The organism is Paenibacillus sp. UMB7766-LJ446, from assembly GCF_030226665.1.
In the GTDB taxonomy this organism is placed as follows: domain Bacteria; phylum Bacillota; class Bacilli; order Paenibacillales; family Paenibacillaceae; genus Paenibacillus; species Paenibacillus vandeheii.
Window position 1 is genome coordinate 1 of sequence record NZ_JASOYM010000018.1, and the last position, 115,343, is coordinate 115,343.

119 protein-coding genes and 1 other annotated feature (1 of these 120 running past the window's edge) are annotated in these 115,343 nt (G+C 46.7%); of the genes, 105 read left to right on the forward strand and 14 right to left on the reverse strand.

Translation table 11 applies throughout. The features are described 5' to 3' along the window. On the forward strand, positions 1–1,839 hold a 1,839-nt coding region (locus QP794_RS29895; protein WP_285080376.1), incomplete at its 5' end, for a beta strand repeat-containing protein. A 102-nt stretch (positions 1,840–1,941) separates the two neighbouring features. Here QP794_RS29895 and serA read toward each other — a convergent pair. After that, positions 1,942–3,537, reverse strand: a complete 1,596-nt coding sequence (serA, locus tag QP794_RS29900) for a phosphoglycerate dehydrogenase (RefSeq protein ID WP_285080378.1) — start codon at positions 3,535–3,537, stop codon at positions 1,942–1,944. A 199-nt stretch (positions 3,538–3,736) separates the two neighbouring features. Further along, positions 3,737–3,967: a binding site (T-box leader), on the reverse strand. A gap of 346 nt (positions 3,968–4,313) precedes the next feature. On the opposite strand from serA, the gene QP794_RS29905 reads away from it, so the two are divergent. The 3 genes from QP794_RS29905 to QP794_RS29915 are packed head-to-tail and all read left to right on the forward strand — an operon-like array spanning position 4,314 to position 6,168. Further along, positions 4,314–4,907, forward strand: a complete 594-nt coding sequence (locus QP794_RS29905) for a type II CAAX endopeptidase family protein (protein ID WP_024630696.1) — start codon at positions 4,314–4,316, stop codon at positions 4,905–4,907. Then, positions 4,904–5,356, forward strand: a complete 453-nt coding sequence (locus QP794_RS29910) for a hypothetical protein (RefSeq protein WP_079349435.1) — start codon at positions 4,904–4,906, stop codon at positions 5,354–5,356. Before QP794_RS29905 ends, QP794_RS29910 begins: the two co-directional genes overlap by 4 nt. Continuing rightward, positions 5,344–6,168: a metallophosphoesterase gene (locus tag QP794_RS29915; RefSeq protein ID WP_285080381.1), complete on the forward strand. Its 825-nt coding sequence runs from the start codon at positions 5,344–5,346 to the stop codon at positions 6,166–6,168. The genes QP794_RS29910 and QP794_RS29915 overlap by 13 nt, the downstream gene beginning before the upstream one ends. Before the next feature lie 99 nt (positions 6,169–6,267). Here the strand turns inward: QP794_RS29915 and QP794_RS29920 are convergent, their stop codons facing one another. Further along, positions 6,268–7,200 carry a polysaccharide deacetylase family protein gene (locus QP794_RS29920; RefSeq protein WP_285080382.1) on the reverse strand — a complete coding sequence of 311 codons (933 nt, stop codon included), beginning with the start codon at positions 7,198–7,200 and terminating at the stop codon, positions 6,268–6,270. Positions 7,201–7,294: 94 nt separating this feature from the next. Between QP794_RS29920 and QP794_RS29925 the strand changes: the two genes are divergently transcribed. From QP794_RS29925 to QP794_RS30015, 19 genes are all read left to right on the forward strand, one after another. After that, positions 7,295–7,651: a hypothetical protein gene (locus QP794_RS29925; protein WP_024630692.1), complete on the forward strand. Its 357-nt coding sequence runs from the start codon at positions 7,295–7,297 to the stop codon at positions 7,649–7,651. Positions 7,652–7,838: 187 nt separating this feature from the next. Further along, positions 7,839–8,453, forward strand: coding sequence for a genetic competence negative regulator (locus QP794_RS29930; protein WP_024630691.1), 615 nt, complete (start codon positions 7,839–7,841; stop codon positions 8,451–8,453). 43 nt (positions 8,454–8,496) lie between these two features. Beyond that, positions 8,497–9,192 carry a glutamic-type intramembrane protease PrsW gene (gene prsW / locus QP794_RS29935; protein WP_024630690.1) on the forward strand — a complete coding sequence of 232 codons (696 nt, stop codon included), beginning with the start codon at positions 8,497–8,499 and terminating at the stop codon, positions 9,190–9,192. Between the two features lie 16 nt (positions 9,193–9,208). Next, complete coding sequence (locus QP794_RS29940) at positions 9,209–9,481, forward strand: hypothetical protein (RefSeq protein WP_152532871.1); 273 nt, start codon at positions 9,209–9,211, stop codon at positions 9,479–9,481. A 122-nt stretch (positions 9,482–9,603) separates the two neighbouring features. Beyond that, positions 9,604–10,950, forward strand: coding sequence for a germination protein YpeB (gene ypeB, locus QP794_RS29945; RefSeq protein WP_285080385.1), 1,347 nt, complete (start codon positions 9,604–9,606; stop codon positions 10,948–10,950). Between the two features lie 154 nt (positions 10,951–11,104). Beyond that, positions 11,105–11,758, forward strand: a complete 654-nt coding sequence (locus tag QP794_RS29950) for a flagellar brake protein (protein ID WP_079349431.1) — start codon at positions 11,105–11,107, stop codon at positions 11,756–11,758. A 68-nt stretch (positions 11,759–11,826) separates the two neighbouring features. After that, a complete protein-coding gene (locus QP794_RS29955) occupies positions 11,827–12,042 on the forward strand; it encodes a hypothetical protein (protein ID WP_285080387.1) in 216 nt (71 codons plus the stop codon). Between the two features lie 115 nt (positions 12,043–12,157). Beyond that, positions 12,158–12,862 (forward strand): (d)CMP kinase, encoded by a 705-nt coding sequence (gene cmk / locus QP794_RS29960; protein WP_285080388.1) that lies wholly within the window; start codon positions 12,158–12,160, stop codon positions 12,860–12,862. Further along, positions 12,859–13,446, forward strand: coding sequence for a lysophospholipid acyltransferase family protein (locus tag QP794_RS29965; protein ID WP_024630685.1), 588 nt, complete (start codon positions 12,859–12,861; stop codon positions 13,444–13,446). Before cmk ends, QP794_RS29965 begins: the two co-directional genes overlap by 4 nt. A gap of 145 nt (positions 13,447–13,591) precedes the next feature. After that, a complete protein-coding gene (gene rpsA, locus QP794_RS29970) occupies positions 13,592–14,806 on the forward strand; it encodes a 30S ribosomal protein S1 (RefSeq protein ID WP_024630684.1) in 1,215 nt (404 codons plus the stop codon). Between the two features lie 184 nt (positions 14,807–14,990). Next, positions 14,991–16,313 (forward strand): ribosome biogenesis GTPase Der, encoded by a 1,323-nt coding sequence (gene der, locus QP794_RS29975; protein ID WP_024630683.1) that lies wholly within the window; start codon positions 14,991–14,993, stop codon positions 16,311–16,313. Positions 16,314–16,324: 11 nt separating this feature from the next. After that, the gene (gene plsY / locus QP794_RS29980) at positions 16,325–16,948 is read left to right on the forward strand and encodes a glycerol-3-phosphate 1-O-acyltransferase PlsY (RefSeq protein WP_076288925.1); all 624 of its coding nucleotides are present in this window, start codon (positions 16,325–16,327) and stop codon (positions 16,946–16,948) included. Further along, positions 16,941–17,981, forward strand: coding sequence for an NAD(P)H-dependent glycerol-3-phosphate dehydrogenase (locus tag QP794_RS29985; RefSeq protein ID WP_285080391.1), 1,041 nt, complete (start codon positions 16,941–16,943; stop codon positions 17,979–17,981). Before plsY ends, QP794_RS29985 begins: the two co-directional genes overlap by 8 nt. A gap of 100 nt (positions 17,982–18,081) precedes the next feature. After that, positions 18,082–18,357 (forward strand): stage VI sporulation protein F, encoded by a 276-nt coding sequence (locus tag QP794_RS29990; RefSeq protein WP_285080394.1) that lies wholly within the window; start codon positions 18,082–18,084, stop codon positions 18,355–18,357. 171 nt (positions 18,358–18,528) lie between these two features. Next, positions 18,529–18,708 (forward strand): DUF2768 family protein, encoded by a 180-nt coding sequence (locus tag QP794_RS29995; protein ID WP_285080396.1) that lies wholly within the window; start codon positions 18,529–18,531, stop codon positions 18,706–18,708. 83 nt (positions 18,709–18,791) lie between these two features. Continuing rightward, the gene (locus tag QP794_RS30000) at positions 18,792–19,409 is read left to right on the forward strand and encodes a hypothetical protein (protein ID WP_285080398.1); all 618 of its coding nucleotides are present in this window, start codon (positions 18,792–18,794) and stop codon (positions 19,407–19,409) included. A gap of 18 nt (positions 19,410–19,427) precedes the next feature. Further along, the gene (locus tag QP794_RS30005; protein ID WP_285080400.1) at positions 19,428–19,781 is read left to right on the forward strand and encodes a 2Fe-2S iron-sulfur cluster-binding protein; all 354 of its coding nucleotides are present in this window, start codon (positions 19,428–19,430) and stop codon (positions 19,779–19,781) included. A gap of 9 nt (positions 19,782–19,790) precedes the next feature. Next, positions 19,791–19,946 (forward strand): hypothetical protein, encoded by a 156-nt coding sequence (locus QP794_RS30010; protein WP_285080402.1) that lies wholly within the window; start codon positions 19,791–19,793, stop codon positions 19,944–19,946. Then, the gene (locus QP794_RS30015; protein ID WP_285080404.1) at positions 19,927–20,589 is read left to right on the forward strand and encodes a hypothetical protein; all 663 of its coding nucleotides are present in this window, start codon (positions 19,927–19,929) and stop codon (positions 20,587–20,589) included. Before QP794_RS30010 ends, QP794_RS30015 begins: the two co-directional genes overlap by 20 nt. 144 nt (positions 20,590–20,733) lie before the next feature. Here QP794_RS30015 and QP794_RS30020 read toward each other — a convergent pair whose 3' ends face one another. Then, positions 20,734–21,123, reverse strand: a complete 390-nt coding sequence (locus QP794_RS30020; protein WP_285080405.1) for a tautomerase family protein — start codon at positions 21,121–21,123, stop codon at positions 20,734–20,736. Positions 21,124–21,580: 457 nt separating this feature from the next. Between QP794_RS30020 and spoIVA the strand changes: the two genes are divergently transcribed. From spoIVA to QP794_RS30045, 5 genes are all read left to right on the forward strand, one after another. After that, positions 21,581–23,059: a stage IV sporulation protein A gene (gene spoIVA / locus QP794_RS30025; protein WP_024630674.1), complete on the forward strand. Its 1,479-nt coding sequence runs from the start codon at positions 21,581–21,583 to the stop codon at positions 23,057–23,059. Positions 23,060–23,276: 217 nt separating this feature from the next. After that, positions 23,277–24,374: a sugar ABC transporter substrate-binding protein gene (locus QP794_RS30030; RefSeq protein WP_285080406.1), complete on the forward strand. Its 1,098-nt coding sequence runs from the start codon at positions 23,277–23,279 to the stop codon at positions 24,372–24,374. A gap of 109 nt (positions 24,375–24,483) precedes the next feature. Beyond that, positions 24,484–26,001, forward strand: a complete 1,518-nt coding sequence (locus QP794_RS30035) for a sugar ABC transporter ATP-binding protein (protein WP_285080408.1) — start codon at positions 24,484–24,486, stop codon at positions 25,999–26,001. After that, positions 25,998–26,984, forward strand: coding sequence for an ABC transporter permease (locus tag QP794_RS30040; protein WP_024630671.1), 987 nt, complete (start codon positions 25,998–26,000; stop codon positions 26,982–26,984). Before QP794_RS30035 ends, QP794_RS30040 begins: the two co-directional genes overlap by 4 nt. A 219-nt stretch (positions 26,985–27,203) precedes the next feature. Further along, positions 27,204–27,476: an HU family DNA-binding protein gene (locus QP794_RS30045; protein ID WP_024630670.1), complete on the forward strand. Its 273-nt coding sequence runs from the start codon at positions 27,204–27,206 to the stop codon at positions 27,474–27,476. Between the two features lie 66 nt (positions 27,477–27,542). Here QP794_RS30045 and QP794_RS30050 read toward each other — a convergent pair whose 3' ends face one another. Continuing rightward, positions 27,543–27,704 carry a hypothetical protein gene (locus tag QP794_RS30050; RefSeq protein WP_161634208.1) on the reverse strand — a complete coding sequence of 54 codons (162 nt, stop codon included), beginning with the start codon at positions 27,702–27,704 and terminating at the stop codon, positions 27,543–27,545. A gap of 147 nt (positions 27,705–27,851) precedes the next feature. Here QP794_RS30050 and mtrB point away from each other — a divergent pair, with 147 nt between their 5' ends. From mtrB to QP794_RS30215, 33 genes are all read left to right on the forward strand, one after another. Further along, positions 27,852–28,073 (forward strand): trp RNA-binding attenuation protein MtrB, encoded by a 222-nt coding sequence (gene mtrB / locus QP794_RS30055; RefSeq protein WP_024630669.1) that lies wholly within the window; start codon positions 27,852–27,854, stop codon positions 28,071–28,073. A gap of 98 nt (positions 28,074–28,171) precedes the next feature. Further along, entirely contained in the window at positions 28,172–28,723 is a 552-nt protein-coding gene (locus tag QP794_RS30060) for a hypothetical protein (RefSeq protein WP_285080416.1), read from the forward strand. A gap of 101 nt (positions 28,724–28,824) precedes the next feature. Continuing rightward, positions 28,825–29,688, forward strand: a complete 864-nt coding sequence (locus tag QP794_RS30065) for a heptaprenyl diphosphate synthase component 1 (protein ID WP_079349419.1) — start codon at positions 28,825–28,827, stop codon at positions 29,686–29,688. A 15-nt stretch (positions 29,689–29,703) separates the two neighbouring features. Next, on the forward strand, positions 29,704–30,432 hold the full coding sequence (locus QP794_RS30070) for a demethylmenaquinone methyltransferase (RefSeq protein WP_024630666.1): 729 nt from the start codon (positions 29,704–29,706) through the stop codon (positions 30,430–30,432). Further along, on the forward strand, positions 30,425–31,291 hold the full coding sequence (locus tag QP794_RS30075) for a UbiA-like polyprenyltransferase (protein ID WP_024630665.1): 867 nt from the start codon (positions 30,425–30,427) through the stop codon (positions 31,289–31,291). Before QP794_RS30070 ends, QP794_RS30075 begins: the two co-directional genes overlap by 8 nt. A gap of 2 nt (positions 31,292–31,293) precedes the next feature. Further along, positions 31,294–31,911 carry a UbiX family flavin prenyltransferase gene (locus tag QP794_RS30080; RefSeq protein ID WP_094938626.1) on the forward strand — a complete coding sequence of 206 codons (618 nt, stop codon included), beginning with the start codon at positions 31,294–31,296 and terminating at the stop codon, positions 31,909–31,911. Between the two features lie 334 nt (positions 31,912–32,245). Continuing rightward, positions 32,246–33,220, forward strand: coding sequence for a polyprenyl synthetase family protein (locus QP794_RS30085; RefSeq protein WP_024630662.1), 975 nt, complete (start codon positions 32,246–32,248; stop codon positions 33,218–33,220). A 192-nt stretch (positions 33,221–33,412) separates the two neighbouring features. Further along, the gene (gene ndk / locus QP794_RS30090) at positions 33,413–33,856 is read left to right on the forward strand and encodes a nucleoside-diphosphate kinase (RefSeq protein ID WP_024630661.1); all 444 of its coding nucleotides are present in this window, start codon (positions 33,413–33,415) and stop codon (positions 33,854–33,856) included. Between the two features lie 24 nt (positions 33,857–33,880). Next, on the forward strand, positions 33,881–34,675 hold the full coding sequence (locus QP794_RS30095) for a CheR family methyltransferase (RefSeq protein ID WP_285080422.1): 795 nt from the start codon (positions 33,881–33,883) through the stop codon (positions 34,673–34,675). Between the two features lie 247 nt (positions 34,676–34,922). Then, positions 34,923–36,092, forward strand: a complete 1,170-nt coding sequence (gene aroC, locus QP794_RS30100) for a chorismate synthase (protein WP_094938624.1) — start codon at positions 34,923–34,925, stop codon at positions 36,090–36,092. Between the two features lies 1 nt (position 36,093). Continuing rightward, on the forward strand, positions 36,094–37,188 hold the full coding sequence (aroB, locus tag QP794_RS30105) for a 3-dehydroquinate synthase (protein ID WP_285080425.1): 1,095 nt from the start codon (positions 36,094–36,096) through the stop codon (positions 37,186–37,188). Positions 37,189–37,192: 4 nt separating this feature from the next. After that, positions 37,193–37,570, forward strand: coding sequence for a chorismate mutase (aroH, locus tag QP794_RS30110; RefSeq protein ID WP_024630657.1), 378 nt, complete (start codon positions 37,193–37,195; stop codon positions 37,568–37,570). 28 nt (positions 37,571–37,598) lie between these two features. Beyond that, positions 37,599–37,751 carry a hypothetical protein gene (locus QP794_RS30115; RefSeq protein ID WP_285080426.1) on the forward strand — a complete coding sequence of 51 codons (153 nt, stop codon included), beginning with the start codon at positions 37,599–37,601 and terminating at the stop codon, positions 37,749–37,751. 326 nt (positions 37,752–38,077) lie between these two features. Continuing rightward, positions 38,078–39,649 (forward strand): anthranilate synthase component I, encoded by a 1,572-nt coding sequence (gene trpE / locus QP794_RS30120; protein ID WP_285080428.1) that lies wholly within the window; start codon positions 38,078–38,080, stop codon positions 39,647–39,649. 35 nt (positions 39,650–39,684) lie between these two features. After that, the gene (gene trpD, locus QP794_RS30125; protein WP_285080537.1) at positions 39,685–40,758 is read left to right on the forward strand and encodes an anthranilate phosphoribosyltransferase; all 1,074 of its coding nucleotides are present in this window, start codon (positions 39,685–39,687) and stop codon (positions 40,756–40,758) included. Further along, positions 40,748–41,539 (forward strand): indole-3-glycerol phosphate synthase TrpC, encoded by a 792-nt coding sequence (gene trpC, locus QP794_RS30130; RefSeq protein WP_285080430.1) that lies wholly within the window; start codon positions 40,748–40,750, stop codon positions 41,537–41,539. Before trpD ends, trpC begins: the two co-directional genes overlap by 11 nt. Then, complete coding sequence (locus QP794_RS30135) at positions 41,536–42,273, forward strand: phosphoribosylanthranilate isomerase (RefSeq protein ID WP_285080431.1); 738 nt, start codon at positions 41,536–41,538, stop codon at positions 42,271–42,273. Before trpC ends, QP794_RS30135 begins: the two co-directional genes overlap by 4 nt. Continuing rightward, positions 42,270–43,469, forward strand: a complete 1,200-nt coding sequence (gene trpB, locus QP794_RS30140; protein WP_285080433.1) for a tryptophan synthase subunit beta — start codon at positions 42,270–42,272, stop codon at positions 43,467–43,469. Before QP794_RS30135 ends, trpB begins: the two co-directional genes overlap by 4 nt. Then, positions 43,466–44,272, forward strand: a complete 807-nt coding sequence (trpA, locus tag QP794_RS30145) for a tryptophan synthase subunit alpha (RefSeq protein WP_024630651.1) — start codon at positions 43,466–43,468, stop codon at positions 44,270–44,272. Before trpB ends, trpA begins: the two co-directional genes overlap by 4 nt. Before the next feature lie 86 nt (positions 44,273–44,358). Further along, positions 44,359–45,459 (forward strand): histidinol-phosphate transaminase, encoded by a 1,101-nt coding sequence (hisC, locus tag QP794_RS30150; RefSeq protein ID WP_285080437.1) that lies wholly within the window; start codon positions 44,359–44,361, stop codon positions 45,457–45,459. 27 nt (positions 45,460–45,486) lie between these two features. Then, positions 45,487–46,581 carry a prephenate dehydrogenase gene (locus tag QP794_RS30155; RefSeq protein ID WP_285080440.1) on the forward strand — a complete coding sequence of 365 codons (1,095 nt, stop codon included), beginning with the start codon at positions 45,487–45,489 and terminating at the stop codon, positions 46,579–46,581. A 778-nt stretch (positions 46,582–47,359) separates the two neighbouring features. After that, complete coding sequence (locus QP794_RS30160; RefSeq protein ID WP_053780698.1) at positions 47,360–47,953, forward strand: RNA polymerase sigma factor; 594 nt, start codon at positions 47,360–47,362, stop codon at positions 47,951–47,953. Continuing rightward, positions 47,950–48,585: an anti-sigma factor family protein gene (locus tag QP794_RS30165; RefSeq protein ID WP_079349405.1), complete on the forward strand. Its 636-nt coding sequence runs from the start codon at positions 47,950–47,952 to the stop codon at positions 48,583–48,585. The genes QP794_RS30160 and QP794_RS30165 overlap by 4 nt, the downstream gene beginning before the upstream one ends. 40 nt (positions 48,586–48,625) lie before the next feature. Continuing rightward, positions 48,626–49,225: a histidine phosphatase family protein gene (locus QP794_RS30170; RefSeq protein WP_285080443.1), complete on the forward strand. Its 600-nt coding sequence runs from the start codon at positions 48,626–48,628 to the stop codon at positions 49,223–49,225. Positions 49,226–49,692: 467 nt separating this feature from the next. Continuing rightward, positions 49,693–50,811 (forward strand): hypothetical protein, encoded by a 1,119-nt coding sequence (locus QP794_RS30175; RefSeq protein WP_024630645.1) that lies wholly within the window; start codon positions 49,693–49,695, stop codon positions 50,809–50,811. A gap of 44 nt (positions 50,812–50,855) precedes the next feature. Beyond that, a complete protein-coding gene (locus tag QP794_RS30180) occupies positions 50,856–51,362 on the forward strand; it encodes a gamma carbonic anhydrase family protein (RefSeq protein WP_079349403.1) in 507 nt (168 codons plus the stop codon). Between the two features lie 23 nt (positions 51,363–51,385). Beyond that, on the forward strand, positions 51,386–51,565 hold the full coding sequence (locus QP794_RS30185) for an IDEAL domain-containing protein (protein WP_024630643.1): 180 nt from the start codon (positions 51,386–51,388) through the stop codon (positions 51,563–51,565). 163 nt (positions 51,566–51,728) lie between these two features. Beyond that, complete coding sequence (locus tag QP794_RS30190) at positions 51,729–52,151, forward strand: DUF2487 family protein (RefSeq protein WP_285080446.1); 423 nt, start codon at positions 51,729–51,731, stop codon at positions 52,149–52,151. Between the two features lie 193 nt (positions 52,152–52,344). Continuing rightward, the gene (locus tag QP794_RS30195; protein WP_079349401.1) at positions 52,345–52,887 is read left to right on the forward strand and encodes a QcrA and Rieske domain-containing protein; all 543 of its coding nucleotides are present in this window, start codon (positions 52,345–52,347) and stop codon (positions 52,885–52,887) included. A gap of 15 nt (positions 52,888–52,902) precedes the next feature. Beyond that, complete coding sequence (gene qcrB / locus QP794_RS30200) at positions 52,903–53,574, forward strand: menaquinol-cytochrome c reductase cytochrome b subunit (protein ID WP_017687726.1); 672 nt, start codon at positions 52,903–52,905, stop codon at positions 53,572–53,574. Between the two features lie 21 nt (positions 53,575–53,595). Then, entirely contained in the window at positions 53,596–54,477 is an 882-nt protein-coding gene (locus tag QP794_RS30205) for a menaquinol-cytochrome c reductase cytochrome b/c subunit (RefSeq protein ID WP_285080454.1), read from the forward strand. 113 nt (positions 54,478–54,590) lie between these two features. After that, positions 54,591–55,217 (forward strand): DUF1405 domain-containing protein, encoded by a 627-nt coding sequence (locus QP794_RS30210; protein ID WP_285080456.1) that lies wholly within the window; start codon positions 54,591–54,593, stop codon positions 55,215–55,217. Between the two features lie 66 nt (positions 55,218–55,283). Continuing rightward, positions 55,284–56,153, forward strand: a complete 870-nt coding sequence (locus tag QP794_RS30215; RefSeq protein ID WP_285080458.1) for a sporulation protein YpjB — start codon at positions 55,284–55,286, stop codon at positions 56,151–56,153. Between the two features lie 106 nt (positions 56,154–56,259). Here QP794_RS30215 and QP794_RS30220 read toward each other — a convergent pair whose 3' ends face one another. After that, positions 56,260–57,129 (reverse strand): YitT family protein, encoded by an 870-nt coding sequence (locus QP794_RS30220; RefSeq protein ID WP_094936983.1) that lies wholly within the window; start codon positions 57,127–57,129, stop codon positions 56,260–56,262. Between the two features lie 173 nt (positions 57,130–57,302). Between QP794_RS30220 and QP794_RS30225 the strand changes: the two genes are divergently transcribed. The 25 genes from QP794_RS30225 (at position 57,303) to QP794_RS30345 (ending at position 82,228) form a co-directional block, all read left to right on the forward strand. Next, positions 57,303–57,632 carry a nucleotide pyrophosphohydrolase gene (locus QP794_RS30225; RefSeq protein ID WP_024630636.1) on the forward strand — a complete coding sequence of 110 codons (330 nt, stop codon included), beginning with the start codon at positions 57,303–57,305 and terminating at the stop codon, positions 57,630–57,632. 52 nt (positions 57,633–57,684) lie between these two features. Next, on the forward strand, positions 57,685–58,209 hold the full coding sequence (locus tag QP794_RS30230) for a tetratricopeptide repeat protein (RefSeq protein ID WP_285080463.1): 525 nt from the start codon (positions 57,685–57,687) through the stop codon (positions 58,207–58,209). A 75-nt stretch (positions 58,210–58,284) separates the two neighbouring features. Further along, positions 58,285–59,088 carry a 4-hydroxy-tetrahydrodipicolinate reductase gene (dapB, locus tag QP794_RS30235; protein WP_024630634.1) on the forward strand — a complete coding sequence of 268 codons (804 nt, stop codon included), beginning with the start codon at positions 58,285–58,287 and terminating at the stop codon, positions 59,086–59,088. A gap of 196 nt (positions 59,089–59,284) precedes the next feature. Then, positions 59,285–59,725 (forward strand): methylglyoxal synthase, encoded by a 441-nt coding sequence (gene mgsA, locus QP794_RS30240; RefSeq protein WP_024630633.1) that lies wholly within the window; start codon positions 59,285–59,287, stop codon positions 59,723–59,725. Beyond that, entirely contained in the window at positions 59,722–60,423 is a 702-nt protein-coding gene (bshB1, locus tag QP794_RS30245; RefSeq protein WP_285080465.1) for a bacillithiol biosynthesis deacetylase BshB1, read from the forward strand. Before mgsA ends, bshB1 begins: the two co-directional genes overlap by 4 nt. Before the next feature lie 96 nt (positions 60,424–60,519). Next, entirely contained in the window at positions 60,520–61,680 is a 1,161-nt protein-coding gene (bshA, locus tag QP794_RS30250) for an N-acetyl-alpha-D-glucosaminyl L-malate synthase BshA (RefSeq protein ID WP_285080469.1), read from the forward strand. A gap of 81 nt (positions 61,681–61,761) precedes the next feature. Then, positions 61,762–63,060 carry a CCA tRNA nucleotidyltransferase gene (locus QP794_RS30255; RefSeq protein WP_285080472.1) on the forward strand — a complete coding sequence of 433 codons (1,299 nt, stop codon included), beginning with the start codon at positions 61,762–61,764 and terminating at the stop codon, positions 63,058–63,060. Beyond that, entirely contained in the window at positions 63,047–64,024 is a 978-nt protein-coding gene (locus tag QP794_RS30260) for a biotin--[acetyl-CoA-carboxylase] ligase (RefSeq protein ID WP_285080474.1), read from the forward strand. The genes QP794_RS30255 and QP794_RS30260 overlap by 14 nt, the downstream gene beginning before the upstream one ends. A gap of 340 nt (positions 64,025–64,364) precedes the next feature. Next, positions 64,365–65,240 carry a 3-methyl-2-oxobutanoate hydroxymethyltransferase gene (gene panB, locus QP794_RS30265; RefSeq protein ID WP_285080476.1) on the forward strand — a complete coding sequence of 292 codons (876 nt, stop codon included), beginning with the start codon at positions 64,365–64,367 and terminating at the stop codon, positions 65,238–65,240. Further along, positions 65,237–66,133, forward strand: coding sequence for a pantoate--beta-alanine ligase (panC, locus tag QP794_RS30270; RefSeq protein WP_285080478.1), 897 nt, complete (start codon positions 65,237–65,239; stop codon positions 66,131–66,133). The genes panB and panC overlap by 4 nt, the downstream gene beginning before the upstream one ends. Beyond that, the gene (gene panD / locus QP794_RS30275) at positions 66,126–66,509 is read left to right on the forward strand and encodes an aspartate 1-decarboxylase (protein ID WP_024630626.1); all 384 of its coding nucleotides are present in this window, start codon (positions 66,126–66,128) and stop codon (positions 66,507–66,509) included. Before panC ends, panD begins: the two co-directional genes overlap by 8 nt. A 117-nt stretch (positions 66,510–66,626) precedes the next feature. Beyond that, positions 66,627–67,256, forward strand: coding sequence for a tetratricopeptide repeat protein (locus tag QP794_RS30280; RefSeq protein WP_256984489.1), 630 nt, complete (start codon positions 66,627–66,629; stop codon positions 67,254–67,256). A 142-nt stretch (positions 67,257–67,398) separates the two neighbouring features. Next, positions 67,399–70,260, forward strand: a complete 2,862-nt coding sequence (dinG, locus tag QP794_RS30285; RefSeq protein ID WP_285080481.1) for an ATP-dependent DNA helicase DinG — start codon at positions 67,399–67,401, stop codon at positions 70,258–70,260. 236 nt (positions 70,261–70,496) lie between these two features. Beyond that, positions 70,497–71,150 (forward strand): redox-sensing transcriptional repressor Rex, encoded by a 654-nt coding sequence (locus QP794_RS30290; RefSeq protein WP_053780717.1) that lies wholly within the window; start codon positions 70,497–70,499, stop codon positions 71,148–71,150. After that, complete coding sequence (locus tag QP794_RS30295; protein ID WP_285080483.1) at positions 71,137–72,441, forward strand: amidohydrolase; 1,305 nt, start codon at positions 71,137–71,139, stop codon at positions 72,439–72,441. Before QP794_RS30290 ends, QP794_RS30295 begins: the two co-directional genes overlap by 14 nt. Positions 72,442–72,482: 41 nt before the next feature. Next, positions 72,483–73,013 (forward strand): cell wall elongation regulator TseB-like domain-containing protein, encoded by a 531-nt coding sequence (locus QP794_RS30300; protein WP_079349390.1) that lies wholly within the window; start codon positions 72,483–72,485, stop codon positions 73,011–73,013. A gap of 303 nt (positions 73,014–73,316) precedes the next feature. Continuing rightward, a complete protein-coding gene (locus QP794_RS30305; RefSeq protein WP_079349389.1) occupies positions 73,317–73,844 on the forward strand; it encodes a hypothetical protein in 528 nt (175 codons plus the stop codon). Further along, complete coding sequence (locus QP794_RS30310) at positions 73,837–75,339, forward strand: AAA family ATPase (protein ID WP_024630619.1); 1,503 nt, start codon at positions 73,837–73,839, stop codon at positions 75,337–75,339. Before QP794_RS30305 ends, QP794_RS30310 begins: the two co-directional genes overlap by 8 nt. Positions 75,340–75,472: 133 nt before the next feature. Then, complete coding sequence (locus QP794_RS30315) at positions 75,473–76,345, forward strand: 3-hydroxyacyl-CoA dehydrogenase family protein (protein ID WP_024630618.1); 873 nt, start codon at positions 75,473–75,475, stop codon at positions 76,343–76,345. Beyond that, complete coding sequence (locus QP794_RS30320; protein ID WP_079349388.1) at positions 76,342–77,547, forward strand: acetate/propionate family kinase; 1,206 nt, start codon at positions 76,342–76,344, stop codon at positions 77,545–77,547. Before QP794_RS30315 ends, QP794_RS30320 begins: the two co-directional genes overlap by 4 nt. A gap of 102 nt (positions 77,548–77,649) precedes the next feature. Next, on the forward strand, positions 77,650–78,945 hold the full coding sequence (gene asnS / locus QP794_RS30325; protein ID WP_053780723.1) for an asparagine--tRNA ligase: 1,296 nt from the start codon (positions 77,650–77,652) through the stop codon (positions 78,943–78,945). Then, positions 78,945–79,667 carry a DnaD domain-containing protein gene (locus QP794_RS30330; protein ID WP_236642447.1) on the forward strand — a complete coding sequence of 241 codons (723 nt, stop codon included), beginning with the start codon at positions 78,945–78,947 and terminating at the stop codon, positions 79,665–79,667. Before asnS ends, QP794_RS30330 begins: the two co-directional genes overlap by 1 nt. A gap of 165 nt (positions 79,668–79,832) precedes the next feature. Beyond that, entirely contained in the window at positions 79,833–80,453 is a 621-nt protein-coding gene (locus QP794_RS30335; protein ID WP_081717976.1) for an RNA polymerase sigma factor, read from the forward strand. Next, on the forward strand, positions 80,443–80,895 hold the full coding sequence (locus QP794_RS30340; protein WP_024630613.1) for a hypothetical protein: 453 nt from the start codon (positions 80,443–80,445) through the stop codon (positions 80,893–80,895). The genes QP794_RS30335 and QP794_RS30340 overlap by 11 nt, the downstream gene beginning before the upstream one ends. A 28-nt stretch (positions 80,896–80,923) precedes the next feature. Continuing rightward, positions 80,924–82,228: a multi-tm2 domain protein gene (locus QP794_RS30345; protein WP_285080494.1), complete on the forward strand. Its 1,305-nt coding sequence runs from the start codon at positions 80,924–80,926 to the stop codon at positions 82,226–82,228. A gap of 134 nt (positions 82,229–82,362) precedes the next feature. Here the strand turns inward: QP794_RS30345 and QP794_RS30350 are convergent, their stop codons facing one another. From QP794_RS30350 to QP794_RS30380, 7 genes are all read right to left on the reverse strand, one after another. Then, complete coding sequence (locus QP794_RS30350) at positions 82,363–83,016, reverse strand: methylthioribulose 1-phosphate dehydratase (protein WP_285080495.1); 654 nt, start codon at positions 83,014–83,016, stop codon at positions 82,363–82,365. Positions 83,017–83,018: 2 nt separating this feature from the next. Beyond that, positions 83,019–83,696: a 2-hydroxy-3-keto-5-methylthiopentenyl-1-phosphate phosphatase gene (locus tag QP794_RS30355; protein ID WP_285080497.1), complete on the reverse strand. Its 678-nt coding sequence runs from the start codon at positions 83,694–83,696 to the stop codon at positions 83,019–83,021. Further along, entirely contained in the window at positions 83,693–84,916 is a 1,224-nt protein-coding gene (locus QP794_RS30360; protein WP_285080499.1) for a 2,3-diketo-5-methylthiopentyl-1-phosphate enolase, read from the reverse strand. Before QP794_RS30360 ends, QP794_RS30355 begins: the two co-directional genes overlap by 4 nt. Continuing rightward, entirely contained in the window at positions 84,913–85,773 is an 861-nt protein-coding gene (proC, locus tag QP794_RS30365) for a pyrroline-5-carboxylate reductase (RefSeq protein WP_024630608.1), read from the reverse strand. The genes QP794_RS30360 and proC overlap by 4 nt, the downstream gene beginning before the upstream one ends. 36 nt (positions 85,774–85,809) lie before the next feature. Beyond that, positions 85,810–87,057, reverse strand: coding sequence for a glutamate-5-semialdehyde dehydrogenase (locus tag QP794_RS30370; protein ID WP_285080538.1), 1,248 nt, complete (start codon positions 87,055–87,057; stop codon positions 85,810–85,812). Positions 87,058–87,085: 28 nt separating this feature from the next. Beyond that, positions 87,086–88,189, reverse strand: a complete 1,104-nt coding sequence (gene proB / locus QP794_RS30375) for a glutamate 5-kinase (RefSeq protein WP_024630606.1) — start codon at positions 88,187–88,189, stop codon at positions 87,086–87,088. A 361-nt stretch (positions 88,190–88,550) separates the two neighbouring features. Next, positions 88,551–89,759: a pyridoxal phosphate-dependent aminotransferase gene (locus QP794_RS30380; RefSeq protein WP_285080502.1), complete on the reverse strand. Its 1,209-nt coding sequence runs from the start codon at positions 89,757–89,759 to the stop codon at positions 88,551–88,553. Positions 89,760–89,910: 151 nt separating this feature from the next. Here QP794_RS30380 and QP794_RS30385 point away from each other — a divergent pair, with 151 nt between their 5' ends. The 3 genes from QP794_RS30385 to QP794_RS30395 all read left to right on the forward strand — a co-directional run bounded on the left by QP794_RS30385 (position 89,911) and on the right by QP794_RS30395 (position 91,418). Continuing rightward, positions 89,911–90,255: an ABC transporter substrate-binding protein gene (locus tag QP794_RS30385; protein ID WP_285080504.1), complete on the forward strand. Its 345-nt coding sequence runs from the start codon at positions 89,911–89,913 to the stop codon at positions 90,253–90,255. Between the two features lie 69 nt (positions 90,256–90,324). Next, positions 90,325–91,146 carry a carbon-nitrogen family hydrolase gene (locus QP794_RS30390; RefSeq protein WP_285080506.1) on the forward strand — a complete coding sequence of 274 codons (822 nt, stop codon included), beginning with the start codon at positions 90,325–90,327 and terminating at the stop codon, positions 91,144–91,146. 74 nt (positions 91,147–91,220) lie between these two features. Continuing rightward, positions 91,221–91,418, forward strand: coding sequence for a hypothetical protein (locus tag QP794_RS30395; protein WP_143812607.1), 198 nt, complete (start codon positions 91,221–91,223; stop codon positions 91,416–91,418). A gap of 216 nt (positions 91,419–91,634) precedes the next feature. Here QP794_RS30395 and QP794_RS30400 read toward each other — a convergent pair whose 3' ends face one another. After that, complete coding sequence (locus QP794_RS30400; protein ID WP_024630601.1) at positions 91,635–92,555, reverse strand: LysR family transcriptional regulator; 921 nt, start codon at positions 92,553–92,555, stop codon at positions 91,635–91,637. Positions 92,556–92,910: 355 nt separating this feature from the next. On the opposite strand from QP794_RS30400, the gene QP794_RS30405 reads away from it, so the two are divergent. The 7 genes from QP794_RS30405 to nagA all read left to right on the forward strand — a co-directional run bounded on the left by QP794_RS30405 (position 92,911) and on the right by nagA (position 100,465). Continuing rightward, positions 92,911–94,809 carry a beta-glucoside-specific PTS transporter subunit IIABC gene (locus QP794_RS30405; RefSeq protein WP_285080510.1) on the forward strand — a complete coding sequence of 633 codons (1,899 nt, stop codon included), beginning with the start codon at positions 92,911–92,913 and terminating at the stop codon, positions 94,807–94,809. A gap of 35 nt (positions 94,810–94,844) precedes the next feature. Beyond that, a complete protein-coding gene (licT, locus tag QP794_RS30410) occupies positions 94,845–95,684 on the forward strand; it encodes a BglG family transcription antiterminator LicT (RefSeq protein WP_285080512.1) in 840 nt (279 codons plus the stop codon). 28 nt (positions 95,685–95,712) lie between these two features. Beyond that, positions 95,713–97,170: a glycoside hydrolase family 1 protein gene (locus QP794_RS30415; protein ID WP_024630598.1), complete on the forward strand. Its 1,458-nt coding sequence runs from the start codon at positions 95,713–95,715 to the stop codon at positions 97,168–97,170. A gap of 596 nt (positions 97,171–97,766) precedes the next feature. After that, positions 97,767–98,039 carry a hypothetical protein gene (locus tag QP794_RS30420; RefSeq protein WP_285080515.1) on the forward strand — a complete coding sequence of 91 codons (273 nt, stop codon included), beginning with the start codon at positions 97,767–97,769 and terminating at the stop codon, positions 98,037–98,039. A 126-nt stretch (positions 98,040–98,165) separates the two neighbouring features. Then, positions 98,166–98,354, forward strand: coding sequence for a GNAT family N-acetyltransferase (locus QP794_RS33260; RefSeq protein WP_350338905.1), 189 nt, complete (start codon positions 98,166–98,168; stop codon positions 98,352–98,354). A gap of 156 nt (positions 98,355–98,510) precedes the next feature. Beyond that, positions 98,511–99,296 (forward strand): DeoR/GlpR family DNA-binding transcription regulator, encoded by a 786-nt coding sequence (locus QP794_RS30425; RefSeq protein ID WP_179282962.1) that lies wholly within the window; start codon positions 98,511–98,513, stop codon positions 99,294–99,296. Positions 99,297–99,322: 26 nt separating this feature from the next. Further along, positions 99,323–100,465 carry an N-acetylglucosamine-6-phosphate deacetylase gene (gene nagA, locus QP794_RS30430; protein ID WP_285080518.1) on the forward strand — a complete coding sequence of 381 codons (1,143 nt, stop codon included), beginning with the start codon at positions 99,323–99,325 and terminating at the stop codon, positions 100,463–100,465. A gap of 344 nt (positions 100,466–100,809) precedes the next feature. Here the strand turns inward: nagA and QP794_RS30435 are convergent, their stop codons facing one another. Next, on the reverse strand, positions 100,810–101,649 hold the full coding sequence (locus QP794_RS30435; protein WP_285080520.1) for an AraC family transcriptional regulator: 840 nt from the start codon (positions 101,647–101,649) through the stop codon (positions 100,810–100,812). Positions 101,650–101,930: 281 nt separating this feature from the next. Between QP794_RS30435 and QP794_RS30440 the strand changes: the two genes are divergently transcribed. The 9 genes from QP794_RS30440 to nth all read left to right on the forward strand — a co-directional run. Next, the gene (locus QP794_RS30440) at positions 101,931–102,803 is read left to right on the forward strand and encodes a chitosanase (protein WP_285080523.1); all 873 of its coding nucleotides are present in this window, start codon (positions 101,931–101,933) and stop codon (positions 102,801–102,803) included. Positions 102,804–102,890: 87 nt separating this feature from the next. Next, the gene (locus QP794_RS30445; protein WP_285080524.1) at positions 102,891–105,479 is read left to right on the forward strand and encodes a metallophosphoesterase; all 2,589 of its coding nucleotides are present in this window, start codon (positions 102,891–102,893) and stop codon (positions 105,477–105,479) included. A 350-nt stretch (positions 105,480–105,829) separates the two neighbouring features. Then, positions 105,830–107,251 carry a 3-isopropylmalate dehydratase large subunit gene (leuC, locus tag QP794_RS30450; RefSeq protein WP_285080539.1) on the forward strand — a complete coding sequence of 474 codons (1,422 nt, stop codon included), beginning with the start codon at positions 105,830–105,832 and terminating at the stop codon, positions 107,249–107,251. Between the two features lie 32 nt (positions 107,252–107,283). Beyond that, positions 107,284–107,901: a 3-isopropylmalate dehydratase small subunit gene (leuD, locus tag QP794_RS30455; protein ID WP_024630591.1), complete on the forward strand. Its 618-nt coding sequence runs from the start codon at positions 107,284–107,286 to the stop codon at positions 107,899–107,901. A 274-nt stretch (positions 107,902–108,175) separates the two neighbouring features. Continuing rightward, positions 108,176–109,582: an N-acetylmuramoyl-L-alanine amidase family protein gene (locus QP794_RS30460; protein WP_285080527.1), complete on the forward strand. Its 1,407-nt coding sequence runs from the start codon at positions 108,176–108,178 to the stop codon at positions 109,580–109,582. A 258-nt stretch (positions 109,583–109,840) separates the two neighbouring features. Continuing rightward, entirely contained in the window at positions 109,841–111,250 is a 1,410-nt protein-coding gene (locus QP794_RS30465) for an N-acetylmuramoyl-L-alanine amidase family protein (protein ID WP_285080530.1), read from the forward strand. A gap of 35 nt (positions 111,251–111,285) precedes the next feature. After that, positions 111,286–111,969 carry a GerMN domain-containing protein gene (locus tag QP794_RS30470; protein WP_285080532.1) on the forward strand — a complete coding sequence of 228 codons (684 nt, stop codon included), beginning with the start codon at positions 111,286–111,288 and terminating at the stop codon, positions 111,967–111,969. Between the two features lie 72 nt (positions 111,970–112,041). After that, positions 112,042–114,780, forward strand: a complete 2,739-nt coding sequence (locus tag QP794_RS30475) for an S-layer homology domain-containing protein (protein ID WP_285080534.1) — start codon at positions 112,042–112,044, stop codon at positions 114,778–114,780. A gap of 163 nt (positions 114,781–114,943) precedes the next feature. Beyond that, positions 114,944–115,343, forward strand: the 5' portion of a protein-coding gene (gene nth / locus QP794_RS30480) for an endonuclease III (protein ID WP_024630586.1). 296 nt of this gene lie beyond the right edge of the window; the window shows 400 of its 696 coding nt (coding positions 1–400); it begins with the start codon at positions 114,944–114,946; its stop codon lies beyond the right edge, outside the window.

Below are 115,343 nucleotides of genomic sequence, written 5' to 3' on the forward strand. Positions count from 1 at the left end.
ATTACCGGAGCTACTGGCGTTAGTGTAACGGGAAGCACAGGGGCAACAGGTGATCCCGGAGTCACCGGAGCGACTGGGGTTACTGGCGATACAGGAGCAACGGGAGTCACAGGTGCAACCGGAGATTCGGGAGCAACGGGAGTCACAGGCGTAACCGGAGATACGGGAGCAACGGGAGTCGCAGGTGTAACCGGAGGTACGGGAGCAACGGGAGTCGCAGGTGTAACCGGAGGTACGGGAGCAACGGGAGTCGCAGGCGTAACCGGAGATACGGGAGCAACGGGATTCACAGGAGTAACCGGAGATACAGGAACAACGGGAGTTACGGGAGCTACTGGCGTAAGTGTAACGGGAAGCACTGGAGCAACAGGTGATACAGGTGTAACCGGAGCGAAGGGGGTTACTGGAGATACTGGAGCGACAGGAGTCACTGGGGATAACGGAGTCACCGGAACGACTGGGGTAACCGGAGATACAGGAGCAACGGGAGTCACAGGAGCTACTGGTGTGAGTGTAACGGGAAGCACTGGAGCCACTGGGGATACAGGTGTAATCGGAGCGACTGGGGTAACCGGAGATACGGGAGCAACGGGAGTCACGGGGGCTACTGGTGTCGGTGTAACGGGAAGCACTGGAGCAACAGGTGATACAGGTGTAACCGGAGCGACGGGGGTTACTGGAGATACAGGAACGACAGGAGTCACTGGGGATACCGGAGTCACCGGAGCGACTGGGGTAATCGGAGATACAGGAGCGACGGGAGTCACAGGAGCTACTGGTGTGAGTGTAACGGGAAGCACTGGAGCCACTGGGGATACCGGAGTCGCCGGGTCGACTGGAGTTACGGGAGACACAGGAGCTACAGGAGTTACCGGAGCTACTGGCATTAGTGTAACGGGAGCAACAGGTGATACAGGTGTAACGGGAGCGACTGGGGTAACTGGAGATCCAGGAGTGACGGGAGTCACTGGGGATACCGGAGTCACCGGAGCGACTGGGTTAACCGGAGATACAGGAGCAACGGGAGTCACGGGGGTTACTGGTGTCAGTGTAACGGGAAGTACTGGAGCCACTGGGGATACCGGAGTCACCGGGTCGACTGGAGTTACGGGAGACACAGGAGCTACAGGAGTCACGGGGGCTACTGGTGTCAGTGTAACGGGAAGTACAGGAGCTACCGGAGATACAGGAGCAACAGGAGTCACGGGAGCGACTGGGGTAACTGGCGATACAGGAGCAACGGGAGTCACGGGAGCTACTGGTGTGAGTGTAACGGGAAGTACAGGAGCAACAGGAGTTACAGGAGCTACTGGCGTAAGTGTAACTGGAAGCACTGGAGTCACTGGGGATACAGGAGCTACTGGAGTAAGTGTCACCGGAGCAACAGGAGCCACTGGAGGTACAGGTGCAACGGGTGCAACCGGAGCAACCGGAACTTCTGTAACTTCGAATTCGGCATTTGCTGAGAACACAAGTGGTACCATTGTTGTAATTTTGGGTGGAACATTGATTCCATTGCCGAATAACCAAAATATAGGCACTGGCATAACCGTCAATGGAACGAATGATACCTTCACTCTTGCCAATGCAGGGCGCTACTATATCTCTTATAAAATAAATCTGACAGCCGCACTTGCTATTCAATCCCGTATTTTACTTAACGGGACAGCAATTCCAGCGAGTGTTGTATCCCCAGTACTCTCTCTCAGTCAGTTGCAATCAGACTTTATTGTGACGGTTACAGCCGGATCTACTATCCAGTTCCAATTATTTGGGCTAGTTGCTACAGCTATCCTTTCTCCACCAGGGGCTACTATAAACATTATTCAATTAGCTTAATGCATGAATTACGCTCTTAAAAAGAATTTTTGAGTTACAAAGAAGAGACGAACCCGATAAGGTTCGCCTCTCTTTTTGTCTTATAAGTGAATAATCCCGTAATTAATTCAAAACGATTTCAACAGCAGTATTGATTTCTGGAAGGGCTGCAAGTTGCACAAGCACGTCTTTTGGAACTTCCTTGTCAACAGTCAAAATCATGATAGCAGCTCCACCAATGATTTTACGTCCAACCTGCATGGAGGCGATGTTAACTTCATTTTCTCCAAGCAATGTCCCAACACGTCCGATGATACCCGGTTTATCATTATGCGAAATCAAAATTTGATGACTTTCCGGAGCAATATCCACTGGGAATTTGTCCAGACGAACGATTCGCTCTCCGTAACCGGCAAGAAGTGTGCCTGCAACACGACGTTCTTCAGCATCCTGAGTCGTTACAAGTGTAACGGTAATGAGATTGGTAAACCCTTTAGTGGTCGATGTTTGGCTAACCACTACGTTGAGATCCCGCACTTTAGCCAAATGCATGGAGTTGACAATATTGGCTTCCCCGCCTAAATGTCTTGCCAGAATGCCTTTTACAATGTAACGAGTCAAAGGAGAAGTATCCACTTCAGACAGATCTCCAGCATAGTCGATCCGAATTTCCTGAACCGCATTTTGAGTGATCTGAGCTGCAAAGCTACCCAGTGTTTCGCCCAGTTTAAAATACGGCTGCAGTTTGTTCATTACGGTTGGGGCTACTGCAGGCATGTTGACCGCGTTTTTGAACGGTTCATTGCGCAGGATATGCAGGACTTGCTCCGATACGTCTATCGCTACATTTTCTTGTGCTTCTACTGTGGATGCACCAAGATGAGGCGTGACAATAATGCTAGGATGATTCAGGAACGGGTGATCAGCAGCTGGTGGCTCGCTCTCGAATACGTCGAACGCTGCACCGGCAACGATACCTTCATCAATGGCTTCAACAAGTGCCATTTCGTCAACAACTCCACCGCGGGCACAGTTGATAATACGCATGCCTTTTTTCATCACTTCGAATTGTGGGCGGGAAATCATATGGTGTGTCTCAGGTGTTAATGGTGTGTGAACGGTCATGAAATCAGCATTGCGAATGATATCATCCACACTAGCTAACTTAACTTGAAGTTTCTCCGCACGGTCTTGAGTGAGGAACGGGTCATAAGCCAGAATATCCATTCCGAATGCTTTGGCACGTTTAGCTACTTCGCTACCGATCCGTCCCATACCGAGCACACCCAGCGTTTTATTTCTTAACTCCACACCCAGGAAGGTTTTACGATCCCAAGTACCTTGAATGGTTTTGGCATATGCCTGAGGAATATGTCGTGCCAGTGCCATCATCATGGCAAATGTATGTTCACATGTCGTAATCGTATTACCGTCAGGGGCGTTAATAACAATGATACCGCGTTGGGTAGCAGCTTCCAAATCAATGTTATCTACACCTACACCAGCACGTCCGATGACTTTGAGGTTTGTACCTGCAGTCATAATACGATCCGTTACACGAGTCTGACTTCGAACCAGAAGGGCATCATAATCGCTGATAATTGCAACAAGCTCATCTTCGCTAAGACCTGTTTTCTTCTCAACTACAACATCATTTGCATCCACCAGTTGCTGAATTCCCAGATCACTAATGGGGTCCGACACTAACACTTTGTACATGGTTTCTTCCTCCTTAGGTATGTGTATCTATATCGTCAAGGTTTCACCTCACGAAAGAGGCATTCCTTAAAACCGTTGGAACTCTTCCTCTCAACAACGCGGTGTCGCAGCAGAGGGGGAGGGTGTAGCAAATAGGGCAATTCCACGTCTGTACTTTAAAATAAATCAAAAAACTCTCAATCCACATACTGCTTGCGCAATAAGGGACGAGAGTTGTCGTGGTACCACCCTAATTCACCGCCGTTTCGCAACGACAGTCTTAGCGGTCAATGAAGACCGAAGAGGATAACGGGTCTAAACCGATTGCACCTACTCCAATTTCAATGCAATAACTCAGGAGCGCTCAAGATCATCTGCCTGCCACCGATTTACACCATCCATCGGCTCTCTGTAAGACAAAGCAACGTCTTTTTTCCATCATCGTGTTTAACGTGACTAATTTTTTCATAATGTATCATGGCTGACATGAGCATGTCAATAGGCTTAAATGTTTTAATTCGATTTACTATTATCATTTCCTTCAGTTGCAAAGGAAGCATACAAATATTAAGAATGGAGCTCCCTAATGGATATAAATAGCTCGATTACAAGCTGTTTTACGAATTGGATTTTAATGCATTAATGAAATAACGCATTCGATACAGCTTCGCTTAAAAAACGGGACTTGGGGCAGGCCTTGAACCAATTTAGTTTTTTGGCTATCATTTAGTATACTATCCGATTGGACAACGAACTTGTTATCCATCAAATATAAGTCAAGAGGACAGACACAGGCGATGAAAAAATTAAAGTTTCCCAAGTTCAAGATTCAGAAGGCTGAACCACAGCAACTTACTGAGCGTTTGCTTCTGATCAATCTATACTTTACACAAGGGTTAACTTTGATCATTGGGGTTGTATGGATTTTATTGCAGAAGAGAAATCTGTTTGATGTGCTTGCTTGGCCTGACAGTTACCATTTTATTTGGTGGGGCCTTGGTCTGGCTGGCATTATGCTTGTTATGGACCTAGTTCTTTCTTATGTTATTCCTCAAGAAAGTATGGACGATGGGGGAATTAACGAGATGCTGTTCCGTCAGCGTCCGATCTGGCATATTGTATGCATAGCAGCCATCGTTGCTGTATGTGAAGAATTGTTATTTCGCGGAGCCATACAGTATGCGTTAGGTCCTTACTGGACAAGTATTTTATTTGCGGTCATCCATATTCGCTATCTGCGGCATTGGATTCCGACGGGTTGGGTATTTGTCTCAAGCTATGGATTGGGTTGGATTTATATGCAATCCGGCACATTATGGGCGCCTATTTTATGTCATTTTATTATTGATTTGGTGTCTGGATTAGCGATACGTTTTCGGAGGGGATCATGAATCAGCAATTAAGTAGAATGAAAACTTACGGCAGTCAGCGCCATCGTAACTCAGATAAGACAGAGACATCTGAGCGTCCTGAAGCTTCTCAAACAAATCTGGTCGTTGAATCAGCTGCCGCTGCAGAGGTAGGAGAACTTACACCGATTACCTCTGTTTCTATACCAAGATCACAACGCAAGTCTTATACATCATCGCTGGAAAGTCCGGTACTTCCCCGGCGGGCACCAGCACGTGCCAATAAAGAACAAAAGCCATCAGAAGAATCCGTTTCCGAAGCGGGCACACTTCCTACAAGGACGGAGCTTCATCCTTCTCGCCGTTTACGGCTCAGTAAACGATTTGTGAATTCACTCATTTTAATATTTGTTTTGCTCACAATCAGTCTGGTTTGGTGGGGAATAAAAGGAGCGCCTCCTCTGAATACTTTTCTTCCATGGCCATGGTAATGCTGGCCTGGGTCGTTGCTGTTATATTGGCCGGGATTGCATTGCTCGTTCATATGTTGAGGGAGGCCCATCTTCACCACATTGTTACAGAAGAGGTTGAAGTGCCGAATTTGCCGTCTTCTTTTGATGGAAGCAAAATACTGTATATATCTGATATTCATAAACGCAAGCTGAAAAACAATGATCTGGAACACCTTCGAAATCAGGTGGACTGGGTTATCATTGGGGGAGATGTGGCGGAAAAGGGAATCTCATGGCCCATCGTCAGACATAATATGAGCTTGTTATCATATATTGCACCTGCGTATACTGTGTATGGAAACCATGATAAAAGAGCAGGAATTGCGCAGCTCGAACGTATATTCCGAGATACACGCGTTCAACTTTTACAAGATTCAACCGCCTATCTTCATAAAGGCAAAAGCAAACTGTGCCTGGTCGGAGTTGATTATCGTTCACGGCGAGGGGATTCGCTTCTTGCTGAATTGGATACAAAAGAGTGCAAGATTGCCATCGTGCACGACCCCTTACAGGCTCTTCACTTGAATGAACCTGTGGATCTGATACTGAGTGGTCACACCCACGGTGGACAATTGGTAATTCCGGGCGTTGGCCCCGTGTTTCTTAACAAAGCGTACCGCTCCGTGTCTAGCGGGTGGTTCTCTTTGAAACGTGATGATAAGGATAATGAGCAAGAAGGCAAAATGCTGGTTAGCAAAGGATATGGAACAAATCATTTGCCACTCAGACTTTGTTGTCCAGCAGAAATGCATATCATTACATTGAGAATGCTCTCAAATAAACAGCCTTGATCCGCATAGGATCAAGGCTGTTTATTTGAGTTAACTTTGTATGTTGCTTCAGGTCAATTCCAGATTGACCACTAAGACTACACCGATTGTAATTGAAACTCAGCGTGCTTCCAGTTCAATGGAGCGAGGGTCGACGAATGTGTAGCCTTTCTGTTCGAGTTTGGTTAACAACTCATCCAATGCTTCAACCGTCCAGGGCAACTCATGCATCAAAATATTACTGCCGGGATTTAATTGATCCAGCACATTCTGAATGACTTTCTCCGGTTTGTTTTTGGTACTCTTATCCCAATCCAGTGAGCCATTGGACCATGTCATATATAACATGCCGTTATTTTTGACTGTAGCCTTCAGTGCATCATTTCCGGAACCGAACGGCGGGCGGAAGAACTGAGGCTCCACGCCAATCGTTTCTTTTACAATTTTTTGCACATCGGTTACCTGTTTGGCGGCTGCCGTAGTGGACATTTTTTTCAGATCTTCATGATCCCAGGCATGATTTCCTACAATCTGACCACGTTTATGAATGATCTCCAGCAACTCGGGATGACTTTTCACGCGGTATCCGTTAACAAAAAATATTGCTTTCGCGCCATGTTTATCCAATGTGTCGATTAATCCGTTAATCATTTTTTCTTCTTTAGGTCCATCATCAAATGTCAATAACACAACCTTGCTTTCGCTCGTTTTGTCGTTGGGTTTGATGTAATAATTGGCGTTCATGTGATACGTTTTTTCAATATTATCTTCGGTTGTTTGTCCGGAAGTGTTGTCATTTCCTTCCTTTTCTATTGTGGACGTTTCGTCACGCCTAGGTGATTCTTGATCAGATGTTGGGTCCGTAGTGGACTGGGAATCATTGGTTTGTGTTTCTTCTGTGCCAGTGGCAGTTGGCTCGTTAGATTGCTCTTGCGTCGAATTAACCGATCCATTGCTGGACATCGTGGATTCAGGCGTTATTTCGTCCTTGGCTCCACACGCTGACAACAGCATGCAAACGATCATAATTAAGGCGGTGGTGTGTCTAATCATGACTTCAACTCGCTTTCCTGTATTTATGCGGAATGAGATGACGCGCTCCCGCAAACACTAGTTGTGATTTTAACATTAAAAGGAGGTTGGTGTAATGAAGGCGTCATCCTTTTTCTGGGGTGTTGTAATTGGTGTAGCAGCCACTTCTTGGCTGTCCAAAGGTAAAATGTCTATGCTGTCTTCCGGTTCATCCCGCAACATGATGAATCAGGCCAAACACAAAATGATGGAGATGACGTTCCCTGGTATGGACGGGTTCAGCTCTAAGTCAAACGAACAAAGCGGAGATTCCCACAAAAGTACGCATAAAAAAACGGCCAAACCGATTACTCCACAGGAAAAAGAAGAGAACATGAACATGCTCAAAGATTTTATTCGCACCAATCCGGATGTTAAACATGAAGTTGAGCAAATCTTAACTCAAACAAACACAACAGTACCGGGTTTATAAACGCAAACTTCCCATTAGAATCATCCACAGTCTTGTTTTGATGTGGAATGATTCTTTTTTTGTCGATTTTACTTCGTGCATTTGGAGGTATAAAATGATAACATAACTACATAGATTTATTTTCAGCACATATTGTTTTGTGCTTCATAATCTGTTATAAGACTTGCTTATAAAGGGGAGATCCTGTATGAAAATAGAACGATTAAGTCACGATAAGATACGGATTTTCCTGACCTTTGACGATCTGAGCGAGCGCGGAATACAAAAGGAAGATATGTGGCAGGAAATACCTAGAGTTCATGAACTGTTCACTGAAATGATGGACCAGGCTTATTCCGAACTTGGATTTGATGCTACAGGTCCGCTTGCTGTCGAAGTATTCGCACTTCCCGCTCAAGGGATGGTTGTCATTGTTACCCGGGGGAAATATGATCCGCAACAATATGGTTCAGGTAACGAGGATGATCTGCCTGAAGAAGTATATGAGATGGAAGTTACACTTGAGCAAAGCGATTCCATCGTCTATGCATTCAAAGATTTTGAAGTGCTAATTGAGGCTGCACATATGTTGCGTCAGCACGTAACGGATGCTGGAAGACTCTATTCCTATAAAGACAAGTGGTTTTTGCATTTGGAACCGGATGACGTGGATTCCACCAAACACGCAGCGTTGATTGCACTGCTTGCTGAATTTGGTGAAGGGTCTTCAGTTACTCCAGCAGTCATGGAAGAGTATGGAAAGGTTGTTATGCCTGAGCAAGCGATTGAGGTTATTTGCACCCACTTCAAACGTCAGGATTAAGCTCTAGTTGTAATTGCGTTCTTAGTCAGAGGAGGGAATTTCGGTGCTTTTGTTTTCGGTTTTAGCGGCAGCAGTAGCTCCGGGTCTCGCCTTGTTAACATACTTTTATCTGAAAGACCGTTATGACTCTGAACCTCTTCACATGGTATTTCGAGTCTTTCTCATGGGAATTCTGATGGTATTACCTGTGATGATTATTCAGCGTGGCATGATGATCTGGCTTGGAGATAATCCTTATGTTGAAGCCATCCTCATTTCAGGTTGGGTTGAAGAGTTCGTCAAATGGTTTGTGATATACCATATTATCTATAACCATACCGAATTTGACGAGCCTTATGATGGGATTCTTTATTCCGTTGCTGTTTCACTCGGGTTTGCTACGGTTGAGAATGTGTTGTATGCCTTTGCGGGGAATGCTTCCGTCTCTGCCATGTTTATTCGTGCTTTGCTTCCTGTATCGGGTCACGCCATGTTTGCAGTAATTATGGGTTATTACATGGGGCGGGCCAAGTTCACGGATGGCAAGAAAAAACGTTGGTTTCTTATGCTCTCACTCGTTTTGCCGTTCTTCTGGCATGCACTTTACGATGTCATTATGAATACCATGGTGAATCATTGGTTGTGGTTCATTGCGCCATTGATGGCGGGATTATGGTACGGAGCAATCGGCAAGATTACAAGGGCCAATAATCGTTCTCCTTTTCGTTTTGTGAAGCGTGAGGAAGAGATTAAATTATAAAAATACGGACACACTGGTGGACATGGAGCGCAACCTGCGCCTGATGCCCTGGTGTGTTTTTTTTGCTGCAACAATAAAAATTCCCGGGGAAAGACAAATAGAAACGGGGATAAGCGTGATGAGAATCAAAATTAAAATCAGATGCAAACAATGTGGAGAACGTTTTACACTGCGAGGCAAGAAGGAACGCGGAAGAATCGAGACCGGTTTTAAACAGTGTTTGTGTGACAATCGGGATCAGTTCGAAATTGAGGAAGATGGCGGTACAACCTGGGTTCAATTGAATTAAACTAACGTCTTGGAACCATTCGTAATAAGCCCGTCATTGGACAGACTGGAAATCGCATGCATAAGAGGTCTTTCTTCGATCCACAATAGAGGTAGTGGCTTAGAAGAAAGGAGACTCTATCGATGTATAAACGTTTAAGTTCAGTTATGTTTCCGATATTTGCAGTTCTGCTAATCGGTGCTCTCGTATGGGGATACCAAGAGAACCAGGAGAAAAATGCAATTCTGATCAAGGCAGAGAATCAATACCAGCGTGCTTTTCACGATTTATCATTTCATATGGACAAATTGCACTCGGAGATTGGGAATACACTGGCGGTTCATGCCACGTCCCAAGGGATGCATCGTAAAGGTCTGATGAATGTATGGCGACTTACCAGTGAAGCGCAGAATGAAATTAACCAATTGCCGCTCACGATGCTGCCATTCAGTGAAACGGAGGAGTTTCTCTCCCGCATCTCCAACTTTGCTTATCAAGCGTCCATGCGTGATCTGACCAATGAACCTTTAAGTGAAAAGGAAATGGGTAACCTGAAAAAGCTGTATGCGAATTCATCTGAGATTACCAAAAATCTGCAGAATGTTCAGCAGAAAGTCCTTTCGGACCGTTTGCGCTGGATGGATGCGGAGTCGGCTATGGCGACGGAACAGCAAACAATGGATAATACCATCGTGGATGGATTCCGGACGGTCAACAAAAAGGTCCAGGAGTACCCTGAACTTGACTGGGGTCCTTCAGTCTCCAGCATTTATGCCAAACGTTCGGTGAAAAAGCTGGATGGCTTACCGATGACCAAAGAGCAGATCCAAACGAAAGCTGCCAAGTTTTCTGACGCTGAGCATAGTAAGATTCAAGTACAGGAAAATGGGAAAGGCACAGATTGGGAATCGTACACAGCCACGATTAATCAGTCCAAAGACAGTAAATTGATGATGGACTTTACACGTAATGGTGGTCTGCTCATCTCATACAGTGACACTCGTCCGATCGGGACAAAGAAAGTAACACGTAAAGATGCCATGTCAAAAGCGGATCAATTCCTTTCCAATAAGGGTTACAAAGATATGAAGGCGGTCAATTACGATGAGTTTGGCAATCTCGGTAACCTGACCTATGTGCGCAAACAAGGCGATACATTGATTTATCCGGAAAAAATGTCTGTTCGAGTAGGTCTCGATAACGGGGATGTTACCGGCTTCCAGGCAAGTGACTTCGTGTATGAGCATCAGAAGAAACGGGAGATTCCAAAAGCTGCACTCACAGTTGAACAAGCCCGCAAAAAGCTGAATCCGGAATTCGAGGAGAGCTACGTTCGTAAGTCACTCATTAAGAATGATTACAGCAAAGAAGTTCTTTGTTACGAATTCGGCGGACGCATTAACGGCACGAAATATAGAATTTACATCAACGCCGATACCGGTATGGAAGAAGCTGTTGAGGAAATTAAACCGGTGAATGAGACCACATAACCTCCAGAAGTCAGCAGCGTGTTAAAAGGCAATTAGATTACGAAACAGACCACTAGTTGGTCTGTTTTTTGTTGTCCACTATGAGAAAGGTCATGGTATAATAGTCCTTGTACATATGATGCCAAGATAAAAAGCTAAGGTGGCGGTGAACAGCTTGTTTCCCAAAATAAATGAAGTTTTATACATCCAGATTGCCTCTGCAGATGAAAAAGAGGAAAGCAAAGAATATAAATCACGCATAGCGGATGTGGATGAGCATAGTTTCCTGATCGAAGTTCCGATGCAGCAGGGAAGCAGTCGGTTGAAAAGGTTGTTTTTTGGTGAGGAATTGTCCATTTCTTATATTACGGAAGACGGGGTTCGTCATTATTTCAACACGTACGTTACCGGATTTGAAGAAGATGTGGTTCGTCTTGTACGAATTCGCAAACCTTTGCCGGATGACATTACCAAAATTCAACGTCGCAGTTTTCTGCGTGTTCATGCAAACCTTGAAATGGCTATACAGGGTGAAGATCTGACCCGAGCCGTGGGCTTGACTGAAGATATTGGCGGCGGTGGGTTGTCCATTTACGGTGAACCCAGTTTTCCAATTGCGGAAGGGCAAAAGCTGAAATGCTGGCTGCTTATTCCTTATCGTAATGCAGTGATTGAACATGCGAATTTTGAAGCCGAAGTGGTGCGGATCAAAACACTGGAAACGGGCAGACAGTTGTGTATGTTAAAGTTTGTGCAGATTTCGGATTCGGAGCGGCAGAAGATCATCAAGTTTTGTTTTGAACGGCAATTGGATTATCGAACGAAATAAGAATCGTGATTGTCTGGATAAAAAGAGACAGTGGCGGGCACTGTAATGGAAAAACGGAGGTTCGGGTTGTGAACAATCGTCGCCATGCGTCCCGCAGATACGAGCGCCTATATTATGTATTGTCCAAGCGAATGGAGAGAAGGGCTCTGAAACTGATTACAGCTCTTCTCATTCTGCTTGTGATCTACCAGTTAATACTTCTTGTGCCTGATATAAAAAAAAATATGACCTCCATTGATCGTCTGGAAGGAACACCAATACAGATGCAAAAGGTGCACGAATAATAGCATGACTGATTTGTCTGTTTTTGCATCCATGTGTATAGTGTGGTATAATTTTGACGATGCAGGCAATGCCTGTTTTTTTATTGAGGCTTATCGTTTGAGGAGGAATGCCCCGTTGGCAAGCCAGAACACATCAGAGAACGGGAAGATGAACGTTGCAATTGACGGACCTGCCGGTGCCGGGAAAAGCACGGTGGCCCGATTGGTTGCAGAGGCGCTCGCGTATATATACGTTGATACTGGCGCAATGTACCGTGCGGTAACCCTGCATATGCTTCGGAAAGGTATTTCACCGGAAGATGTGCCAGAGGTGCTTCAGGAAACCCAAAAGCTGGTCATTGATTTACAACCGGATCCCGACGGACAGAAAGTGTTCTGTAATGGGGAAGATGTAACCTCGGAAATCCGCTCCCGTGAAGTGACGGGAATCGTGTCCCGATATGCGCAAATCGAGGGGCTGCGTACGCAATTGGTGGATACACAGCGGCAAATGGCTTTGCGCAAGGGCGTCGTCATGGATGGACGCGATATCGGAACGACAGTATTGCCCGACGCGGAAGTGAAAATCTTCATGACTGCCAGTGTGGAAGAGCGTGCACTTCGCCGCTTCAAAGAACTGGACCCCTCAGAAGGACTGACGTTGCAGCAACTTGAGCGAGACATTGCCACCCGTGACCAATTGGATGAAAGTCGGGAAGTATCCCCGCTTCGTTGTGCTGAGGACGCTACCGTGCTCGATACAACTGAGATGAGCATCCATGAAGTGGTTGACAAAATCGTGTCTTATTGCACAATGGTCAGAGGAGAGATCGGTCTATGATTTACACATTTTGCAGCACATTACTGCGGATCATTTACACCATTCTTTTCCGCCTGGAGGCAGTTGGACGGGAGAACATCCCGAAAGAAGGCGGCGTACTTTTATGTTCCAATCATATCAGTAACTTTGATCCTCCAACGGTAGGTATCAAGATTAGCCGTCAGGTTCGCTTCATGGCCAAAAGTGAATTGTTTGATGTTCCGGTCTTCGGCCGAATTATCAAAGCCGTAGGTGCTTTCCCCGTTAAACGTGGAGGCGTCAGCAAGGAATCCATCAAGACCTCACTCAACATTTTGCGTGATGGTGAAGTGCTTGGCATTTTTCCTTCGGGAAGTCGACACAATGATGGAGGCATCGGCAAAAAAGGGGCAGCGAGCTTCGCTCTCCGAAGTGGTGCTACAGTTATTCCTGCTGCTATTATCGGTAACTACAAGGTTTTTCGTAAGATGAAAGTGGTCTATGGAGCACCAGTGAATTTGGACGAGTTCAAGGAAGATCCATCCGGCGATGCGCTGGAGAGAGCGACGGAGAAGATTATGTCCAAGATTAATGAAATGGTGCAGACAGGCGTGCCAAGCAAATAATGGCGTCGTCGTCAGACAGCTGAGTGCATGTTTCCATATTTTTGAGGGAAGCTAAAGATGTTCATTCAGTGATGAAAGTGTTTTGAACTCTGCTACAGGCAGGTTTGAATATAATGGGGTTTTTGAATTGAGGAGGGTATTTGACATGTCGGAAGAAATGAAAAATCAAGAAGCAACCCAAGATGAGTTGGATCAATTCGTTTCCTTGAAAAAAGGAGATACCGTAAAAGGAACCATCGTCAAATTGGAAGATAACCAAGCCTATGTGAGCATTGGATATAAATATGACGGTGTAATTCCAATTCGTGAACTGTCTTCTCTGCACGTAGACAGCGCGTCTGATGCAGTTGAAGTTGGACAAGAAGTTGAAGCTAAAGTACTTAGCATCGACGACGAGAAAGAAAAACTCGTTCTGTCCAAACGTGCAATCGACAGCGAAAACGCTTGGGATCAATTGCAAAAGCATTTTGAAGACCAAGACGTATTCGAAGTTGTTGTAGCTGACGTTGTTAAAGGCGGTCTGGTAGCAGACGTGGGCGTACGCGGATTTATCCCGGCTTCCATGGTTGAACGCCATTTCGTTGAAGATTTCAGCGATTACAAAGGACGCACATTGCGTGTTAAAGTGAAAGAGATCGATCGTGAGAACAACAAAGTGATCCTTTCCCAAAAAGACGTACTTGAGCAAGAATTCGAAGCAAACAAAGTTAACGTTATGGCTGGTTTGCAAGAAGGCCAAGTGATCGAAGGTACGGTACAACGCTTGACTCAATTCGGTGCTTTCGTTGATGTAGGCGGAGTAGACGGATTGGTTCACGTATCCGAGCTGGCTTGGACACACGTTGACAAACCATCGGACGTTCTGTCTGAAGGCGATAAAGTAAACGTAAAAGTGCTGAAAGTTGATCCTGAAAAAGGTAAAATCAGCCTGAGCATGAAAGCTGTTCAACCAGGTCCTTGGGAAACAGCTGGCGACAAATTCAACTCTAGCGATATCGTAACAGGTGTTGTAAAACGTCTGGTTGACTTCGGTGCTTTTGTTGAAATCGCTCCTGGTGTTGAGGGACTTGTGCATATCTCGCAAATCTCCCACAAACATATTGGCACTCCGCACGAAGTGTTGAAAGAAGGACAAGAAGTTCAAGTTAAAATCTTGGACATGAACCCTTCTGAGCAACGTGTAAGCCTGAGCATCAAGGAAACTGAAGAAGCTCCTGCTCAAGCACAAAAATCAGAAAGACCAGCAAGAAACAATGCTCCACGTGAAGAAATCAACAACCCGAACGTTTCCATGAGCAATCAAGGTCTGAGCATCACGCTCGGCGAGCGCTTCGGTGACAAACTCAGCAAATTCAAATAAGTTATACATGCATGGTTCTTAGTTATATACTGCATATTTTGCTGAACAATAAAAGCAAGATCGGCGAGCCCCAGCGGGTTCGCCGATTGTTGTTATTGCGAGTATAACGGCATGAAACGTTAGCCAAGACAGGTGTTTTTTGCTATGATGAGTATCGTAAGTATGGACAGGAGGAGTGGAATGTATGGCAAGACCCGTTGTGGCAATTGTCGGGCGACCGAATGTGGGCAAGTCCACCATTTTTAATCGGATCATCGGCGACAGATTGGCCATTGTGGAAGACAAGCCGGGCATTACCCGTGACCGTATCTACGGAATCGGCGAATGGAACGGTAAACCATTTAGCATTATCGATACAGGTGGTATCGAAATCGACGGCGAGGACGTCATTTTAAAATCAATCCGGATGCAGGCAGAGCTCGCCATTGAAGAAGCGGATGTTATTGTATTCATGTGTGATGCAAAAGCAGGGATTACGCAATCTGATGAAGAAGTCGCAGAGATGTTGTACCGCTCAGGTAAGCCTATCGTTGTAGCCGTTAACAAAGTGGATAATATCGGGCGCAGTGAGCTCATTTATGAGTTTTATGGATTTGGATTTGGTGATCCAATCGGAGTATCAGGAAGTCATGGTACAGGTGTAGGCGATTTGCTCGACGCCATCGTAGAGAAATTACCTGAACTTGAGGAAGAGACTTACGATGACGATGTCATTCGTGTAGCTCTGATCGGACGTCCTAACGTGGGTAAATCTTCATTGGTGAACGCCATTTTGGGCGAAGAACGTGTTATTGTCAGTGATGTTGCTGGAACAACGCGGGACGCTATTGATACACCATTTGAAAAAGACGGCCAGCGTTATGTACTGATTGACACAGCAGGTATGCGTAAACGTGGTAAAGTCTATGAAACCACGGAGAAATACAGCGTAATGCGTGCGATGCGTGCCATTGAGCGTGCAGATGTTGTTCTGATTGTTATTAATGGCGAAGAAGGCATTATTGAGCAGGACAAGCACATTGCGGGTTACGCATTCGAAGCAGGTAAAGCTTCTATGTTTGTTGTGAACAAATGGGACGTTGTCGAGAAGTCTGATAAAACAATGAATGAGTTTGAGAAAAAAATTCGGGATCATTTCCTGTTTATGACTTACGCTCCGGTTGTATTTTTGTCAGCTAAGACAAAACAACGCTTACAAAAATTGTTGCCTGTTGTGCAGCGTGTAGCACAGCAGCATTCTATGCGTGTTCAGACGCATCTGCTTAACGATGTCGTGTCTGATGCAGTGGCGATTAATCCGCCGCCAACAGATAAAGGACGCAGAATGAGAATTAACTATGTGACGCAGGTTGCCGTTAAACCTCCGACCATGGTTATCTTTGTAAACGATCCGGAATTGATGCACTTTTCTTATGAACGTTACCTGGAGAATAAAATTCGTGCAGCGTTTGATTTTGAAGGGACACCAATTCGCATATTTACTCGGAGGAAGTCCGACGAAGGTTAGGGGAGAAGTTTGTGATTTTACAAATCGCAGCGATTGTCCTGAGTTATCTGCTCGGTTCAATCAGCTTTAGTGTCCTCCTTGCAAAAGCACTACGGGGGATCGATATCCGTCAGCACGGAAGCGGAAATGCAGGAGCCACCAATACTTTGCGGATATTGGGAAAAGGGCCGGCAATTCTGGTACTGCTGCTGGATGTACTCAAAGGTATTGCGGCCGTTTGGATTGGGGTTTGGTTCAGCAACGGTTCCGATTGGATTCCTGCACTTAGTGGTATAGCTGCCATTGCAGGACATAACTGGCCGCTGTACTTCCGTTTCCGTGGAGGAAAAGGAATCGCGACAGCAATCGGTGTGCTCGTGACTCTTGCACTTATTCCTGCGCTGTGCGCCGGGGTATTTGCCATCCTGTCCATCGTATTGACACGATATGTTTCACTGGGTTCCCTTATTTTTGTAGCTTTGACACCGCTCTTCATCCTTGTGTTACCCGGATATTCAATGAGTATCTTCTGGGGAAGTCTGATTATTTGTCTGTTTGCGTTCTGGAGACATCGTACCAATATTGCGAAGCTCGCCAAAGGACAGGAAAATAAATTGGGATCGAAAAACCCTGGAGGGGGAAAACGCGTTGTCTAAAAAAGTTGCTGTTCTGGTTGCGGGCAGTTGGGGTACTGCACTCGCCAGTGTATTGGCTGCCAATCAGCTGGATGTGATCATGTGGACACGTGGTGAAGGCCAGGCCACAGAGATCAATACTAAACATACCAACCAACGCTTCCTTCCCGATGCAGAGCTGTCGCCCCGTATTCAGGCAACAACGGATATGGCAAAGGCAGTTGAAGGGGCTTCAGCTGTGTTAATTGTTGCTCCTTCATCGGCGATGCGTTCGGTTGCTCATCAGCTTAAGGCCCATTACAAACCGGAAATGTTAATCATTCATGCAACCAAGGGTTTCGAGACAGAAAGCTTGAAACGCATGTCCACGGTCATATCGGAAGAACTTGAATGTGAAGAAGGACGTGTCGTTGTACTTTCTGGTCCAAGCCATGCGGAAGAAGTGGTTAAGCGTTGCCCAACAACGGTTGTTGTGGCATCACTGGATAAAGCTTCTGCCGAGGCAGCCCAAGGTTTATTTATGAATGCTTATTTCCGTGTGTACACAAATCGAGATATGATCGGTGTAGAGCTGGCGGGAGCGTTCAAAAATATTATCGCGCTGGGAGCAGGTATGTCAGATGGCCTTAACTTTGGTGACAATGCCAAAGCTGCGCTACTAACACGTGGGCTGGCCGAGATCACACGCATAGGTGTGGAGATGGGAGCGAATCCGCTCACGTTCTCCGGACTTGCAGGAATCGGCGATTTGGTCGTGACCGCGACGAGTCAGCACAGCCGTAACTGGAGAGCAGGTTCCTTGCTTGGTAAAGGACAGAAGCTGGACGATGTTTTGAGTTCCATGGGCATGGTTGTGGAAGGCATTCGGACCACGCAGGCCGCCCACTTTATTTCTCAGAAATACGGTGTGCAAATGCCGATTGCAGATCAGCTTTATCACGTTCTTTTTCAAGAGAGACAGCCGCGGGATGCGGTTGAAGCATTGATGGGACGTGATCCGAAGACCGAAATGGAAGTCATGACGCTTGAAACCTGGGAGCAGTGGCATTCCTGATGGTCGCGTAGGCGGCTTTCCCGAAATGAGAAAGCTTATTCACCTTTTTTGCGGTGCACTCATACTATACACATGAGTATTGCCGGAGGAGGGGAGACGAATGGCTAACAACATTTCCAAGGAAGCGCTGAAAGCGATCAACAAAAAAACAGGGAAACCGATTACGGAAGGTGCCGTCAAAAAATTGGCGAGTACAGTAAAACCGTCCACCATGCAAAATGAAGCTCAGTTGCGCCAACTGATCAAGCAAGTATCCGCCATGGCAAAAGTGCCGGTATCTGAGGATACAGTTCAGGATATCGTGAGTGCCGTCAAAAAAAGCGGATTAAACCCAAACAGTATGGAATCATTAATGAAAATGATGATGAAAAAATAATAGATCGCGCCTGCTCTGCAGGCGATCGAGCAAGACAAAAAGACGAGTCGGCATCTGCCGGCTTGCTTTTTGTCTTTTTTTTGGAAAGTGGAGCTATGTTTCGTGTTATAATAGTTGCAATTGTCACAGTGTCAGTGATGAATAACGGACTGAAGGGGAGAACTCTGGAATATGAACGCAATGGACAAGATGTGGCTTTCATTGGTCGCAATCCTCATTATGGGACTATCTGTATTCCTGATTACGTTTGCTCGTGCCAAAACGAAAGGAATTGTACGGGGAATTCTTTCGTTAATTGCTTTTCTCATTATGCTGATTGGCTTATTCGGCGGAATAGCTTCTCTAACCTGATCTTTCTCGCCTGAGAGATAACATCCGCATAAACACATCATAAGAGCTGACACAACGAAAACGGATGAAGGGAAGGTGAGCCGATGAGGCCGCATGAAACGGAGGATCGGACAGCGCGCTATCCGGAATTACACGCGGCTTTGCTGGAGACGGCGAAAGCCTGGGATACAGAGCCTCATACGTGGTTGCTTGGAGGCAGCTGTGGATTATTGCTCCAACAGGTGGAGTTACAACAGGCTCCCAGAGATATTGACATTTACGCTGATATCACCGCGGCGAAGGTGCTGCATAAATCTGCGCCTGGATTGGTGCTGGACGAGCCTGTGGTAGATAAGACTGGACCCTATGCCTCGCTACTTAGTCATTATCAGGTAGGGACTTGTGCGTTGGAGCTGGTTGGTGGTTTTGAAGTGTGGGCACGTAAAAGTTGGTACCGTATTGAAATTGAACATGTATTGGCCGAGTATGCACCTGAGGCGAAAGTGGGCTCGTACACATTGCGACTAATGCCGCTTGCGCATGAGCTGTTGTTCAATCTGATGAGAGGCCGAGCCGATCGGTATGAACCCATCGCAAGAGAGATTCGGAAGATGCCCGAATTACATCAACCTCTAATGACTTTATTGGGGCAGCAAAATATATGGACAAGTCGATTCAGAGCAGAAGTGGAAGAGCTTGTTGGCTTCGAATGGCCTCAGTAGGTTGAGGGAGGAAGAGTTATGGATTACAATATTACTTTTTTACCACAAAATAAAACGATTCGGCTAAAGCCAGGGGTAACGCTGCTAAATGCTGCACGCCGTGCAGGGGTAAAGATAGCAACTCGTTGTGATGGAAAGGCAGCCTGCCTGATGTGTAAGGTGAAAGTAGATGCGGAATTTTTTGCTGCGCTGCATCCACCAACAGATGCGGAGAAGCATAAGCTGGGTTCGTTGCTGGATGCAGGCACCCGGCTATCTTGTCAGGCGAAAGTGCGAGGATCCGTAACGGTTCATGTTCCGGAGGATCCCTTGAAGGCGGCGATTCGTAAACAACTGGAGCGTCAGCAGCAAGAAGAGGATGATTGGTTCTAAGAATACGGAGTGGAACGATTCAAGGAGGATACGGATGAACGTGAATATGACAAAGAACGTGAAGCCACGTGGGCAGAGGCGTCAGATGCAGAAGATGTCCTGTCTACTCGTATTCCTGTTGTTTGCTATGACATCAACGGGGTGTATGTATCAATCTCAGAGTAATCCCGATCCCAAAGTAGCTTATAAGGAAAGTGTAAGCCGTATTCAAACTGCGGTAGAAGCGTTCCAACAGGATCAGGGGATTTTGCCCATGATCAATGCAGATATCGAAACACCTAAATATGAAAAATTCAGAGTCGATCTGTCCAAGCTGAAACAGCAGGGATATCTGGATGAAATACCCGGAACGGCGTTTGAAAGTGGTGGTAGCGCTTACTTTCTCATACAGGATGAAGAAGTGAAGCCAACGATTAAAGTCATGGATCTTCAAACCGTGCAGAAAGTAAACGACGTTCAACGAATGGTTAATCAGTATAAGTCCGTACATAACAATCAACTGCCACGCGGGGAAGAACTGTATCCGGATCTATACGCTGTAGATATGGAACAAGCTGCACAGGATGGTACCCCAGCGGTTACGTTGAATAGTGTCTATTCAGGTCAGGAGCTGCCTTTCATGATGGATGATGAGGGCAATATCTATGTGGATTATGCCTTTGACTTTATGCAGGCTGTAGAGAAGTCAGAGAAGCCTCCAACGAACGCAGAAGATATGCGTGAATTTTTGCTGGAGCATTCTTACTTTGTCCCTGTAAAATCGGTCGCCTACACGTGGCAGAATAACACTCCGATTGCAAAAAAGTAACATGAGCATTCATTCGATTCGAATGCATGCGATCCAATGATTGGCTCTAAAAAAAGAGATATTCCGCATCACGGGATACCTCTTTTTTGTATGTCGGTTTAAAGTCACATCATATGGTCCGTAAGCTATACTCAGATGATTTGTTCAGATCTCCACTTTATAACTCAAGTTAAGTTCATCGCCAGGCAATCCTCGAATACCCCAATGACTGCGTGGTGTTTCAAATATGGTAATTTCCACATCATTGGGCGACAGCTTTAACTGTTCATTTATTCGAGTGAATAATTGCTGAAGAAGCTCTTTTTTGACTTGATCTGTTCGGCCTTCGAACATGCTGATTTCAATTATGGTATATCCATTTGATCGATCGGCGGGAAAAAGAAAATCCGCTGTGTCCATGGGAAAATAACGATGAAACTTCTTGTTCTCAGGCAATCCTACAACCTCCATCATAACGGAGTGTATGACTTGTGAAAGCTGCTCTTTCAGAGGGTTTAGGTGCGCACCTATTCCATAAATTTTGATCTGTGCCATGCTCATCTCACCTTTCTCAGCTCGTTTTCTCTTCTCAGCTCTGCTAAAAAATGGCTTACCCTCCCAGTATACCTTCTGCACGGTTTGAACGGTACCACGAAAAAACCAAATCACGAATCGGCATAAAAGCTTTGGTACGCTCATAAAGTAGATTGAAATAAAGACGCGCAGTCCGAGAGCGGGGCGATTCTCTTAAGGTCACTACCTTGAGAAAAAAACAAAAAATACGCGTCATAATGCTGCATACGGATACATAAGATGATACTAGTCCAATTGCATGTACGAGTTAACGCCGCTTTCGCCGGTTTCATCAGAATGCAACGTTCGGCGGCGGACGACTTCCGGGCACTCACAAAGGCGGCTCTACCGTTGCAGGGATTTCAGTCTTCTGATTGAAAAAACGAAGCGGATGCTCTTTAGCATTTTTCCTTCGGAGTAATTTAGGGAGGGGATTTCATTGGAGAAAGTGGACATTTTTAAGGACATTGCCGAGCGGACCGGAGGGGATATTTATCTCGGGGTTGTCGGCGCAGTCCGGACAGGTAAATCAACATTTATCAAACGTTTCATGGAAACGATTGTGCTGCCAAACATCACAAACGAGGCAGACCGTGCCAGGGCAGTAGATGAACTGCCTCAGAGCGCAGCTGGCAAAACCATCATGACGACGGAGCCAAAATTCGTACCGAATAACGCGGTTCAAATCAAGGTCGCAGAGGGACTTGATGTCAATGTGCGCCTTGTGGATTGTGTAGGTTACGCAGTGGAAGGAGCCAAGGGATACGAGGACGAGAATGGGCCACGCATGATCTCCACGCCTTGGTTTGAAGAACCGATTCCGTTTCAGGAAGCTGCCGAAATTGGCACGCGCAAGGTCATTCAGGAGCATTCGACACTGGGTGTTGTGGTCACAACAGATGGCACGATTGCGGAGATTGCCCGGAGCTCCTATGTGGAATCTGAGGAACGTGTCATTGCTGAACTGAAGGAAGTGGGTAAACCATTCGTGTTGGTGATCAACTCGACTCGCCCTCGCAGTGAAGAAGCGCTGCAATTGCGCAGTGAGCTTGCTGCCAAGTATGACATTCCGGTCATGACTCTCAGTGCAGCTACAATGACAGAAGACGATGTGACAGGTGTGCTTCGCGAAGTGCTGTATGAGTTCCCTGTACATGAAGTGAATGTGAATCTGCCGAGCTGGGTAATGGTTCTGAACGAAAATCACTGGCTGCGCAGCAACTACGAAAATTCCGTGCGCGACACGGTTAAGGATATTCGCAGGCTGCGTGATGTGGATCGGGTTGTTGCTCAGTTCATGGAATATGAATTCATCGACCGTGCCGGTCTGAGCGGCATGAACATGGGGCAGGGTGTGGCAGAAATTGATCTGTATGCACCGGATGAATTATACGATCAGATCCTCGTGGAAGTCGTTGGTATTGAAATTCGAGGCAAGGACCATCTGCTGCAGTTGATGCAGGAATTCTCCCATGCGAAGAGGGAGTACGATCGCTTCGCTGAAGCGCTGGAGATGGTCAAAACGACCGGCTACGGCATCGCAGCTCCATCCCTCGCCGAGATGGCACTGGATGAACCAGAGCTCATCCGGCAGGGTACGAAGTTCGGCGTCCGCCTGAAAGCAACCGCACCATCCATTCACATGATCCGGGTTGATGTGGAATCGGAGTTTGCACCGATTATCGGAACGGAGAAACAGAGTGAGGAACTGGTGAGGTACTTGATGCAGGACTTCGAGAACGATCCAATCAAGGTATGGGATTCAGATATGTTCGGTCGTTCGCTGCATTCCATCGTGAGAGAAGGCATTCAGGGTAAAATTGCGATGATGCCAGATAACGCACGATACAAGCTGCAAGAGACGCTGGGACGTATCATTAACGAAGGTTCAGGTGGATTGATCGCCATTATCCTGTAAGGCCAAAAGACCGTAAAGGCCCCCCTTTACGGTCTTTTTCTTGTGTTATTTTCATGATTTTGGATGAACTGGATAAGATGATTTAGTTCCTGAAAAAACTTAGCGAGTTTTAGCTTTAAATTACTAAAACCCATTTACATACTAGGGATTAGCCGTTATATTAATATTCAACGATTGTGATCGAGATCACAGAGAGTGTGAACAGGGGGAGAAAGAGATGAGAAGGAAAGATTCAAAATGGGTATGGTTGAGTGTGCTGCTTGTATTTACATTGGCGCTGTCCGCTTGTGGAATTAAAAAAGAGCCTGCTTCAACTACAGCTTCTGACACGACAGAGGACAAGCCTCAAACCGAAGCAGTAACAGGTCCACTCAGTGGAAAACGCATTGCATTGATTATGGAATTTAACACAGGTACGTTCTCGCAGCAATATGTGCAAGGGGTTAAAGAAGAAATTGAAAAATTCGGTGGAGAACTGACTACGTTTGTCGCCGATAATGATAAAGCCAAAATGGTATCGTTGCTCGATAGTGCAATTAACCAGAAGTTCGATGCTATTCTGACGGATCACGGGGATTCCTTGCTGGAGCCTGGGGTGAAAAAAGCAGTAGAACAAAACATTCCGGTTGTTGTGTTCGATGCAGACATTAGTGTTCCGGGAGCAACAGTGTTGTCCCAAGATGATCAGAAGATGGCTGAGCTTACGCTGGAGCAAATGAAAAAAGATATTAATGGACAAGGCAACATCGTAAAAGTATGGGTGGCTGGCTTTGCACCAATGGAACGTCGTCAGGTTGCTTATGGCAAGTTCTTGAAAGAGAACCCTGACATCAAGGAGATTGCAACGTTTGGTTCAGCACAGAATCCGGCGCTGGATACACAAGCCAAAATGGAAGCGATTCTGAAACAATATCCAAAAGGTGAAATTACAGCGGTATGGACTGCATGGGATGAATTTGCCAAAGGTGCAGCGCGTGCTATTCAGCAAGCAGGACGTGACGAGATCAAGGTATACGGTATTGACATGAGTGATGAAGATTTGCAGATGATCCAGGATCCGAAAAACCCTTGGGTAGCTTCTGCTGCCGTTGATCCTACAGACATTGGGCGTGTTCAGGTTCGTTATGCGTACCAGAAGCTGAATGGGGATGAGACAGAGGATCAAGTGGTTCTTAATCCGGTGTATGTACAGCGTGATGCGCTGCCTGACAAACAAATCTCCACTTCAGAGCTGTCCGAGTACGTTGAGGGCTGGGGAGGAAGTACACAGGGAATCAAGGATTGGATGTCAGAATACGGAGTTACTGCTAAATAAAGCAGCGTAACGAGGCGCGCCGCAAGGCGCGTTTTTTCTAACCAAGATGAAAATAAAACGACTTGAGAATAGTGATACTCCCAGAGGGGAGCGATTGGAGGTTTGTCTCATGAGTACTGCACCGATTCTGCTTCAAATGGAACATGTCCACAAGCAGTTCGCAGGCATTCCGGCACTGAAAGATGTGGAGTTCTCCGTCAAAGGTGGGGAAATTCACGCGCTACTTGGTGCGAATGGTGCTGGTAAGAGCACTTTGATGAAAATTCTGTCAGGTGCATATCAATTGGATCAGGGCACCATCCGGTTAAGTGGGCAAACTCTTCATCTGAATTCACCAGGAGATGCCAAAGCGAGTGGTATTCACTGTGTGTACCAGGAGGTGGATGCTGCGCTGGTACCCCAATTGACAGCTGCCGAGAATATTATGCTGGATCAATTGGCATCGCCTGCCGGAGGTTGGTGGAAAAGTCCGCGGAAACTGCAACAGCGTGCGGCTGAAGCACTGCAGCAGTTGGGAGCGAGCATATCCGTGTACAAAAAAGTAGCGGACCTGACCCTCGCGGAGAAGCAGATGATACTACTTGCACGTATCCTGATTCAGGATGCCAAGGTCATTATTTTTGACGAACCGACTGCGCCGCTGAGCCAGGAAGAAACGGATGCTTTTTTCCGAATCGTACATTTGTTGAAGGAACGCGGAGTGGCATGTATTTTCATTACTCACCGTCTTCCGGAAGTTACAAGTCACTGTGACCGCGTTACCGTTATGAGAGATGGACAACATGTGTTTACGGGTGAGGCACAGGAGCTTACGATCAATGATCTGGTGACGCAGATGCTCGGAAAACCGTTTGAGGAAGAGTTCCCCAAGACAGAAGCACCGGTAGGTGAAGTGCTGCTGGAAGCACGGGGACTTCGGCGTGGAGTCCGGGTCAAGGGTGTGGATCTGTCTGTTCGTCGTGGGGAAGTGCTTGCTGTGGTGGGGCTTGTAGGTGCGGGGAAAACGGAATGCTCCCGCTTGTTAATAGGTGCAGATCGGCTAGAGAGTGGAGAGATTCGACTTAATAATCGTGAACTTCATCTTTCCCAACCTGCTGACGCCGCGGCTCTGGGCATTGTCTCAGTGCCTGAGGAACGGCGGAAACAGGGGATTTTGATTGAGGAAAACGTGGAGCGGAATTTGAGCCTTCCCTTGCTTGGACGTCTCAGCAAATTAGGCTTTGTAAGCCGAAAGCGCGAGCGGGAGAATGCGGAATCTTTGGTGCAGCAGCTGGGTATTAAGACATCGTCAGTGCGGCAGGAAGTGAAGTATTTAAGCGGAGGCAACCAGCAAAAGGTAGCCATCGGTAAATGGCTGAATGCGGACGCAGACGTCTTTATCTTTGATGAGCCGACAAAAGGTGTCGATATCGGCGCCAAAAGTGACATTTTTCGCATCATTAACGAACTGGCTTTGGCTGGCAAAGCCGTGATCTATTTTACATGTGAATTGGATGAAGGATTGGGTATCGGTGACCGGATCGCAGTTATGTGTGAAGGGACCATCGTAAAAGAATTTAAACGAGGCGAGACTAACCAAGAACAGCTGCTTTACTACGCAAGCGGTGGACAAGAGGTGGAAGCATGAAGGATAAATCATTAGATTTTGCGTTCCGTTATGGTGCGATTATCGTTATTATTGGTGTTATTGCATTTTTCGGTATTAAATTGCCTTATTTCTTTACGTACAGTAACTTGACTGATATTTTGGGTTCTATCTCCATCGTGACATTTGTCGCTATCGGTGTTACCTTATCTCTCATTGTAGATGGATTTGACCTCTCGGTGGGGGCAACTGTCTCGCTAACCACTGTCGTTACTGCTTCGTTAATGATTTGGTACCAGCAGCCGCTGGCCGTTGTCATTATTGTCCCTCTAATCATTGGGGCTGTAATTGGTTGGCTCAATGCCTTGCTGATCGTGAAACTCCGTATCCCGGATCTGCTGGCTACACTTGCCACGATGTACATCATTGGTGGAATTCACAAAACGTATGCTCAAGGCTACACGATCTATAACCATATGCAATTCCCTGACGGAAGCAAGGCAGCCGGAGAGATGGACCCCACATTTCTGCAGCTTGGGCAGGGAAAATGGCTGGGAATGCCGATTTCGGTTATTCTGCTGCTCATTGCGGTGATCGGTGTGCATATCTTTTTGACCTATACGAAGTATGGGCGCCAGATGTACGTTACTGGAGGTAATGAGGAAGCTGCACGTCTATCCGGCATCAAGGTAAAAAAGGTGCGTACACTCGCTTATGTAGCTGCTGGAGTGTTTGCTGCAATCGGTGGTATTATCTATGCCTCCAAAGTAGGCTCAGGACAAATTGATGCGGGTTCTCCGTTGTTAATGGAATCCGTAGCTGCTGTGTTTGTCGGCTTCTCCGTATTTGGTGCAGGCAAGCCGAACGTCATTGGAACATTCATTGGCTCCGTTCTAATTGGTGTACTGGTGAACGGTTTAACGATGATGAATGTTCAATATTTCACGCATGATATTGTAAAAGGTGGGGTGCTCGTGCTTGCCCTGGCGGTTACATTTTACGTGTTAAACCGCAACCGCACTTGAAATTGTGTGCTGTCTGTATTAGTATAAAATTTGTTCGGCGTCTGGAACACCCTTGGTTTCAGGCGACATTCTGCCGAAAATGACTGTTGACCGCAGGCCGAGATTTGTGTTCATCACGCTCAAGATGTACGTAGATTTTTTGTGTATGAACGTATATTTCGCTATAAAACGGAAACACAGTATAACATTCAGGACATTGATTCAGGAGGTGAAAAACAAATGAACAAATCAGACTTGATTACACACGTGTCCGAAGCGACTGAATTGTCCAAAAAGGATGTAACGAAAGCGGTTGATGCCGTATTCGAAGCAATCTCTGAGGCTCTTCAAAGCGGAGACAAAGTACAATTGGTTGGTTTTGGGAACTTCGAAGTTCGCGAGCGCTCTGCACGTAAAGGACGCAACCCGCAAACAGGTGAAGAAATCGAAATTCCTGCGAGCAAAATTCCTGCATTCAAACCAGGTAAAGCGCTCAAAGACGGAATTAAATAAGATTTCTACATATTCCATATGTCGACAAAAAGACCGTGACTTGTTCACGGCCTTTTCTTTTGTCCTTTAATCATCTTTCTTCCTGCTGTCCAAAGGCTCTGGCTCATCCGGCTGCTGTGCATAGGCGATCAGAATGAGTTCTTCTCCGGCAGCTGAAGACAGATGCTGTTCAATTTCCTTTAACTGGTGAATATGCTCGTCTGTCAGGTCTGCGGGGGTGTACTTCAACGTGACTCTCCTTTCTGTGGCTGGATAACTTGTAGTATGACCCGGCGGTAACAGATTATTGCGCTCTATTCATATAAGGGCTGGTTGACAAATGAAACAATCTTTATCATCATTAACGCTATTGAACAAGGAGAGGGGATGTGCGTGATGGATCATCCAACCGGCAGTGATTATATCGTCATTAAGGCGGAAGAAAATGGTGTCCAGGTCATTGGCTTAACCCGAGGTCAGGATACCCGTTTCCACCATACGGAGAAGTTGGATAAGGGAGAAGTCATGTTTGCCCAATTTACCAATCATACTTCCGCCATTAAAATCCGTGGAAAAGCCACGCTGATCACCAAGCATGGACAGATTCAGTCGGAATAATGAAAATTGCAGGCATAGCCTGCTTTTTTTCATTGTACAATGAGGTATGAGCCTTTACCGGACAGACTACACTAACAGGTAAGGGCAGGGAGGCATTTATGAAACCGCGGATGATCGTGACTGCTTCACTGCTGGCAACGGTTGCGGCGGTCCTTCTGCTTGTTGCCATACAAACCTTACATATGCGTACCTTGGGCGGTGAAAACGTACAACCCGTTTCTGCCGCGAGGCATCCAGTCCAGCTAACGGAAGACACTCTGGTGGACGTGCTGAGTACCTTAAAACTGTCCACACCGATTGCCAGAGTGGAATGGAAACGATCCATTTTGACGCTTGACCTGAAGGTTACCGGAACCGACACAAGTTACACCGAAATCTATGGTAATATGGCTGCTGTGGCTGATCTTGGCTTTCGAAGCCTGGATAACGTGGACCAGGTGATGCTGCGTGTAATGGCTGAGGATGAATGGCTTCATAAAAGGCATTTGCTGCTCGCTGCCGATATTCGGCGTGGGGAGTGGCCGATGTATGCGATCGAAACGCTTCGAGACTGGAAAAGCCCGATCCTCTCCGATGAATTGAAAGACTGGTTTCACATGATGGAGACCGAACTTTGGAAGAAGCAATTCGAAATGTCAAGTCAGGGGTAATAGAATAGCAGGATTCAGTGCGTGCCCGATAAACATATGCTATAATATATAAGATTGTAGTGCAGAAAAGGTTTAACAATGCAAATGCTCGGAGGCTGAGAATGAATTCATATCGCGTACCCCAACTAGCAAAGAAATATACGGATTACGACATGATTCGACAACATACGGAAATCCCATCATTTCCGGATAGCCGGGCTCGTCTGCTGCAGGTATTTGTGGGCCGCACAGACGAAAAGGTGCATGATGAGCTATACGCTCTCGCAACCTCGCTCGTTCAGTTGGCCATGGATACGCATGATCGAATCGATACGATCTCTGGAGAGCGTAGAGAACTGGAGATGCGCTCACGCCAGCTGAACGTGCTTGCCGGAGATTATTTCAGTAGCCGTTTCTATCAGTTGCTTGCCCATGCAGGCAAAATTGAAATGATCGGCAAACTTAGTGGTGCTGTATCCGAAGTGAATGCACGCAAAATGACGCTGTATGAACGGATGAAAAAGCTTCTCGTTTCGGCTGAAGAATACTTGCGTGAAACAATACAGCTGAAGATGCAGCTGTTTCTTTCTTTTACAGGCATGATCCGCGATAACGAAGCGTCGTTATGGAACAACCTGCTGGCCGAATTCAGCTGCTGCGAAGCGATTATGGAAGAGCTGCGGCGGATGAATGACGAACAGAACTTTTATCACAGTTATGCCTTCTGGCATATATACGAGTACGGCAATGATGACGAGCGGAATTTGCTGCGCCAGCCCGAGCCGGATGCAAGAGCATGGAGCGGCATGGTGCTGAAGTATCGGATTGGCGATTTGTTGCTGGACAAGCTTCGTGAATGTACACGCCGTATACAACTGTTGCTGCAAGACGAGGAAGATCAACTGGGCCTGGATGAGTTCGATGCAATCCTGGAGCCTTACCTGACGTATTTGCAGCCTTCACATGCGGCAGTTAGGGAAGATTGAGGGGGAGACAGACGAATGGGGAGCGGAGAGACCAAACCGAAAGAAGAATTTGTCCATTCGGTTTTTCAGAGTATAGCTGGGAAATATGATGTCATGAATGACATTTTGAGTTTCCGCAGGCACAAAGCTTGGCGTAAATTCACCATGAAGAAGATGAATATGTCCAAAGGCGATACCGGGCTCGATTTGTGCTGCGGCACTTGTGACTGGACGCTCGCGATGGCAGAAGCAAGTGAAACGGGTCACATGCACGGACTCGATTTCAGCAGCAATATGCTGGAGGTTGGACAAACCAAGGTTAACGCTGTAAATCGACAAAAACAAATCACGCTGGTACAGGGCAATGCGATGTCACTTCCTTTTGAAGACAATTCATTTGATTATGTCACCATTGGATTTGGACTGCGTAATGTACCGGATCTAAGACAGGTTCTGTCGGAGATGAAGCGTGTAGTGAAACCGGGCGGCATGGTGGTGTGTCTGGAATTGTCCAAACCAACATGGCAACCGTTTAAAGGCATTTATTATTTTTATTTTGAACAAGTGTTACCGAACCTTGCCAAATTGTTTGCCAAACGTTACGAGCAGTATAAATGGCTGCCTGACTCACTGGCACTTTTTCCAGGAAGGAAGGAACTGGCCGACATTTTCGCAGAAACCGGATTGCAGCAAGTGCAGGCCTATCCTCTAACCGGAGGCATCGCGGCACTGCATATTGGAACCAAGGAGAATCAGCATGTTTAGGAAAATTCGCATCTTTTTAGAAATGATCAAGATTGAACATACGCTTTTTGCTTTACCTTTTGCATTTATGGGAGCCATCCTCGGTTCCATGGTAGTAAATGATACATTCCCGACCTGGATGCAGATTGTATGGGTACTACTGGCCATGATTGGTGCACGGAGCGCAGCTTTTGGCTTGAACCGTATGATTGACCAGGCGATAGACAAGAAAAATCCACGTACCGCGATGAGAGCAATTCCGGCTGGTTTGTTGAAAAACGGTGAGGTTGTAATCTTTATCGTATTGTCATTTGTACTCTTGTTCTGGGCCTCATCCAACCTTAATGTGTTATCCATGCAGCTGTTGCCAATAGCTGTATTTATGCTGGTATTATATTCATATACCAAACGTTTCACTTGGCTATGCCACATCGTTCTTGGGATGACTATCGGTCTGGCTCCGCTGGGCGGTTGGGTAGCTGTAACGGGTACGATGGATTGGACAGCAGTTGTGCTGTACGTTACGATTGTGTTCTGGACTGCTGGCTTTGATATCATCTATGCATGTCAGGATCTGGAGTTTGATCAGGGAGAGGGCCTTCATTCTATACCTTCCCGTTTCGGTCTTAACAAATCATTGCAGATTGCCAAGGTTTTTCACGTGATTACAGCGGTTGGTTTTCTAGCATTGTTACTGATGACAGATCTGAGCTGGTGGTATGGTGCAGGGATGCTGATTACTTATGGTATTCTTTTCTATGAGCACTATATCGTATCACCAAATGACATGAGCCGAGTACAAACTGCGTTCTTCACGATGAACAGTGTGCTGAGCCTAGTTGTATTTACGTTTACTTTAATTGATCTGGCGGTGAAATAAAGATGCAGCAACCGGACAATAAACGACTTGTTGTCGGAATTACCGGGGCCAGTGGAAGTATATATGGCATCAGATTAATAGAAACGCTGCTTGACCTAGAATACACCGTGCATTTGGTCATATCCAATGCTGGCTGGCGTGTATTGAAAGAAGAAATGGACTGGGATGTTACGAACCGGGACCGTGTACTGGAAGAAAAATTCAGCGGTCGGGCGGGTTCCCTGATCTATCATCCCGTTAGTGATATTGGTGCCTCCATCGCAAGTGGTTCTTTCCTGGCCGAAGGCATGATTATCATGCCATGCTCCATGGGTACTCTTTCATCCATCGCACAAGGGACGTCGGACAATCTGATGTCCCGGGCTGCCGATGTCATGATGAAAGAGGGAAGAACACTGATTCTGGTGCCGCGCGAGACGCCGCTGCATGCAATCCATCTGGAGAATATGCTGAAGCTCTCCAGGCTCGGTGTCCGAATGATACCGGCCATGCCCGCTTTTTATTACAAACCCCAGACGATGGACGAGTTGATTCTATTCCTGGTGGGTAAAGTGCTCGATAGCCTGCGCATCCCACATCAACTGTTTACAAGGTGGGGAGAACCGGATGAACGGGGATAGGTGGAGTTCCTTACACATTGATCTGCTGATGAAGTGTAGGGATTTCTTGACCATCCCTGAATCCCGGGGTATTGGTGAGCGCTGATGGTGATGTTTGGATGTGACCACAGCCTTGACCCATGCTCCGGCAGCTTCTGTAATTATGTTTCAGAACAAGTCGCAGAGTTTAATTCCCGGATGTCGTCCTTGACATTCAAAGAAAGCAGCACGTCTTAGAAGAATACAAGCAGGAAAGGCAAGCCCTGGTTTTTCGTTATGCCTGCAGGCCCGACTTGCTGGAGGGGAAGGTAAGCATGGATTTATGGACTGACAATACGCTGACACGGGTGAACGAATGAAACTATTGGATATTTTCGGGTTGTTAAAAAAAGACATGGACTACATTGAAAAAGAGCTCTATCGCAGTGTTCAGGGAGAACAGAAGCTGCTGAGCGAAACGTCACTTCACCTGCTAAAGGCAGGAGGTAAGCGGTTGCGGCCGGTATTTGTGTTACTCGGTGGGAAATTCGGTACATACGACATTGAACGTCTGAAGCTTGTAGCGGTTCCCTTGGAACTGATTCATTCGGCTTCTCTGGTTCACGATGATGTTATTGACAATGCCGCGACACGGCGAGGTAAACCAACCGTGAAGTCCAAATGGGATAATCGGATTGCCATGTACACCGGAGATTATATTTACGGCAAGGCACTTGAAATGACTGCGGGTCTGTCCGATCCGGCGATACACCGTATTCTGGCCAAAGCGATGGTGCAGATGTCCATCGGTGAGATGGAACAAATTCGTGACTTTTTCAATACAGGACAAAGTGTACGTAACTATCTCTTGCGAATTCGTCGCAAAACGGCTCTTCTAATTGCAGTGAGTTGCCAGTTGGGGGCTTTGGCTACACGTGCACCGGAACATGAATCTTCGTTGCTGTACACCTACGGTTACAATGTGGGTATGGCGTTCCAGATTCAGGACGATGTACTTGATCTGGTTGGTACCGAGAAACAACTGGGCAAGCCTCCAGGCAGTGATATGAAGCAGGGGAATATTACGCTGCCTGTCCTGTATGCATTGCAGGAGACCAATTTGCGTGAACCTTTGTTGGAGGAGATAACCCGCATCCAACACGAGGAGGGACGGGCGAGTGCATCGGATGCAATAGGAATGATTCGCCAAAGTCAAGGAATTGCTAAAGCAGAAGCCCTGGCTGACCGATATATGAAGAAAGCGCTCGATGCTCTGGATCAACTGCCTAACATCAAGACCACCAAAAACCTGCGGGATATCGCTCATTTTGTGGTCAAACGTACGCATTAATATGTTTGATCACACTCTAATATGGACGGGGCATCTTTTATGAATGAAGAAGGTCCTTGTGTATATGTTCTCACTAAAAATTAACGTTCGTGTGATATTCCTCATTGGGAGGATTTGGACATGTATGTTACAATCAAAGAGATTACGTTTACATAATGAAATAACTTTGAACCGTGAGTGAGGAGTGAGCCGATGGATCGTACATTTTTGATGGTGAAGCCGGATGGTGTGCAGCGTGGTTTGATAGGGCGTATCGTTAGCCGTCTGGAAGACAAAGGATTTAAGTTGGTGGCAGGCAAGCTGGTGCAGATGTCTGAAGATCAGGCCAAACGCCATTATGCTGAACATGAGGGGAAACCGTTCTTCGATGATTTGGTTCGTTTTATCACATCTGGACCTGTATTTGCTATGGTGTGGGAAGGCGACGACATCGTGGCGCTTGCGCGCATCGTCATCGGGAAAACCAATGTGAAGGAAGCGGCTCCGGGTACGATTCGCGGAGATTTCGCCAGCCACACACCGCATAATCTGATTCATGGGGCAGATTCACCGGAAAGTGCCTCTCGTGAAGCAGCAAACTTCTTTGCTCCGGATGAGCTGGTAACGTACGACAAGAGCATCGCAGCCTGGTTGTAATTTTTTAGCCAGAAGGGTGATACGATGCTGGAGCAGGAACAATTACTAGACCCGGATTATTCCGGATTTATTCGGAAAATTAAAGAGAGCACAGGCATTGATCTTGCTCAATACAAGGAAGGCCAGATGAAAAGAAGGCTGACCACACTTCGTAACAAAAACGGATTTCATACGTTTTCTAACTTTTTTGATGCCATGCAGAAGGACAAGTCCCTGTTCTTTGAGTTTCTGGATCGGATGACCATTAACGTCTCGGAATTTTGGCGTAACCCGAATCGATGGGAGGTGCTGCGTGATGAAATCCTGCCCGATTTGCTGGGTTCTAAACGCGGTGTTAAAGTGTGGAGTGCCGCTTGTTCCACAGGCGAAGAACCATACACTTTGGCGATGATCCTGGATACGATGGGCATTCTCAAGGGAAGCTCCATTACGGCAAGTGACCTGGATGAAGGTGCTCTCGCCAAAGCTAAGGAAGGGCGTTATATGGAACGCTCGCTCAAAGATGTACCGAAGGATACGGCTAACCGTTACTTCAAGCAGGATGGCTTGGTGTATCGTATTGATGAACAATTGAAAAGCTCGGTCAAATTCATGAAGCAAAATCTGTTGTTGGATCGTTTTGACGAGGGGTATGATCTGATTGTGTGCCGAAATGTCATGATCTATTTTACCGAGGAAGCCAAAAACCTGTTGTATCACAAGTTTGCAACCAGTTTGCGTCCAGGTGGTATTTTGTTCGTAGGCAGTACGGAACAGATTTTTTCCCCTGGACAATATGGCCTCGAGACAGCAGAAACATTCTTTTATCGCAAAAAATAAGTTCAATTGATTTCATAACCGTCTGGTGCGCACATGTATATGTGTCCAGACGGTTATTTTCATAATGGATGAATGGATATTTCTCTGACACGTCGGAATCTCAATCAATCCCCAATCGAGTCCAATCCATTTTAGGACAACAAACGACTGGCTTTCTTGTCAAAGCCGGTCAGCTATACTATAATAAGCAAAGAAATTATGGGATTTTAGCAATGTGAAGTTTAACAGTTTAAAGGGGGAACGTATTATGAGTTTACGCTATTTAACCGCAGGGGAGACGCACGGACCCCAATTAACCGCAATTATTGAAGGCTTGCCAAGCAATCTGAATATTGACTTTGAAGAGCTGAATTTTCAGCTTCACCGCCGCCAAAAAGGCTATGGTCGTGGACGTCGCATGCAAATTGAGAAGGATCAAGCCAATTTCGTTGGTGGTATCCGTCACGGATATACAACGGGTGCTCCCGTAGCCCTGGTTGTACAAAATAATGACTGGAAACACTGGCAGAATATTATGAATATTGAGCCGATTGAAGGCAGTGACGAAGAGAAACGCCGCGTTCATCGTCCGCGTCCAGGCCATGCCGATCTGAATGGCGGACTCAAATATAACCTGAAAGATTTGCGTAATGTACTGGAACGTTCCAGTGCCCGTGAAACGACGGTGCGTGTAGCTTGTGGTGCTATTGCACGTCAATTCCTGGCTGAATTCGGAATCAAAGTCGCTGGACGTGTATTGCGTATCGGAGAAATTGAAGCTCCTTATCAAGATCTGCCGATCGATGAACTGATCGCAGTGACAGAAGCCTCCTCCGTACGTGTGACCGATGCAGAAACCGAGAAGAAGATGGAAGCCTACATCGACCAGATCAAGCAGGAAGGTGACTCCATCGGTGGAATCGTGGAATGTATCGTTGAGGGTGTGCCTGTAGGTCTCGGGAGCCACGTACAATATGACCGCAAACTGGATGCACGAATTGCACAGGGTGTCATGTCCATTAACGCATTCAAGGGTGTGGAAATTGGAATCGGGTTCGAAGCCGGAACGATTCGTGGTTCTCAGGTGCATGATGAGATCGTTCATAGTGAAGAGCGTGGTTACCACCGAGCTACCAACCGTCTGGGCGGATTCGAGGGTGGAATGACGAACGGCATGCCTGTCGTAGTGCGTGGGGTTATGAAACCTATTCCTACGTTGTACAAACCGCTTCAAAGTGTGGATATCGATACCAAAGAAGCATTTACAGCTCAGGTTGAGCGTTCTGATGCATGTGCTGTTCCGGCAGCTAGTGTCGTTATGGAGCATGTAGTAGCCTGGGAAATTGCAAAAGCTTTCCTTGAGAAATTTGGCGGAGACTCCATGGAGGAAATCCGCGCGAACTTTGCCAACTACAATAATCAACTGGAGAATTACTAAGATGCGCCAGCTGACAGTGCAGTTGGAGGAGCGCTCTTATCCAATTCTGATTGGCAGCGGCCTGTTGGCTCAAGCGCCTCAATATTTTGAGCAATATGGCTTAACCAAAAAAAGCCCGCTACTCATTATTACTGATGAGCATGTAGCCCCCAAATACTTGACCGATCTGGAGCAAACGCTGCGTACGGCTGGTTTTACAGTCGTCTCCGCAGTTGTTCCATCTGGTGAAACATCGAAATCCCTTTCGGTATATCAGGATATGATGACTATCGCCATTGAAGGCAAACTGGATCGTAGCTCGGCTATTGTTGCTCTAGGCGGCGGTGTAGTGGGGGATCTGGCTGGCTTTGTCGCAGCTACATATATGCGTGGAATCAAGTTTGTACAAGTGCCTACGACGATCCTCGCGCATGACAGCAGTGTTGGCGGCAAGGTGGCTGTCAATCATCCGCTGGCTAAAAATATGATCGGTGCATTCCATCAGCCAGAGCTGGTGCTCTATGATGTGGATACGCTCCAATCTTTGCCGCCCCGCGATGTCTCGGCTGGTTTGTCAGAGATGCTGAAGCATGGACTGATTCGGGACGAAGCTTTTGCATATTGGTGTGAGGAGCATGCAGAGGATCTGCTCGCTCTTGATCCTGAAGCTCTGGAATATGGTTTGGAACGTGGCTGTAGTATCAAGGCAGAGATTGTATCTCGAGACGAACGTGAGAATGGTGAACGTGCATTGTTAAACCTGGGTCATACCATTGGTCATGCCATTGAAGCGATTGCCGGTTACGGCGAATTCCTGCATGGTGAAGCCATCTCGATTGGTATGGCGGGCTCCGCATTGCTTGGCGAGAAATTGGGAGCCCCAGCAGGGCTATATGACGATACGGTTCGTATGCTGCGTTCACTGCGGCTACCGGTGACGATGCCCGAACATCTGGATACGGATGCATTAATGGATGCGATGATGCACGACAAAAAGTTTCGTGAGGGTCATATGGTCTTCATTATTCCTGACCGGATCGGCGCTGCCAGAATTGTGAAGGATGTACCGGTAACAGCAGTGCGTGAGGTCATTGAATTACTTAAGAAGGGAGATTAAAAGCATGGTTACTCGGGGAATTCGCGGGGCCACAACGGTCACGCATAACAACGAAGAGCATATTTTGAAAGAAACGGCTGTACTATTGCAGGAAATCGTGGATCGTAACGAGATCACACCCGAAGATATTTGCAGTGTGTGGATTACGATGACTGGAGATCTGGATGCAGCTTTCCCGGCAAAGGCCATTCGACAGTTGGATGGCTGGGAGCTTGTTCCCTTGATGTGTGCGCTGGAAGTTCCAGTTGAAGGTGCCTTGCCACAGTGCATTCGTTTTATGGTACACGTTAATACAGCAAAAGGTCAGAATGAAATCAACCATGTGTATCTAAACGGTGCACAGTCTCTACGGCCTGATTTGGCTGCACCTTCCAATTCGTAAGATTAGAATGGTTGTCAAACCATTCGGAATGTTGTATAGTGAGAACCAGTTGAGTAGAGAAGAGATTGAGCTGAGAGCAGCTGAGCTGAGTGGAGTATATAGCAGAGTCCAGCGGGTGGTAACCGGAGCAACAGAAGCCGGTCAACTGACTCGCGGTACGTCGTGCTACGGGATTATTTGATACAGGATGAAGGAAAGCAAGCGTGTCTAGCGACATCGTTTTGTTTTGGTATAACACGACCGATATCCTCATGGTTTTATGAAAGAATGAATGCCATGGATGAGATTCGTGTATGCCGATACATTTCCTTTGTATTTGATGGATGTATGATGCATCTATACAACAACCTGTGTGATAATTCGGTAAGGATGTATGTATAGGGACGTGTTATTTATGAAGCAACAACTTGTTGAAACAGCTTATAACCAAACCTCTACCTGATGGTAGAGGTTTTTTTGTTGTATATATTACTTTTTCTTCTACCTAATCTGAAAGGACGTGATCTAATGATAACGCCAAACGTTAATCAAGTACTGAAAATGTCGAATGAATATAATCTGATTCCGGTAGTCAAACGGATTCTGGCAGACATGGAGACCCCGATTCGGATTTTTCGCCGTTATGCTGACAACGACCGGGCATTTCTGCTGGAAAGTGTGGAGGGTGGTATTCAATGGGCGAGATATTCCTTCATCGGTACAGATCCGTTCCTGATGATCTCGGCCAAAAAAGGCCGGATTGTGGTAGAAGAAGCGGGACAGATTCGAGAGCTTCCAGGCAAACCGATTGAAGAACTCAAAGCGCTGCTGCGTAAGTATCGCAGTCCGAAGGATGATGAACTCCCGCCATTTACAGGTGGGGCGATTGGTTTCTTTGGATACGATCTGCTGCAATATTATGAAAAGCTCCCGGCCCACGCGCTGGATGATCTGAAAATGGATGATATTCGATTCATGTTCTGTGACCAGATTATCGTGTTTGACCATGTGAAGCAGCAGATGCTACTCGTGGGCAATGTGCACGTGAAAGACGGTGCAACGGATGATGATATCCGCCAAGCGTATGCTTTAACTTCTGAGAAGCTGGAACAAGCCGCTGAACGCTTGCAGCAGCAAGGACCTGGGGAGAACCTGAACCCGCGTTCCATTCCAGGAGACGTGGATCTGGGGGATATTCGATCCAATCTGACGAAGGAACAGTTTATCGGGAATGTAGAGCAGGCCAAAGAGTACATTCGGGCAGGAGATATTTTTCAAGTGGTATTATCCCAGCGTTTCCATATTGATACCGAAGTTTCTCCGCTGCACGTATATCGCGTACTTCGGACGTTGAATCCATCACCCTACATGTATTATCTGAAAATGGACGATGAGATTATTGTTGGGACATCACCGGAAGCGTTGGTAAAAGTGGATGGAAACCGCGTAGAGACACGACCAATTGCGGGGACTCGCCCAAGAGGAGCTACGGAAGCAGAAGATCGTGCCTTGGCCGCAGATCTATTGCAGGATGAGAAGGAACGTGCAGAACATCTGATGCTTGTCGATTTGGGACGTAATGATCTGGGACGTGTATCTACCTTCGGAAGTGTGAAATGTGACATGTTCATGGAAATTGAACGATATTCTCACGTCATGCACATGGTGTCTAACGTTACAGGTGAGCTTAGAGATGACAAGGATTTCTTTGATGCATTTCTTTCATGCTTGCCAGCGGGGACGGTATCCGGTGCGCCGAAGCTGCGTGCGATGGAGATCATCGCAGAACTGGAAAAAGAAGCACGGGGTGCTTACGCAGGTGCTATCGGTTATCTTGGTTTCTCGGGAAACATGGACTCTTGTATTACGATCCGAACGATTATTTTCAAAAAAGGAAAAGCGTATGTGCAGGCTGGAGCTGGAATCGTATGGGATTCGGTGCCTGAGAATGAATATGAAGAAACCGTAAATAAAGCCAAAGCGTTGCTGAAGGCGATTCGTACAGCAGAAGCGATGTTTCCAGCCAAAGAGAAGGATCACACGTTGAAACTTGCCAACGCCGATTATTTTGTTACCCCAGCCACGGCTGCACAAAACTGAGAGAGGAGAGACCGGAAATGAATATGAACCCAGTCATGAATGAAGAATCCGAGCGATTCGCAACTGAAGTTAGTCATGCGGAAGCCATGAAGAATGGCCTTGCCAAAATTTTGGAGGGCAGCCATCTGGAGCAAGCGGAAGCACGCGATTTGATGTACTCCATCATGAGAGGTGAAGCCACTCCGGCTCAAATCGGAGGTTTGCTTATGGGCTTGCGGATGAAGGGGGAAACGGTGGATGAAATCACGGGTTTTGCCGAAGCCATGCGTGGGCAGGGCGGAAGGATTCTGACTGACGGCAATGGACTGCTGGACACCTGTGGAACAGGGGGTTCGGGTATTCATAAGTTCAACATTTCAACGGCATCGGCTATCATTGCTTCTGCAGTGTCTGTCCGGGTCGCGAAGCATGGCAATCGCTCTGCCTCAGGTAAGGCAGGCAGTGCGGATGTACTTGAAGCATTGGGCGTGAATATTCATCTGGACGGAGAGCAGGCGAGACAATGTCTCGATGAGATCGGAATCTGTTTCTGTTTTGCTCAGGTGTATCATCCTTCCATGAAACATGCAGCTGCACCAAGAAAAGAGCTGGGTGTACGTACAATCTTTAATATGCTTGGACCGTTAACTAACCCTGCGGGAGCGGATCGACAATTGCTTGGTTTATATGACCGTAGCCGGACACCGATGATTGCAGAAGTGCTGAATCGTCTGGGACTGAAAAGAGCTTTGGTCGTAGCCAGCCATGATGGTTTGGATGAAATCAGCATCTCCGCACCGACCCAGGTATCCGAGCTGCGTAATGGTGAAGTGCATACGTATGACATTGATCCACGTGATATGGGATTATCGTTACATCCACTGGAATCGGTTCTTGGAGGAGATGCGGCTCAGAATGCCGAAATTATTAAAAGGATCTTCCAGGGAGAACGAAGCGCATACCGCGATGTCGTGCTGTTAAATGCCGGGGCATGCATCTATGTATCCGGTCTAGCAAATACCATTGCAGAAGGTGTGTTGATGGCGACAGAAGCTGTAGACTCTGGCAAGGCTACCAAGAAGTTGGAACAGTTAATTCATACAACGGAGGCGTACAGTCATGTATCTTGATCGAATCGTAGCAACCAAACATAAAGAAGTTGAAGTTCTCGCACAAACATTTCAGATGGACGATGCACTGAAAAAGATAGAGGCATTACCTCATACGCGTGGATTCGAGCGTGCCTTATCAGAGAGACGTAACCGTAAGCTGGGGTTGATTGCCGAAGTGAAGAAGGCATCTCCGTCCAAAGGACTGATTCGTCCTGATTTCCATCCGGTAGAGATTGCTTCTGCATATGAACGGGCTGGAGCGGATTGTATATCGGTATTGACTGACGTTTCTTATTTCCAGGGAAATAGCGAATATTTGCAGGCCATTCATCAGGCTGTGAACATCCCGCTGCTGCGTAAGGATTTTATTATAGATGAACGACAGATTGCCGAGGCAAGGCTGCTTGGCGCGGATGCCGTTTTGCTGATTGCGAGTATTCTGACACCGGAACAGATGCGTCAATATCTGACGTTTGCCAAAAGTTTGGGGCTTGATGCCTTAATTGAAGTTCATGACCGTTCCGAACTGGAGCAAGTACTCGATATTCCGCAGGCAACACTTGTAGGTATCAACAACCGCAATCTGAAAACGTTCGAAACCAGTCTGAACACTACGCTGGATTTGATGGACCTGATACCGGATGGTGTGACATTAATCAGCGAAAGTGGAATTGACGGCCCTCAGCCATTGGAATCTCTTATTGAGGCAGGTGTACACGGTATTCTTGTTGGGGAGCATCTGATGCGTAAGGACGATGTTGAGGCTGCGGTATACGAACTGATGGGACCAAAAGCATGAATGCATTCAATCATGACGGCGCAAGCAGCAGAGAGGTAGATCTGAGAAACCGGCCGGCAGCGGCTGTAAAAATATGTGGACTTCAGGACGTTGAAGTGCTAAAATCGATGATAAACTTGCCTGTGGATTACATTGGTGTTGTCTTTGCCCCATCCCGTCGTCGTATTACACCTGAACAGGGTGCCGAGCTAAGAATGGTTCTCTTGGACTGGACGAAGTTCGATCGGCCGAAGCTGGCAGGTGTTTTCGTGAATCCCACGCTCGAAGAGCTGGAGAGCATCATGAAGATTTCACTCCTGGATGTCATTCAGCTCCATGGACAGGAATCGCCGGAATTTTGTGAACAGGTGAAGAAACGCTTCGGGACCGAAGTGTTCAAGGCCTTCTCTTTTCCCAAGGATGAAACAGGTTCATTAGCTGACGATACTGCCTTGATGGCACTTGATCCATATAAAAATGTGGTGGACGCCATATTGCTCGATACGTTTGATCCTCTCTACGGTGGGGGCTCCGGTAAAACCTTTGCATGGGAACGAATTCCTTTCTATGCCGAATGGGCAAGAAAACATGGAATCGCGTTGTTCGTGGCAGGAGGGTTACAGCCAGATAATGTGCAACAACTGATACAGACATATGCACCGGACGGCGTCGATGTATCCAGCGGCGTAGAGTCCGAAGGTGTGAAAGACATTGCGAAAATAACAGCATTTGTAGAAAGGGTGAAGCAGGCATGACACATCAATTGCCGGATCAACACGGGCGTTTCGGTCCCTTCGGAGGCCGCTTTGTACCTGAGACACTAATGAACGCTCTGATCGAACTGGAGGAAGCGTACAGCCACTTCTCCGAAGACGAGGAATTCAATAAGGAACTGAATTATCTGTTAAGCGAGTATTCTGGACGGGAAACGCCTCTATACCATGCAGAGCAACTGTCCCGCCGCTTGGGTGGACCCAAAATTTATCTGAAACGTGAAGACCTGAACCATACAGGAGCGCACAAGATCAATAACGCTATTGGACAGGGATTGCTGGCTAAACGGATGGGGAAAAAGAAAGTCATTGCCGAAACCGGTGCAGGTCAGCATGGCGTCGCCACGGCAACAGTTGCTGCTTTGCTGGGTCTTGAATGCAAAGTGTTTATGGGCGAAGAAGATACACAACGACAACAATTGAACGTATTTCGCATGAAGCTGCTAGGAGCAGAAGTCATTCCGGTGACATCTGGTACACGGACATTGAAAGATGCAGGTAACGAGGCGCTGCGCTACTGGGTTAGTCATGTGGAGGATACCTTTTACGTGCTTGGATCGGTAGTAGGCCCTCATCCGTATCCAATGATGGTGCGTAACTTCCAGCGAGTGATTGGTGATGAGACACGTCGTCAGATTCAGGAGATTGAAGGACGGCTGCCGGATGTGATTGTTGCAGCTGTAGGCGGCGGAAGTAATGCCATCGGCATGTTCTATCCGTTTATTGGCGATCAGGATGTGAAGCTTATTGGGGTTGAAGCAGCAGGTAAAGGGGTGGACACCGAGTTCCATGCGGCTACGATGAGTAAGGGGACACATGGTGTATTCCAGGGTTCAATGAGTTATCTGCTGCAAGATGAATATGGACAGGTTCAGCCAGCCCATTCCATTTCGGCGGGACTTGATTATCCGGGTGTTGGTCCTGAGCATTCCTATCTCAAGGATATCGAACGGGCAAAATATGTCCCGATTACGGATCAGGAGGCATTGGATGCTCTGCAGTTGCTAAGCCGAACAGAAGGCATTATCCCCGCCTTGGAGTCAGCCCATGCTGTTGCGCAGGTCGTCAAGCTTGCGCCTGAACTCAGCGCTGATGATATCGTTGTGATCTGTCTTTCCGGTCGTGGTGACAAAGACGTTGAATCGATTATGAAATATACAGGAGGGGACTTGGCATGAACCTGATGGACCAGACCTTCCGGCAACTGAAAGAACAGAACCGTACAGCACTTATTCCATTCCTTACGGTTGGAGATCCGGATGTGGATACGACGGTGGAAATCATTAAGGAATTGGAACAGGCCGGGGCGGACATTTTGGAACTCGGAGTCCCCTATTCTGATCCGCTCGCGGATGGACCAGTAATCCAGCGTGCTTCCGAGCGTGCATTGAAAAGTCAGATCACGATTCGGACTTGTATGGAAACCGCAGCAAGAGCTCGTGCCGCGGGTGTGAAACTACCTTTTGTGCTGTTTACCTACTATAATCCGGTATTGCAGACAGGACTGGATGTGTTTTTTGACGAGTTGGTCAAACATGAGATCAGCGGCATGATCATCCCGGATCTTCCGATTGAGGAAGCAGAGGATATGCGACGCCGTGCGGATGCTGCAGGTGTGCATCTGGTTCCGCTCGTAGCCCCTACGTCCAACGCAAGAATCGAGCGTATTGTCACGGGAGCACGTGGTTTTATCTATTGTGTCTCTTCTCTGGGTGTTACGGGAGAGAGAGCTTCCTTTTTCGATGGGGTAGAGAGCTTCATTGAAACTGTAAAGAGTCTGACAGATCTTCCGGTCGCTGTTGGCTTCGGCATTTCCAGTCACGAGCAGGTAGCGCGTTTCTCCCGGATTTGTGACGGCGTTGTTGTAGGCAGTGCTATCGTTCGTCAGGTGGAGGAAGCCATCCCTCTTCTTGGAAACCCGGATACTCGTCAGGCAGGACTGTTGCAAATTCGCAACTTTGTGGCACAATTAAAAGGATAGGGATTAAATGATGTTACATCCCTGGGGCATGCTCAGTTCATACTGATGCATGTCCATAACTATTTTAAAAACAGGAGGCGGTCGGGTTGAAACCAAAGTCCCAGATTGTCAATCTGCCTGTATATAAACCGGGCAAACCGATTGAAGAAGTGAAACGTGAACTGGGTTTGGAGCAAGTGATCAAGCTGGCCTCCAACGAAAACCCATATGGAAGCTCTCCTGCCGCACTTGAAGCGATCACCAGAGAATTGGTCAATGTAAGCATATATCCGGATGGCAGTTCTACCGAACTGACTGAAGTGCTGGCAAATCATCTCGGTGTGGAGCCGAGTAATCTGATTTTTGGTTGTGGATCGGATGAAATCATTGCGCTGATCACTCGTGCATTTTTCCTCCCGGGAGATGAGAACATCATGGCTGACCAGACGTTCTCTGTATACAAAAGCAATGCTGATATCGAAGGTGCTGTGAGCATTGAAGTACCCCTTAAAGATGGAACTCATGATCTGACTGCCATGCTAGCACAAATCAATGACAAGACCAAAGCGGTCTGGGTTTGTAACCCCAATAATCCAACGGGTACAATCATCTCTGAGCAGGAATTGACTGCATTTATGGACCGTGTACCATCCCATGTTATGGTTGTGCTGGATGAAGCCTATTATGAGTTTGTAACGGATGAGGCGTACCCACAAAGTGTCTCTATGATTGAGCGTTATCCTAACCTGGTCATTTTGCGGACATTCTCCAAAATCTATGGCCTGGCTTCACTGCGTATTGGATACGGTATTGCACGCCCGGAAGTGATCGATCTGATCAACCGTGTGCGTGAACCGTTCAACACATCACGTTTCGGTCAGGCTGCGGCGAAGGCTGCGCTTGAGGATCAGGCTTTTGTCCAAGTGTGCGCGGAAAAAAATGCGATAGAGCGTGATTACCTGCAGAATGAATTCACGCGGCTAGAGCTGCCGTTCTTCCCTTCGCAGGGGAACTTCATCATGGTTGATCTGGACATGCCTTCTGCAACGGCGTTCCAGTCGCTGTTGAAACAAGGCATCATTGTTCGTCCTGGATTCCATGTATATCCAACATACATTCGTGTGTCCGTTGGTACAACAGAACAGAACCGTGCTTTTGTCACGGCACTGGAGAACACGCTGGCTGAGAAGGCGGTAGCACGCCTTTAAATCTGGCGATGAAAAGAGTGAGGACCCATGAAATTAAAAATTGCAATGATCGGTGTAGGGCTCATCGGCGGATCACTGGCGCTTTGCTTCAAAGACAAGCCTGGTGTTACGGTGATGGGCTACGCTCACCTGCCTGAACTGAAGGACAAGTACATAGCGAGTGGGGTAGTGGATGATGCTACGCTCTCTCTGGAGGAAGCGGTGCAGGATGCCGACTTTATTTTTTTGTGCGTACCTGTTGGGCTGCTTGAATCCTATTTTGAACAATTGGTTAAGCTTCCTCTGAAACAAGGATGTATTATTACGGATGTGGGAAGCACCAAAGCGTCCATCGCAGCCTGTGCTGAGCATGTCCGCATGCATGATGCATACTTTATTGGCGGTCATCCAATGGCTGGATCTGAGCGTGCAGGGGTGGATGCAGCCTCGGCTGTGTTATTCGAGAATGCATACTATGTCTTGACCCCTTCAGAACATGTACCTGAGGAAGCATACGACAGGTTATCTGACCTACTTGCGTATACCCGTGCCCAAATTGTCCGTGTAGAGCCGCTGCTTCATGATGACATTGTGGGAGCGATTAGTCATTTGCCACATGTTATTGCAGTTGCGCTGGTGAACCAGGTGCGTGAATATAATGAATCGAACCCTTTGTACAAAATGCTGGCTGCAGGCGGTTTCCGGGATATCACTCGGATTGCCTCCAGTGACGCCATTGTCTGGAGAGATATCCTGCTGAGCAACCGTGAGGTGCTGCTGGGCTTGCTTAAGGACTGGAATAGCCAGATGACGGCTTTCACCGAAATGCTGGAGCAACAGAATGGTGAGGGCATTGAGGATGCGTTCCGTCAGGCACGTGAGTTCCGTAGTGTGCTGCCAGAACGACGGAAAGGCATGATATCGTCGTTGTTTGATCTTTATACGGATGTGCAGGATGCGCCGGGGATGATCGGCAAGATTGCCACCGAGCTTGGGGCGAATGATATTAACTTAAGCAACATGGAGATTATTGAGAACCGAGTCGATGTGCCGGGTATTATGCGTTTGTCGTTCAGGCAGGAAGAAGAAATGGAACGTGCCAAAACGTTGCTGGATTCCCTGGGATATCAAGTGTGGGTTTAGGCTTTTGAAAGGGGGCGAAAGCCCTCTTTTTTTATGTTGAAAACTAACTGTTACAGGACATGTTCTAAAAAAGGGCAAAAAAAAGACCGCTTACATAAGCGGCCATTGCTCACGTGGAGCAATACAGTTATTGGATAGGAGTGGAGAGAAACCATACTGTACTTTTATTATATGTATACGTTTTCATTTTGTCAACACTTTGAGTAAAATTGTTTAAAGTAATTATAACATTCGTAAATTAAGGAAATATAATCCTTGCATAAAGGGGTATAAAACTTAGAGAATGCTTGGTGAAGTGAAGTGAAGTGAAGTGAAGTGAAGTGAAGTGAAGTGAAGTGAAGTGAAGTGAAGTGAAGTGAAGTTGATTGGTACATTTTAAAAAAAATGTTATAACGAAATTCTTTTGAAATTTTAAATTTATTTCGTTTTCACTTAAACTTTTTTGGGTCTTCGTTCGTCCAATATAAGAGTGGCTTCACAAAAGGGATCAAATTGAAGTCATGGACGAGAAAATGGCTGCATAATAATGACTGGTCGGGCTTCAATGGATGCCATGGATTTGCCAGGATGATGCAGGCCGTTGTACAATAAACACTGTTAATGTAGAAACGTTGGGGAAATTGCCATTACATAGGGGAATTTGGCGGGAAGGCCTGTTATGGCGCTGAACGCTGTTTTATGCGGTGAAAACCGCAACTTTTTTGTGCCTGTTCGGTAATACATGGATAGAGTCGAACGGGGAGAAGCACATGGATGGGCGAGGAGGGGTCGCACTCAAATGACGGATTCCCAGTTGATTCGAGAGATCAAGGAAGGTAACCTGGAGTTATATTCCGAGCTGATGAGTCGTTATCAGCGTAAAATACTGGCTTTCGTATATCATATGTTGAAAAGTTCTAATATGGAGCTGCTTGCGGAAGATCTCTGTTCTGAGACTTTCTATAAGGCGTTCCGCAGTCTGCACTCATTCCGAGAGGTGGATGCCTCGTTCTCAACCTGGTTATATACCATTGCGAGAAATACGGTACTGAGTGAGCTTCGCAAACAGCGTAGTGGGAGTGTTCCACTGGAAGAGAGCGGTATTGTACCTGTTGCTCCTTCTGAGAATGCGCCAGAGCATGCTGTATTGCGCAGTGAGCGGGTGATGCTGGTTAGGGATGCCATTAACAATTTACCGGAGAAGCAGCGTTCTGCCATTATACTCCGTGAGTATGATCAACTAGACTACCAGGAGATTGCAAATATTCTTGGGCAGAGCGTCAGTTCTGTGAAATCGTTATTGTTCAGAGCAAGGTCAAGCGTAAAAACTCAATTGGAACCTTATTTCTTCGAACCGGTCTACGAGCCATATGAAGGGATGAAGAACCGATGAATTGCAATGAAGCCCAGGAACTGTTTGCACTGGTCTGGGACTTGCCGGAAGCTCATCCTCAGCGGATTGCATTTCATGCTCATCTCGCTGGTTGTGAAGATTGCTCGCAGCAATTTGAGGTTTGGGAAGAAGCTCAAATTCTGCTGCACAGCATACCGGTCCCAGTGACAGAACAACAGGCAGAGAAAGTGAACCGTAATGTTATGGAACGGATCTATGCGGAGTCTCCATGGCTATTGCCGGAAGAGGCAAAGGTTAATCGTTTCTCTGCTGTGATCCGCAAGCATATGTCTTTGTGGATTGCTGCGTTCCTGGCAATTTTCTTATGCAGCTTTTTGTACATGGCGATGTTTAAGCCAGACGTAACAGAAGCTGAGCAGACCAGCGTGGTCTCTACGGGTATATTGGAGACAGGGGTAGCGGGCAGTGAGCCCTCTTCCTCCGGATTGTACAAGTACAACATGACGGGAGCAGACAGAGGAAGTATTATTGAGCCCTTCGTTGTGAGCATGGGCCCAGCGTATCCTCAATACTGGATGGGGTTGTCGTTGCTTGCAATAGGTATGGCTTTGTTCTCTCTTGGACGTATGCATCGTACAACGAACAAACGCAAACAAGGTGCACGTGCTTAGGTAAAGCTTTCGTTCACCGTATAGAGAAATGAGGGATGAGATGCGAATTGGGCTTATTCGTCACGGTCTAACAGACTGGAATGCAGCGGGACGTATTCAGGGACAAACAGACATACCTCTGAATACGGAAGGTCGTGAGCAAGCTGAGCGTCTGGGTAGACGTTTGCTTACCGAAGAGTACCGCTGGGACCACATCATTACAAGCGGGCTTTCCAGGGCTCAGGAGACGGGAGAGATTATCTCCGGGCTATTGAATGTTCCTTTGCTGGAGCCGGATGCACGCTTGAAGGAGCGGGCGTTTGGTCAAATTGAAGGTCTGACCTCCGAAGAGCGTGTTGCTCGCTGGGGCGCTTCCTGGGAGACGCTGGATTTAGGCCAGGAACAGATTGCTGAAATTCAGACGCGTGCTTTGGGCTTTCTGGAGGATTTGTGGGAGACGTATCAGAACAAAAATGTGCTGATTGTCTCTCATGGCGCCTTCCTTGCGAATCTGCTGTCAGCTTTGTTTAAAGACCGCTATACGGAACGAATTGGAAACCTGTCGCTTACGATCCTGGAAAAGGAACGTGAAGATTGGAGTCCATTGCTTTATAACTGTACACGACACCTTTCATTGGATCTGGCAAAACAACCTGAGTGATCGACGCTCAGGTTGTTTTTTTGCGTTTTAGCAATGTGTAACTGCATTCTATAGAGATTGAAATAATCATTAACACGAGAACGGAGAGGACAGAAATAACCTGAGGAAGCGGAGCTAAAAGCTTTCTGAAAGAAAACTGCATCGTAAGCATACGCTTCGCCTTTATCCTCGGATTTTCCCCTTTGAAAAAAGGGAATCCAAAAAATCTGGGAACAACAGTGATCAGAAGGTTGTTCTGTCATTGGAGTGGCAAGTGTACCTATTCTTTAGTTCAATTTCTATATGATTTTGAACCTCTCATTCTTCTTCTGAGCAGGCAACTTCGGGCATAGTATGGTTAAAACATAAAAGATTTGCAAAAAAGAGGTTTAGATCATAGGAATTCCGTCAACGATGTTTACAAAACCAAACTACTCCAGGCCCCGAAGCATCAGCCAAAAAGTAGTCAAGGGCGAGGCGATGGACCCATGAATCTAGCGGATATGCTTACTTTTGCCGATATCGGCCAGCTTAATCGAATAGCAGACTATTACCAGTGCGAGTGTAAGCCCAATTCCAAACATGAACTCATCCAGAGTATTCTCACTACATTGGGCAGCAGACCTTTTTTTGAGCAGCAGGTTCGCGAACTAAATCAGGTAGATCTGCGATTTTTGAACAACTTGCTGTTTGACGCCCGCCAATACTTCGGTATGGAGGAACTTGTCGCCATTGCTCGTCAGTCGATGGATAAAAAAGATAGCGAGGCTGGAGCCAGCCCACGTGATCTTATCGTACGCTTCACGAAGAGTGGATGGTTGTTCAATGGTACAACCCAACAGACCAGATACCTGTATCAGGTGCCCAAGGATCTGCAAATGAGATTTAGGGATGTGTTAGCCACGCACCTGAAGGCAGGCATTGCACAAACGAGCGAGCCTCCCGTTTACAGGGATGAATACCATCTGCTTGCTGATGATCTCAAACTGTTCCTGCAATTCGTCCAGCAGCATGAAATAGCATTAAACGCAGAAGGTATGATGTACCGTCGTTCTCAGCAGCAGATTATGGAGCATTTGCATGTGAGTGAGGCGCTGGTGGGTAAAGCCGGATGGAGATTCGGTTATGGGCGTTCTTTCAAAGACTACCCCGACCGATTTGCGTTCATCTATGACTACGCCTTTCATCATCGTCTGGTCCGCGAGGAACAGGGAATGCTGAAATTGTCAGCTTCCGGTGAAGACAAGCTGGGGGCGGAGAAAACAGCCGAGATGATACAGCTATTTAGGTTTTGGTTAAGACTTTATAAAGGTGCTATTCCGAATCTGTCCTCCATAGTGTACTGGACAGGGGAATGTGCAGCCGGCTGGTCCACAGCAGAGTCTTTGTTCCGCCAGATTGGTCCCTACATTCAGCCGTTCTATTACGACACTGCAGAGACGATTTATGACAACAGGATCCTCAAAATGATGCTGCATCTAGGCATGCTTCGCATTGGGGAACATGCAGAGGGGCGAACAGTACAAATGACAGCTTGGGGTTCACGCCTCGCGTCATCCTGTCGTTCGCTGTCCGGGGATATTACACCCGTTATGTTTGACAAGTGAAGGACAAGTTGCTAAAATCACTCCCAAATTAAGGAGTGATACTTATGATAATTCCATACAAAGGTATGCAACCACGGTTACACCCTTCGGTATATATGGCTGAAGGAGCCAAACTTATTGGTGATCTGACACTGGGTGAAGAATCTACGATCTGGTTCAATGCTGTGCTGCGCGCTGATCTGGCACCCATCGTGATTGGACGACGATGTAATATACAGGATAATGCTGTTGGACATGTCAACATGAATCAGCCTTTGATTTTGGACGACGATGTGTCTGTAGGGCATTCTGCGATTATCCATGGATGTCGTATTGGAACAGGTTCGCTGATTGGTATGGGCGCTATCCTTCTCAATGGAGCCGAAATTGGTGAATATACGCTGATCGGGGCCGGTTCTGTTGTTACTGAAAATACCAAAATTCCGCCCTATACCCTTGCTTTGGGCACACCTGCCAAAGTGATACGTGAGTTGACTGATGCAGATCTTGAGCGGATGTCGAGGACTACACTAGGTTATGTTGCCAAAGGAAAGGAGTATAGGAGCTCTTAAATCCGTTTTGGAGGTGCATCCTATTGGATAAAATGAAAGTTACGTATGAAGTCATGTTGGGGCTGGCTGCTGAGATGGTGTGGGACGACGCGCTTCGTAAACAGCGCAGCGAGAAGCTGTATATGGAAATCGATAAGGCATTAGCTACCGGAGACGAAGTAGCTTTCCGGAATCTGACGGATGAACTGAAGGCCATAAACTGATGAGCAAATCCAAATAAAATTAAACACAGGAAATGCGTGAAAAACGCATTTCTTTTTTGTGTTCACTATAATTTATACACGGGTAAAGGATGAATCTCTGGATTTATAATATAAGCTCATATATAATATGGGAATAAAATGGATAGAGAGGGGAATTAGGGAATTGAAATTCAGTGAGATGACTCAAGACAGCTGGGCGGAACTGCAACTCTATCTGGATACATGCCTTATTCCATACACAGCCCTGACGGGAAAGCAGTCTCCGGTTGAAGCAACCGAGGCGTTGGAGCGGCTTAGAGATTTTTTGGATCTGGTGGAGATTCCTTTTAAAGGACGTATTATGACTTACCCTGCATTCCATTATGCTGGTCCGGATATGTCAATGGCATTAAATACCTTATCCGAACAACTCAAATCTTCAGGTTTCAAATATGTGGTTATAATGTCATCTGATGGTGTGTTGGAACAGAGCCAAATAACTTCAGCAGATCTGGCATTAAGCCGTTCCATTTTATCCCAAGAGGTAGGAGAAGAGGGGATTGCGCGTTTTGTTGGGGAGAAAATCCGTGAGTTATGGAAAAGATGACCTTCATGTGACAAATGTGACAATTTACCAACATTTTTTTAATAACGCTTACAAATGAACCTTAAAAATGTGTGACAAATTCTTGACGGTGTTCTAGGGCTACTATATGATTATGTATGTTCTAGTAAGTCGTGGAATTTCTGATAATGAAAACGATTGAGAGAGTTGGCTGAAAAAGGGGGTTGGAGACAGTATGAGCAGTGAGCATGACCAGCACGAAGCTTCGATGAAATTGCCAAGCCGCATGGAAATGTCACGCAGGCAGTTTTTGACGTACACGCTTGGTGGAGCTACAGCCTACATGGCCGCCGGTGCAATACTCCCCATGGTCCGTTTTGCGGTGGACCCGATTTTGCAGCACAAGGGAGAAGGCACCTCTGTCAAAGTAGCGGAAATCAGCAAAATTACGAATGAACCTCAAGAATTTACGTTTGAACTGAAACAGCAAGATGGTTGGTATTTGAGCAATGCTTCGTTAATCGCCTGGATCAGGAAAGATGAACAGGGCAAAATCTATGCGCTTTCACCCATTTGTAAACATTTGGGCTGCACCGTAGGTTGGAATAGTGATAAGCAATTTCCCGACGAATATCATTGTCCATGTCATGGTGCGCATTATACCAAAGAAGGCAAGAATCTTGCCGTAGCCCCGAAGCCGCTGGATGAGTATGTGGTTAAGGAGGATCAGGGTTGGGTTTATCTGGGCGACATTATTCCGAACACCCGAGTCAAATAGGAGGCGTGAACGCAGATGTTTAAAAATGTCTATGACTGGATTGACGAGCGTCTCGATATCACGCCAATCTGGAGGGACGTTGCGGATCATGAAGTTCCAGAGCACGTAAACCCGGCTCATCACTTTTCCGCATTCGTGTACTGCTTTGGTGGATTGACGTTCTTTATCACTGTTATTCAGATTTTGTCAGGGATGTTCCTGACCATGTATTATGTGCCTGATATTATTAATGCTTACGCCAGTGTCGAGTATTTGCAGACCAAAGTAGCCTTTGGCCAAATTGTACGCGGAATGCACCATTGGGGAGCCAGTCTGGTTATCGTTATGATGTTCTTACATACGATGCGTGTGTTCTTTACCGGCTCTTACAAAGCACCGCGCGAGATGAACTGGGTTGTCGGCATGCTGATCTTTTTTGTCATGCTGGGTCTCGGGCTTACAGGGTACCTGTTGCCATGGGATAACAAAGCCTACTTTGCAACCAAGGTTACCCTGGAGATTGCGAATACGGTTCCTTGGCTGGGGCCGATCATTAAGGAATTCCTGCAAGGCGGAACCATTGTAGGTGCACAGACGTTAACACGGTTCTTTGCCCTGCACGTCTTCTTCCTTCCGGCTGTGCTTCTGGTGCTTCTGGTCGGTCACTTTATTATGATCCGCAGACAGGGCATTTCGGGACCACTATAATCTGAGAAGGGAGGAATCGACATGGCTCACGGACACAAGTCAGATGACCAGGAAAAGATTATCTTCGTCGGGGACTCACGCGTCCGTAAAGGAGCGGGGTTTATAACTCCACCGGATTACACGGCGTATCCCGGCAAATCAGAGGCTTTTATTCCTAACTTCTTGCTGAAAGAATGGATGGTTGGTGTCGTTGTACTGGTTGGTATTTTGGTACTAACGATTTCGGAGCCTGCACCACTGGGCTATCCGGCCAATCCAAGTGCATCAGTTATCCCGATGCCGGACTGGTATTTCCTGTTTCTGTATCAGTATTTGAAATACCCATATGCCTCAGGGGATTATGTCCTGTTGGGGGTACTTGGAGTCAGTGGAGTCGCTTTCGGTGCTCTGCTGCTCGCCCCGTTTCTGGATACAGGCAAGGAGAGACGGTTCTACAAACGTCCGATTGCATCATCGCTGATGATTTTGTCAGTGATGGCCGTATTCTACCTGACCAATGTTGCGTGGACACACTACGAGCATGAGTTGGAAGCAAGCGGTAAGAAGCCGGAACATATTCAGCGTGAGGAAGAAGCGCTGGAGAAACATCTGCAGGGTCTGCCTACCTCCAATGCGCCAGGTCAAAAAGAAGAAGTGGCGATCGTCGAGAAGGATGACCCTGCAATGGATACCTTCAAAAAGGCCGGGTGTATCGGATGTCATGCCGCTGATTTGAAGGGAGCAGGTGGACCTTCTCTACGTGGTGTGGGTGACAAACACAGCCAGGAAGAAATCCTGACGATTATCAAAGAAGGATATAACAGCATGCCTGCTCAGTACGACAACGCCATTGCCCAAGGGTTGACGGATGATGACATCAATCACCTGGCGGAATGGCTTGCGAAACAGAAGGCAGAACAGTAAAATCGAAATAAGCAGTGAAACCTGATCGTTTATGCGGTCAGGTTTTTTTGAGGAGTTTTTCGCAACACCTTTCTTTGGAACGCAGAACACATAGGATGGAAGGGGCAGAGAACGTGGCTTTATCGTACTTTTGGAGTCGGGAATTTCTAACAAATCGTTATTTCCTGTGGCTCTTGTTTTGGTGTAACGCATTAGGAACTGTATACGGATACATATGGTACGGGGATCAAATGGAGTATACGCTGGCACAGCAACCACTGTGGCAGATTGTGTTTGTGCCAGACAGTCCCACAGCGAGTTTGTTCTTCACGTTATCTTTATTGTGGGTATTGTACAAGCCAAAATCGATGGTCCTGAATCGAATTGGACATGTCATCCAGGCACTTGCTGTGGTCACTTCGGTAAAGTACGGTGTATGGGCGGTATCTATCATTTTTGCAGGCTGGATGCAGGGGGGGGCACAACATTGGCAGGATTGGATGTTGATTGCATCTCATAGTGCTATGGCTATTGAAGCGCTCTTGTATGTTAGATTCTTTGGGTTCCGTTGGGGGGCTTTGGTGATTGCTGCCTTGTGGACGCTGCTAAACGATACGATGGATTATACCTATGACATTTTCCCTTGGCTGCCTGCATCGCTCATGGACCATCTGGATGGTGTACGCAATTTCACCGTCGGATTGACACTAGTGAGCATTCTAAGTGCGTGGCTTGCACTGAGACAGGCCAAACGGGCCTGAATTCATAACGCAAGCTTGTTCTAAGGAACTCTCCCCTGCCATACATTGATGGTGGGAGGGATGTCCATGAAGAGAACGTTCAGGATCAAAACTGGATTGATGGTGGTGTCGTTCATGACTCTACTGTTCTGGACGAACTTGTCATACAGCGTATCGGCGGAAAGTACAAGTGCGAACGGAAATACAGATCAGCAAGTATCAGCCAAAAATTCAATAAAACAATTAAATGAAGAAGCGGCCCTGCTGTATCGACATGCCTTGGATAATGATATTGAAGAGGTTAGAGGCAGTATTTTGCGAATCAGTAAAGGTCTGGAGCATATATCCTTTGAGGGCCAGACGACAGTAGAAGGCATTCATGCCCTATCCGAGACCATTGTTGAAGTGAAAGAAGCTGCCGTTAGGGTGAAAAGTGATGATAATTCTCTCCAGCAGGCCTCTGCCAAACTTCGACTTGCGGCGGACAGTCTTGCCAACCCAGCCAAACCCTTATGGCTCCAGTATTATAAAATCGTAAAAAATGATATTGATGCGCTATCCACTGCAGCAGATCAGCAGTTAAGCACCGCGATCATAGCAAGCCGCTACGCCTTGCTGGAGGAGCACTACGAGACGATCCGGCCTGCGGCAATGATTCGCCGAGAACCTTACGAGATCGCCCAGTTGGACGCCTGGTTGTCTCATACAAAGGGGCTGACTGCGGCCAAGCAGACTGACATCGCACAATTGAAGAGTATGGTAGCCCATGGTGAAGAGTTGGTAAACAAGCTGTTTGGTCGTGAAAAGGATGAGAGCGCCTTTGTGCCGTTTGTTCAGGGACCAGACCGGAGGGCAGCCGGATTGCTCATTAGTTCCGCAATTATAGCCGTGCTGAGTTATGCGGGGTATCGTAAGTATCGAGCGCAGCAGCAAGGGATTTTTCCTTTCCGGCGGTAGCTCCTTTTCTACCATCACGATATGAAAAAGACCTCTATCTACAAGAAAGGCCATCTGATGGCTTTTTTCTTGGGGAGAGAGGTTTTCTTTTTGTAGAGATACACGGTCAGCTTTCCTTAAACCCTTCTCCATGCACATCATGGACATCGCTAATAATAACAAAAGCTCTGGGATCGACGGAACGCACAATCGTTTGCAAACGTCTGAATTCCTGCCTGGAAATGACACAGTATGCAACATGCTTGGCCTGTTTTGAATATGCTCCAATGGCGGGAATTAGCGTGACGCCGCGATCCATATCACGGGTAATCAAATCCGCAATCTCGGGTGCGTGGTCACTGATGATCATAAATGCGCGGGCCGAATACGCTCCTTCCTGAATAAAGTCGATTACTTTAGAGGCAATAAATACAGCTACAAGGGTATACAGTATTTTTTCTTTGGGAATGTAAACGAGAGAGATGCCAATAATGATGAAATCGATACCTAGCAGCACACGTCCCATACTCCAACCATACTTTCGATTGAGAATGCGGGCAATAATGTCAGAGCCACCTGTCGTTCCGCCCCAGCGGAATACGATGCCAAGGCCTGCACCGAGTGTAACACCGGCGTAAAGCGCTGCGAGTAAAAGGTCATTCTCTGTATGTAGCGGTTCGATCCAGCCGAGATGAATCATTTTTTCAAATAACCAGAGGAACAACGTAAGCGCTCCAATACCCACGCCTGTATAAATCATCTGTCTGCCGCCCAAAATCTTGAGTCCCACCAGAAAGAGCGGAATGTTAACAACCAAGGTTGTAAGTGAAGGAGAGATGTTGAACGCGTACTTCAGCAGGACCGTAATCCCGGTTACGCCGCCTTCCATGAGCTGGTTGGGGATAATGAAGTACAGAAGTCCAAAGGCATATAATGCCGTTCCCAATAGGATGGGGAGAATCAATTTGAATTGAACCCAGGTTTTGGAAGTGCTCATAAGTTCCCTCTCCATTTTACAAATTAGAATGAGAAAGCAATCATTCCCATCTTAGTATACCTGTTTATCGATTCTTTAAAAATGATTTGTCGTTTCTGATGGTGGAAGTGAATCTAAATAACTGATATATTAGGAACAAATACGACACAATTTCAAAAGGAGAATCCGTTCTCATGGAGAAAAGCATTGCAGAAATGCAGCGTGAGGTTGATCTGTATATTTCCCAGTTCAAAGAAGGATACTTCAGCCCGCTGGCCATGCTCGCCCGTATGTCTGAAGAGGTGGGAGAGCTTGCAAGGGAAGTGAATCACGAGTTCGGTGAGAAACCGAAAAAATCTTCCGAAGCAGACAATTCCATTGAGCTTGAGCTCGGGGACATTTTATTTATCACGATTTGTTTTGCGAATTCTCTCGGGATCGACCTGGCAGAGGCGCACGACAAAGTCATGCATAAATTTAACACACGCGATGCAAATCGGTGGACGCCAAAAAACACCGATTAGGCGTAGATTACATATGCTGTACCATCACCTCAATAGGGGAGGGACAGCTTGGATGATGAAACCGGAAGAGTACTTGCAGCATGCTTACCGCTGTATTTTGCAAAATGATTTTGAGCAGGCGATTCGTTGGTTTGAATCTGCCATTGATGCTCACCCTGAACATGCAGAGCTCTATTATCGTTGTTCCATTACACATGCCCGCAGTCAGCACCTGGGTCCAGCGCTCGAATATGCGCGCAAGGCTGTTGAACTGTCTCAGGGGCTTGAGGAATACGTATTGCATCTGCAGACCCTGGAAGCCAAACAGTTAAGCACTCAGGCCAAGGCATTGCTTGAACAGGCCGGGAACGAAACGCATGAACAATATGTTAAGGCGGCGGATCTGCTGAAACAGGCAGTTAAGCTTGACCCGTTATACGTGGAAGCGCATATCATGCTTGCTCTTGCTTACAGTGATCTAAATGAGTTCGACCTTGCAACCCAGTCCGTTCGTAACGCATTGTTGCTAGACCCGCAGAATGAGCAACTGCATCTATTATTACAGGAAATTAAGCAGCGTATGAAATCCATTCAATAAGAATCCATTTCAAATGGAGATCGTTTGAAATGGATTCAACCAAACGAACTAACATAGTGAGGAGATGCAGCCAAGATGAGTGAAGTAATAAGAGTGGCCGTAATCGGAGCGGCTGGCCGGATGGGCCGTGAAGTAGTGAAACTGGTGCTTCAAGATCCTGATCTGGAGCTCGCAGCAGCGGTCAACCGCTCCGGAGCAGGCACGGATGCCGGAACGCTTGTTGGTCTGCCTGAATGTGGGGTGCTTTTGACCGATGATATCGAGATGGCTTTTGCAGAGACTAAACCACAGGTTATGGTAGACTTCACAGTCCCACAATACGCCTTCGCCCATACAGAGATTGCCATTCGTCATGGAGTCAGACCTGTTATGGGGGTTACCGGCTTTACGCCGGAGCAGATTGAACAGCTGGACAAGCAGTGTCAGGACAAAGGCATCGGAGGGTTAATTGCCCCGAACTTCTCGATCGGTGCTATTCTGATGATGAGGTTTGCTGCGCAGGCTGCCAAACATATGCCGAATGTGGAAATTATCGAATATCACGGCGATCAGAAGCTGGATGCTCCTTCAGGTACAGCAATTAAAACAGCCGAGTTAATTGCAGCAAACCGCGAGGAACTTCGTCAGGGCAATCCGAACGAAGAAGAGACGATCGAAGGAGCACGAGGCGGATATTATAATGGATTCCGAATTCATAGTGTACGGCTGCCGGGGGTATTTGCACAGCAGGAAGTCGTATTTGGAGACTTTGGCCAATCCCTCAAAATTCGCCATGATTCCTATGAACGTGCAGGTTATATGCCTGGTGTTAAAATTGGTGTACAGAAGGTTATGGAATATACAGGACTTATCTACGGATTTGATCACTTTATCGACTAAAAGAGGTAGTTCAAAAAGTCAACTTTTGATCACGAGGTCACTCGAGAAGCGGATACAACATCGAATCTTGAATTCAGCCGGGCCTTCCGTTGCTCACGTAGGTTCGCCTACGCTCCGCTACTCAGTCCCTAGCTTCATCCAACCTTCTTGGTGCTGAAAACCTGACTTTTTGAACACACACTAAAAGGAGATTGTCATGTTGAAAATAGCATTTATTGCCCATGATCGCAAAAAAGAAGAAATGGTTAACTTCGTGACAGCCTACGAAAATGTTTTTACAGACCATCAACTATATTCGACTGGTACAACAGGTCTTCGTATTATGGAAGGAACCTCATTACAGATCCATCGGTTTGAATCCGGTCCACTGGGCGGGGATCAACAGATCGGAGCCTTGGTTGCGCAAAATGAGATGGATCTGATTATTTTTCTGCGCGATCCATTGATGGCACAGCCGCATGAACCAGATATTAACGCTTTGCTGCGTCTGTGCGATGTACAGGGGATTCCGCTTGCCACGAATATTGCAACTGCAGAGATTCTAGTTAAAGCACTGGATCGCGGTGATTTTGGCTGGAGAGAGCTTGTACATAAATACAAGCCTGAGGGTGGATTGAATTCGGGTGATGCTCAATGAGTTTGGACATTCTCATATTCGGTGCACACGCGGATGATGCAGAGATTGGGATGGCAGGAACGATTGCCAAACATACTGCAGCGGGACTGAAAGTAGGCGTGTGTGATCTGACCCGGGCAGAGATGTCTTCCAACGGGACAGTAGAGCGCAGAGCCGAGGAAGCGGAGCAAGCCTCCCGCGTCCTCGGTCTTTCGTGTCGAAGCAATCTCGGTTTGCCTGATCGCGGGCTGTATATTACTCCTGAACACATAGAGGCTGTGACGGCGGAGATACGCCGTCATGCGCCTCGTATCGTGTTTGCGCCATATTGGGAGGATCGCCATCCGGATCATGTAATGTGCAGCAAATTGGTGCAGGAGGCTGTATTCAATGCCAAGCTTAGAAACTATAAGCCAGACATGCCCGCAGTGCAGGTGAAAGAATTGTATTTTTACTTCATTAACGATATCGGACCAACGGATTTGATTGTGGATATTACGGAACACTATGAGCAAAAGGAAAATTCATTGCGTAGTTATCGTTCCCAGTTCGAATTGGGAGAAGGCGCAGTTGCCACTCCATTGACTCAAGGGTATATTGAACGTGTGAGAGCTAGGGATTCTTTACTGGGACAGCGGAGCCTTATTCCTTATGCAGAAGGATTCGCTAGCATTACACCTTATGTAGTTCATCAATTTGGCCAAGCAGCCAAGTCATAAAATGATCGAACTTGCTCGTATAAATTAGTTATCAATTGCATTTCCGTTGCATTACATCAACCTGCACAAGCGGGAGATTAAAGGAGCGTCCACCGGATGGATCAAAAGCTAAAAATCGGTATTACCTGTTATCCGTCCCTCGGAGGGTCTGGCGTTGTCGCAACGGAGCTGGGCAAATTGCTTGCCGAACAGGGTCACCAGGTTCATTTTATTGCTAATAGTATCCCGTTCAGACTGGGTACATTCCAGAAAAATATTTTTTATCATGAAGTTGAGGTCAATGATTATTACGTCTTCCGTTATCCGCCATATGATCTCTCATTGGCCACGAAAATGGCGCAAGTAGCCAAAGCACAGAAGTTGGATCTGCTACATGTCCATTATGCGGTGCCACATGCGGTATGTGCCTTTTTGGCAAAGCAAATGGTTGGTGAGGATTTAAAGGTGGTAACAACGTTACACGGAACAGACATTACCGTACTGGCACAGGATGAGTCGTTGAAGGATTTGATTCGACTTGCCATTAACGAGAGCGATGCTGTTACGGCAGTATCACAGGATTTGATTCGTGAAACAATCGATTTGCTGGATATTAGACGTCCCATCGACCTGACCTATAACTTTATTGATAAAAGAATCTATTATCCACGTGATGCAGCAAGTCTGCGTAGAGACTTCGCAGCTCCTCACGAAAAAATACTGATGCATATCTCCAACTTCCGCCCTGTGAAGAGAACACAGGATGTGGTGGAGGTGTTCCGTCAGGTACAGGAACAGGTACCTTCCAAACTGTTATTTGTTGGAGAAGGACCAGATTTGCCGAAGATTCAATGGAAGATTAATGAGCTTGGACTGAATGACAAGGTTCATTTTCTGGGTAAGCAGGATGATATTGCGCAAGTCATTTCAATGGCTGATGTGTTGATGCTGCCGTCGGAGAAAGAGAGCTTCGGACTTGTGGCACTTGAAGCCATGGCTTGTGGTGTCCCTACCATTGGATCACAGGCAGGGGGTATCCCTGAACTGGTATTGCACGGCAAGACCGGATTTTTGTCTCCAATCGGCGACACACAATCAATGGCGGAGAACACGATTCGTTTGTTGACGGACGACCGTTTAATAGCGGATTTCAGAGAAGCGTGCTTGAAACGGGCACACCATGATTTCTGCAATGATGCCATTCGGCATCAATATGAACAAATATACTACCGCGTGCTGGGACGTGAAGTTCCGAATCTGAAGCCGATTTGTGGCTGATTATTAGATCGGATGGTTCCATCGCGGAAATATATCTGTGTAAGCCACACCAAGCAACACGTAGTTATGAGGTGATAATAAGTGGTTCAATGGACACAGGTAGATCCTGAAATGGCAAGACAAAGTGAACAGGTGCTGCGGACATTAAATGATAAAGGGTACGACGCCTACTGGGTAGGTGGTTGTGTGCGTGATGAATTGCTGGGACGTCGCGTGGATGATATGGATATCACCACGTCAGCTTCCCCTGAGCAAGTCATGGAATTATTCGCAAATTGTATTCCTACGGGCCTCCAGCATGGAACGGTTACTGTTCGTTCAGGAGGCTTTTACTTTGAGGTTACAACATTTCGCACCGAATCCGAATATAAGGATAATCGAAGACCTGCTGCCGTTCATTTTGTGCAGGATGTCAAAGAGGATTTGCAGCGGCGTGACTTCACGATGAATGCTCTCGCTGTGGATCGGGACGGAAATATCGTTGATCCTTTTGGTGGACAGTTGGATATTCAGGATGGACGGGTCAGATGTGTGGGATTGGCGACTGAGCGCTTCGGTGAAGATGCGTTGCGGATGCTTCGGTGTGTTCGTTTTGCTTCGGTATTTGATTTTAAAATTGCCCACAACACCTGGAAGGGGCTAATTCGACAAAAGGATCTGCTACAACATATCGCCATGGAAAGAGTACGTACCGAAATGGCGAAAATGATGGCAGGCCCACATCCGCTGCACGGTCTGGAATTGCTGTTTCGAAGCCAGGCGCTGGAGCATGTGAAGGCACCAATCCGCATGGAACGATTCAATAAAGACCTCCTGTCCAATATGGAACAATTGGTAGAAGAAAATGTATTATTACGCTGGTCCCTGCTGCTGATTGCCGGCCATTATACCAGGGATGAAGCAGATGCTTTACTTCGAAAATGGACATTTTCTAATGATGATCGTTCCCGCATTAGTGGAGTTCTCCAGGTCGAACAGTTAATCAAGGCTGTCGTACAAGAGCAGAAGGATGAAGAGGCACTGCGTTCAGAATGGATTGTAACTGTGCTCTCTAGCGGACGTCAGGCGACAGAGGACTGGCTCATGATTCAACGACTGCTTCCAACAGGCTGGCGAGAACATAATGTGCTGCACGAAGAACAGATTGTTGTAATACAGTCCCGAGGTGCTGAATGGAGTCAATCCATGAAGGTATATGAACTGAAAGATCTGCATATTACGGGTGAGAACGTTTTGCAGCAACTTGGACGCAAGGGCGGACCATGGCTGGGACAACTGATGAAACATCTCCTAAGAGAGACTGCGATCGGAAATATAGCGAATCAGCATGATATGCTGACCAACGAAGTAAAGCGGGTGGCTGCAGATGACAAAGCATGAGGATCTGTTACATATGTTGCTGAATGCAGAGGGGGAGTTTGTGTCTGGTGAAGAGATCAGTCGCAACCTGTCCATTAGCCGAACAGCCGTGTGGAAGCACGTAAACAAACTGCGTGACATGGGTTATGAGTTTGAAGCCGTATCACGCAAAGGGTACCGCTTGGTCACGAAACCGGACAGCATTGATGCCACTGCGCTACAGCTGGCACTGGAAACAACGGTGTTTGGCCGGAAAGCCATAATCCTGAATTCCACGTTGTCCACCCAAGGTGATGTTCAGCAGATGGCTGAGCAAGGGCAGAGCGAAGGAGCAGTTGTTCTGGCGGAAGAACAGACGGGAGGGCGAGGCCGCTTTGGACGTAAATGGTTCTCCCCACCCGGGAGAGGTATCTGGATGAGCGTTCTTATGCGCCCTGAACTTGCTCTGCAAAATACACCACAGCTGACCTTATTAACGGGTGTGGCCGTGTGTCGTGCTATTCGGTCATATACAGGCGCAGATGCTGGGATCAAATGGCCTAATGATCTTTTGATAGCTGGTCGGAAGGTATGTGGGATTCTGCTTGAATCAACTGTTGAAGATCACGAAGTGCGTTATTGTGTAGCGGGCATAGGTGTTGATGTTAACTTTGATTCGAAGGATTACCCTGAAGATTTGATATCCATTGCAACTTCACTCAAAATTGAGACGGGACAAACCATAGACCGGACTAGACTTGCAGCGGCCATTCTCTCGGAATTGGAGCGTTTATATTTTTTGTATCAAAAAGAAGGCTTCGGTGTGATCTCTTCACTCTGGGAAGCTTTGTCCGTATCCATGAATCGTGAAATTAAGGTGGCTAATCCACAGGGCATCATCGAAGGTACAGCAATGGGCATTGATCCTTCTGGAGCATTGATTGTGGAGAAGCCAAACGGTGAGCGTGTCTCGGTTTACTCTGGTGAAGTTTCATTGGTAAATTAAACAATTTGTCGAATTTACACCGTCAAAATGAACATAAGACGTGAACTTTGGGCAGAACTTTGGTATACTGTGTTCGTGAGGCGATATCGGCTATTATAGACCGAATTGCACTCCGGCAATAGTATGCTTTGTTCTGCTTCACATTTGTTGCAGTGACAAGGCAGGAATGGTAATAAATGAATAAAGTGAGTTGTTGGATTCTGCTCTGAGCCGAAGAGGACCGAGACAGAAGGGACGATCGCAAGTGACTCTTTTTTGACTTTTCGGGACTTTTTAGTGGAAACTAAAAGGTTTTTTTGTTGCGTTTAAATTGAAAAGATGAGAGGAGCCATGACGAAAAATGGCAAATAAACAAGCATTGAATATTGTGAAAATGAAAAAATATAAGCAGGACGGCGTGCCGCTTAGTATGATTACAGCTTACGATTATCCGACAGCTCAATTGGCTGAGGAAGCAGGTATCGATCTGATTCTGGTGGGTGATTCACTGGGGAACGTGGTGCTGGGTTATAACTCTACCTTACCTGTTACTATTGACGATATGGTGTACCATACACGCTCTGTAGTGCGTGGTGCGGGAAATACGTTTATCGTTGCTGATATGCCCTTTATGACGTACCATGGCAGCGTGGACGAGACACTCAAAGGTGTCCGTCGCCTGATGCAGGAAGGACATGCACATGCGGTCAAGATGGAGGGCGGCCTCGAAATCGCAGATACGGTAAAAGCGGTTGTTCAAGCTGGTGTGCCAGTTCTTGGACATATTGGACTGACTCCTCAATCCGTGAATCAAATTGGTGGTTATCGCATTCAGGGCAAGGATGCTGCAGATGCCCGACGTCTCATGGACGAAGCCAAGGCGCTTGAAGCGGCCGGAGCTTTCGGCATTGTACTGGAATTGGTCACTGAAGAAGTGGCAAGAGCGATCTCGGAAGAACTGACTATTCCAACAATTGGTATAGGCGCAGGCAGAGGATGTGATGGTCAGGTACTGGTATTCCATGATGTAGTTCAGTATGCTTCCCCATACACGCCAAAACGCTTTGTCAAAACGTATGGAGACGTAGGTACACTAATTCGCAATAGCATTGAGTCCTATGTGAAAGAAGTTAAGGACCGCTCGTTCCCGGCTGAAGAGCATGTATTTACCGCTGCTGACGGCGTTCTAGATCAACTGTACGGACAACGTAAAGAAAAGGTGGAGACCAACGTATGAAAGTGATACGGACAATCGCAGAATTAAGACAAGAACTTAGCTTGCAACGTCAGTCGATTCAGTCCAGAGAGTCGGTTGTAGGACTTGTGCCTACGATGGGATTTCTTCATGAAGGCCATGCAAGTTTGATGCATGCGGCCAAACAACAAAGTGATATCGTGGTTTTGAGCATATTTGTAAATCCGATTCAATTCGGTCCCAATGAAGACTTTGACAGTTACCCTAGGGATGAAGCCAGAGATGTGGAAACAGCACGTGCAAAAGGAGTGGATATCGTATTTATTCCCTCTGTTGAAGAGATGTATCCACAGCCTACACAAACGACCGTATCGGTTTCCCGTTTAACGGATCGCTTATGCGGTGCTTCCCGTCCGGGTCATTTTGACGGAGTAACTACGGTCGTCTCGAAGCTGTTTAATATTGTACAACCGCAGCGTGCATTTTTCGGCATGAAGGACGCACAGCAGGTTGCTGTGATCCAACAGATGGTTAACGATTTGAACATGGCAGTAGAGATTGTACCATGTCCTATTGTCCGTGAAAGTGATGGTTTGGCGCTTAGTTCTCGGAACGTGTACCTCAGCACAGAACAACGTCAGGAAGCTCTTGTTCTGTCCAAGGCACTGCGTGTGGCACAGGAAGCTGTAGATGCAGGGACGGCGATGACAGCAGCGGATATCCGCGGCATATTGCGCCAGAATATTGAACGTTCACCAATGGCCGTGATTGATTATGCTGAAATTCAGGCTTTTCCAAGTTTGGAGCCACTTGCGGATCATGAAAAGGTTCATGGCCGGGACGATCTGCTGATCGCACTTGCAGTAAAATTCGGCAAAACCAGATTGATTGACAATATAAGACTGCAAAAATCGGAGGTGCTGTCCCATGTTTAGAACACTAATGAAATCCAAAATTCACCGGGCAACCGTTACAGAAGCAAACCTGAACTATGTGGGTAGCATTACCATTGATGAAGATCTCATGGAAACTTCTGATCTAATGGAAAATGAGAAAGTACAAATTGTGAATAACAACAATGGTGCCCGTCTGGAAACCTATGTCATTCCAGGGCCACGTGGAAGTGGAGTCATCTGTTTGAATGGAGCAGCAGCCCGTCTGGTACAGCCTGGCGATACCGTCATTATCATTTCATATGCAATGATGTCTCAAGAAGAGGCAAATAATCACAAACCTACGGTTGTATTTGTGGATGGACAGAATAAACCAGTGCAAACAATGAAGCACGAAGTTCATGCGACGATTATGTAATCGACTGGTAAGGGGAATGAAATCGACCCATTCTACAAAAAATGAGTACAGGTCACTGCACTAATCCATTTTTTCAAGGGTGGGGATGCATCGATGTTCCAGCATGTTTTCGCAGAAATGAACGACATGTTAGATGAAATTATCAAGCGCTACCCTTCTGCTGAAGGCCTAAACAAACAGGAATTGCTGCAAAAGTGGAATTTGCTCAAGCGGATGAGTGACGGGATGATTGATGAGTGGCTGATGTTTGAAGAAAAAATGAGCCAGGTAAGGGAACGGGAATTGGATAAAGATAAGCCCGCCTCCCTTGAGCCTGAACAGGAAGCTGTTACCGCACTGCCAGAACTGCATCTGGAGTGTTTCAGTCGCGGTCAGGGTTATTTCAAACTGCAAATGTACCCGCAGGCTATTATGCAATTTTCCAGGGTTGTGACCGACTATCCAGAAAGTGCATTGACTCGATTTTACCTGGCGCTTGCTCATCTTAACCTGGAACAAACCGAGGAAGCTGGAATACACTTGCAGCGGATTATGCATCTGAACGGTTCGCCGAGATTGAAGGGACTTGTATGTAACGTCCTGGGCTGTATTGAGGCTAAACTCGCGAATCCTGAAGGTGCATGTTCACTATTTGCGCAGGCGCTTCAGTATGACCCGACGTTGACCGAACCGCTGTATAACATGGAAGCCTGTCGATTAAACAGCGGAAAATTGCAATATGCAAATCAGCTGACAGCCTTAAATTAAGGGCCATTCGGCGGCATAAAGACGGTGTTCCCTCCTCTGGCATAGCGGAGGGGACACCGCCTTTTTTGTCAGTTAATTTTCAAATGCCCTTTTTTTTGCTATGCTGTAACATAGACTGGAATGGAAGGGACCGTACATTGCAATGAAATTTGCCGTATTGGATTTCGAAACAACCGGCACGCAGTCCGACGGTGAGATTATACAAGCCGGACTTGCCATCATAGATCATGACTACAGCATAACTCAAATATATAGTTCTTATGTGAACCCAGGTGTACCGATTCCTCCGTTTATTACGGGGTTAACCGGTATTACTGATGAAGATGTAGCGGATGCTCCCTCATTGGAAGAGATGATGATGGAGATGGTTCCGCTACTCGACGATGTTGTTCTTGTTGGGCACAACGTTGCTTTTGATTTTCACTTTCTTCAAAATGCACTCGATCGCTGCGGTTACCTGCCGTTCACCGGACGTATTCTGGATACGATTGATTTCCTGAAGATCACGTTCCCGTCACTGGGCTCTTATCAACTCGGATATGTGTCTTCAGAATTCGGATTTCAGCATGACCGCCCTCATCAGGCAGACAGTGATGCTCTTGCGACAGCTTTTGTATTACTGAAGTGTCTCGATGAGCTGCGTGCATTGCCTCTGATCACGATTCAGCGCCTCAGTGATCTGTTTGCGCCAGAAGATAGTGACTTGGGTTGGTTCTTCGACGGAATGCGTACTGAGAAGGAATCAGAGCCGATTCAGGACCTGGATGGTCATACGTATTATCGCCAGCTCGCCCTGAACGTGAGTGACTGGACTGATATAGGTTCACCACGTGATGAGCGGGAGGGTAACCCGCTGGAAAACGTAAGTTTCGAGCAGTTTATGGATCAGGTTAGAGATAACCTGAAGGAGACGCTGGACCATTATGAGGAGCGTGAGGCGCAAACTCAGATGTTCAGCAGTGTACGACAAGCTTTGGATGAAGAGAAGCATCTATTGATTGAAGCTGGAACGGGTACTGGCAAATCGCTTGGTTATTTGTTGCCTGCCATCTATGAAAGTGTGAAACAGGAACAGAAAGTCATGGTCAGCACACATACCATCAACCTGCAGGAGCAATTGAGAGAGCGGGATATTCCTATGCTGACCCAAGTGGTTCCGTTCCCGTTCAAGGCAGCGGTGTTCAAAGGTCGTGGGCACTATCTGTGTCTGCGTAAGTTTGAGCATAAAATCAATAAACGTGAATTCGCTACACCGAAAGAGGATTATTTTACAGCAGCTCAGATGATTGTCTGGCTTACCCAGACGGAGACTGGAGACGACGAGGAGCTTAATCTAAGCGGGCGCGGTGGAGACTTCTGGGAGACGGTACAGAGTGAGTCTGAATCCTGTCTTGGACGCTCCTGTCCTTGGTTCCGTAAATGTTTCTATCATCGGGCCAAACATGAAGCCGGGCTGTCCGATATCGTCATAACGAATCATTCGAAATTGTTTACGGATGTCAAAGCAGCACATCAGCTGCTGCCAGCCTACGAAAGTCTTGTCATTGATGAAGCACATCATCTGGAGGATGTAGCAGGTAAGCATCTTGGTCTTCACATGAAATATTTTACGTTGGTTCATATATTGACCCGACTGTTTAAAGATAGCCGTAATGGCCAACTTCCGATGCTTCGTTCTCAACTGTCGGGTCATGAAAATTCGGTACAGTGGGGCTCCATGATTGATCAGATGTTCCCGCTTGCCGTTGAAGTTAAGGAGATATGGGATCGACTAAGCGATACACTGTTCGGCCTGCTGCCTGAACGTAGCGATGCTTCTCCAGGCGAGACTGGACAATTTTCACTTAGACTGAAGCCATCGCAAAAACCGGCCAAATGGCAGGAATTACAGGATGTAGAAAACCAAATCTATGTAACCCTAGGCGATTTGATTCGTAAAGGCGACAAGCTGCTGCTTGAAGTGAAAGAAGATCAGGATGATTATCAGTCCGATAGTCTGATTATGGATATCTCAGGACTGCTCAAGGACTTGGCAACGATCAAGGATAATCTGCGTTTCTTCATGCGCATGGATGATGCCAATACCGTGTACTGGATGGAGGCTAGCGGCCAGTTCCGCAGTAAATCACTGCAGCTCTATGCCGTTCCTGTCGATGTCAGTGCGCAATTGAAGGATATGTTCTTTGATAAAAAGAAAAGCGTTGTGCTTACATCGGCTACGCTCTCGGTTGACAAGTCATTTCAATTCATGATCGAACAGCTGGGCTTGCAGGAAGCTGCCGAGAATAACCGCTTGTTGACATCCATGCTGCCGTCACCATTCAACTATCGCGAACAGGCCCTGCTCGTCATTCCGCGTGATTTCCCAAGTGTGAAGGGCAGTGTAGGTGATGCCCACTTTGTGGATATGCTCGTGCATTCGCTCGCGGAAACGGCTATCGCGACTCGTGGACGCATGATGGTGTTGTTCACCTCCTACCGCATGCTGCGCCAGGTCTATGACCCGCTTAAGGAGGCCTTGTCAGGTAATGATATCTCTTTGCTCGGGCAAGGGGTGGACAGCGGCAGCCGTTCCAAGCTTACACGCCGCTTCCAGGATGCGAAAGCAACTGTACTTCTTGGCACAAGCAGCTTCTGGGAAGGAGTGGACATTCCTGGAGAGGCTCTGACCTGTCTTGCGATTGTCAGACTGCCGTTCCAGCCACCCAATCATCCATTAGTTGAAGCGAAGAGTGAGCTTTTGCAGCAACAGAAGAAAAATCCGTTTATGAAGCTGTCCGTGCCGCAAGCCGTTATCCGCTTCAAACAGGGATTCGGCAGACTGGTTCGTACGGGTAAAGACAGAGGTATTGTGATTGTATACGATACACGTGTCATTGAAGCATATTATGGCAAGTACTTTTTATATTCATTACCAGGTCCCAAAATGGAACACATGCTTACAGAGCAGATGGTTCCTCGTATTTCGGAATGGCTTGAGAGACCAACCGATGAACAGCAATAACAGCTATGCTCTGTAGCTTATATGATTGCATGAAGCCACTAATTGGCGGTAAAATTGAGCAATATCATTCATTCGTTTCATGAATAGTGAGTAAGCGATTAAAGAAGTAATTCAAGCAATTATCCATTATATAACAAAGAGCATCCTGTTTAATTCAGTCATCTTTTTGCATCGTTTTAGACAGGGTGCTCATCTTTTCATCTATCTATCGTGGCCTTGGTAAGGGGGAGCAATGAATGAAATCAGATAAAATTTCGGAAGCCGTGGTGCGAAGATTGCCTGTTTACTTGCGTTATTTGAATGAACTGCATCAGCGCGAAGTCAATACGGTTTCTTCACAAGAACTTGGATTGAGACTGGATTTGAATCCGGCTCAGATTCGTAAAGACCTGGCTTACTTCGGTGACTTTGGTCGTAAAGGGATCGGATATGACGTTTCATATCTCATCGAGAAGATCCGCCATATTCTGAAAATAGACCAGCAGATCAATGTAGCTCTTGTCGGAGCAGGTAATTTGGGACACGCCTTGTCCAATTACAATGCCTACCTCAAAGACAACATGAAGATTGTCGCTGTATTTGATGCCTACGGTCCGAAGATTGGAAGTCAAATTAACAGTCTGACGGTGCAACCGATGAATGAATTAACGGATTCGGTCAAAAAAGATAACATTCGTATAGGGATTATCACGGTTCCGGATACGGAAGCCCAAAATGTTGCCGATCAGTTGATTGAGTCAGGAATTGAAGCGATTCTGAATTTTGCGCCAACGATCCTGAAGACCCCGCCGCATATTCGCATTCATCATGCCGATTTTACGACGGATCTGCTTAGCCTTGCTTATTATTTGGAGAACGGAAAGGACGACGAGGAAGATGACGACAAATAGATGGGTAATTCACAACGGCAAATTTGCCGTGAGTGAGGGCACGAATTGGAAAGTGGTTCAAGGTTACATGGTTGTCGAGAATGACAAGATTGTGCATATTGGTGAGACTTTGCCGGAAGGAGACGAAAGTCTGACAAAGGTGGATGGAAAAGGACTGCTCTTCTTGCCGGGTCTGATCAATACGCATGGTCACGCGGCCATGTCGCTTCTGAGAGGTCATGGAGATGATTTGGCATTACAAGTATGGTTGCAGGAGAAAATGTGGCCAATGGAAGCCAAAATGACGTCTGAAGACGTATATTGGGGCACATCACTTTCCGTACTTGAAATGTTGAAAGGTGGAACAACAGCGTTTCTGGATATGTATGATCATATGGATCAGGTTGCAAAAGTGGTGGAACAATCCGGCGTTCGGGCTGCTCTGGCACGAGGGGTAATCGGACTTTGCTCAGCGGAAGAACAACAGCGCAAGCTGGAAGAATCCGCAGCATTTGCTCGTCAATGGAATGGACAAGCAGACGGAAGAATTACAACCGTAATTTCTCCACACGCACCTTACACTTGCCCTCCGGATTACATAGAGAAGTTGGTACAGGTTGCTCATGACCTGAATCTGCCTTTGCATACGCATATGTCTGAAACGCTTCGTGAAGTGGAACAGAACGTGGCTGATTACGGTCAACGTCCGGTTGCACATCTGGAGAAGCTAGGATTTTTCTCCCGTCCATCTCTGGTTGCACATGCGGTACATCTGAATGATGAAGAGATCGAAATTCTTGCATCACATGATGTAGCAGTTTCCCACAATCCAGGCAGTAACCTTAAATTGGCTTCGGGTGTTGCACGAGTACCTGATCTGCTGAAAGCAGGGGTGACCGTGTCCCTCGGAACAGATGGACCAGCAAGTAACAATAACCTCGATATGTTTGAAGAGATGAGACTTGCTGCTTTGATTCACAAAGGTGTGTCCGGTGATCCTACCGCAGTGCCAGCAGGGGAAGCACTTCTGCTTGGAACTTCGTATGGTGCCAAATCCATATTCCTGAACAATACAGGAGCACTGCAAACAGGCATGAAGGCTGACTTCATCGCCTTGAATATTGAACAAGCCCATTTCTATCCGCATACGGATCTGATTTCCCATACCATATACTCCGCATCAGCCAAAGATGTAGAGCATGTGTGGGTGGATGGTAAACAAGTGGTTAAACATGGCGAATGTCTTACGATGGATGAAGAGCGTATTTTGCGTGAGTCTCAACTGGCATTTGACGGTCTGCTTGCCCGTTAATTCCAAGGACAGCATCGTCATAGGGAAAGGAAGTTCGGCTTTTGAAGAAAAAAAAGAAGTGGATATGGATTTCGCTGCTGCTCCTGGTTCTGATTCTGTTTGGACTTCAGCGTTATTATGTCTATGTTACCCAGGATCAGCGCAAGGAAGAGGCGTTGGCCATACAGGCGGCCCAGGAACAGGTTGGGATTACGTCACACGAAGACCTGCGTAAGTATGTATGGGGTCAAAAAGACGGCGGAGACAACATATACTGGACCCTGATCGGTAAAAATAAGGATAACCAGGATGTATTGGTGTGGATCAAGTTTGATGAAAATAACAAGCCTGTGACAGGGACCAATGCGGTGCACAGTGAACTGCTGAAGAACGGCATGTCTGAAGCACAGATTCGAAATCGGTTCAGCTCTGAAGTTCCAGGCGGGGAGATCAAACGAATCATGCCAGGTGTTGTGAATGGAATCTATGTATGGCAAGTGTATTATAACGATGCTACTCACAATTATTACCGCTTTTACCGCTTTAGTAACGGGGAACAGGTTGACCTGGTCTATACGATTCCGAATAGCTAGAATCAGCAGACGTACTATTTTCTAAAAAGAATACAGTAAAGAACCGGCAGACGGAAACCCGACTGGACCGGTTCTTTGACGTGTTTTCTTGATCATTTTGGATTTGAATAGTTAAAATTAATAATTTATTCATATTTTCGCCTTAGATATTGTATATACGATGTGATATACTCAAATATGTATTCAAGGATACATCATACACAAATAAATCCTGTTAGACACATCACAGGACTTTACGTACACATATTCATATTCTTGCCTACAAGCTATAGAATGGGCCAAATTATAGGAGGGGTAACTCACTTGAAGATAAAAGTATTGCCTATTGCTCTGACTGCCGTCATTTCAGCCGTTGTGTTGTTTGGAGGTTGGTTTGTGTATCGTCATGTGGCTGTGCAAAGCCCAATTGAAAAGATGGTTACCCAGTACGATGGAGTCAATGATGTACAATTAACTATTAACCACAATGATGTACAGTTGAAACTCGATCTGCAGCCGGATGTTGATTTGGGCAGGTTGGTACAATATATTCACAAAGAAGGACAAACCCTGATTGGCACTCGTTCGTTGAAGCTGGATGTCGTGGATCATTCCAACGAAGCGCTGGAAAGCTGGTGGGGTAGCGCCATGTTTACCGTAGCTCAGGCTATGGAGAGCAAACAATACACCGAGATTACACCGACCTTGTCTAAAATGGCTACGAATGGGATCAAGGTAAACACAGCCATGGATGACAATAATGTATATGTCAGCCTCAGAGATGGAGATGCCAGCAAGTTTATTATTCTGCCGCGTGTGCCCGGTCAGATAGGAGTGTGGCCAAATGCCTAAATGGACGAAAGAAATTGCCATTGGATTTGTACCCGTATTAATTATCTTTCTCGCTTTTATCGGTGTAAACATGATTCCCATTCTGATCGCTGCAATGATTGTGGGAGCTTTGCTGCTCATGATGCAAATGCGTGGTGGAATTACGGTGGGTGCGGGTCAGGAACGCAAACGCAAGAAAAAAGGACCGTCCAAGCTGACTTTTGAAGAAATTGGCGGTCAGGAAAGTGCGAAGCAGGAGCTGCGGGAAGCGCTTGATTTTCTCATTCGACATGAGGAAATTCAGAAGTTTGGTATTCGTCCTTTGAAAGGGATCCTGCTCACAGGTCCTCCTGGAACAGGCAAAACCTTAATGGCCAAAGCTGCTGCTCATTATACCGACTCTGTTTTTGTAGCTGCTTCAGGCAGTGAGTTTGTTGAAATGTATGTCGGTGTGGGTGCCGGCAGAATACGGGATTTGTTCCGTGATGCGAGAACTCGTGCTGCAAAAGAAAATAAAGAAAATGCCATTATATTTATCGATGAAATTGATGTGATCGGTGGAAAACGGGAAGGTGGACAACAGCGTGAATATGATCAGACGCTGAATCAGCTGTTGACGGAAATGGATGGCATCTACTCTTCCGAAACACCGCGAATACTCGTGATCGCCGCTACAAACCGAAAAGAAATGCTGGATAGCGCGCTGACGCGTCCAGGACGTTTTGACCGTCATATTCAGGTGGACTTGCCGGATAAAAAAGGCAGAAAACACATATTGGAGCTGCATGCAGTCAATAAGCCTCTTTTGGAAGGGGTAAATCTTGAGAAGACAGCCGAAGAATCCTATGGCTTCTCTGGAGCACAGCTGGAAAGTGTGATGAACGAAGCTGCAATTTATGCGATGAGAGACGGTCTGCTCAACATTGAACAGCGTCATCTGTCGCTTGCGATTGATAAAGTAATGATGGGTGAGAAGACGGACCGCGAATCCAGCGTGGAAGAGAAAAAAAGAGTGGCTATTCATGAATTGGGACATGCCATTATGGCTGAACTGGTTCGTCCTGGCAGTGTGAGTCAGGTTGCACTCAGTCCGCGTGGACAGGCCCTGGGATATGTACGTCATAACCCGCAGCAAGAACAATTTCTGTACACAAAGCGTTTCCTGGAAGAGCAGATCATGATTGCCCTCGGTGGTGCGGCAGCAGAGGAAATGTATTACGGTGGACGCAGTACAGGATCACGTAATGACTTTGAACAAGCAACGAATGTGGTACAGACGATGATGGCTTCCGGACTTACTTCGTTGGGTATTGTTAATATGGATATGGTAACGACGGAAGAGTTGATGCGGGAGAACAAATTGATCCTGCAAGACCTGATGGAACAGACCAAACAATTGCTTGAAGAACAGCGGACAATATTCGACAATTCCCTCGACACGCTACTCAGGGAAGAAGTGTTGTCTGGCGATCAATTTCGTTGTCAATTTCGTGACAGCGCCCTTCTACCGGCATAATTTATTTATGTCGGTTATTTTTTTTTACATTTCACTCGTGCTAAGATATTATTATATGTTGGGTCGAAATTTGTAATTTTCGGCGAACAGGGTACAATATAGAAATAGAGAACCGAAAGGATGGAGCAGAACCATGTTTTTCAAAAAGATAGGAGTTGTCGGCGGCGGCACGATGGGACAAGGTATTTCCCAGATGCTTGCAGCCAAAGGACTTGATGTGCTTCTGGTGGAGCATACGACGGAGAAGCTGGATCATGCATATAACATGATTGAGACCAATCTTGACAAACAACTGGAGAAATGGGCTATTACGAAAGCGGAGAAAAAGTTGATTCTCTCCCGTATTACCAAAGTTGCTCATTTAGCTGAACTCGGATCTTGCGATATGGTTATTGAGACCATTTCCGAAGATCTGGACGCGAAAAAAGCGGTATTCAGTCAACTCGACCAAGTTTGCCCAAGCAACGTTATTCTTGCAAGTAATACATCCACGCTGAGTTTGACTGAGCTTGCGAGCTCGACCAAATTCCCAGAGCGTGTTATTGGTATGCACTTTATTCACCCGGTTTCCCGGGTTGATCTTGTAGAGATTATTCGTGGTCTGAAAACCTCAGATTCCACATTTGAAGAAACTAGACGTTTTGTGGAAGAAGTAGCAGACAAAAAAGGCGTTATGATCTATGAATCGCCTGGATTTGTTACGTCCAGACTGATCTGTCTTTTGATTAACGAAGCACTGCATGTATTGCAGGAAGGTGTCGCTTCCGCTGAAGATATTGATGACGCTATGCGTATCGGATATAACTTCCAGCACGGACCACTTGAGATGGCAGACCGTTTCGGACTGGATTCGGTAGAAGCTGCACTCGAAAGAATGTTCCGTGAATTCGGTGAGTTGAAATATCGTCCTTCCACGGTCCTGAAAAAAATGGTGCGTGCAGGACACCTGGGTGTCAAAACAGGCGAAGGATTCTTCAAGTACGACAAGGATGGTGATCGGCTGTGAAAGTACTCGTAATTAATGCGGGGAGTTCCTCGCTCAAATATCAATTGTATAACATGACGGATGAATCCGTATTGGCAAAAGGTCTGGTAGAACGGATCGGGATGGATTCTTCCATTCTGACACACAAACCAACGGGCCGTGAGGATGTTACCGAAGTTAGCGAAATTTTGGAACATACAACAGCGATTCGTAAAGTTATTGACATCCTGACAGACAAAGAAAACGGTGTGCTCGGTTCTGTGGATGAAATCCAGGCTGTTGGACATCGTGTGGTTCATGGTGGTGAAGCATTTAAGGAATCGGCCTTGGTCGATACTGCTTCCAAAGCAGAAATCCGCCGCCTTTTCGATCTGGCTCCACTGCATAACCCTGCAGCAATGATGGGTATTCGTGCGGCTGAAGCAAATATGCCGGGCGTACCACAGGTCATGGTCTTTGATACGGCTTTCCATCAAACGATGCCGGAAAAAGCATATCTGTATGCCATTCCACGTGTGCTTTACAAAAAGTATAAGGTTCGTCGCTATGGCGCACATGGTACTTCCCATGATTACGTAAGCAAGGCAGCAGCTGAATACCTGGATCGTCCATTGGAAGATCTGAAGATCATCACATGCCACGTCGGTAATGGTGGTAGCGTAACTGCTGTGCAGGGCGGCGTATCCGTAGATACTTCCATGGGGATGACTCCACTCGAAGGATTGATGATGGGAACACGTAGTGGTGACCTTGATCCGGCAATTGTACCTTATGTAATGAACAAGGAAGAACTAAGCGTGAGCGAAGTAAACTCCATGTTGAACAAACATAGCGGACTTCTTGCAATCTCCGGCATCAGCAGCGACATGCGTGAAATTACGGAGGGTATGGAGGCTGGCGATGCCAACTCCACGCTTGCATTCGAGATGTATGAATACCGTCTGCGTAAATACATCGGTTCTTATGCAGCAGCAATGAACGGTGTAGACGTGATTGTATTTACGGCTGGTGTAGGTGAAAACTCCGTTGTTCTTCGCCAAAAAGTATGTGAGCAGCTCACGTACCTAGGCGTTGAACTGGATGAAGCGCTGAATGCGATTCGCTCGGGAGAACCACGTCGTATCACAACCGCAAATTCCAAAGTGGACGTTCTCGTCGTTCCTACGAACGAAGAATTGGTAATTGCAAGAGATACACATCGAATCGTATTGAATTCTCTGTAATCTAATTGTAAAGTGAATATAGCATGACAAGGAAGTGCAGGGGACAGGCATATGCCTGCCCGCTGCATTTTCAAATTCAGGATTCCAAGGAGAGATATGTGCATGAGTACGGATTGTGTAATTCGTAATGTGAGTGAGCATGTGGGCGAGACGGTTAAGATCGGCGCCTGGATTAACAACAAACGTTCCAGCGGCAAAATTCAATTTTTGCAACTGCGTGATGGAACCGGATATATTCAAGGGGTAGTGGTTAAGAGTGAAGTCAGCGAAGATATCTGGAATGCTGCCAAGAGCCTGACTCAAGAAAGTTCATTGTATGTAACAGGTATTATCCGCGAAGAGCCACGCAGTGCATCTGGTTATGAGATGACGGTTACTGGCGTGGAAATTATCCATCTGACTGAAAATTATCCAATTACTCCGAAAGAGCATGGGGTAGACTTCCTGATGGATCATCGCCATCTGTGGCTGCGTTCGACGAAACAACGTGCGATTATGGTTATTCGTGCGGAGATTATCCGCGCTGTTCAGCAGTTCTTTGATGGTAACGGATTCACACAGGTTGATCCTCCGATTCTTACCCCTTCATCTGCTGAAGGAACAACGAACCTGTTCCACATCAAATACTTTGATGAAGATGCTTACCTGACACAAAGTGGACAGCTCTATATGGAAGCTGCGGCGATGGCACTGGGTAAAGTGTATTCCTTTGGCCCTACATTCCGTGCTGAGAAATCCAAAACACGTCGTCACCTGATCGAGTTCTGGATGATTGAGCCGGAGATGGCTTTTGTGGATCACGAGGAGAGCCTGCGGGTGCAAGAGAAGTTTATTGCTCACGTGGTTCAAACGGTTCTGAAAAACTGCCGTGCTGAACTGGAGTCCATCGGACGTGATGTATCCAAGCTTGAGAACATTGTTGCTCCATTCCCGCGCATTACGTATGATGAAGCGATTGAGTTCCTGAATGGACAAGGCTTCGATATTCCTTGGGGAGAAGACTTCGGTGCTCCGCATGAAACGGCAATTGCTGAGAAATATGATACACCGGTCTTTATCACACATTATCCGGCTGGAATCAAGGCGTTTTACATGAAACCTGATCCAAATCGTCCTGAAGTGGTCCTCTGTGCAGACATGATCGCACCAGAAGGATACGGAGAGATTATTGGGGGTTCCCAGCGGATTGATGATCCGGAACTGATGCAGCAGCGCTTTGATGAGCATCAATTGTCGGAAGAGGCTTATCAGTGGTATCTGGACCTTCGTAAATACGGATCGGTTCCTCACTCCGGCTTCGGTCTGGGATTGGAGCGGACGGTAGCATGGATCTGTGGATTGGATCATGTACGTGAAACGATTGCATTCCCACGTATGCTCTACCGTCTGTATCCTTAATGCTTAACCGCGAGTCCATGGAAGAAATCGGCTCCAAAGCCTGGTTGAATGGGGCGGCTTACGGTATGGCATCAGGGACAGCGCAGCTCCCGTATGCTTTATTGCGCTACTATCATCAGCTCGGGTTAAGTGACGCAGAGGTTCTTCTGCTGATTCAATTGTTTGGATTCCGGCAAGTCGAATTTAATGAGTTCCCAACGCTTGAAGAGCTTGCTACCCGTATGGGGCTTGCCCCGGAAGGCATCGCAAGAATGCTGCAACGTCTCATGCGAGACGGGTACATTCACATTGATGAGCATCGGGATGAAGAGCGCGACATTCAGTATGAACGTTATGATCTGCACGGATTATATGCCAAGCTGGCTGGATGCACAGCAGAGGATATGGCCGTTGCCCGTAAGCAGCAGCTGGACAGTAATGCATTGCGACCGGATTCGAACAGTGTTCAAAAAGAAGAGGAAGAACGAAATATGTTCTCTATTTTTGAAAAAGAGTTTGGTCGCCCGCTGTCCCCGATGGAATGCGAGACCATATCCAGCTGGCTGGATCAGGATCGCTATCAGGAGGAACTTATTCTCATGGCATTGAAGGAAGCGGTGTTTGCTGGTAAAGTCCATTTCCGCTATATAGACCGAATTCTGCTTGAATGGAGTCGTAACCGCGTGAAAAATGTGCAGGATGCCAAGGCATATACGCAGCGGTTCCGTAACGGAGGACGTTAATATCCATGTTAGTAAATTAATCAATAATTTCATTCAGCATAACCAAAAACAGGCCAGAAGATATTCTGAGCCTGTTTTTTTAGATTATAGAGATGTTAATTTAGACATGTTAAATTCCCGAAGAAACTGACCTTTTCAGGCAATGCACAACCTTTTTATAAAAAATTGAATGAATACGCAGGGGTCAACAAACAAGTTGTCGTCTATTGTAGTGGAGAGGAGGGGAGAGTCATTGATGAAGCGCGCTTAATCGAACAAATCCGTCAAGGTGATACATCCCAGATGCGCTTGTTGATCGAAAAGTACAGCCAGCATGTGTACCATGTGGCCTATTCCGTATTGCGGAACGATCAGGAAGCACAGGATGCAGCGCAGGAGGCGTTCATTCAAATGGTTAAATCTCTCCCCGATTACCGATCCGAAGGTTTCAAAACGTGGTTAACCCGAATTGCTTTTCACAAAGCAATTGATGCCAAACGCAAGCTGGGCAGACGAAGCGCTGAGGATCTGGGCGGAGAAGAAAAAATAATGAACATGCCCGGTCGCGAAGAAGATGTTCTTGCCCGCCTCGTGCGTGAAGAGCGTCAGGAGAAGTTGCGCGAGCGAATCAACCAGCTGCCTGCCCAGCACAGGGACATTATTACTGCGTATTACTTAAGCGAAAAAAATTATGAGCAGATTGCCCGTGATGCACAGGTGGCAGTGAAAACCGTGGAGTCCCGTCTGTATCGTGCCCGGCAGTGGATTCGAAATCATTGGAAGGAGGATGAGTGGCGTGAGGAATAAAAGGATGTATACCGTCCAGGAATGGACTGATTATATTGAAGGCCGAATGACTGCAAACGAGGCAACTATGATGGAACAAGTGCTTATGGACGTTCCAGAAGCGATGGACAACTATCTCGAAGCACTCGGCATTCATCGGGAGTTGCCACAACTGAAGGACCCGGCAGGCTTCGCCGATTCGGTCATGAATCAAATTAAGGATATGCAACCCTCCAAGCCAAAGCGCAAATCGCGTTCAGGACGAAGCCGGCTCTGGATGGATCACAAGGTATTTCATTATGCGGTAGCAGCTTGTCTGACGTTAATCTTCCTCTCCTCAGGACTGTTTGACAAGGTAGCGCCTTATCATAAGTTCCAGGACGGTGATCACAGAGGGTCATTTACGGAAAAATGGACGGAAGCAGCCACTTCCTGGCTGGATCACTTCAAGCCTAGACCATAAATTGTTTCGCATTGCCTGAAAAGAAAGGATGACGACTGTGCAATCAGATCGTAACAAATTACTTGCATTCCTATTAAACCTGATACCGGGTCTTGGTTTTCTCTATTGGGGTCGGCCTGCCAGAGCTGTAATCTATCCATTACTCTTTTTTGGGACAGCTGTTGGTTCGTTTATGCTGGCCATGCTGGTGAGAGAAAGGGAATTAATGATTCTCGGGGCCGTGGGTGCCATATTCTTCTGGTGTGTCAGCATGCTGGATATGGTTATCGTTCTGCTCCGTGCGCCATCTCCAAGTGATGCCCGCTACCATGGATATGGCGCACAATACAGTGGACCACATCAGGGGGCGGCATATCCGGGAGAATACGCTGATCAGGAAGGCCACCTGGGACAGATGGAGATGGACCAAGAAGGAATACATCAGCATCAAGCCGGTGAGTATGGCATCCCCCAAGGGCAGTATGGTCAACCGCTCTATCGAAAAGGTAGTGATAGCGAACGCTTTTTTACGATTTTGCTTTCGTTTGTTCCAGGTCTGGGACATCTCCATCTCGGATTGTTACATCGCGGTTTATCGTTCCTGATCGCGTTCTTCGGTTCATTTGCCATGATGGTTTTTGTAGCTTCCATTACGAATGAATCCGTATTTCTGATGTTCTTGCTCATTCTGCCTGTCATTTGGGTGTACTGCATGTTTGATGCAGTCCAGCACGTCCATCGCAAGCAGGCAGGTGAGGTGTTGCAGGATCGGACCTTGTTCGAGGAACTGGAGATGGGCAGGGCATCGGGACGACGCAGTAAAGTGCTTGCAACGCTGTTATCAGCTTTTCCGGGTGCGGGTCATCTGTATCTGGGACTGCAAAAAAGAGGCATGCAATTGATGTTCCTGTTTCTTGGCAGCATTTATATTCTGGACCTGCTTCGCTTATCGGTATTTTTGTTTATGATCCCGTTGATCTGGTTCTATAGTTTCTTTGACGGACTCCAGTGCTCGAGTCGTTACGGCCGTGAACCGCTGACCGATCAGCCCATTTTTAAGGACTGGGCCCGTCACCAGCGACTGATTGGATTCGGTATTGCAGCGTTGGGTCTGTATTATCTGGTCATCCGGTTGGTCATTCCACAGCTAAATGAGATGTTCCCCAATGTATTTATGACGTACGAGATTCGTTCGTATGTGAATACGGTCATTGTTTCCTTACTCCTCATTTTTGGCGGTCTGAAGCTGTTATTCGGCAAGCAGCGTGGGGCGAGTGTGAATAGTGCAGTTCATCGGAATGAGGAGGGAGCAGACAGCCTCTTTTTATTTAAAGATCGGGATGATCGACTGTAGGATTCATTCGCAGCTGTACACAAACGGTATTGAAAAACGGGAATTTTCTATAAACCAAAAACACGCCAGGGGCTATGTAAACCAGCCTTGGCGTGTTTTTGGTTATGCAGTTTTAATTTTGAATGGAATGATTGCTATTTTGTTGCACCCTTCAGCAGAAGTTGACGGTACATCACTTCGAACAGGAACTCGAACGCTTCCAGATGACGTTTCGCTTCAAAAGCATCTTTACCCCACGCATAAATACCGTGATTACGCAGCAAAATCCCTGGCACATTAGTATCAAGTACATCTGGTACCAATTCAGCGATGGATGGAATATCCGCGAAGTTAGGCAGAACGGGTACACGAATCTCCGCATTTTCTTCCCAGATGTTAAACGCTTTGATCAATTCGATTCCTTGAATCGGTACGTGTCCATCTGCTCCAAAGAACTCACTGATCAGGTTGTTAAATACGGTATGCACATGGAACACGGCGCCACAGCCGGTTAAACGATAGATTTCGCAGTGAATCAACGTTTCAGCGCTCGGCTTCAGGGTTGTGGTCTCAATGGCTTTGCCATGCTTGTCCACAAACAGAAAATCTTCCGGTGTGCGGAGAGATTTGTCTTTGCCCGAAGCTGTAACCGCAAAGTAAAATTGCTCCGGGTCGAAGTCGCCCACACGCATCGACAGGTTGCCACTTGTACCTGGGAACCAGTTGCGGCTGGCAAACAGCGCTTTGATATCAGCCAGCTCGTCAAGCACCTGACGTTTGTGTTCCAATGTAATCTTTTCAAAACCCATCTTTACAGCACTCCTTGTGTTTGCTTCTGTTTCATATCTTCCATAATATCGTAAAAGGTCGTGAATGGGACATGATCTACACCGAGTTCGATACACTTATCCGTCAGGATGGAACGGGAATAGACGAGATCGGCGATTTTGGCACCTTCAAAATCAGTCAAACTGTCGCCAATAAGGATACGATTATATTGTTCTTCAGGGAATGTACGAATTACCGTCGTTTTACACATGCCGCAGCCGTTCTCACAAGGAGGCTGACATGGATTAGGCCATTCAATACGGATGAATTCATCTGTGAAATCCGCCCCGTTGCAATAAATGTGCTCCTTTGGAATATCAAATGGAGCAAGCAAAGGCGCGATAAAAAAGTCCATTCCGCCGCTGGTGACATTGAATTCAATGCCCTCGTCCCGAACGTATGCAAGAAATTCGCTGAACCCTTCTCGGATACCAGCCTGTCCAAGTACAAATTCCACAATCTCGTCTTTCTGTGAAGAAGGCAACAGTGCGAACATCGCTCCAACACCTTCACGGAGGGAAATTCGCTGTTCAATCGTATCTTTCATAATCGCTTCAATACCTTCAGGCTTAAAATGCTTCATAATCGCTACGATATTGTCCGAGAGGGTGATGGTGCCATCAAAATCACAGAAAATGACCGTTTTTTTATCACTTCTCATCGTTCGCCACCCCACAGATCCAGTGCACTTTTCAGTTCTGGATGTTCGGCAGCATACTGTGCCAGTGGAATGGAGCGCTGGGCTGCTTCAATAGCCTGTAAAAATGCCCGTCCGCCTGCCTCCGTACCCATAGGATGCCCATGAATGCCTCCGCCTGCATTAACGATGACATCGGTACGGAAGTCTCGCAGAATAAGCGGTACAAGCCCAGGGTGTATACCTGCTGAAGGAACAGGCATGCTGGTTCTGACCGGAAGTTCAGGTGACAGCAATTGTTCTGTAATGGCCATATTCTCTTCTTTCGGCATCGTTACCGATCCGTAAGGGGAAGGGAAGAGCACCAGATCCGCTCCGGCAAGTCGCATCAGTTGTCCCAACAGGACGGATGCCGAGATACCGTAATGTGGTGAAGGATACAGTGCACCTGCAAGAGCAGGATGAGCCATAATTGGTACGTTGATATCCGGATCACTGCTAAGTTCATGCAGCACGTCATATCCGTAAGACAAGACATTGAACAACAGTGCATTGGCTCCTGCACCTATCGCGCGTTCAGCTTGTTGTTTCAGGCGTGATGTAGGTCCGGTCAAATTCGCCGCATAGAGCAGTTTTTTGCCCGTCTCCTTGCGTGCCTGTTCGGCAGCTTTCATGCAAACTTCGACTCTTTTTTCGATCGGAGTCAGCTTGTTCTCAAACAGAATTTCATCGTCTTTTATCAAATCTACTCCACCAAGGGCCTGGCGTATAAACTGTTCCCGCAGCTCATCTGCATCCAACCCAATGACTGATTTAAAAATGCTCATCAACAGTGGACGATCGTGTACGCCCAACAGATCACGAACACCATTCAGTCCAAACTTGGGACCGGGGAATGCGCTGAGGAAGCCGTCTGAGAATCCAAGTCGGGTCAATTTGATGCGTCCATCCATTGAAATTTTGCCAAAGACCGTCACGAGCAGGGCAGGAATATCGCGGCTGAAATTTACATCAGGATAACCAATGGTAATATCGGCGTAACGTTCGCCGGGGGCAATGCCCTCAGCCTCATGTATCTCTACACTGATGACTTCGCCCAAATGTTTCTGCATCGCCTCACGCTTGGCCTGAGGCAATTCGGTCCAACTGCCAACGGTCATGCCGACAGCAATGGACTCGGCCTTCTTGCGGAAGTCTGCACGATCATCATGCAGACGATATGTAGCTGTGCACATGTTATTCATTTTAAATCCCCTTCCAAAGCAGCTCCCATCTCCCGTGAGCGCTCTGCACAGCGGTTGACGGCTGCGATTACATTTTCAAAGAAATCTCCCTCGTCCAGCGTTTTTAGTGCTGCCTGGGTTGCGCCTCCCGGGGAGGTTACATCACTACGAAGTTTCATCGGCTCCATGCCGGTTTGCTGCACCATACGTGATGCACCCAGCACAGTCTGAACTGTCAGGTCACGGGATTGCTGACTGGACAAGCCGCCACGAATACCTGCGGCAATCATGGCCTCCATCAAATAGTATACATAAGCCGGACCACTTCCGGAAATACCTGTGAGCACTTCGAGTTTATCTTCAGGCACGATAGTCACAATTCCAACAGCTTCAAACATCGTCATGACTGTACTGCGTTGTTCATCCGTAATCTCTTCAGAGAAGGCAAGTCCGGTAGCGCCAAGCCCAATTGTACTGGATGTATTCGGCATGGTGCGTGCGATCGGTTGCTTGCGCCCCAGGAGCGTCTGCATCGTACGGATCGATAATCCTGCAATAACGGAGACGATTAATTGATCCGGTGACAGGAGCGGCCCAAGTTCACGCAGCGCTGCGGCAGCATCCTTCGGTTTCATACAGAGTACAATAACTGGAGAAGCGGCGAGATGATCCAGCGATTGTGCAGCCGTTCCGGTATGTACGGCATAACGGGTACTGAGCTCCTCCTGACGTTTCTGGTTGCTCCGGTTCAGCATCGTAATATCCTGAGGACGTACGACAAAGCGGGAGATCAATCCCCGCACGATAGCTTCAGCCATCGCACCTGCTCCGTGAAAAGTAATCTTCTGTTGTAATAACGTCTGTTGTTCTTGACTCATATTTATCGTTCCTCCTATATAACTGTAGCTGCGAAATTATTGCCGGATTTGTCCATTGCCAGTAATACGATATTTGGTTGACGTCAGTGCAGGCAGACCCATAGGTCCACGAGCATGCAGCTTCTGGGTACTGATCCCAATTTCAGCTCCATAGCCGAATTCAAATCCGTCTGTGAAACGTGTGGAAGCATTATGGTATACAGCGGCTGCATCTACATCATGTAAGAAACGTTCTGCATGGGTGGTATCCCGGGTGACAATACACTCTGAATGCTTCGTGCCATAACGTGCGATATGCTGCATCGCTTCATCCAGATTCTGAACCACACGGATATTTAAAATATAATCATTATACTCTGTCGCATAATCTTCTTCTGTCACAGGAAGGGCAGAGGGAACCAGACGACGTACCGTGTCACAACCCTTCAACAAGACATTTGCCTCACGAAGTTGTTCGGCCAGAGCCGGCAGATGCTCCTCCGCATAAACAGCGTGCAGCAACAAGGTTTCCATGGAGTTGCACACGGATGGACGCTGTGCTTTGGCATTAATAGCAATCTCCGCTGCCATAACTGGATCGGCAGATTCATCCACATAGGTATGACAGATACCTGCGCCGGTTTCGATCACAGGCACTGTTGCATTGGCGACCACATTGCGGATCAGTGAAGCCCCGCCGCGCGGGATGATGACGTCCAGCAGTCCGTTCAACTTGAGCATTTCGTCCACGGAGGAGCGGTCTGCATCTTCAACAAGCTGCAAGGCGTCAGCGGGCATGTCTGTTGTTGCCAGTGCCTGATGAAGCACCTCCACAATTTTGCGATTAGAGGAGAGGGCAGAGGAGCCACCTCGCAGAAGTACAGCATTGCCTGTTTTGAGGCAGAGTCCGGCTGCATCTACTGTAACATTTGGACGGGCCTCATAGATGATGCCAATCAGACCGATAGGCACTCTTAATTTTTCAACATGCAATCCGTTTGGACGAGTGAATGTCTCCAGCACTTCACCAACAGGGTCCTGCAGGTCTACAATCTGGCGCAGCCCTTCAGCGATGCCGGCGATACGATCTTTATTCAGTGCGAGGCGATCCAGCATCGATTCTGGAGTGCCTTGCTGTCTGCCACGTTCCAGATCATCCACGTTTGCTGCAATAATGGAATCCGCTTGGGCAATCAATGCGTCTGCCATGACCAGCAGCGCGCTATTTTTTTGTTCTGTGCTTAGTCGATTCAACTGCGGAACCACGGCTTGGGCCTTGCTCGCTTTTTCTCTGACTTCACTCATCATTAATTCCTCCCATATATAAAAGTGTCTATTTTAACGTAATCCACTCGTCCCGGTGAATAACCTCAAGTCGATGGATGCTGTTCAACTGCTTCATCACTTCGCCACTTGGCAGTCCTGCAATGAGCCGCAACTGGTCATCATCATAATTGACAATGCCACGACCGAGCAGGGTATCATCCATACCGAGTACCTCTACAACGTCTCCGGCGTGGAAGGTGCCCAGTACGCGCTTGACGCCTACAGGAAGGAGACTATGACCACCATGGACCAGTGCTTCTTCGGCACCATTATCCACAACCACGGTACCGAGCGGTGTAGACATGAAACCAAGCCATTGCTTTTTACGAGAGAGAGCGGCAAGACGAGTCTCGAAATACGTTCCTTTTCCGGTCCCATCAACTGCTTTTTGCATATCTCCAGGTTCCTTCACACTGCCCACAAAGACAGGCACACCTCCACGTGTTGCCACTTTGGCTGCATCGACCTTGGATCGCATCCCACCCGTGCCTACAGATGATCCTGAACCGCCGGCATAGGCATAGATTTCTGCTGTAATTTCCGGGATACGGTCATAACGTACGGCAGCTGGATCTTTGCGTGGATCAGCCGTGTAGAGGCCGTTGGTATCTGTAAGAATGACCAAATGTTGTGCCTTGACCAGATTTGCCACCAAAGCAGACAGGAGATCGTTATCTCCAAACTTCAATTCATCAACAGATACGGTATCATTCTCGTTAAAGATTGGAATGACGCGCTGCTTGAGCAGCTCTTCCACGGTCATCCCCGCGTTACCCATACGTTTTCGGCTGTGAAAGTCAGTACGGGTGAGCAGAATTTGTGCTGTAGTAACGCGGTGCGCTGCAAAAGCCTGTTGATATGCCTGCATCAGCAAAGCTTGCCCAACAGCCGCTGCGGCTTGTTTTTCATGCAGCTGCTTGGGACGCTGGGGGTAACCGATCTCCCGGAATCCGGCAGCTACCGCTCCCGAAGTGACCAGAAGAACCTCATGGCCTTGTTCAGCCAATGCAGCAATTTCTCCAGCAAAAAATGTAATGGCACTGCGATCGAGCCCGCCTTCTTCCGTAGTAAGCGAACTGCTTCCGATCTTAACTACAATACGTGAGGTCATGTTTTCACTTCCTTAAACAATATTAATGATTGACCCTGGAGCAGACCGTTGGGTACAAAAAAAACTCCCGCCCTTTTAGTTAAAAAGGACGAAAGTTCGTTACTTCCGCGGTACCACCTTTATTGATGATTGGATCATCCGGCTTCATGCCCTGTAACAGAAGGCACTGTCCTGTGCATCACAGGCCGCTCAGGGGTAGGGTTCGGAGAGAAGCCGCGGTAAATTCTTGCAGCCCGATGGAATTTACTCTCTGGGCGCGGCTGATCCTCTCGTACTGGTCCCGTCATCACGTTTCGTTCAATATTTCCTTATAACATACCATGGAAACTTGGCAGATGCAAAGGGGTTATACACCTGTAAATTACTTGAATAAATTCAGCTTGCCAATCCGCTGCGCAGCTTCCCTTAATCGATCTTCATCACTTAGCAGTCCTGCACGCACATAGCCCTCACCATGTGAACCGAAACCAATACCCGGTGCGACCGCGACCTTTGCTTCACGCAGTAACACATCTGCAAAGGACGCCGAAGTAAAGCCAGCGGGTACAGGCAGCCAACTGAAGAAGGAACCACCTGATTTGGTAGCCTGCCAGCCGATGGATGAGAGTGCGTCATAGAAAGCGTCGCGACGTGATTCATAGCGTGCAACCAGCGAAGTGACACATTCCTGGGAAGAGGTCAGTGCTACCGCAGCAGCGGCCTGGATGCCTCCGAAGAGACTCACGTAGATATGATCCTGTAGCAGATTAATTTTGGAGATAATATCCGAGTTGCCCAGGGCAAAACCGACACGCCAACCCGCCATGTTGTACGTTTTGGATAACGTATAGAATTCAATGCCCACTTCTTTGGCACCTGGTGCCTGCAAAAAGCTCACTGGCCGATGTCCATCAAATCCGATCGCACCATAGGCGAAGTCACTGGCTACGACGATTTTATTTTGAATGGCGAACTCTACGGTATCTTTATAGAAGGAAAGTGGGGCGGTGGCCGATGTTGGATTGTTGGGATAGTTCAGGAACATCAGCTTGGCCTTTTCCCGATCTTCGATAGAGATTGCTTCATAATCAGGCAGGAATGCATTGGACTCCAGTAGGGGCATAAAAGACATGTGCGCTTTCGCCAGTGCGACACCGGACCAATAATCCGGGTAACCTGGATCGGGCACGAGACATACATCACCTGGATTGAGCAAGACTTGAGGCAGCTGGACTAAACCTGTTTTTCCTCCAAACAATATCGCAACTTCCGTTTCCGGGTCCAGGTCCACGTTGTAATCTTCCTTGTAACGTTGTGCAACAGCTTCCTTGAGGAAAGCATGCCCGCTAAAAGGTGAATATTTATGATAGAGCGGGTTCTCTGCTGACTCTTGCAGTGCTTTAACAATGTGGGGCGGTGTAGGTGTATCCGGGTTCCCCTGACCCAAATTGATTACGTCGTGACCACTTGCAATTTCGCGGTTTACATTTTGAACAAGGGTAGCAAAAAATTGTGTTGGAAGCTGTGTCATTACATCGGATGTAGGTATGGTAAAGGCTGAACGACTCGATAGGTTAGGCAGATTAGTCATGCTATACATCACTCCGGTTATTAAAGATGGCAATATAGTTCTCATTAATTTATCACGTCAATCCCGAGCTGTATAGGGGGAAAACACTTCATGAATACTTGGATGGAGCCAATAGTTAAGTTATTGTACAAAAGTGAAATGAGGTATTTCAGTGGGCAATATCGGATTGGCTTCGCTGTTATACCATCCGATGGGGTTCAGACCGGTTACGAAAGTGAAGGAAGCGCTCGCCGCGGGCAGAGCCTATAAGCAGATATCATCTGAAGCGGTTCGCCAGTATGCGGGCGACCATATATTTGTATTGCTTCCTGAAGAGAGCGTTGCAAGGCAGGCCACAGAGAAGTTGATGCAAAGTTCAAGCTGGAGAGCTCTTCCGGCTGTAAAGAAGGGGCAGGTGTACGGAGTGGAAGAACTCACATGGAACTTGGGCGATGCTATGACCCACAACCGATTGTTGACTTTGTTGCCCGAGTTGTTACGTAGGAGTTCATCTTGAAAACAGGTTGCAGACGTTTGGATGATCAAGCTATGATAACAAATATTACGGTTCAGAGGAGTGCTTATCATGACAGAACAACAACAAGGGGAAATGCGTGTGGCCCTGATTCAGGGCGATATTCAGCTTGGAGATCCTGAGGCCAACCATAAGCATATGCAGTTTTTACTAGAACGAGCGGTAGAACAGTATCCCGATCTGGGTCTAGCTGTACTGCCCGAAATGTGGAATACGGGCTATGCATTAGAACAAATTCATGAGCTTGCTGACCCGGAAGGACAGAAATCAAGGGAATGGCTTGCGGCTTTTGCCCAAAAACATCGAATTTCCATTGTTGGCGGTTCTATTGCGGAGAAACGTGACGGCCAAATTTACAATACAATGTATGCTTATAATAGCGAAGGAAGTCAGGTAACACGTTATGATAAATTACATTTGTTCCGCCTGATGGATGAAGAGAAGTATTTGCAGCCTGGTGCAGAACCGGAAATATTCGAGCTGGAGAATGGTCTTACCGCAGGAGCTTCAATCTGTTACGATATTCGTTTTCCCGAGCTGGCTCGCACGCTTGCCTTAAACGGGGCCAAAGCATTAATCGTACCCGCTGAATGGCCGAATCCTCGTTTGAACCACTGGCGTACGTTATTAACAGCGAGGGCGATTGAGAATCAGATGTACATCATTGCTTGCAACCGTGTAGGAAAAGGCGGAGAAACCGAATTTTTCGGACATTCCCTCATTATTGATCCTTGGGGTGAAATTGTAGCTGAAGGTGGAGAAGGAGAAGAGATCGTGACTGGATGTATCCGCCCTTCGCTGGTGGATGAGGTTCGCGGCCGCATTCCGGTGTTTGAAGACCGCAGACCTGGCATTTATTTTGGCAGCAAATAAAATCTGTAATTTTCCAGTGAAATGTTTAATTTTCCGGGAGGCGGGTAATGATAACTATCCCGTCACCAAGGAGGATGATCAATCAAATGGACAACCATGTGAAAGATACGCTCAGGAGACTGGAACAGGAAAACACTAGGGTAGATCACTTGAGGCCATTCTTAGAGAATGGGGCAGGAGGGCTATCACCCCCTGAACAATCTGTTCAGGATGAAGGCCGCCTTGTGAATCAACAGAACAGGCTGACGAGTGAACGTAATTTGCGAAAATAAACCGCCAAACTTGAAATTCTCATATGTACGTTTTTACGTTAACATTTCAATAATGATATCAGCAACGAGGTATTGTAACGATGTATTGCTAATCCCATGTAAGAACTTTATCCTGCGGATGCGGGAGACGAGTATAGAGCAAAGGCTTGGCCCTTATGGGTCAAGCCTTTGTTTATTTTAGTGTATGGGTGGCAGCCAATACGGTGATCGTTCCAATTATTCTCCTTGAGAGAGTTCGGCAACGGTTTGTTGAAACGTATGGATGAATGCCTCGGCAGCTTTGGAGAGAATCCGTCCTTGGCGGTATGCAACTACAAGGGTACGACTGGGGGTTGGCTCGGCCAGCGGTACATAAACAGGAACAAATTCACTGCGGGGCGCACGGGCAATAAAGCGTGGAACCAGCGTAATACCCATACCTGTAGCGACTAGTGACTGTAGCGTCTCGATGTTCGTGCTCTCAAACACCACATTGGGATCAAATCCGGCTTCCTCACACAGATCAAATGTAAGTTTGCGGAAGCCCTGTCCTTTCTTCAGTACAACAAATGGTTCATCGCGAAGCTCTTCCATCCTTACTGGGAGCGGATGTTTCGGATCTCCTCTGCGTGCCAAAGGGTGATTTGGGGGAACAGCCAGATCAATTCGCTCTTCACCAATCGTTACATAAGATAGGCTTGGCTCCTGCAATGGGAGAGAGAGCAGGCTTAAGTCAGCCTTGCCACTAGCCGTCAACTTTTCAAGTGTAAGCCCGGAGTCTTCCAACAAGGTTACTTCAATCTCGGGATAGGCTTGCTGGAATGCGGGAAGCACATGCGGAAGTAGGTGGGAGCCAGTGATCGGCATGCTGCCTACAACGACTTTACCTTTACGAAGCTGGGAAATGTCCGACATTTCCTGTCTAAGCAGCTCGACTGCATCAATGATTTTTTGTGCCTGCTCTACAAAAGTCACCCCTGCATGGGTCAGCTCCACGCTGCTGGTATTACGCTGGAATAGCAGTACGCCCAGTTCCTTTTCAAGTTTGGATAGCTGCTGACTTAAAGAAGGCTGGGCGATGTGCAGCTTCTCGGCTGCCCGGGAGAAGTTTCGCTCTGCCGCGATTTGCAGCGTATATTGAAGTTGTCTGAATTCCATATCCACACGTCATTCCTTTCGTTATGCCATCATTATATCACTAGAGATGAAGAAATCATTATTTTTGCTGAAACGCTTGCACTGCATAAAAAGAGCTGATATACTGTGTCTGAAAACGCTTAATGGTTTAAACTTACCCGGGTATAACAAGAAAATCGTTTTCAGATGTATTCTTTTTCAGTACGATGAAGTTCAACTATTCATATTCTTTTCGTATATATAATTGAATAATGTTCATCCAACGATGGCGTGTTACTGTTCGGCAGGCAAGACCTAGATTGGGTGGGAAGAGTCCTTTTCCTACCCTATTTAGGTCTTTTTTTGTTCCCAGCAGAAAAAAAGGCGGAGGTGCACCATGAATCACAAGAAATTAGCCCAATCGATTATGGAGCTGGTTGGTGGCAATGATAATATCAACACGGCAATTCATTGCTCCACCAGGCTCAGACTTACTTTGAAGAATCCCGATGTAGCGAAAACGGCCGAAATCAAAAACCTGGATGGCGTCATCGGCGCAGTGAACAGTGGCGGGCAATACCAGGTAATCATCGGCAATGATGTCGGATACGTATACAACGAACTTGCCAAGATGGTGGATACTCAGCAATCCGGTGAGGTTCAGGAAAAGAAAAAAGCAGATTACAGTCCGAAAGGTCTGTTTAATACCTTTGCCAGTGTGATTGCAGGCATTTTCCAGCCGATTATCCCGGCCATTGCAGCTTCAGGAATGCTGAAAGCCTTGTTATTGTTGGCAACGGTGACCGGGCTGATGTCCAAAGAAAGCCAGACGTACACCGTCTTGAGTGTCATGTCGGATGCAGCCTTTTATTTTCTTCCGGTCCTGCTGGCTTATTCCAGTGCCAATAAATTTAAGACCAACCCTTTTGTAGCTGTCCTTTTCGCAGGCATAATGTTGCACCCTAACATGATCGGATTGCTTGGCGGTGAAGACCCGGTGTCCTTTATCGGATTACCTGTGGCTTCGGTTCAATATGCAACGTCAGTTGTGCCAATTATTTTAACCGTCTGGTTTATGTCCTATATTGAGCGTTTCGCGGACAAGATCTCCCCGGGACCCGTTAAGATTTTCCTTAAACCATTGATCGTCATTCTTATCGTGGCTCCAGTCGCCTTAATTGCACTTGGTCCACTTGGCATGTACCTTGGTACAGGCATGTCCAACGTCATTTACTGGATTCAGGACAAGATTGGCTGGTTAACTGTCGTGATTATGGCTATATTGATGCCGCTGATTGTGATGTTCGGTATGCATAAAGTCTTTTATCCGATTATTTTCGCGGCACTCGCTTCACCCGGATACGAGACACTGGTGCTAGTCGCCATGCTGGCATCTAATATGGCCCAGGGAGCAGGCGCACTGGCTGTATCGTTCAAAACCAAGGATACCAAGCTCAAACAAGTTGCTTTGTCTGCTGGAATCTCCGGCGTATTCGGCATCACGGAACCTGCCCTGTACGGTGTACATTTAAGACTCAAGAAAACACTTTTTGCGTGTATGATCGGTGCAGGTATCGGGGGCTTGTTCGCAGGTATCGTGAGTCTCAAGGCGTATGCCGCTGTGGGGCCGGGGATTGCATCCATGCCCATGTTTATCAGTGAAGACAACATGAACATTATCTATGCGATTATTACCATGCTGATTTCCGCTAGTATTGCGTTTATAGCTGTGTATGTTATGGGATTTCAGGATGTTGTTCCCGCAGCAGTTCTCGCAACAGAGTCTTCAATAGCTTCAGGGGAAGAAAAACCTGAGATCAAGCCTTCGGCTGGAATCAAATCCAAAAAAATGGTTTTTGCGCCACTGGAGGGTACAGTACTTCCCTTAAGAGAAGTAAAGGATGAGGCTTTCTCCCAAGAAGCGATGGGACAAGGAATGGCCATCCAGCCGAGTGTTGGCAAAGTGTTTGCTCCGTTTGATGGAACCGTTGAGACGGTATTCCGCACCAAACATTCCATTGGGTTAAAGTCTGTGGATGGGGTGGAGCTTCTGATTCATGTAGGACTGGATACTGTGAAATTGAAAGGTCAGCATTTTGATGTGAAAGTAAACGAAAGAGAACCAATCTCCCATGGTCAACTCCTGATGGAGTTTGATCTTGCAGCAATACAAGCCGCAGGTTATGACACCACGACTCCCGTAATTGTGACCAACTCCTCGGATTATCTGGAGGTACTGGGTAATGAATCATCACCAATAACGGGACCGGAAAAACCATTAATTACGGTGTTATAACTGCTGAAATATGAATGAGAGGCAGGCAGCCGGATATGGAAGTCGTAAAAATACTGAACTCGAGCGTTGTTCTCGCCAAACGTGGTGAGGATGATAAGGAAATTATTGTGATGGGGAAGGGCATCGGCTTCAAGAGCAAACCTGGAGATATCGTGAGTGATGACGAGATTGAAAAGGTATATGTGCTTGAAAATGAAACAATCTCTTCGGATCTCACCGCTCTAATGAAGGAAACGCCAAAAGAATATCTGATTCTGGCTGACGAGATCATTTCTTATGCCAAGCACACCTTGTCCCGACATCTGAGTGATCATCTCTACGTCTCATTGACGGATCACCTGTATATGGCGACTAAACGGTTCAGGGACAATATGACCATCCAGAATCGCATGCTGTGGGAAGTGAAGAAGTTCTATCCACAGGAATTCAGCATTGGCATGCATGGTCTGTCTCTCATTCACAATCAGATTGGTCTATCTCTGCCTGAAGAGGAAGCGGCCAATATCGCTTTTCATCTCGTCAATGCTCAGCAGAATGATGACAATATGAATCAGGTCATGCTGATGACCAACACGGTCAAGGATGTTCTCAATATTATTAAAATTCATTATCAGGTGGAGCTGGATACACACAGCATTAACTATTCCCGCTTTTTAACCCATTTGCAGTTCTTCATTCAGCGACTGTTTGAGCATAAAACGTTAAATACGCAGGATCATGAGCTGTTTGACCAGATCGCGAGCAAATATCCGCAGGAAGAAGAATGCGTGCTGCTGATCAAAGAGTATATTGAAGCCCGCTTCGATCATACGATTTCTAGCGAAGAAATGATGTACCTGATTATTCATATCAATCGTGTAATGAGTCGCAATTAAGATTGGACCAATCAAGGAGGAATACACAATGACAAATACAACGAGAACATTCCCGGAAGGTTTTTTATGGGGAGGAGCCATTGCAGCCAATCAGGCGGAAGGCGCCTGGAATGTCGATGGCAAGGGTCTGTCTACAGCGGATATCGCCATGTATCGAAAAGGTGTGGCCAAGAGTGAGTACAAAAAGCATAATGCGATTACAGAAAAGCAGATTCAGGAAGCGATGGAATCGACGTCGGACAGCGAATATCCGAAACGCAGAGGCATTGATTTCTACCATCGTTATGAGGAAGATTTGGCGCTGTTTGGGGAAATGGGACTGAAAACATTGCGTTTGTCCATTGCATGGACACGAATCTTCCCGAATGGGAATGAAACGCAGCCCAACGAGGCGGGTTTACAGTTTTATGATCGTGTCATTGATGGCATGTTAAAGCAGGGCATTGAACCGCTGATTACGTTGTCTCATTATGAGATGCCGATGTATCTGGTCAATCATCATGGGGGATGGACGGATCGCAAAGTGGTCGATTATTTTGTTCACTTTTGCCAAACGGTGTTCAAACGATATAAAGATAAAGTGAAATATTGGATTACCTTTAATGAGATTGACAGCATCGTTCGTCATCCGTTTACGAGTGGTGGTATTGTTCCAAATCGTATTGACAACGTGGAACAAGCTGTATATCAGGCGCTGCATCATCAATTTGTGGCCAGTAGCCTGGCGGTGAAATATTGTCATGAGATCATTCCCGGTTCTCAGATCGGATGCATGCTTACCAAGTTGACGACATATGCCCATACGTGTAATCCCGAAGATGTATTGGTGGCTTCCAGGGACAATCAGTTCAATCTCATGTTCACGGATGTTCAAGTCCGTGGGGCGTATCCATACTTTACGAAGAGATTGTTTGCCGAAAAAGGGATCGTACTGGATATGCTGGAAGGTGACGAGGAGATTCTGAAAGTGCACACGGTGGACTTTATTTCATTCAGTTATTATATGTCGCTTGTATCGAGTGTCGACGGGGACAGACTGGAGCAGGTGAGCGGTAACACCACAGGGGGTGTAAAGAACCCTTATCTGAACACCAATGACTGGGGCTGGCAGATTGATCCGGTAGGCCTGCGTATTTCCCTGAACGAGCTGTATAGTCGCTATGGAGTGCCATTATTTATTGTTGAAAATGGGATCGGAGCCGTCGATACGATTGAAGAAGACGGCAGCATTCAGGATGATTACCGGATCGATTATTTCCGTTCCCATATGGAGCAGATGCATGAAGCTATTCTCGACGGGGTCGAATTGATGGGTTACACCAGTTGGGGCATTATTGATCTGATTAGTTATTCCTCCTCCGAGATGGAAAAAAGATATGGCTTTATCTACGTCGATCAGGATAATGACGGTAACGGAACGTTGGAGAGAAAACGCAAGAAGAGCTTCTACTGGTACAAAGAGGTAATTACAAATAACGGTCTGTAGAATATGTGTAGTCAAAAATGATTGTAAGACTGAGCAGGATAGAAGACGTGATTGTTTAACCCATAATGAAGATATGGCAGCTCTGGTTTCAGGGCTGCTTTTTTCTATTTTGCGCGCCTAGCCAAGCTAGACACAACTAACCGGTGAAAGTCCGGTCGAGGTAAGAGCCAAGTCGCCTCGTAGCTGACGGGCAACTGGTGGAGAAATTCTAAGGTTGAAGCCCCGTGACAAAGTAACTTCCACGGAAGTGCGAGCAAATCTACAGGCAATACCATGAAGTGAATCCTGCCGCATCGTCAAAAAGAACCTTTTTTTTAGAACAAGAGAGAGCCGAGTCTCGGAAATATGGGCGAAGGCCATGGAACGCGTGAAGCCCTTGGAAGTGCAGCGCGGAAGAACTCTTCGGTGTATGGGGAACGGCATGTGGAGAAAGTTGGGTCTGGAACTAGGGAGACCCTCAACTTCAAAACGTACTATACCTGGCGGCCAAGGAAGATCCGAGACGTCGGTTTCATGCGCTATATGACAAGGTTTACCGAGAAGATATTCTTTGGGAAGCATGGAAACAGGTCAAGGCGAGTGGTGGCGTCGATGGAGTGACGCTGGACACCATCGTTCAGGAATACGGAGCCGAGCGCTTCGTGGAAGAACTGGGGAACAAGCTGAGAAGCGGAACCTATCGTTCCCAGCCTGCGAGACGGAAAGAGATTCCGAAACCGGATGGCAAGAAGCGTCCGCTCGGCATCCCTGTCATCGCAGACCGGGTGGTACAAATGGCTGCCAAGATGGTGATGGAACCCATCTTCGAAGCAGTCTATCGGCTATCTCAAATTCTGCTTCTGCGTAAATTAATATACCTGTCCAGCTAATCAAAGAGTCTATGATGTCTTACTCTCCCGTTGATTATCATCAACTTTTATAAATAAATGCAAGAAATCTTTATGAAAAAAGGGTTCAACTACCCAACTTATTTGAATCGGATCTACATTATTTATATGACATGCCGAAACCAAGGCACTGGCCAGCTTGTTCTTAATTGGGCTCAAGATTTCATTTATAATCATCCGGAGTTTGAGCAATTGACTTTACATGTGTCAGACAAGAATAAAGGTGCAATTCATTTGTATCAAAAGGCTGGTTTTTGTATTGAGAAATCAAAAAAATTTCTTAGCAGTAAATCTTAACTTATGAAGACGTTAACGGATGTAAATTCATCTGGCTAACGTCTTTTTTATTGAACGGTCAGGAATAAATACTTGAACTAACTTAAGATTTACTTATAATCACTTGCAAATACTAAAAATTATACTTATAATTACTTAAAAGGAGGTGCAAGTATTGTGTATCAAGAGGAAAGATTGTTAAAAATACTCGAATACTTGAAACAACACCAATCGATGAGTGTTACAGATATATGTACGCTGTTTGAAGTATCAAGGGATACTGCACGAAGGGATATTGTTAGATTAGTACAAGAAGGCGTTGTGATTCGAACTCATGGGGGGCTATCGTTACCTGAGTTACAGAAAGAAATGCTGTCTTATCAGGATCGTTTGATTGATGAATCCGAGAGTAAGAAAAAAATAGGGAAGTTTGGGGCAAAACTTATCCAAGACCATGAGACTGTGATTTTAGACGTATCAACCACGGTGCAATTTGTAGCGGAACAAATTAGCGCAAAAAATTGCACGGTGGTCACGCACTCGATTGATAACGTAGGGATCTTGTCCAATCGAGAGGATCTTCAAATCTATATTCTCGGTGGTTACTTGAATGTAAAGCACCGCTTTTTATATGGCTCTTCCATTATCGATAAACTAAGTGAAATTCGTGCTGATAAAGCCTTCATTGGAGCATCGGCGATCCGGTCTGATGGACTCTATTATCCATATGAAGAAGATGCCCGGGTAAAGAAAGAAATGGCCAGAAGATCTGATCAGGTTATCGTAGTAGCCGATCACACAAAATTTATTGGCAAATCTATTCATCGGCTGGACTTTGATTTCGTTGACATTTTAGTCACAAATCTGGAACTCCCGAGTGAGATCAGAGAAGTTCTGGATCAGAAGAACATCACTGTTATTGAGTGTCAGGAAGAAAATGAAGAGGTTCGAAAGCAAGACTGATAACCATAGGGAAGAGGAGGGTTTTTATGTATTATATTTTGCATAATGTACAAATGGCACTTCGTAACCGTATCGTTCCATCAGCCAATGTGTGGATTTCTGACGGGAAAATCATGAGGATAGACACAGGTGATCTTCCTACGCTAGAAGGAGAGTATGAACGGATTGATGGGAGAGGACATTTGCTAGTACCTGGGATGATAGATGTTCATATCCACGGTGCCAATGGCTTTGATATGATGGACGGTACTGAAGAGAGTATTCAAGAAGTTTCACGCCAATGTGCTTCTACGGGGTGTACCTCATTTCTGGCTACATCTGTTAGTTCTACGATGGAGGATCTTCTGGAAATGATTCGTAGTGTCAAACGTGTAATAGGACAAGAAGTGGGAGCAAAGATCGCAGGGATTCACTTAGAGGGACCGTATCTGAACCCGAAGCGAAAAGGAATGCAGAATGAAAAGTATTTGCGGCATCCCAACATAGAAGAAATGAAGATCATTTTCCAGGAAGCAGGGTCACTCATTAAGATGGTTACTATTGCTCCCGAGCTGCCGGGAGGAATGGACTTGATTTCCTTTTTGAAAGAACAGGGAGTAGTTATAGCGATCGCTCATTCGGATGCCACATATGAGGAAGCCAAACAAGCCTTTACATCAGGTGCGAGTCATGTCACGCATTGTTTTAATGGCATGCGGCCGATCCATCATCGAGATCCGGGTCTGATCGTGGCTGCTTTTGAAGAGAAACATGTAAGTCTTCAAGCTATTGTGGATAATGTCCATCTGCATCCTGCTATTATTCGACTGATGCATAACCTGAAAGGACCGGAAGGAATGGTCTTGATCACAGATGCTTTACAAGCAATGGGTATGGGCGATGGGAATTATCTATTTGGAGGCCATCATGTCACGGTATCGGGTGGCATTGCAAGAATGGAGGATGGAACACTGGCCTCCAGTACAGTTACCATGAATGAAGCCTTACGTTATACCGTCGAAACCGGAATTCCCTTGATAGATGCCGTACAGATGGCTTCAACTACGCCGGCCAATATTCTTGGATTTCAACAAAAGGGGGAAATTTCCTCTGGTTTCGATGCCGACCTGGTCCTATTGGATGCTGAATTTCAGGTTCTCTGGACGATGGTGGGTGGTCAAATTCTATAAATCACTATTATTTCGATTCCACAGCGAAAGCCGTGTATAACTGCCTTGAATCAAAAGAATGAAGCACGTAATAAGGAGAAGAATGGCTACCAATAATGCACCGTCATATACCGAACGGTACGTACGGCGGTGTGAGAGGTAGGGGGCTTGACGCCCCCTCCTACTCGATTATGGGTATTTTTCAAAAGGTATCCATAATGGCGAATGAGTGTATGAGGTAATCTCACTAACCGGAATTTTAATATTCTATCGTTATACTATGTCGGCAGGGTACGATACTATAGACGGGGGAGAGATTGGGCATTTTATTTTCTCTAATGATTGGTATTCCAGTGATTTTGCTATTAAGACTTAAATTGTTTGCGGAAGCAAAGCGGCGAGATGCCCATCATTAATTTGAAGGTTCGTCCGAAATGGGAGGTGTTATCAAACCCAACCATTCCCGCAATTTCAGTTACATTAAAAGAAGAGCCAACCAGCAAATCACGCGCTTCTTTAATACGGATGTTATTAATATATTCAATGAAGCTGAACCCGGTGGATTCTTTAAAGGTTCGGCAAAGGTAGGAAGAGCTTATATCGAATTGCCGTGAAATCTCACAGAGCTTAAGCGGTTCCATATAATGTTGATTTACATAATTAACGATGTCCAGAACTTTCTTGTGTGCACGATTGGATTCCACCAATGGAGCTGCAAGGCTGTCAAACAGTTTACGATTAAGATTGATGAGCAACTCCACCAATAAAATTTGTTGGTACTGTTCATAGCCGCGGGCTTGCTTCTGCTCCTCCTGGATCATCTTCTGAAAAAGCTGTTCAATGAAATACTGATCCTTCCCGGTCATCTTCAAAGCGCGGTAATCACTTTTGAACAATTCGAGCAGTTCCTCACATTGACCGCCGGTACACAAATGCTGCAGGAATTCTTTCTTGAACAGCAGTGTAACCCGTTCATACATATTGCAGCCGGAATTAACCAGCTTGTGCCTTTCGTGAATATCCATAAATAGCAGTGTTCCGCCCGCAACCTGGTATGTTCTGTCCCCTATAAAGTAATAAAAATCTCCTGATATTAAATACAGAATCTCATATGCATCATGATAGTGGCTTGAAGGCATGCTGGTATATATCTGTTTCTTGCGGCTGATGTCAAAAAGAGTAGATTCATAAAATATCGGCTTCATTTAACACCTCCTAAGAGGATTGTAGACTTGAATTACAGCATGTAGCAATATATGTATAAAAATTTAATAATCACAAGAGAATACGTGCTGTTCAGACAAACTTTTTGAGATAAGCTTGAAATGAATTTACCAAGTGTTGGAAAAAGGAGGGGTGTCATACTCAGATGTTTGAGGATAAGGTTCATAAGGTTCCCTGCTGCCAAAAGTTAAAGCGCTTATACTATTAAAATAAGGGAGAGATTGCGGTGCTTAATTCAACGAATAATAAGGTTTTTAAGAAGATGAAATTTTCATTGTTGATCCTGCTCAGCTTTTCAATTATCTTTTCTTATGGCTCTCTGTCCAATGCGTCTCAACAGAAAAGTTATGCGGCAGGGAACCCTGATTCTAATTTCTCACCGGCAACACTTCAATTCTTGCGTGTCAACACAGGACTGGATGGTGAGCAGTGGAACAATATTATGATGCTTGTCAATAAACCGGAGCAGGACGATCTGAACTGGACCAAGTTTTACGGATATTGTGAAGATATCGATGATGACCGCGGTTATACGATTGGAATATTTGGTGCGACTACAGGCGGCTCAAATGACACCGGTCCTGACGGTCCAGACCTGTTCAAGGAATATGACGCTGCCAAAGGCGCGAGTAATCCTTCGGTTAATGGCGCCCTGGCCCGGATCGGTGTCAAGGGTTCGATGAAAGGGAAAATACTCGAAATCAATGAAAGCGAAAAGAGTTTCTGCAAAAAGATCGGCAATTTGCAAAATGATCCCGAGTGGAGAGAGGCTATGTGGAAAACGTTCTACAATGTCTATATTAAGTACAGTGTCGATCAGGCCCGCAAACGAGGCTTTAACTCGGCATTAACGATTGGTTCCTTTGTGGACGCAGCGCTGAACCATGGAGCGACAGGCGGTTCCGAGACCCTACAAGGGCTTTTGGGTAAATCAGGAGGCAGCACGGATGAGAAGACTTTCATGACCAAATTCTATAAGGAACGGACCAAGATTGTGGATACGAATGACTACAACTCTCCTCCTAACGGGAAGAATCGTGTAAAGCAGTGGAGCAATTTGCTGAATATGGGTGAGACAGACCTGAAGAACGCAGATTCGGCAGTACGTCAAGTTACCGACTGGGAACTCAAGTAACAGGAATGCAAGGGTAGCAGAACCGCCGTTCTTCTCGGTAGCTGCGGTTCGATGAAAGTGAGTTTAATGAAGAGGGAGATGGGCCGAATGGATAAAAACCAATCTTATCTCAAAAACAGATTTTCCAAGGTGATCAGTCTAATGGTTATAGGTATGCTGCTTGCGATGGAGTTGACCGGTTTTGTCTCAGCAGGAAGGGAAGGAAATGAGGAAGATCTTGCAAGCGAAGCAGCTGCAGTTCAGGAAACGATTGCCCAGTGGATTTTTAAAGACAAAGGTGAGAACGGAATATTTCCGGCTACCGGCGGGGTATATCAGACAGCTTCATCCATTCGTGATGTAGGAACAAATACAGATGCATACACCTATGAGTCAGGTGAGAACAGTGTACGCAACCAGGGTTGGCATGAAGGAACGGGCGTTAAATACTGGCTTGCCACGCTCTCAACCAAAGGCTTCGAAGGTATCTTCCTCTCTTCACAGCAAACTTCTTCAAGTACGGGACCCAGGGATTTTAAGGTACAATACAGCACGAATCAGCAGGAATGGACAGATGTTATGGGCGGTAAACTGGTTCTTGCCCAGAACAATTTTAATTGTGCCAATAATTCCTGCAAATTAACGAACCTCGCTTTGCCTGCGGGAACAAACAATCAAGATGTACTCTATATCCGCTGGGTGGTAGACTCTGTGAAAAGCGTAAGCGGAGGAACGGTATCCAGCTCAGGCTCAAGCAGAATCAAGGATGTAGTCATTAAAGGAACACGCAGCAGTGGCGAACCTGGGGACACTCCCACACTTGAGGTAAGCAAAACTCCCGCTTCAGGAGCTGCAGATGTTTCTCTTAACGCAGAGATCACAATAAAGTTTAATAAAGCGATCAGTCTCAACAGTGGTTATCAAGTTGTAATCACGGAAAACAGTGCGCCTCTTAACAACATCTCAGCCTCGCTCCTCGATCAAGATACGATTAAAGTCAGCCACCCTAATTTTACTGCCGGCAAAACTTACAAGGTGACCATCCCTAAAGAGCTTCTTAAGGGGACAATGGACGGCCGGACACCCGACAACGATATTACCTGGAGCTTTAAGACAAAGTCTCAGGACACCGGCAACAAAACACCAACGCTGCTGAACATGACTTTTAATGGGGATCCAAAGACGAGTATCGCCTTTGATTGGTATACAGCCGAAACCGTCAGAGGTACAGTAGTGCAAGTGGTAGAGGCTTCCAATGCGGGAGGAAGCGAGTTCCCGGAACAACTGGCGACTTCCTATGAGAGAAGCTCAACAGTTATTGAAACCTTAATGACGTCAGGAGACAGAAGTTCCAAGAAGTATAAAAAGTTCGCCAGTCATAAGGTTATCGCAAGCGGTCTCAAGCCTGGAACCAAGTATATGTACCGGGCTGGTAACGGTGATGCGGACGGCTGGAGCGAGACAGGTTCTTTTACCACGGACAAAGCGAATAATCAGGATTTCCATTTCCTCTATGTAACCGACACCCAAGGCTCAAGTAAATCGAATTTCGATCTGTGGCAGGATACTTTTAAGAGAGCTATTGAGAAAACAGTAGATCCCAAGTTTGTTCTTCTTACAGGGGATCTAACGGATGACGGTGATCTGGAGCAGCTGTGGCAGTGGTTCTTGGGTGTGCCGAAGAAAGAATTTGCCAATGTGCCATTTGCGCCGATCATCGGCAATCATGAGATAGAGGATTATCCGAACAATAACTTCTATAACCATTTTAATCTTCCAAAAGATGTCGGAACGGGTGCGCATGACGGGTCGGTGTATGCTTTCGAATACGGCGATGCCTTGTTCATGCAAATCAATTCCCAGTACGAAGGGGAGGTCAAGCCTTACAAAGCGGATATTCAATTCACGAAGCAATTGGAATGGATGCGGAATCAGGTGGCAAAGACCGACAAGAAGTGGAAATTCGTCTCTATGCATAAGGGAGCTTATTCTTCAGGGGATAATGCTTCAGCAGAAAGTGAACGGGTAGAATTTTACCGAAAATATCTGATTCCTGTATTTGATGAGCTGGGTGTGGATATGGTGTTTGAGGGACATGACCATATGTATATGAGGTCTTTTCAAATGCTGAACAACGTTCCAATTAAGAATGTCATTACCGATGAGCAGGGAAATGTGCTGAATCCTAAAGGGACTGTATATCTAATGGGTAACTCGGCCGCTTCGAAATTCTATGCTCTTAATCCAGACGCAGACACGTTTTTTGCAGCAAAAAACGATCAGCCCAACAAGAAAATGTTCGTGGATGTTTCCATTACAAGCGATGTGCTGAAATTTACATCCTACACAGCAGTTAAAGATAAACCTCTTGCCGTTTATGATGCTTACAGTATTAAACGGACTGACGTCAGACCCGGCACAGTTCAAAATGCAAGCGCAGTAAAACAGTCAGGGAACCGTGCAGTTCTTTCGTGGAAAGCTCCAGCAAATAGCCCCGAGCCGGTGCGAGGTTACCGGATTTACGAAAAGAATGATAAAGTCAGCACGAATTGGAGCGTGTATGTACCGGCTGTAAGCGGTCAGACGAGTTACAGCTATACATTAAACGGCATCGATTCTTCCAAAGCCTACAATTTCGTTATCAAAGCAGTAGGGACAAGAAGTAATTCGCTTCCAGCAGAGGCAGGAATGCAATGAATGGATAGATATGGGGAATACGCACGTATGGAACAGGCGAGATGTAGTTATAGCAGCCCTGGTAACAGGGCTGCTTTTTTCTATTTTGCATAAAAAGCATTGACAGTGAAGAAGCTGGACCGTAGTATAAGACTTATATGATAATGATAATTGTTATCAATTGAAACCTCCGCGTATAGCTGTGGTTTATTTGCTTTTGCCTCATTATAGGTTAAACCTATTACATCTATAGATATTATATCTTGGAACAATGAAGGACAGGGTGATATATTTATGTCATTCAAGAGCTTCACTTTTAGAGGAACAACGTAGGCTCTTCCAAGGACCGAACTTATGATGAGGTGAAAATGATGAGTAAAAAAACGATGTTTGAGAAAATTTGGGAAAATCACGTGATTCATCAGGAAGAAGGCAAACCAAGCATTTTGTACATCGATCTGCATCTGGTGCATGAAGTAACATCGCCACAGGCGTTTGAAGGTCTGCGTCTGAGCGGTCGTAAAGTCCGTCGCCCTGAACTGACGTTTGCAACAATGGATCACAACGTTCCAACGAAGGATCGCTTCAACATTACGGATCCAATTTCCAAACAACAAATCGACACACTTTCACAAAACTGCCGTGACTTCGGCGTAAAACTGTATGATCTGGATACCATCGATCAAGGTGTTGTACACGTTATGGGACCTGAACTGGGCCTGACTCATCCAGGTAAAACAATTGTATGTGGCGACAGCCACACATCCACACATGGTGCATTTGGTGCACTCGCATTCGGTATCGGTACGAGTGAAGTAGAGCATGTTATGGCAACCCAATGTTTACAGCAAGCCAAAGCCAAAACAATGGAAGTTCGTTTTGTCGGCAAACGTAACCCGGGTGTAACCGCGAAGGATATGATTCTCGCAGTCATCGCCAAATACGGTACAGACTTTGCTACTGGATATGTTATTGAATATACGGGTGAATCGATCCGTGAGCTGAGCATGGAAGAGCGTATGACCGTCTGCAACATGTCCATTGAAGGTGGAGCAAGAGCGGGTATGATTGCTCCGGATGAAACCACATTTGAATATCTGCGTGGACGTGAATACGTACCTGCCGATGGCAAATTCGATGAAGCGGTTGCTGCCTGGAAAGAGCTTGTAACTGACGAAGGTGCTGAATTCGACCGTATCGTTGAAATCGATGTGGAATCATTAATTCCGCAAGTAACTTGGGGTACTAGCCCAGGAATGGGAACCGACATTTCTTCGAAAGTTCCTGTCCCGGCTGAACTGCCAACAGAAAACGAACGTAAAGCAGCTGAAAAAGCGCTTGAATATATGGGCTTGGAACCTGGAACACCGATCTCCGAAATTCCGGTTGATTATGTATTTATCGGTTCATGCACCAATGGACGGATTGAAGATCTGCGTGCTGCTGCACAGGTAGCCAAAGGCCACACCGTATCCAGTAATGTTACAGCGATCGTTGTTCCAGGCTCGGGACGTGTTAAAATTCAGGCCGAAAAAGAAGGTCTGGATAAAATCTTCACAGACGCTGGATTTGAATGGCGTGATGCAGGGTGCAGTATGTGTCTGGCAATGAACCCGGATGTATTGAAACCAGGACAACGTTGTGCTTCGACTTCCAACCGTAACTTCGAAGGACGTCAGGGACGCGGAGGACGGACTCACCTCGTATCTCCTGCAATGGCGGCAGCAGCAGCGGTTAAGGGACACTTCGTAGACGTACGTGACTGGAATTTCAAAACGGAAGCAGCTATCTAACAAAGGAACGGATTGAAGGGAGAACGAATGATATGGATGAATTCAAAACACTGCAAGGCATCGTTGCACCGGTAGACCGGGTCAATGTAGATACAGATGCAATCATTCCGAAACAATTTTTGAAACGGATCGAACGGACCGGATTTGGACAATTTTTGTTCTACGAATGGCGTTTTGACGAAGAGGGCAACAACAACCCTTCCTTCGAAATGAATAAACCTCGCTACGAAGGTGCATCTATTCTGATCTCACGCGCTAACTTTGGCTGTGGATCTTCCCGTGAGCATGCTCCATGGGCGATTATGGATTACGGATTCCGTTGCGTAATTGCACCTTCTTATGCCGATATCTTCTACAATAACTGCTTTAAGAACGGGATCTTGCCGATCAAGCTGTCCGAAGAGCAGGTAGAAGATCTGTTCCAGCGTACAGCGACACATGAAGGCTATGAGATGAATGTGAATCTGGAAAACAAAACGATTACAGATGCTTACGGGCTGCATATTGATTTTGATCTGGATGAGCATCGTCGTCAATTCCTGTTGCAAGGACTGGACGATATTGGTCTCACACTTCAACATGATGACGAAATAGCAGCTTACGAACAACGCCATGCAGCTAAATTGTTTGGACAAACGGCCTCAGTCTAATCTTTCATCTGTACTTCGTATATCAAACCTCCAATCGTGCAGGGAACTTCACCGTTCCTTGGCTCGAATTGGAGGTTTTTTTGCATTTGCAACGATGCAATTCTGTCTTCGAATTGCAGGGTATTCCGACTAAATATGACAACGTTGTAACCGGATGGAGTGACAATATCTGATAAACTGATTAGTAGATTATGGAAGGGTAGATAGAGTCGAGTGCTGCATCACAGCGAATCAGATCGAAGGTTCAAAAGACAAACAGAATGGTGGTTGATGTATGAAGAAATGGTCGGCAGCAGTCTTTGTTTTTCTGTTCCTGTGTTTATTTCCTGTCATGGCAAATGCCGATTCGTCTCCCTCGATTGTGCTGGACGGTGTGACCATTAATCAACAGTCAGGAGCTCCGGCCGAGAATATTGGCAAAACCGTGATGGTGCCCATCCGAATCGTCTCTGAAAACCTCGGTTATCAGGTGAAATGGGAGAAAGCCACCCAAACCGTTCGTATTCTCAAAGGCAACAGCAGTATCCAGATGACTGCAGGTGAAGATGCTGCCACGGTAAATGGAAATCGGGTAACTCTCGATTCACCGCCTCTTATTAAACAGGGAACTACACTGGTTCCGTTACGATTTGTCGGTGAAGGCATGGGTCTGCGTGTGGGATGGGACAATGGAACCAAGACCGTAAGCCTAGCCAGCATCCCTCCTGTAGCAGATACGGAAAGTGAAATTGACCCCGTGGAAGCTCCTGAGCCGGATGGTCTGTCTGAGCTTCAAAGCATCAGCTTCGGCGGAGATCGTATGATCCTGGCGACGAATGGGAAAATCACACCGAAGATTTCCAGTCTAAGCGGACCCGATCGGATCATCGTAGATCTGCCTGGCACCACATTTGCCAAGGAGTTCATCCAGGGACAGGCTACCAATCCGGATGGCAGCGGAACTCTGTTGGTTACGGATTCATCACTGGTTTCCAAGGTGCGATATGCAGTGTTTAGTCAAACGCCTTCAACGGTACGTGTGGTCCTCGATCTGAGTCAGGTGGCGACCGCCAAATGGTCACTGGGCGAGAACAACGTGTTGCTTGTTGATCTTGCGGTGAGTAATGGAGAATCAACCAGTCAGCCTGCTTTGCCAACCAATGATGGCAAAAAGGTCGTGATTATTGATCCGGGACATGGTGGACGACAGTCGGGGGCCGTCAGTGTGACAGGTGCCTATGAGAAGGACTTTAATTTGGCTGTGGGACTCAAAGTTCAGGCACTTCTACAACAGCATGCGGAGATTCAGACGGTAATTACAAGGCAGGATGACACGGAATTATCCCTGCAGCAACGTGTGGATATCGCTCAACTGAATCAGGCGGATATTTTTGTGTCGATCCATGGAAACAAGTTTACAACCCCTGTTCCCAATGGAATTGAAACGTTGTACAGTCGTAAAGAGAGTAAGGATTTGGCCGACATTTTGCACAAGCATGTGTTGCCGATTACGGGATTTAAGGATCGGGGAGTCAAAACGGCAAGTCTGCATGTAACCCGTGAAACAACGATGCCGGCGGTTCTGCTTGAACTCGGATTTCTGAGTAATCCTGCGGATGAAGCAATGATGCTGACCGAAGAGTATCAGAACAAATGTGCACAGGCCATCGTAGACGGAATTGTTGAATATTTGGGTCTTTAATTAAGGTTGTGCGCAAATATGAAGGTCAGGGTAGTCCGTTGTTTCGAGATGCATAATTGATAAATAAGGAAAAATACAGACAATAAAATGTAGAAAAAGCTTGATTTGACAACGTTTTTTTTCTGTTATGTTGGAATATATTCGCAACTTTTGAGAGTACAGGGCGTCTAATAGGTGTCTGGTAATGCCTCAGTGGTCAGTCGGAGCTGAAGGTGCACAACATGCGGCAAAAAAATATGAGAATGGTAGGGGTGAAGGATGAAGAAGTTCGGTTTTTTGGTACTGTTATTTGTCTTTGGGCTCGTTTTCCCGGGCTATAGTCATGCAGCAGCAGATACGCACATTATCCTAGATGGGAAAGAAATTGTGCAGCCTTCGGATGCCAAGGCGGAAATCATCAATAGCAAAGTGATGGTTCCGATTCGGGTTATTTCGGAGAGCCTGGGATATGGTGTGGACTGGAAACAGGCAACGAGCACCGTGACTATTAGCAAAGACAACACTGCCATGCAGATGATTGTTGGACAGAAGACGGCAACGGTGAACGGCAGTAACGTGAACCTGGATGCCCCGCCACTCGTGAAAAATGGAACCACACTTGTGCCTTTAAGGTTCATTGGTGAGCAAATGGGTCTTAAGGTGGGTTGGAACAATACAACGAAGACGGTAACATTAGTTACCCAGAATTCAGGTTCCGGAAACGGGACAACTACTCCTCCGAACTCTGGTAATGGTGGAGGATCGGATCAGGATGGTCTTGTACTGGTGAACGGCATCAGCTTCAGTGACAACCGCTTTTTGATTGCAACAAGCGGAAATACGAAGCCGAACGTCTTCACGATGACAGGACCCGATCGAATCGTTATAGACTTGCCAAATACCGCATTCGCTGATTCTTTTAGTGAAGGACAAGCTTTGGACAGCAACCAGAATGGACAGCTTGTAGTGAGTGGATATCCGGATGTGTCGAAGATTCGTTATTCCTTGTACAGCAATAGTCCTTCGACCCTTCGTTTTGTCATTGATCTGAGTAATGCCAAGGGTTATGACGTGCAAAGTGACTCTGGTCTGGTTATGATTGATCTGAACAAAGAAGGCACTACAACGCCGCAGCCTCCTGTTGGAAACAACGGCAAAAAAGTTGTTGTTGTAGACGCTGGACACGGTGATCAGGACCCAGGAGCCATCGGTGTAACCGGCAAGAAGGAAAAAGACTTCAATCTGGCAATGGCTCTGAAAGTGGAAGCATTGCTGAAAAAAGAATCCAACATTGACGTTGTGCTTACGCGCAGCGATGATACATTTTTGGCTTTGAGTGAACGAGTAAAGATCGCAGAAAAATTGAAGGCGGATATCTTTATTTCCATTCATGCGAATAGCGGGTCTGCAGCGGCAAACGGTGTGGAGACGTATTACACCCGTTCAAATAGCAAGGCATTGGCTACGGTGATGCACAAGTATCTACTGCAATCATCTGGCCTGAAGGACCGCGGAGTAAAAACGGCAAGTCTCCACGTAACCCGTGAAACAACGATGCCGGCTGTTTTGCTGGAAGCTGGTTTCCTGAGCAACAAAAGTGATGAAGCGGCATTGTTCACTGAAAGTTTCCAGAACAGTGTAGCCAAAGGGATTGTTGCAGGGATCAAGGAGTATCTGGGAATTAAATAAGGGTTCAACCCTTATGATCAGGAGGCGGAGTTAGAATGAACAAAAAATTATGGATTGCAGCGCTGCTGGTAACGGTGATGACAGTTGCTGCTGGATGTGGAAGCAAGCCAACAGCTGCTCCAGCTCCAAATCAGACTCAAGGTGCGGGAACAGAGGATAATGCGTCTGAGGATCAGAATAAGACGGATATTACTGAACCTGTAACCGTGGATCCGGAGGATACAACGACAACGACACCGGGTACCACAGAAGGCAGTACGGAGGGCACAACGACTCCATCGGGTGGAACTACTTCAGAGAAACCTGGAACTTCCGAAAGTAATGAGAAGAAGACCATTGATGTGTACTACACAGATCTGGAAGAGTTGGAATTGCACAAAGCATCGGCAGAACTTTCTTACGCTTCGGATGAAGCCAAGTACAAGGCTGCATTTGCAGCGCTGCAACAAAGCAAGGACGACAAACTCGTTCCCCTTTGGGCGAAAGAAATTGAATTGAAATCGGTTCAGTTCAAAGACGGTGCGCTTACCTTGGATATCCACATGCCGGATACAGCACGTCTTGGTGCAGGTGGCGAAGTGTTTGCCATTGATGCATTGAAGCAAACGTTCTTCCAGTTTGATGAAGTCAAATCACTGGATCTGCTGGTAGACGGCAAGCAATCCGAGAGTTTGATGGGCCATGTGGATCTTGAGCATCCAATGACACGATCCGAATAGCTTGTACAGCATGTTGTTTTACCGTGAATCTGCGGAATATCGGCCGTTTTACATGAGAGAGGGGAATCACAGGTGACTTTTAAATATAACAATTCATCACACTCTAAAAAAGTAGTTTCAGCCGTGCTTGCAGGCATGATGGCCCTTAGCGCCGGCGGAGCTGCCATGGCAGCAGAATCAACAGATACGGGGCAGGGTCAGACTGCAACTGCAAGCAATACAGCTGCACCAACCGGTTTGTTCAGTGATATCAAGGTCGGATACTGGGCTGAGAAACATGTGTACAAGCTGGCCTATCAAGGCATTCTTCTCGGTAACAACGGCCTGTTCCGTCCGGGAGATGCGGTAACGCAGCAGGAAGCTGTGACGATGGCGATCCGTTTTATGAATAAGGAGAACCAGTTGAACGACAGCACGGCTACGGCATTACCGACAAATATGGAAGTGGGAAACTATTTCAAGCCATATGTCGCTTTGGCGCTTCAACTGGGACTTATTGATAAAACTGAAGAATCTACAGTGGATGTGTCCAAAACATCCTGGGGACAAAAACCGGCATCACGTGAATGGATTACGAAATTGCTGATCCGTTCGCTGAACAAAGATGCTGAAGCGAAGGCGCAAAACAATCAATCTACCGGATTTGCGGATAATGATAGCATTTCCGAAAGTGGCAAAGGGTACATCAATCTGGCTGTAAGCCTGGACCTTGCCAAAGGTGTAGATGGCAACAAATTTAATCCAACCGGCTCTGTAACCCGTGCTCAACTCGCAACATTCTTCAGCCGTGGCGAAACGTTAACGGATACGAAGTATCCGAACACATCCACAGGTTATGTTACTGGGTTAAAGGATGGGCAGATCACGTTGGTGGTAGACGGAAAAGCCGTCAACTTTGCAGTGAACAGCAGTACGCCTTACTTTACAAAAGACAGTGAATCCCGTGCGTCGTCTGCGGATGTTAAGCTGTATACAAAAGTTCAGGTTGTAGGCACTACCGGTACGGCTTCTTATGTGGAAGTGGTTGATGCTACACCGCAGGTAGAAAGCGTTGAAGGTACGTTTGCTCGTTCATTGTCAGGTAATAAAATTGGTTTGTTTGTAGGCGAGAATTACGAAACCTACGGCTACGATGAGGCAACGGCATTTATCGATCAAAACGGAAATACAATTAAACTGTCTGATATTACAACAGACAGCACCATTGAAGTGCAGCGTGAGACGTTCTCGGCTGACAAAAAGACAGTCGTTATTCGTGTGAAGTCCGGTATTGTCAACAAAAGTGATAATGGTGTTGTTGCTGAAATAACAACTTCTGCCAAAACCATTAAGCTTACCAATGCAGCCGGAACCACTGAGCAATACACCTATAACGATAATCTGATCATTCGTTATCAGGACCGAATCCTTTCCCTGGCTGAGCTCAAAGCGGGAAGTGCCGTGAAATATACGGTGAAAGACAGCATCCTGCAAACGATCGAATTGTCGCAAGGTGTAGAGCAGTCTTTACGCGGTACACTGGTGGAGATCGGTGGCAACCAATCCACACTGACGTTTAAACGTGAAGGTGGATCGCTGGAAGCGAAGCTGCTGGCAGAAAAGCCGGAAGTGGTCATTAACGGAATTCAGGATGCAACGCTGAATGATCTGATTACAGACGCAACCAATGGAGATCAGGTTGAGCTTACGTTAAATTCTGAAGATCGTGTGACACGCATTCAAGTGATCGGACGTCAGATGGAGCCTATGAACGGGGTTTCCGTTGTATCCTACAATAGCAAAACAAAAGTATTGACGGTTCTCGACAGCAATAAAAAACCGTTTGTGTTCACGCTGGATGACAAAACAAAGCTGGACTACAACACATCAAAGCCAACACTTGCTGGATTGGAGTCTTTGTTGAATGATGGTCGCAAAGTGGATCTGACGTATGTGGGAACTCGTGCGCTATCTGTTAAAGTGATCTACAAATACGAAGGCACAATCAGCAGTATTGATACTTCAGGCAAAAAAATCAGTTTGTTGTCTGGAAGCCAAACGATCACTGTCCCGTACTCTACGGTTCCAACGATTGAGATCTACAACAAATCTGGAGCAAGTCTGAGTGATTTGAAGATCGGCGATAGTGTCACAGTTACACTGGGTTCGAATCAGGACTATGTGCAAAAAGTGGCTTTGAACACCGTTGCTCAATTTGAAGTAGTCTCTGTAGAGACGAATGGTCGCGTTCGTGTAAAATCGGATTCGCTGACAAGTCAGTTTTATGTCGATCAAGCTGTGCTGACTGGAGAGAGCGGTCAGATTATTACGGCATCACAGTTGACAGTGGGCAACTTGATTAACGTAACATTTGAGGGAACTACACCTAAAGTAGTTCAGGTGGTTAAACGCACGCTTGCAGAGGTGACATCTGTCGATGCTTCGTCAGTCACACTGAAGCTGTTTAACGGTCAGAGTGAGACGGTTCCTGTTAGCGGGGCTGTAAAAGTGGTCAAATCGGGATCTACGTTAACCACGCTGAGCAGCCTTACCGTAGGGGACCGTGTTGAAATGACGAAAGATACGGATAATTCGACTCGTTTCAGAGTGTTAACGGTTATGAGCAAGCAGTTCTGGTCTTATGATGGAGTTGGTAATCAGATTTTGGTTAAACGCGAGTCAACTTCGGACACGAATTATCGTTTTGCACTGGGTACAGGCGCATTTGTTCACCAGGGTGACAACACTTTAAGCGTGCAATCTCTCAAAGATAATGATAATATTGTATTGTATCTCCTGAACAACGTTGTTTTCGAGATCCAAAAACAGTAATCGTTTCTTTTCGAGGATCAAAAGAATGACCGTCTTGATGCGGGATCTTTCCCGTATCAGGACGTTTTTTTTGCAAGATTTTTGGGGTCCCTGCAAAGTACTCGAAAGAAGCTTCGAAGTAAGGCTCCACCGCGTGGGGTCATTTTGTGGGAGGTAGCTCTTCATGAATGCAGCCACTGTTAGGCATATACTCGATACAATGGAAGCGATGTTTCCTGATGCACATTGCGAATTAAATCATAGCAATGCGTTTGAACTGACTGTAGCCGTCCTGTTGTCTGCCCAGTGCACCGACGAAACGGTAAACAAGGTAACCGCAGACTTGTTCCAAAAGTACACCAGCCCTGCCGATTATCTGGCTGTCCCTCTCGAAGAGCTGGAACAGGATATCCGGCGTATTGGCTTGTACCGAAACAAGGCCAAGCATATTCAGAACATGTGCCGAATTTTAATAGAGCAGTATGGCGGTGATGTACCGCAGGAACATGATCAGCTTGTGACGCTCCCTGGTGTTGGGCGGAAAACTGCAAATGTTGTGGTATCCAATGCATTTGGAGTTCCGG

What these genes read in the sequence shown, in the direction of transcription:
- serA (WP_285080378.1), bottom strand. Translation starts at nt 3,537, where the DNA reads ATGTACAAAGTGTTAGTGTCGGACCCCATTAGTGATCTGGGAATTCAG.
- QP794_RS29905 (WP_024630696.1), top strand. Translation starts at nt 4,314, where the DNA reads ATGAAAAAATTAAAGTTTCCCAAGTTCAAGATTCAGAAGGCTGAACCA.
- QP794_RS29910 (WP_079349435.1), top strand. Translation starts at nt 4,904, where the DNA reads ATGAATCAGCAATTAAGTAGAATGAAAACTTACGGCAGTCAGCGCCAT.
- QP794_RS29915 (WP_285080381.1), top strand. Translation starts at nt 5,344, where the DNA reads ATGGCCATGGTAATGCTGGCCTGGGTCGTTGCTGTTATATTGGCCGGG.
- QP794_RS29920 (WP_285080382.1), bottom strand. Translation starts at nt 7,200, where the DNA reads ATGATTAGACACACCACCGCCTTAATTATGATCGTTTGCATGCTGTTG.
- QP794_RS29925 (WP_024630692.1), top strand. Translation starts at nt 7,295, where the DNA reads ATGAAGGCGTCATCCTTTTTCTGGGGTGTTGTAATTGGTGTAGCAGCC.
- QP794_RS29930 (WP_024630691.1), top strand. Translation starts at nt 7,839, where the DNA reads ATGAAAATAGAACGATTAAGTCACGATAAGATACGGATTTTCCTGACC.
- ypeB (WP_285080385.1), top strand. Translation starts at nt 9,604, where the DNA reads ATGTATAAACGTTTAAGTTCAGTTATGTTTCCGATATTTGCAGTTCTG.
- QP794_RS29965 (WP_024630685.1), top strand. Translation starts at nt 12,859, where the DNA reads ATGATTTACACATTTTGCAGCACATTACTGCGGATCATTTACACCATT.
- rpsA (WP_024630684.1), top strand. Translation starts at nt 13,592, where the DNA reads ATGTCGGAAGAAATGAAAAATCAAGAAGCAACCCAAGATGAGTTGGAT.
- der (WP_024630683.1), top strand. Translation starts at nt 14,991, where the DNA reads ATGGCAAGACCCGTTGTGGCAATTGTCGGGCGACCGAATGTGGGCAAG.
- QP794_RS29990 (WP_285080394.1), top strand. Translation starts at nt 18,082, where the DNA reads ATGGCTAACAACATTTCCAAGGAAGCGCTGAAAGCGATCAACAAAAAA.
- QP794_RS29995 (WP_285080396.1), top strand. Translation starts at nt 18,529, where the DNA reads ATGAACGCAATGGACAAGATGTGGCTTTCATTGGTCGCAATCCTCATT.
- QP794_RS30000 (WP_285080398.1), top strand. Translation starts at nt 18,792, where the DNA reads ATGAGGCCGCATGAAACGGAGGATCGGACAGCGCGCTATCCGGAATTA.
- QP794_RS30005 (WP_285080400.1), top strand. Translation starts at nt 19,428, where the DNA reads ATGGATTACAATATTACTTTTTTACCACAAAATAAAACGATTCGGCTA.
- QP794_RS30015 (WP_285080404.1), top strand. Translation starts at nt 19,927, where the DNA reads ATGTATCAATCTCAGAGTAATCCCGATCCCAAAGTAGCTTATAAGGAA.
- QP794_RS30020 (WP_285080405.1), bottom strand. Translation starts at nt 21,123, where the DNA reads ATGGCACAGATCAAAATTTATGGAATAGGTGCGCACCTAAACCCTCTG.
- QP794_RS30030 (WP_285080406.1), top strand. Translation starts at nt 23,277, where the DNA reads ATGAGAAGGAAAGATTCAAAATGGGTATGGTTGAGTGTGCTGCTTGTA.
- QP794_RS30035 (WP_285080408.1), top strand. Translation starts at nt 24,484, where the DNA reads ATGAGTACTGCACCGATTCTGCTTCAAATGGAACATGTCCACAAGCAG.
- QP794_RS30040 (WP_024630671.1), top strand. Translation starts at nt 25,998, where the DNA reads ATGAAGGATAAATCATTAGATTTTGCGTTCCGTTATGGTGCGATTATC.
- QP794_RS30045 (WP_024630670.1), top strand. Translation starts at nt 27,204, where the DNA reads ATGAACAAATCAGACTTGATTACACACGTGTCCGAAGCGACTGAATTG.
- mtrB (WP_024630669.1), top strand. Translation starts at nt 27,852, where the DNA reads ATGGATCATCCAACCGGCAGTGATTATATCGTCATTAAGGCGGAAGAA.
- QP794_RS30060 (WP_285080416.1), top strand. Translation starts at nt 28,172, where the DNA reads ATGAAACCGCGGATGATCGTGACTGCTTCACTGCTGGCAACGGTTGCG.
- QP794_RS30065 (WP_079349419.1), top strand. Translation starts at nt 28,825, where the DNA reads ATGAATTCATATCGCGTACCCCAACTAGCAAAGAAATATACGGATTAC.
- QP794_RS30070 (WP_024630666.1), top strand. Translation starts at nt 29,704, where the DNA reads ATGGGGAGCGGAGAGACCAAACCGAAAGAAGAATTTGTCCATTCGGTT.
- QP794_RS30075 (WP_024630665.1), top strand. Translation starts at nt 30,425, where the DNA reads ATGTTTAGGAAAATTCGCATCTTTTTAGAAATGATCAAGATTGAACAT.
- QP794_RS30080 (WP_094938626.1), top strand. Translation starts at nt 31,294, where the DNA reads ATGCAGCAACCGGACAATAAACGACTTGTTGTCGGAATTACCGGGGCC.
- QP794_RS30085 (WP_024630662.1), top strand. Translation starts at nt 32,246, where the DNA reads ATGAAACTATTGGATATTTTCGGGTTGTTAAAAAAAGACATGGACTAC.
- ndk (WP_024630661.1), top strand. Translation starts at nt 33,413, where the DNA reads ATGGATCGTACATTTTTGATGGTGAAGCCGGATGGTGTGCAGCGTGGT.
- QP794_RS30095 (WP_285080422.1), top strand. Translation starts at nt 33,881, where the DNA reads ATGCTGGAGCAGGAACAATTACTAGACCCGGATTATTCCGGATTTATT.
- aroC (WP_094938624.1), top strand. Translation starts at nt 34,923, where the DNA reads ATGAGTTTACGCTATTTAACCGCAGGGGAGACGCACGGACCCCAATTA.
- aroB (WP_285080425.1), top strand. Translation starts at nt 36,094, where the DNA reads ATGCGCCAGCTGACAGTGCAGTTGGAGGAGCGCTCTTATCCAATTCTG.
- aroH (WP_024630657.1), top strand. Translation starts at nt 37,193, where the DNA reads ATGGTTACTCGGGGAATTCGCGGGGCCACAACGGTCACGCATAACAAC.
- QP794_RS30115 (WP_285080426.1), top strand. Translation starts at nt 37,599, where the DNA reads ATGTTGTATAGTGAGAACCAGTTGAGTAGAGAAGAGATTGAGCTGAGA.
- trpE (WP_285080428.1), top strand. Translation starts at nt 38,078, where the DNA reads ATGATAACGCCAAACGTTAATCAAGTACTGAAAATGTCGAATGAATAT.
- trpD (WP_285080537.1), top strand. Translation starts at nt 39,685, where the DNA reads ATGAATGAAGAATCCGAGCGATTCGCAACTGAAGTTAGTCATGCGGAA.
- trpC (WP_285080430.1), top strand. Translation starts at nt 40,748, where the DNA reads ATGTATCTTGATCGAATCGTAGCAACCAAACATAAAGAAGTTGAAGTT.
- QP794_RS30135 (WP_285080431.1), top strand. Translation starts at nt 41,536, where the DNA reads ATGAATGCATTCAATCATGACGGCGCAAGCAGCAGAGAGGTAGATCTG.
- trpB (WP_285080433.1), top strand. Translation starts at nt 42,270, where the DNA reads ATGACACATCAATTGCCGGATCAACACGGGCGTTTCGGTCCCTTCGGA.
- trpA (WP_024630651.1), top strand. Translation starts at nt 43,466, where the DNA reads ATGAACCTGATGGACCAGACCTTCCGGCAACTGAAAGAACAGAACCGT.
- QP794_RS30155 (WP_285080440.1), top strand. Translation starts at nt 45,487, where the DNA reads ATGAAATTAAAAATTGCAATGATCGGTGTAGGGCTCATCGGCGGATCA.
- QP794_RS30160 (WP_053780698.1), top strand. Translation starts at nt 47,360, where the DNA reads ATGACGGATTCCCAGTTGATTCGAGAGATCAAGGAAGGTAACCTGGAG.
- QP794_RS30165 (WP_079349405.1), top strand. Translation starts at nt 47,950, where the DNA reads ATGAATTGCAATGAAGCCCAGGAACTGTTTGCACTGGTCTGGGACTTG.
- QP794_RS30170 (WP_285080443.1), top strand. Translation starts at nt 48,626, where the DNA reads ATGCGAATTGGGCTTATTCGTCACGGTCTAACAGACTGGAATGCAGCG.
- QP794_RS30175 (WP_024630645.1), top strand. Translation starts at nt 49,693, where the DNA reads ATGAATCTAGCGGATATGCTTACTTTTGCCGATATCGGCCAGCTTAAT.
- QP794_RS30180 (WP_079349403.1), top strand. Translation starts at nt 50,856, where the DNA reads ATGATAATTCCATACAAAGGTATGCAACCACGGTTACACCCTTCGGTA.
- QP794_RS30195 (WP_079349401.1), top strand. Translation starts at nt 52,345, where the DNA reads ATGAGCAGTGAGCATGACCAGCACGAAGCTTCGATGAAATTGCCAAGC.
- qcrB (WP_017687726.1), top strand. Translation starts at nt 52,903, where the DNA reads ATGTTTAAAAATGTCTATGACTGGATTGACGAGCGTCTCGATATCACG.
- QP794_RS30205 (WP_285080454.1), top strand. Translation starts at nt 53,596, where the DNA reads ATGGCTCACGGACACAAGTCAGATGACCAGGAAAAGATTATCTTCGTC.
- QP794_RS30215 (WP_285080458.1), top strand. Translation starts at nt 55,284, where the DNA reads ATGAAGAGAACGTTCAGGATCAAAACTGGATTGATGGTGGTGTCGTTC.
- QP794_RS30220 (WP_094936983.1), bottom strand. Translation starts at nt 57,129, where the DNA reads ATGAGCACTTCCAAAACCTGGGTTCAATTCAAATTGATTCTCCCCATC.
- QP794_RS30225 (WP_024630636.1), top strand. Translation starts at nt 57,303, where the DNA reads ATGGAGAAAAGCATTGCAGAAATGCAGCGTGAGGTTGATCTGTATATT.
- QP794_RS30230 (WP_285080463.1), top strand. Translation starts at nt 57,685, where the DNA reads ATGATGAAACCGGAAGAGTACTTGCAGCATGCTTACCGCTGTATTTTG.
- dapB (WP_024630634.1), top strand. Translation starts at nt 58,285, where the DNA reads ATGAGTGAAGTAATAAGAGTGGCCGTAATCGGAGCGGCTGGCCGGATG.
- mgsA (WP_024630633.1), top strand. Translation starts at nt 59,285, where the DNA reads ATGTTGAAAATAGCATTTATTGCCCATGATCGCAAAAAAGAAGAAATG.
- bshB1 (WP_285080465.1), top strand. Translation starts at nt 59,722, where the DNA reads ATGAGTTTGGACATTCTCATATTCGGTGCACACGCGGATGATGCAGAG.
- bshA (WP_285080469.1), top strand. Translation starts at nt 60,520, where the DNA reads ATGGATCAAAAGCTAAAAATCGGTATTACCTGTTATCCGTCCCTCGGA.
- QP794_RS30260 (WP_285080474.1), top strand. Translation starts at nt 63,047, where the DNA reads ATGACAAAGCATGAGGATCTGTTACATATGTTGCTGAATGCAGAGGGG.
- panB (WP_285080476.1), top strand. Translation starts at nt 64,365, where the DNA reads ATGGCAAATAAACAAGCATTGAATATTGTGAAAATGAAAAAATATAAG.
- panC (WP_285080478.1), top strand. Translation starts at nt 65,237, where the DNA reads ATGAAAGTGATACGGACAATCGCAGAATTAAGACAAGAACTTAGCTTG.
- panD (WP_024630626.1), top strand. Translation starts at nt 66,126, where the DNA reads ATGTTTAGAACACTAATGAAATCCAAAATTCACCGGGCAACCGTTACA.
- QP794_RS30280 (WP_256984489.1), top strand. Translation starts at nt 66,627, where the DNA reads ATGAACGACATGTTAGATGAAATTATCAAGCGCTACCCTTCTGCTGAA.
- dinG (WP_285080481.1), top strand. Translation starts at nt 67,399, where the DNA reads ATGAAATTTGCCGTATTGGATTTCGAAACAACCGGCACGCAGTCCGAC.
- QP794_RS30290 (WP_053780717.1), top strand. Translation starts at nt 70,497, where the DNA reads ATGAAATCAGATAAAATTTCGGAAGCCGTGGTGCGAAGATTGCCTGTT.
- QP794_RS30295 (WP_285080483.1), top strand. Translation starts at nt 71,137, where the DNA reads ATGACGACAAATAGATGGGTAATTCACAACGGCAAATTTGCCGTGAGT.
- QP794_RS30310 (WP_024630619.1), top strand. Translation starts at nt 73,837, where the DNA reads ATGCCTAAATGGACGAAAGAAATTGCCATTGGATTTGTACCCGTATTA.
- QP794_RS30315 (WP_024630618.1), top strand. Translation starts at nt 75,473, where the DNA reads ATGTTTTTCAAAAAGATAGGAGTTGTCGGCGGCGGCACGATGGGACAA.
- asnS (WP_053780723.1), top strand. Translation starts at nt 77,650, where the DNA reads ATGAGTACGGATTGTGTAATTCGTAATGTGAGTGAGCATGTGGGCGAG.
- QP794_RS30330 (WP_236642447.1), top strand. Translation starts at nt 78,945, where the DNA reads ATGCTTAACCGCGAGTCCATGGAAGAAATCGGCTCCAAAGCCTGGTTG.
- QP794_RS30345 (WP_285080494.1), top strand. Translation starts at nt 80,924, where the DNA reads ATGACGACTGTGCAATCAGATCGTAACAAATTACTTGCATTCCTATTA.
- QP794_RS30350 (WP_285080495.1), bottom strand. Translation starts at nt 83,016, where the DNA reads ATGGGTTTTGAAAAGATTACATTGGAACACAAACGTCAGGTGCTTGAC.
- QP794_RS30355 (WP_285080497.1), bottom strand. Translation starts at nt 83,696, where the DNA reads ATGAGAAGTGATAAAAAAACGGTCATTTTCTGTGATTTTGATGGCACC.
- QP794_RS30360 (WP_285080499.1), bottom strand. Translation starts at nt 84,916, where the DNA reads ATGAATAACATGTGCACAGCTACATATCGTCTGCATGATGATCGTGCA.
- proC (WP_024630608.1), bottom strand. Translation starts at nt 85,773, where the DNA reads ATGAGTCAAGAACAACAGACGTTATTACAACAGAAGATTACTTTTCAC.
- QP794_RS30370 (WP_285080538.1), bottom strand. Translation starts at nt 87,057, where the DNA reads ATGAGTGAAGTCAGAGAAAAAGCGAGCAAGGCCCAAGCCGTGGTTCCG.
- proB (WP_024630606.1), bottom strand. Translation starts at nt 88,189, where the DNA reads ATGACCTCACGTATTGTAGTTAAGATCGGAAGCAGTTCGCTTACTACG.
- QP794_RS30380 (WP_285080502.1), bottom strand. Translation starts at nt 89,759, where the DNA reads ATGACTAATCTGCCTAACCTATCGAGTCGTTCAGCCTTTACCATACCT.
- QP794_RS30390 (WP_285080506.1), top strand. Translation starts at nt 90,325, where the DNA reads ATGACAGAACAACAACAAGGGGAAATGCGTGTGGCCCTGATTCAGGGC.
- QP794_RS30395 (WP_143812607.1), top strand. Translation starts at nt 91,221, where the DNA reads ATGATCAATCAAATGGACAACCATGTGAAAGATACGCTCAGGAGACTG.
- QP794_RS30400 (WP_024630601.1), bottom strand. Translation starts at nt 92,555, where the DNA reads ATGGAATTCAGACAACTTCAATATACGCTGCAAATCGCGGCAGAGCGA.
- QP794_RS30405 (WP_285080510.1), top strand. Translation starts at nt 92,911, where the DNA reads ATGAATCACAAGAAATTAGCCCAATCGATTATGGAGCTGGTTGGTGGC.
- licT (WP_285080512.1), top strand. Translation starts at nt 94,845, where the DNA reads ATGGAAGTCGTAAAAATACTGAACTCGAGCGTTGTTCTCGCCAAACGT.
- QP794_RS30415 (WP_024630598.1), top strand. Translation starts at nt 95,713, where the DNA reads ATGACAAATACAACGAGAACATTCCCGGAAGGTTTTTTATGGGGAGGA.
- QP794_RS33260 (WP_350338905.1), top strand. Translation starts at nt 98,166, where the DNA reads ATGACATGCCGAAACCAAGGCACTGGCCAGCTTGTTCTTAATTGGGCT.
- nagA (WP_285080518.1), top strand. Translation starts at nt 99,323, where the DNA reads ATGTATTATATTTTGCATAATGTACAAATGGCACTTCGTAACCGTATC.
- QP794_RS30435 (WP_285080520.1), bottom strand. Translation starts at nt 101,649, where the DNA reads ATGAAGCCGATATTTTATGAATCTACTCTTTTTGACATCAGCCGCAAG.
- QP794_RS30440 (WP_285080523.1), top strand. Translation starts at nt 101,931, where the DNA reads ATGAAATTTTCATTGTTGATCCTGCTCAGCTTTTCAATTATCTTTTCT.
- QP794_RS30445 (WP_285080524.1), top strand. Translation starts at nt 102,891, where the DNA reads ATGGATAAAAACCAATCTTATCTCAAAAACAGATTTTCCAAGGTGATC.
- leuC (WP_285080539.1), top strand. Translation starts at nt 105,830, where the DNA reads ATGAGTAAAAAAACGATGTTTGAGAAAATTTGGGAAAATCACGTGATT.
- leuD (WP_024630591.1), top strand. Translation starts at nt 107,284, where the DNA reads ATGGATGAATTCAAAACACTGCAAGGCATCGTTGCACCGGTAGACCGG.
- QP794_RS30460 (WP_285080527.1), top strand. Translation starts at nt 108,176, where the DNA reads ATGAAGAAATGGTCGGCAGCAGTCTTTGTTTTTCTGTTCCTGTGTTTA.
- QP794_RS30465 (WP_285080530.1), top strand. Translation starts at nt 109,841, where the DNA reads ATGAAGAAGTTCGGTTTTTTGGTACTGTTATTTGTCTTTGGGCTCGTT.
- QP794_RS30470 (WP_285080532.1), top strand. Translation starts at nt 111,286, where the DNA reads ATGAACAAAAAATTATGGATTGCAGCGCTGCTGGTAACGGTGATGACA.